Raw genomic sequence first — 115343 nt, 5'->3', positions numbered from 1 at the left:
ATGATCACCGCGTCCAGGCCGCGCTGCGCCAGCAGGCGCTTGTAGGCATGCACGTCGCCGTCCTGGCCGTAGGCCTTGGGCGCGGGCTTGCCGGCCTTGGCGGCCATGTCCAGCGCGCGCTGCAGCATGATCGGTTCGATGTCGCACAGCGCCGCCACTTCGACGTCGTCGCGCCGCAGCAGTTCCTTCAGCAGCACCTGACCGCGCATGCCGGTGCCGATCAGGCCCAGGCGGATGCGCCGGTTCGCGGCCCAGGCCGGCGTGTTCGGCAGCAGGGCGCTGGCGCCGATCGCGGCGCTGGCGATGATGAAATCTCTACGGTTCATGCTGTGCTCCTGTGCATCCGCGGCCGGCTCTGCCATCAGCTTGCCACGCGTGGTTCGAATGAAAGCGGGCGGACGGCGCGAAACCGTCCGATCCGCCGAAATAGGTCAAGGTTTCAGGCGCCAACGCTGATAGCCGTTGGCCAGGCAGGTGTATGTGCGCAGGTACGCGCCGCGCACCGCGCCGTTCATGGGGTCCAGGCACTGCCGCGCGCCGACGTTGTAGACCTCGTTGGAGCCGGGGATCGGCAGCCAGCGCTGGCGCGAACCATTGCCGCAATCGGCCAGCCGCACCTTGCCGTCGGTATCGGCCTGCAGGCACTTGCTGCGCGAGCGCATCAGCAGGCGGAAGCCGTCGTCGCGCTCGATCTGCTGGTTGGCGTTGGCGGCGCAATCCCACAATCCGGCCTGAACGCCGCCAGACAAGGTGTCCAGGCAGTAGCCGCTGTGTTCGTTGAGCAGGCGTTGCGGATTGCCCAGGGTGCCGTAGACGTTGGCCGCGGCGGTGCAGTCCTGCTCGGCCGTGCAGGCGGCGCGGGCGATGGTGGCGCAGATGCCATAGGTGGTGGCGGTGCTGGTCACCGGCGCCACGCTGCCCTGCTCCGCGCTGGGCGCATGCAGCACCGCGCTGCTGGCCGGCACGGCCGCGCAGCTCGCGCGCTCCTGGCTGCCTTGCGCGTAGTCCTCAAGAAAGGTGTTGGTGCGGTTGGTCAGCCCGCCCCAGGCCGCGGGCACCTGGATGGTCGCGACCTTGCGCTGGCTGCCGCTGCCGGTGTCGACGATGTAGGCCGCCCAGCGCGCGGGCGCCTCGGCGACGATGCGGATGTCGTAGGTCGCGCGCTGCCGCCAGTCGTAGGCGACCCAGCACTGCACGCCGCTGCCCTCGTGATCGAAGTAGGCGCATTGGGTGCCGGGTTCGGCGGTCCAGCCGGTGGCTTTCCAGATCGAGAAGTTCAAGGCCTTGTTGTGGCCGTCGCGCTGTTGCAGGCCGACGTAGCCGCCGTCGCCGCCCTTGAACCAGAACTGGTGCGCCCAGTAGGTGTAACCGTCCTTGCCGGGCTCGTCGGTGACGGTGGTGGGGAAATTCATGTCCAGGTAGCCCACATCGGTGGCGGGCCACTGGCGGTCGATGGCGACCATGCCGCCGGCGACCAGGGCGTAGGCGTTGGACGACAGCGAAAGACACAGCAACAGCACGGCATGGCGGATGGTGCGCATGGAACCCTCCTGGTAAAGACGTGTCGTCGTGGCGTGGTCGCGCACGGCGGCCGCCCCGGTCAGGAGCGGCCGCGGTGCGCTGCGATCAGAACTTGTAGCCCACCGAGAAACTGAAGACCCGCCCGAAGTTGTTGGTGTAGCCCGGGAAGGTCATCCAGTCGTTGGGGTCGTAGAACGGATGGCGGTCGAACAGGTTCTTGACGGTGGCACCGACGGTGAGCTTGTCGGTCGGCTTCCAGGTCACGCCCAGGTTGGCCGTCCACCAGGCCGGCGCGCCATCGCACTTGCTGGGCTGCACCGAAACGAAACTGCCGGTGCAGGTCTCTTCGTTGTTGTCCTGCGCGTCGATGCGGTCGTAGGCCCACTTGGTCTTGCCGACGTAGTTGACGTAGAAGCTGGTGTTCCAGTCGCCGTAGTTCCAGTCGACGTTGAAGGTCGCGCGCAGACGCGGGTTGTTGTAGTAGCCCACGGTGTTGCCGTACAGCCAGCCCGAATCGTCGCCGGCGTGGTACATGTTGCGGCGCGCGATGGTCGCGGCCACGCCGACGTTCAAACGGCCCCAGTCGCCCAGGTCGAAGCGGCTGCGTGCGTCGATGTCGAAGCCATCGACCAGGGTGCGGCCGCGGTTGCGGTACTGGCCGATGACGCTGGAGATGTTGCCGATGCTGTAACCCGGCAGCGTGCCCGGACAGGTCACGCCGCTGGCCGGATCGGCGCACATCGCCGCCAGCGCGGCCAGGTTGGCGCGGTCGGCGTCGGTGATGCCGAAGCGCGTCATCGCCAGGATGTCCTCGGGCTTGCTGTAGTCCGGCGCGACGATCTCGTTGCGGCGGTAGATGAACCAGTAGTCGGCCGACACCGACAGCCAGTTGGTCGGCTCGTACACGAAGCCCAGCGTGGCGATCTTGGCCTTCTCCGGCTCCAGGCCCTGGTTGGGCTGGGTCAGACGCGCGACGTTGCGGCTGCAGTCCGAGTTACGCAGCGTGCGGCCCAGGTCCACGTCGCCGGGACGCGCGGACTGCAGCAGCAGGTTGGCGATGGCGTTGGTCTCGTTGCAGCGCACCTCGTCGCGGTAACCGCCGATCTGCGCGAACACGCCGCCTTCGCCGGCTTCGGCCAGGCTGGGCGCGCGGAAACCTTCCGAATAGGTGCCGCGCAGCATCAGCTGCTCAAATGCTTGGTACTTCAGGCCGATCTTGGGCGCGAAGTTGGCGTTGAAGTTCGGGTACTTGTCCACGCGCGCGGCCAGTTCCAGCTCCAGCTTGTCGGTGATCGGCGCCACCGCCTCACCGAACACGGCGTAGGTGGTGCGCTTGCCGTCGAACCAGGAGCCGCCCTGCTGGGTGATCAGGCCGTTGGCCGCGTCGGGGTTGCCCGGCGTGAAGAAGGTCTCGCGGCTGAGGTTGAAGCCGAACGCGGCGCGCACTTCGCCCGCGGGCAGCGCGAACAGCGGCCCCTCGATCTTGCCGTCGAGGGTGTGCAGGCGGGTCCAGGATTCGATGTCGAAGGTCGGGTAGGCCTCGCGCAGCAGCTTGGCGTTGGCCTCGCTGATCTCGCCGAACTTGTAGGCCGGGTTGTCGGAGATGATCACGCGGCCCGTGGCCGGGTCGACGGTGAACGGACCGAAAGCGCGTTCGAAGCCTTCCAGGTTGACGTTGGTGGTCTGATACGTGACCGAATGCGATCCGGCGGTGGTGAAGGCGCTTTCCCAGTTCCAGTCGCCCAGCGCGCCGCGCAGGCCGAACATGCCGCGGTAGCTCTTGTCGGTGTTGCGCTGGCCGAAGTGGTTGCCGCCCACGTCCTGCAGCAGGTACTGCAGGCCGACCACGCCGCCGTTGATCGCGCGCAGCGCGGGGCTGGCCTTGTTGTAGACGTTGTTGGGGCCGAGGTAGGGATAGAAGAACTGGTTGACGGTGTTGCCGGTGTTGCGCGAGAACCAGCTGGTCGGGTTGCCGGTGGTGGTGCCGAACGCGCGTGGCGTGCCGCCGTTGGCGCGCAGGTCGATGTCGGTGTACGTGGCTTCGGCGAAGGCTTCGGTGGTGTCGCCGATCAGGAAGCGCGCGCTGACATAGGCGGTGGCGCGCTCGGACTGGGCGCCGCCGTCGATCTCGTTGTTCAGCCAGGTCTGCCAGATGCAGCGCGGTCCGGCCGCTTCGACGACGACGTTTTGGCAGCCCGGGGCCGCCTCCTGCGTGCGCCGGCCGGTGACGGGGTTGATCGCGAAGTAGCTGCCGGGATTGAACACGCCCGGCGCGCTGCCGCTGCCCAGGCGCAGATTGTTGATGTAGTTCGGGTTGTTGACGTAGAACTGCTCGGGCTTCTTGTCGTACCACTCCGACAACGGGATCGGGTCGCGCCGGTACAGATTGACCGAGCCGTAGACGTTGTAGCGGTCCTCGTCCAGATCGCCGAAACCGCCGGTGAAGCTGAGCTGGTGCTCGCCGTAGGAATCGAAGCGCGGCGCGAAATCGGTGGTGAGGTTGATCTCCGCGCCCTGGTACTCGCGGCGGGTGATCACGTTGATCACGCCGGCGACCGCATCGGTGCCGTACACGGCCGAGGCGCCGTCGGTCAGCACTTCCATGCGCTCGATCGCGGCAGCCGGGATCGAGTCGATGTTGACGAACTGGGTCTGGAAGCCCGCCGGCGCGCCGTAATAGGACAGGCGGCGACCGTTCAACAGCACCAGCGTGCCCTGCGCGCCGAGGCCGCGCAGGTTGGCCTGCGAGGCGCCGTCCGAGCCGGTGAACAGCGACTTGGAATCGACCTGCGCCGGGCGCGCCGCGGGCAGGTTGTCGAGCACCTGCAGCAGGGTGCGCGCGCCCATGTTCTCGATGTCCTGCTTGCTGATGACCTGCACCGGCGAGGCGGTTTCGACATCGGTGCGCTTGATGTTGGAGCCGGTGACCTGGATCCGTTCCAGTTCGGTGGCCTTTTCCTTGGCCTCGGCGTCCGGCGCGGCGGTGTCGGCGGTCTGCGCGTAGACCGGGCCGGCGAGCGCGGCGGCCAGAGCGATGGACAGCGCGGTGACGGGGATGCGGCGGTGGCGACAGCGTTGGCTTGAATGCAACATCTTCGGCTCCATTTCGATCGGCAGCGCTGGGCGCTGCGCGGGCGGGTTGGCTTGCGTGAGGCAACAAAGCTCCGGTGCCGCGGCCCACGGGCCGCAGTCGGAAGGCGAGTGCTAGGAATGACGCTGGCTTAGGGCGTGGCGATGGCGGCGGTATCGCCCTCCTGTCCGATCAACACGGCATTGGCCCAGTTGGCGCAGACCTGCGCCGGATGCGCGCCCTGCGCGCCAAGGGTGCGCAGGCTCAGACGCTTCAGACCCCGGATATCCAGTTCGGGCTTGACCACGCCCGGCGCGCGCACCAGACCGCTGTCGAACAACAAGCGCTCGTCGCCCCAGACCTGGAATTGCAGACCGCCCGCATCGCGGCAGCGGTCGTCGATGCCCAGATCGGCGCGCAGCAGGCGCCAGTCGCCCTGCAACTGCAGGTCGAGGCGGCTGTTCGCGCTCACGCCCAGGCCGCGCCGGAACTGCAGGCCGTTCATGCGCATCTCGCTGGCGCCGCCGTAGGCGCGGTCGCGCGCGATGTCGGCGGGCGCGGCCAGTTCGGACAAATAGAAATGTTGCTCCGGACGCTCCGGCGCGCGATGTTCGAGCACGCGGAAGGTCGACAACGCGATCGGGCCGACGTCGCGCGGGCGCTGCGCATCGACCGCGCGCGCGCCGCCGCCCTGCGCGGCCGACACCATGGGATCGCTGCCGCTGGCGGCATCGCCGTCCGGGTTCTGGGTGCTGAGCACGCGGAAGCGCAGCAGGCGACCGGCGCGCGGCGCGAAGTCGATGCGCTGCAGCTCCTGTTGCAGCTTGAGCTGGCCGCGCGCGATCGGTTCGCCCCACTCGCCGTTGCTGTCGGCCAGATAGATCTCGTAATCGCGGACCTGGCCGTGCTTCCAGTGCTGATCGTTGCGCGGCGCGATCTCGATGCCATCGACCAGGGCGCGTTCGCCGAAGCCTATCGTCCACTCGTGCGCGCCGGTGCGCACCGCCTGATTGCGCACGCTGCGGAACCAGGTCGCCGGGTCGTCGTCGAAGGCGTTCTCCAGCGGATGGCCGGGCTCCTCGGCCGGGCGGTTGACCACCAGCAGGCTGTCGGGCGGCAGCGCGCGGCCCTGCGCGGGCGCGGCCGGGAACGGGTCGTCGGCCGCAGCGGGCGCGGTCGGCAGATCGATGCGGAACGCGAGCGCGCTGCGGATGTCCATGGGCGCGGTGCGCACAAGCACGGTGCCGCGCCGATCGGCCGGATCGTAGGTCCAGCCTTCGCTCGCGGCCTGCAGCGCGGCGCGGTCGGCCAGCGCCGGCAGCGCGCGCCCGTCCAGCTCGACCGCGCGCGGGCGCTCGCGGCTGAGCAGACGCAAGGCGTAGCGGCGCTGCGGCAACTGGCCGGCGTACTCGCCGCGCTGGCCTTCGATGCGCACGCGCACTTCGCCGCTGCCCTGCGCCGGCGCCTGCATCGCGATGGCCTGCTCGCTGAACTCGCCCTTCTGGTAACGGCGCGTGTTGCCGTCGTCTTCGTACAAGACGTAGCGCGACTCGCCCTGCGGATACAGGTCCAGGGTCAGCTCGTCCAGCGGCTTCTCGCCGTCGTAGAGCATGGCCGGATACATCGGCAGGATCGCGCCGGCGCGCACGAACACCGGCAGGGTGGCCAGATCGATCTGGCGATCGAGCTGGCGGCCCTGAGCGCCGGCCTGCAGCTGGCGGCCGTCCCAATAGTCGATCCAGCGGCCCGGCGGCAGATGGATGTCGCGGCGCCAGCCGCGGCTGGCGGCCTGGCTGCGGTACACCGGCGCCACCAGCAGCTCCCGACCGAGCAGGAACTGGTACTTGTGCGCCTCGGTATAGGCCTGCGGATCCTGCGGGTAGTCCCACATCAGCGCGCGCAGCGGCGGCGCGCCGGTCAGCTCGGCTTCGCGGGTGAGGCCGTACATATACGGCGTCAGACGCATCTTGAGCTTGAGGTAGTCGCGATTGATGCTGCGATAGGGCTCGTCGTACCACCACGGATGCTTGCGCCCGGCCGAGGACCAACCCGACATGCCCATCAGCACCGGCGTGAAACTCTTCCACTGCAGATCGCGGGTGTAGGTCTCGGCGCTGCCGCCGAAGATGCCGTCGACGTCGCCGGTGGCGTAGGCCAGGCCCGACAGCCCCGAGCCGATCAGGGTCGGGATATGCCAGCGGATGTAGTCCCAGCTGCCGCTCTGGTCGCCGGTCCAGGCCACCGCGTAGCGCTGGATACCGGCCCAGCCCATCACCGTCCACAGGAACGGGCGCGAATCCGAATTCTTCAAGATGCCGTCGTAGGCGGCGTGATTGGCGTCCATCGCGAACTGGTAGCCCTTGCCGGTCCAGGCCACGTCCAGCTTCTGCACGCGGCTGCCGGCGGTGCCGACTTCCCAGGCGATCTTGTCGACGCCGTCCTCGGTCCACAGGCCGGTGCGGAAGCCATAGCGCGCCAGGCCCTGCACCACCTTGGGCAGCTCCTTGTAGCCGCAGCCGTAGCCGTCGTTGGGCAGAATCCAGCCGCCGGGCATGTCGTGCTCGCGGTACTTGCGCGCGACGCTGTCGACCACGTCCGGGGTGCTGCCGCTGGGGCCGTCGCTCCAGCCTTCGGGTACGGTGCCGGGCTTCTTCTTGTTATCGCCGTCGTTGTAGCAATCGGCGTCGCCGTAGGAGAGCGCCCAGCGCGGCAACAGACCGGCGCGGCCGGTGAGCGCGGTGTAACGGTCCAGCAACTGCGGCAGGCCGGCGCCGACGAAGTAATAGACGTCGAACCGATCCTCGCGATGCAGCAGGGTGGCCTGGTCGGGCTGGCGCAGGTCGTAGCTGCCGTCGCTCCAGGTGTTGCGCAACATGCCCCAGCCGCGCGAGCTCAACAGCATCGGCGCTGGGCTGGGACGATCGCCGTCCTCCCAGCCGCCGGAGTAGGAAATCTCCAGCTCGCGGCCCTTGAACTCGTAGCGGCCGTTCTGCTGGCCGCCGCCGTAATAGTGTTCGCCCGCATCGCTGGACAGCACCTGCACGCTCTGCTCGGCGGCCAGGTCCAAAGGCTGCAGCTCGCGCCACAACGCGATCGCGCGACCGCCTTCGATGCGTTCCAGCGACAGCCGCAACGGCTGGCGCTGGATATGCAGCAGCAGCGCTTCGGTGCGGATGCGCACTTCGTTCGCGTCTTCTTCGTAGGTGTGCTCGACCTTGTTGGCGGGCTGCGCGGGCACGATAGGCGTGGCCTTGTCGCCGTTGGCGCTGAGCTTGCCACCGCGGCCGGCCTGCACGCGCAGCAGATCGGCGCGCAGCAGTTCGATGCGCAGGCGCGCGCCGCTGGCGGTGGTCAGCTCCCAACTCGGGGTCGCCTCGCGCGCCGGGCCGGGTGCGATCGCACGCAGGTCGCCGACTGGCTCGGCCAGCGCCGGCAACGCCGAAAGCAACAGCCAGGACATCGCTGCGATGAGCAGGCGGCCATGGCCTCGTGCGCTGGTGTCCACCTTGCCCCCAAGCCCGCCTAACGCGGGGATCCGAAACGCTTGCGACCGACTCTAGGGCAGCCTGTCGAAATATGTCAACAAATTGCAAAGGAAAAAGAAGGATATTTTCCTCATATCGAAAGATTGTGCAAAGCACAACTTTCATATGCAGACGCTAAATGATCGAAACTTGCGCGGGAACCACGTAATTGCTGCGTAGCAGCACGATCCACCCTACGCCCACCGTAAACCCTCGCCCAGCGGCAAAAACTTTCAATTAGCTTTCGATGTTTGACATTTCGAAAGAAAACACTGATCGTGAGCGCGCCCAACAGGAACCATGAATGGACGCTCCCCTGCTTCCCGATTTGTCCGCCTGGCAGCGCCTGGGCGGAGCCCATACCGCCCGAGAAATCGCCCAGCAACCCGAGCTGTGGGAGCAGTTGGCGCAGGTGGTGGAGCAGAACCGCGCGCGCATCGATGCCTTTCTCGGCGACTGGCTGCGCCAGCCCGGACATCGGGTGATCTTCACCGGCGCCGGCAGTTCGGGCTTCATCGCCGAGATGGTCGCCGACCAGATCAATGCGCAATGGCCGGCCGAGGTGCGCGCCTTACACACCACGACCCTGCTCACGCATCCCTCGCTGTACCTGCAGCGCGATCGCCCGACCCTGCTGGTGTCGTTCGCGCGCAGCGGCTCCAGCCCGGAAAGCACGGCGGCGGTGGATCTGGTGCGCGAACGCGTCGCCGATGCGCGCTTCCTCGACATCACCTGCAACGGCGAGGGCGAACTCGCGCGGCGCGGACGCGATCGCGCCGACACGCTGACCCTGCTGATGCCGCCGCTGAGCTGCGACCGCGCCTTCGCCATGACCAGCAGCCTGAGCTGCATGCAGCTGGCGGCGCTGGCGGCGTTCGACACGGCGCCGTGGCCGCAACGCTTGCAGCGCCTGCACGACTTGGCCGCGCACCTGCGCGATGCGCTCGACGATTGGGCAGCGCCGGTCGCGGCGCTGGCGCAGTCGCCGTATACGCGCGTGATCTATCTGGGCAGCGGACCGCTGGAGTCACTGGCGCGCGAAGCCGCGCTCAAGCTGCTGGAACTCACGGCCGGGCGCGTACTGGCGCTGGCCAACACGCCGCTGGGCTTCCGCCACGGCCCCAAGTCCACGCTCGACGGCGACACCCTGGTGGTGGTGCTGCGCAGCGCCGAAGCGGTGGCGCGCCGCTACGAACAGGACCTGCTGGACGAGCTGCGTCGCGACGGCATCGCCGGTCGCGTGCTCTCGGTGGGCCCCGCGCGCGGCGACGATGCCGAAGGCGATTTCAGCCTGGAGGCGCCGGCCCTGCCCGATCCCTGGTTGGCGCCGCTGTGGCTGAGCATGGCCCAGCGCTACGCCCTGCTGCGCTCGGCCGCGCTCGGCCTGACGCCCGACAATCCCTTTCCCGACGGCACCGTCAATCGCGTCGTCCAGGGCGTGATCGTCCATCGCCATGACTGATACCGGCGCCAGCGCGCGGACCTACTACGGCCTGGACATCGGCGGGACCAAGATCGAATTGGTCGCCTGCGACGAGGCCATGCAGGTGCGCTATCGCCGCCGCGTCGCCACGCCCACGCAGGACTACGAGGCGTTTCAGCAGGCGGTGATCGAGCTGGTGCGCGGCGCCGACGCGGAACTCGGCGACAGCGGCCTCGCGGTGGGCCTGGGCGTGCCCGGCGTGGTCGACCGCGACAGCGGACGCCAGCTCAGCTCCAACGTGCCGGCGCTGACCGGCCAGCGCGTCGAACAGGACCTGCGCGCGCAGCTGCAACGTCCGCTGTATCTGGGCAACGACTGCCAATGCTTCGCCTTGTCGGAAGCGCAGGGCGGCGCGGCCGCCGACTATCCCAGCATGTTCGGCGCCATCCTCGGCACCGGCGCCGGCGGCGGCTATTGCCTGGAAGGCCGCCTGATCGCCGGCTACAACGGCATCGCCGGCGAATGGGGCCACTGGAGCGTGCCGGCCGCGCTGCTGCAGCGCCACGACCTGCCGCTGCTGGACTGCGCCTGCGGCCTGCGCGGCTGCATGGAGCGCTACGTGTCCGGCAGCGGCCTCGCCCTGATCCATCAACAGCTCGGCGGCGACGCCGTCGACGCCAGCGCGATCGCACAGCGCGCCGAACAAGGCGACGCACAGGCGCGCCAGGCGTTGGCGATCCATCGCGACCTGCTCGGCTACGGCCTGGCCGGCCTGGTGTTGACGCTGGACCCGCACGTGATCGTGCTCGGCGGCGGCCTGTCCAAGCTCGACGCCCTGTATCGCGATCTGCCCGCCGCGGTGGCCGCGCATCTGTTCGGCGGCCCGCGCGTGCCGCCGATCCTGCCGCCGATGTTCGGCGATGCCGGCGGCGCACGCGGCGCCGCCTTGCTCGCGCGCCAACGCCATCGCACCGTCTGATCTTCGAGACCCGTCCATGTCCGCCGTCCAAAGCCTGATCGCCGCCCACCGCCAAGGCGAACCCGTCGGCCTGTACAGCGTGTGCTGCAGCAACGAACAGGTGCTGCTGGCCGCGATGCAGGTCGCGCGCGACTACGGCACCGTGCTGTTGATCGAGGCCACCTCCAACCAGGTCGATCAGTTCGGCGGCTACACCGGCATGACCCCGGCGCAGTACCGCGACTACGTGCTGGCGCTCGCGCAGGCCCAGGACTTCCCCGGCGAACGCCTGATCCTGGGCGGCGACCATCTGGGCCCGAACGCCTGGCAGCAGCGTCCGGCCGCCGAGGCCATGGCGCATGCGCGCGAGCTGATCGCCGCCTACGTCGGCGCCGGCTTCCACAAGATCCATCTCGACTGCAGCATGTCCTGCGCCGACGACCCCACGCCGCTGCCCGACGAGATCGTGGCCGCACGCTCGGCGGACCTGGCACGCGTCGCCGAACGCACCGCCGCGCAGGCGGGCCTGGCGCCGCCGGTCTACGTGATCGGCACCGAAGTGCCGGTGCCCGGCGGCGAAGCCTCGCTCGCGGGCGGCGTCGCGGTCACCGCACCCGGCGCGGCCGCACGCACGCTGGAGATCCATCGCCAGGCCTTCCTCGCGCCGGACCTCGCGCCGGCCTGGGAACGCGTGATCGCGATGGTGGTGCAGCCCGGCGTCGACTTCGACCACAGCCACGTGCAGCACTACGACCCGCAGGCCGCGCAGGCGCTGTCGGCCTTCGTCGAAAGCCAGCCGCGCATCGTCTACGAAGCGCATTCCACCGATTACCAAACCGAAGCCTCCCTGCACGCGCTGGTGCGCGATCACTACGCCGTGCTCAAGGTCGGCCCGGCCGCGACCTACGCCTACCGCGAGGCGGTGTTCGCGCTGGCCGCGATCGAACGCGAGCTGCTGCCGCCGGCGCAGTGCTCCGACCTGGTCGAGGTGCTGGACCGCTGCATGCGCGAGCAGCCCGCGCATTGGCGCAAGCATTACCACGGCGACGAGCGCCAATTGCGCCTGCTGCGCGCCTACGCGCTCAGCGACCGCAGCCGCTACTACTGGGGCGAGCCGGAGGTGCGGGCCGCGCTGCGCACGCTGATCGACAACCTGCGCCAGACCCCGCCGCCGGCGATCCTGCTCAGCCAGTTCATGCCCGAGCAGCAGCGCGCGGTCGAGGCCGGCCGCCTGGCCGCCGAGCCGCTGGCGCTGATCCGCCACAAGATCCACGGCCGCCTGGCCGAGTACGCGCGCGCCTGCGCCCGCAACCGGGCCGGGGCCGGAAACGAAACCTCCGCAGCCAACACGCTTTCGTAAGGCTAAGCTTTCGCTTCCGTTCCGAACCTCCAGGGCCCGTCATGCGAAACACCCGCCAACGCCGGCAACAGATCCTGCAACTGCTGGTCCAGCACGGCAACGTGCAGGTCGCGGATCTGGTGGAACGCTACGGCGTGTCCTCGGTGACGATCCGCGCCGACCTGACCCATATCGAGTCGCAGGGTCTGGCCACGCGCAACCACGGCGGCGCCACCCTGGTGCGCACACCGCCGCAGGAACAGGACATTCACGAGAAGGACGCGCTCAACCTGCCGCTGAAGGAATCCATCGGCGCGCATGCGGCGCGGCTGGTCAAGCCCGGCGACAACATCATCATCGACTCCGGCTCGACCACGATGACCCTGGCGCGCCACCTGCGCCAGCATCGCGACGTCACCGTGATGACCAACGGCCTCAACATCGCCTGGGAGCTGGCCAACGCGCCCGGCGTGGAGCTGCTGCTCACCGGCGGTTTGTTGCGCAAGCAATCGCTGTCGCTGCAGGGCAGCCAGGCCGAGGCCAGCCTCAATCCCTACAGCTTCGACGCCGTGTACCTGGGCGTGGACGGCCTGGATCTGCAGTTCGGGTTGACCACCCACCACGAGGCCGAAGCCAGCCTCAACCACCGCATGGTTGAACACGCGCGCCGGGTCGTGGTGCTGACCGACGCCTCCAAGTTCGGACGCGTGAGCCTGCACCGGATCGCGCGCCTGGATCAGATCCACACCGTCATCACCGACGACGGCATCAGCAGCGAGTACCGCGAGGGACTGCAGCGGCTGGGCATCGAGGTGATCATCGCCGAGCCGCCACCTTGACCACGCCCCGCGTATTGCACGGCCGCATCCTCACCGCAACGGGATGGGTGCGCGGAAGCATCGAATTCGACCAACGCGTGCGCCGCATCCGCGCCGCGCACACGGACCGGGGCGGCGACGACGACGCGCTGATCCTGCCCGGCTTCATCGATCTGCACGTACACGGCGCCGCCGGCGTCGACCTGATGCAAGGCGGCGACGCCGCACGCACGATCGCGCGCACCCATGCGCGTCATGGCACCACCGCCCTGCTGGGCACCACCATGACCGCGCACGAGGACGACATCGTCCACGCCCTGCGCGGGCTGGCCGCGGCGATGGCAGCCCCCGAAGCGGGCATGGCGCGGGTGCTGGGCGTGCATCTGGAAGGCCCTTACATCAGCCTGGAACGTCTGGGCGCGCAGCCGCCGCTGGTGGTCGAGGCGACCATGGCGCAGGTGCGGCGCCTGCACGCGCTAGCGCCGATCCGCGTGCTCACTCTGGCGCCCGAGATCGGCGAACATCGCCAGCTGATCCCGCAACTCGCGGCGCTCGGCATCCGCGTCCAGCTCGGCCACAGCGCCGGCAGCTACGAGGACGGCGTGGCCGCGCTGGAAGCGGGCGCGGCCGGCTTCACCCATCTGTTCAACGGCATGACCGGGCTGGACCACTACCGCCCCGGCATCGCCGCCGCCGCACTCGCGCATGCGCAGTACGCGGAACTGATCCCGGACCTGCAGCACGTGCATCCCGGCGCGATCCGCGCCGCCCTGCGCGCGATCCCCCGCCTGTACTGCGTGACCGATGCCACCGCCGCCACCGGCATGCCCGATGGCGAGTACGCGCTGGGCTCGCAGCGCGTGCACAAGTGCCTGGGCTGCGTGCGCCTGTCCACCGGCTCGCTGGCCGGCAGCGCGCTGACCATGGACCAGGCCCTGCGCAACCTGGTCTCGCTGGGCCTGGACCTGGCCGACGCCTCCCACCGCCTGTCGCTGTATCCGGCCGATTACCTCGGCCTGCACGAGCGCGGCCGCCTGCAGGCCGAGGCCTGGGCCGATCTGGTGGTGCTGGATCCGCAACTGCAACTGCGCCAGGTCTTCGTCGAAGGCGACGAGGTCGCCCTGAGTTAAGCGGCACCCGCTCGAGTCGCAACCACCCGCACCGCCATCGCCCGTTCGGCGCGCACGCGCACCGCACGCCGGCTCACCCGCACACAGGATCGGCCCGATGAACGACGCTACCGCCGCCATGTCCCCGCCCGCCGCCGCCGACACGCCGCGCTGGAGCATCCGCTACCTGTTGTTCATCGCCGGCATGGGCGGCCTGCTCTACGGCATCGACATCGGCATCATCGCCGGCGCCCTGCCGTATCTGGAGGCGACCGCGACCGCGAGCTGGCACCTGAGCAGCCAGCAACTGGGCTTCGTGGTGGCGGCGGTGCTGCTGGGCAGCGTGCTGTCCTCGCTGTTCGCCGGCGCCATCGCCGATCTGATCGGCCGGCGCGGCGCGATGCTGCTGGCCGGCGTGCTGTTCACCCTCAGCATTCCGGTGATGGCGCTGGCCTCGGGCTATCTGCCGCTGCTGCTGGGCCGCTTGCTGCAAGGCATCAGCGGCGGCCTGATCGGTGTGGTCGTGCCCTTGTACCTGGCCGAGGTGCTGAGCCCGGAACGCCGCGGCCGCGGTGCGGCGATGTTCCAGCTGCTGCTCACCGTCGGCCTGGTGTTGGCCGCGGCGATCGGCCTGTATCACGCGCACGCGGTCGATGCCGCGACGGCCTCGGTGCAGTCGCTGGCCGCGGCCGAACAGCAACGCGTGCTGTTCGCGGTCAAGGATCATGCCTGGCGCACCATCTTCTGGAGCTGCCTGCTGCCGGGCTTGATCTTCAGCGCCGGCGTGTTGTTGCTGAGCGAATCGCCGCGCTGGCTGGTCCGACGCGGCCGCGTCGAACGCGCACGCGCGGCCCTGCAGCGCACCGTGCCCGCCGCCCAAGTCGAGGCCACCCTGCAGCAGATGCAGTCGCCCGCGACCGCCGCCACCGGCAGCGCGCCCGAACGCGACCGCCTGCTCAGCCGCCGCTACGTCTGGCCGTTCCTGCTGGCCTGCGCGATCCTCGCCTTCACCCAGGCCACCGGCATCAACTCGGTGCTGGCCTATGCGGTCAACATCCTCAACCAGGCCGGCCTGCCCGGCGCGGCGGCCAACTGGGCCGACGTCTCGATCAAGCTGCTCAACGCGGTGATGACCGTGGTCGCGCTGGTGCTGGTCGATCGCAAGGGCCGCAAGTTCCTGCTGATGCTGGGCAGCGGCGGCATCGCGCTGTCCCTGCTCGCGGCGGCGCTGTTGTTCGTGCAGGCCGAACGCGGCTTGCAGGACGTGCGCCCGCCCTTGCAGCAAGCGATCGCCGGCGACGCCCTGTCGCTGCGTTTCGATACGGCGCAGTGGCAACGCCTGGGCGTGGACCCGACGGCGCAGCCGCAGCAGCTCACGGTGGCCTATGCCTATGCCGGCTTCAGCAACGTGCGTTCGCTGCGGAGCGACGCGCTGGGCGATACCGAGCTGACGATCCGGCGCCAGGACAGCGTCCAGGCCGACAGCGTGATCGGCGCCTTCTTCCGCCGCATCCACCTCAACCCCTTCCCCGATCCCGCCGCGGCCGCGCAGGCGCCGCTGCGGATCGAACGCGCCAGCCTGGGCCCGGTGCCGCCGCCCGCGCACGGTTGGGCGGTCGCGGCCTGCATTCTGGTGTTCGTGGCGTTCTTCGCGGTCGGCCCCGGCGTATGCGTGTGGCTGGCGCTATCGGAACTGATGCCGACCCGGATCCGCTCCAACGGCATGAGCATCGCCCTGCTCATCAACCAGTTCGTGTCCACCGTGATCGCCGCGATCTTCCTGCCCACGGTCGGCCACTACGGCTACGCCAGCATGTTCTTCTTCTGGGCCGGCTGCACCGTGGTGTATTTCCTGGTCGCCGCGTTCTTCCTGCCGGAGACCAAGGGCAAGTCGCTGGAACAGATCGAGGCGCACTTCCGCTGAGGATCGCGGCGCGCGGCGCGCGCCCGGCGGCGCTTCAGCCGGCGGGCAGGTGCAGGCGCAGTTTGCGCAACAGCCGCGCCAACTCGGCGCTTTCGGTCTTGCTGAGCCCGGCGACGGCCTGCTCGGCCTGGGCGAAACGCGCCTCGATGGCGCGGTCGATCAGCTTGCGGCCCTTGGGCGTCAGTGCCGCGGCCAGCGCGCGGCGGTCGTGGTCTTCGTGGCTGCGCACGATCAGCTCGCGCGCCTCCAGCCGGTTGAGGCAGGCCGTCATCGCGCCGGAGGTCAGCAGGACCGAACGCCGCAGCAAGGTCGGCGTGAGCCGATACGGCGCGCCCGAGCGTCGCAGCGTGGCCAGCACGTCCAGCTCGGTGTAACTGAGCTCGGTCTCGCGCAGGCTCTCGCTGGCGCCGGTCTCCAGCAAGCGCCCCAAATGCAGGATGCGGCCGACCACCGCCATCGCCGACGCATCCAGGTCGGGCCGCTCGCGCCGCCAATCGCGCAGCAATTGATCGACGACGTCTTCGTCGGGCTTGGGGATCTGCGATTTTGCGGACTGGGGCATACGCCGATCCTATCCAGGCGAAGTATCTCCACATGAAGATACTACGCCCGGAGGATCGCTACCGGCTCACTTCAGCACCTGCTCCGCATCGACGATCTCCACGCCCTGCATCTGCCCGAGCAGGCTGTCGAACCAGGGCTTGTGCGAACTGCCGACGATGGACAGCACGCGCGCGCCCGGTCGTTCGCGGAAAGTCTCGCGGATATTTGCGACCATGCGCAGGTTGCGGGTTTCCCAGCCGGCCACGTAGAGCTGGCCGTAGCGCTGCGGCGAGGGGTCCTTCAGGGCCGCGCCGAAATCGGCCGCGATCGCGATGCGCATCGCTTCGGGGCGGTTGATGTAGCGATACAAGCCCAGCATGTCGCCGGCCTTGCTCAGCGCATCTTCGCCGTCGCGCATGGCCTGCGCCGCGGGCGCCCCGGTGGCCCAGGCCTGCTGGACCGCCTTGCCGAACGCCTCGACATCGCTCGCGTCGACGTTGTCGCCGGTATGGTCGTCGACCGCATGCACGCGCTGCAGACCCAGTCGCGCCGCCAGCCGCGCCGCGATCGACGCATTCTCGTTATTGCTCAGCGCGGCCTTCTCCAGCATCGCCACCAGCGCATCGTCCAAACCGTCGCCGACACGTCGCTCCGACTCCGGCAACTGCCACCACTGGACCAGGGCCGAGTTGCGGTCGTCGGCGCCCAGAAACAGCGACGCAAGGCGGCGACGCTGCGCGGGGGTGGGCGCCGCCGGCCATTGCTTCAGGGTCTTGTGGACCTCGCCGATCGCCGTCGGCACGTCCAGCCCCGTCGCCGCCTTGATCGCATCCAGCTTGCGGCAATACCCGCCCGGACCGTCCGGCCCGCCGTAGATCGCCGGATGCCGCGCCACCAGATCGCATTGCTCGCCGGACAAAGCCTCAATGGTGATGATGTCCGGCTTGAACGCGGCCAGCCGCTCCAGCACCGGCGCCAGCGACGCGCGCTCGAAACCCTCCGGCATCTGGCTCAGATGCACCGAGCCCAACACCAGCACCTGCGTGCGCGGCCCCTGCATGCCCTGGTCGAGGGTGGACAAGTCCGCCTGCGCGCAGGCCGGGCCCGGACCGATCAATCCCAAGAACAGACCCCAGATCGCCCATGTTCTAGCCAATGTCGTACTCCCTGTGACGCGGCCTGCGAGGCCGGCGCTATCGTTGATGTCGGGTGGCATGTTGCACCGGTACGCGCATGCGCCTGACCGCCCGCCCGATCTCGCGATCCGGCCCGCGCGGCGCATCCGCCTCCGCTGCGATGCAGCCGGCATGCAAAAGGATTAAAGCGGCAATGGCGAATGCAATCGGGCCTGCGCCGTGCAAGTATCCGGCGAAGGCCGACGCGACCCTTGCGCGCGGCGCTACCCGGATTGGCGCGAATGAAACTGCTGCTGGTGGGTTCGACCGGGCTGGTGGGCCGTCACGTGCTCGCACTGGCCTTGGCGCACCCCGATATCGAACACGTGGTCGCACCGGTGCGCCGAGCGTCCATCGCCCAGCCCAAGCTGCTGGCGCCGGTCGTGGACTTCGATGCGCTGCCCGCGGAGGCCGCGTGGTGGCGCGCCGATGCGGTGATCTGCACGCTGGGGACCACCCTGCGCATCGCCGGCTCGCGCGAGGCCTTCCGCCGGGTCGATCACGACTACCCGCTCGCGGTGGCCCAGCTCGCCCGCCGTCATGGGGTTGCGAGCTATGCCCTGAACTCCGCCGTCGGCGCGGATCCGGATTCGCGCTTCTTCTACAACCGGGTGAAGGGCGAACTGGAGCGCGACCTGGGCGAGCTGGGCTTCCGCTCGCTGACCCTGGTACGCCCCGGCCTGATCGGCGGCCAGCGCGACGAGCATCGCGGCGGGGAGCGCGCCGCGCTGCTGGCCCTGGGCCTGCTGGGACCGGTGCTGCCGCGTGCCTGGCGGATCAACCCCGCCGAGCGCATCGCCCAGGCGCTGCTGGAAGCGGCGTTGTCGCCGGCGCCGGGCACCCGCATCGTCGGTTCCGATCGACTGATCTAAGGCGTCGCCCAACGCGGGCGATGCGGCCATCGCCGCCGCTCATGCCGGATCGGCTCAGCGTGCGCGGGTGCGTAGCGCGGGCTCATAGATTTCGGCGATCTCGGGAATGAAGCGCTCCGGATTCGCGCCGACCAGGTTGGTCAACACGACCACCGCCAAGCCATCGTCGGGATAGACCACGAACGCAGCGCGGGCGCCGCCGATGCCGGCCAACTGCCGATGCGGAGACGATGCCAGCACCGGCCAACCGGCCGCCCAGGCGCCGTCGGCGCCGTCGTTGAGCTTTTCCGGAATCCACATGCGCCGCACCGCGTCGGCACCGATCAGCTTCCCGTCCGACAGCGCGATCAGCCAATGCGCCAACTCGCTGGCCGTGGTCTGGATGCCGCCGCCCGACCACAGGCTGGGCGGCATCTCGTAGTACCAGTGCGACAAGCGATCGCCATCGTCCGCGGCCATCGTGCCGCGCGGGGAGTAGCTGTACATGGTCGCGGCATTGGCGATCAGGTCGTAGCTGCCGCCGAACGTGGTCCGAGGCATGCCCACCACCGCGAACTGGCGTTCGGCCATATAGCGTTCGTAGGGCCGCTGGGTCTGCTTCGCGATGATCCTTGCGAGCAGGCCGTAGTTGGTCTGGTTGTAGCGGTAGCGCGCGCCGATCGGCGCCTGCATGGGCCGCAGCTTCACCGCCTTCCAGGCCTCGGCCTCGGGCAGGCCGTCGATCATCCCGTCGGGGCCGACGACATCCGGCAGACCGGAGGTATGCGCGAGCAGTTGCCGCACACGAATCGGGCGCCAGGCTTCGGGCAAATCGTCCAGGTAGCGCGAGACGGGCGCATCCAGGTCCACTTGCCCGGCTTCGGCCAGCTGCATCATGGCCACGCCGGTGAAGGATTTCGTCGCCGAATTGATCGGGAACCGCGTCGTGTCGGTGACCGCCACCTGGTTCTCGACATTGGCCAGACCATAGCTTTCCGACAGTACGAGTTGGTTGTCGCGGATAACCGCGACCTGCAGGCCGGGGATGCGTTGCTCCCGCATCGTCTGCAGCACATAGCGCCTGGCTCGCTCGTTGGCGTCGCCCAAGGCGCTCGCACCCGCACCGAAGCCGGGCCACAACAAGGCAATGGCGACGACCGCCATCATGAAACGCGGCTTTCCGAACAGCATGAAACTCCCTCGGGCGGATCCGCCCATGATGCGATGGTCGATGGCCGCGGCGCGCATCGCGCGCACCCGACACCCAGCACAGGGATGCGCGCATAGCCTTGCGGGTTTAAGCGCTCCCGCGCAGGCCGCCGCCAGGCCAGCCGCGGGTCGGGGCGGCGTCGCCCCCGCGCATCTGTGCGAAAACCGCACAGCTGGTGTTCGCCCAGGCCTCTAACACCGGCGCGTGCGGGCTCGCATCATGGCGCCCTCCCCACTCAAGGCCTGCTCGCATGCATATCGCCGCTCTGCTCGGAATCGCCACGCTCGGAATCGCCGGACTCGGCGGCGTCGATGCGCAAGCCGCCACCCGCGCGTCCCATCCCACCATCCGCAGCATGGCCGGCGCCGCGCCGATCGCCGAACTGCAAGCCGACAAGACCGTGTTGCTGGTGATCGATTTCCAGAACGAATACTTCCGCGGCGGCCGCATGCCGATTCCCGACGGCGAGGCCGCCTTGCGCCAGACCCGCCGCCTGATCGACTACGCCGACCGTCGCCGCATCCGCGTGATCCATGTCCAGCATGTGCTGCCGGCGGGCGCGCCCTTGTTCGCCGAGGGCGGCGACACCGTCGGCTTTCATGCGGACATGCAACCGCGCAAGGGCGAGCGCGTGGTGCGCAAGGACGCGGTGAGCGTGTTCGCGGGCCGCTCCGCGGGCGAGATCGAGCAGGTTCTGAAGGAAGCCGGCGCCGACACCTTGATCATCGCCGGCCTGCAGACCCATGCCTGCGTCGCCGGCGCCGCGCGCGACGCGGCCGCCAAGGGCTACCGGGTCGTGGTGTCCTCCGACGCGACCGCCACGCGCGACCTCGATCTGCGCGATGGCGGCCGCATCGGCCACCAGCAGTTGCACGCCTCGGCCCTGGCCGAAATCGAGGACACCTTCGGCGATGTGATGAGCAGCGAGCGGATACTCGCGCTTCCGGTGCGCTGATACCCTGCGCGCACGCGGCATCCGTACGTCGCGGGTGCCGTCCGCCGGAGAGGGATGATGGATCAGCTGTCCGCCATGCGCGCCTACCGCAGCATCATCGAGTCGGGCAGCTTCACCCAGGCCGCCGAGCGCCTGGGCACCAGCCATACCTCGGTGTCGCGCCTGCTGCGGCAATTGGAAACCCACCTGGGCGTGCGTCTGCTCAATCGCAACAGCCGCAACTTCACCACCACCGAGGCCGGCGCGCGGTACTACCGCGACTGCGTCGATATCCTCGACCGGATGGACGCCGCGCAGCAGCGCCTGAGCGCGGACCCCGAGCAACCCTCCGGCCTGCTGCGGTTGAGCCTGCCGCACGCGGTGGGCGCGCTGGAACTCGCGCAATGGCTGCCGGCGTTCATGCAGCGCCATCCGCGCATCGACCTGGACCTGTCCTGCGACGACCGCATCGTCGATCTGGTCAAGGGCGGTTTCGATCTGGCCATTCGCATCGCCGGCCCGCTGCGGGACAGCGCCCTGGTCGCGCGCGAGCTGGCGGTGTCCGAACGCGTGCTGGTGGCCGCGCCGCGCTATGTCGCCCAGCGCGGCCTGCCGCGCGGCGTCGACGATCTGTCGGGGCACGCGCTGATGGCCTATGTCGGCGATGGCCCTAGCCTGCGGCTGACTTCGCCTGGCGGCGCCGAAACCACGGTCGAATGCGGCGAGCGCCTGCGCCTGGACTCGATCCTGGCCCTGCATGCGGCCGCGATCGCCGGACTGGGCATCGCCGCGTTCACCCGCCTGACCGTACGCGAGGACCTGGCGGCCGGCCGCCTGCTGCGGATCCTGCCGCAGCTGCATGCCGGCCAGCGCCATTACTACGCAATCTATCCACATGCCAGGCAGTTGGCGCCGAAGGTGCGGGCCTACACCGAGTTCATGCGCGCCCATTACGCCGGCGCCCAGGCCAGCTGAACGGCCGTTTAGACCGGCAGGCAGGCCCCGCCCGCATCCCCGGGCCGGCCCGGGCGCGGCCCAGCGTCGGCGCCCGGCATCCCCCCGCACCCTGTAAACTGGTCGTTTTTTGGCCAATCGATCTTTGGAAGCTCTACAACGGACACTGGTCCGTGGCCCGACGTTCATTCGCCTGCTCGCTCGCCTCACGGACGTCGACGTACCCCCTCCTCCCGCATCGCTGTCGGACCGATTGAGCGACTGGATCGACTGGACCCGCGCGGTCGCGTTGTCGCGGGTGCTGGATGCCGCCACACCGATGGCGGGCACGGGCGGGCCCGCGTTCGACGCGGTCGAAGAGGCCGCCTACGCCGCCACGCGCGCCTCGCTGACCAGCGCGATCGCCGGCTGCCTGCAGCTGTGCGCGACCGGACCGCAGGCCGCGGACACGCCCGAGGCCGAGCCCGACTACGCGGTGTTCCGCCAGCACTACCTGTCCACGCAGCGGGCGATGCTGACGGCGACCGGGCGTTGGCGCGGGCGCCTGCGCGACCTGCTCGGCGCGCGCTCGGCGCAACTGAGCCGGCTCGCCGACCTGGACGCGCTGATGGAAGCGGTGCTGAGCCCGCGCGAACAGGCCTTGCTGGCCGCGGTGCCCGGCCTGCTCGGCGAGCACTTCGAGCGTTCGCGCCTGGCCGCGCAACAGGCCCGGATCGAGGCGCCGATGGCGGCGTCCGATGCTTGGCTGGATGGTTTTCGCAGGGACATGCAGGGCGTGCTGCTGGCCGAACTGGATGTCCGTTTTCTCCCGCTGGAAGGCCTGCTTGCAGCGCTTCGCCCCCACCCCCAGGGACGTCATGTACAGACATTCGCTTGATTTCGTTGTGTTCTCGCTCGGCCTGGTGGCGGTGTGCTGGATCGGCGCCGGTTATCTGGGTTCGAACCCGCTGGGGCTGGCGGTCACCGCGTTGATCGCCGCCGGCTACATCGCCGGCGCGCTGGAACTGCTGCGCTACCGGCAGGCCACGGCCACGCTGGAACGCAGCCTGGGCGAGCTGTCCACGCCGCCTTCCAGCCTGGACAGCTGGCTCGGCCAGTTGGATCCCTCGCTGCGCAATGCGGTGCGTCAGCGCGTCGAAGGCCAGCGCCTGCCGCTGCCGGGCCCGGCGCTCACGCCCTATTTGGTCGGCTTGCTGGTGCTGCTGGGCATGCTGGGTACCTTGCTGGGCATGATGGCGATGCTGCGCGGCACCGGCATGGCGCTGGAAACCGCGACCGACCTGCAGGCCATCCGCGACTCGCTGGCCGCGCCCGTGCAGGGGCTGGGCTTCGCCTTCGGCACCTCGATCGCGGGCGTGGCGACCTCGGCGATGCTGGGTCTGCTGTCGGCGCTGCGCCGGCGCGAACGCCTGCGCGCGGTGCAAACGCTGGACGCGAAGATCGCCACCGACCTGCATGCGTACTCGCAGGCGCATCGGCGCGAAGAGAGCCTGCGTCTGCTGCAGCGTCAGACCGATCTGATGCCGACCCTGATCGATCGCCTGCAGACCATGATGGCGACCATCGAGCAGCACAGCCTGAGCGCGAACGAACGCCAGCTCGCCCAACAGCAAGCCTTCCACGCCCAGACCCAGGCGGTGTTCACGCAACTGGCGGCCTCGGTCGAGCAGTCCCTGCAGCACAGCGTCTCCGACAGCGTGCGCGTGGCCAGCGAGGCCTTGCAGCCGGTGATGCAGACCACGATGGCGGCGATGGCGCGCGAGACCGCCGCGCTGCGCGACAGCGTCGGCCTCGCCGTGGAGCGGCAGCTGCAGGGTTGGTCCAGCGGCCTGGAAACCGCCACCGGCAACATCGCCGAGATCTGGAACCGATCGCTGGCTCAGCAGCAGCAGACCCACGAAGCCCTCACCGGCGATCTGCGCGGCGCGCTGGATCAGTTCGGCGCCGGCTTCGAGCAGCGCTCGCTCGCGTTGGTGGACGGCGTGTCCACGCGTTTGGACGCGACCGCCGATCAGGTCGCACAGGCCTGGACCCAGGCGCTGTCGCAGCAACAGGACCTCAACGCCGGCCTGGCGACGCAGAACCAGAACGCGCTGAGCGCGGCGGCCGCCACCTTCGAACAGCACTCGGCCGCGCTGTTGCGCGCGGTGGATGCATCGCACGGCGAGCTGAAGACCGCGCTGGCGGCGCAGGACCAGCAACGCCTGAGCGCCTGGACCGAATCGCTGGCGTCGATGAGCGCCGCCTTGCGCCAGGATTGGGCACAGGCCAGCGCCGACACCGCGCAACGCCAGCGCGAGATCTGCGACACCCTGGCCCGCACCGCCGACGAGATCGGCACACGCGGCCAGGCGCACGCCAGCCAGACCATCGCCGAGATTTCGCGACTGGTGGATACCGCCTCGGAAGCGCCCAAGGCCGCCGCCGAAGTGATCGGCGAACTGCGCCAGAACCTGTCCGAGAGCATGGCCCGCGACACCGCGGTGCTGGAAGAACGCACCCAGCTGATGGCGACGCTGGACACCCTGCTGGCGGCCGTGAACCACGCGTCCACCGAACAGCGCGCCGCCATCGACGCGCTGGTCTCGACCTCGGCGGACCTGTTGGATCGGGTCGGCACGCGCTTCATGGGCCATATCGAATCCGAGACCGGCAAGCTCGGCGCGGTCGCCGACCAGGTCAGCGTAGGCGCAGTCGAAGTGGCCAGCCTGGGCGAAGCCTTCGGCGCCGCCGCGCGCGTCTTCGGCGAGGCCAACGACCAGCTCAGCGAGCGCCTGCAAGGCATCGAAGACGCGCTGCAGCGCTCGCTCGCGCGCAGCGACGAACAGCTGGCCTACTACGTCGCCCAGGCCCGCGAAGTCGTCGACCTGAGCCTGCTGGCGCAGAAGCAGATCGTCGAGGACATGCAGCAGCTGTCCGACCGACGCGCGGCCAACGGCGCCGCGGCGGCATGAGCGCGGATTTCAGCAGCGAGGTCGATGGCGACGCCGACGCCTCGGTGCCGGTGTGGGCCGCGTTCGGCGACCTGATGTCGATCCTGCTCGGCGCCTTCGTGCTGATCCTGGTCGGCGTGATCGCCGTGCAGCTGCAGCTGGAGATCAAGCTCAACCAGGAAATCGCGCAACGCAAGCTGGAAACCCAGCGCCGCCAGACCCTGGAGCGCGCCTTGGCCGTGCCCCTGGCGGCGGGCCGGATCACCCTGGTCGACGGGCGCATCGGCATCCGCGGCAGCGTGCTGTTCGCCCTGAACTCGGACCAGTTGCAGCCCGAGGGACGCGAGCTGCTCAAGAGCATCGCGCGCCCGCTCGCCGCCTACCTGCGCGAGCGCGACGAAGCCCTGATGGTGAGCGGCTACACCGACGACCGCCAGGTCAGCGACGCCAATCCCGAGTTCGCCGACAATTGGGAACTGTCGGCGCAGCGCGCGCTTACCGTGACCCGCGCCCTGATCGCCGAAGGCCTGCCCTCGTCCGCGGTCTTCGCCGCCGCCTTCGGCGCCGAGCAGCCGGTCAGCGCCAACACCAGCGCGGCCGGCCGCGCCAACAACCGGCGCGTGGAAATGGCGCCGGTGCCGCGCCTGCAGCGCACGCGCGCGTCCTCCGATGCGAAGTAAACCCTCGCCCGACCCCGCCATCCTCGATGCCTGGCGCGAGCGGGGCGCCGATCGCGTCGATCCCCTCGCCTTCCACTACATGACGGCGCTGCGCCGGCGCGCACCCGACTACGACGGCGAGGCGCGACGCGAGCTGGATCGCAAACTCGCCGACCTGATCGACGCCTACGCACGCCGGCTCGCGCGCAGCGAACCCGCCAGCGCCGAGCTGGAGCGCGAGCGCGGGCCGCTAGGCGCCTTGGCCGACGAACTCGCCCGTCGCGGCGACTCCCGCAATGGCGGCGCGGCGGAAGAGAGCGCGGCCCAGGGCGCCCCGCTACCGGAACTCGCCCTGCTCGGCGACTTCCGCACGCTGTGGGCGAATGTGCGCACCGACAGCCAGGTGCGGCGCTCGCTGGAACAGTCCTCCAGCCACGCCGGCCCGCTCAACTCCAGCCGCCTGGTGCATCGCTCGCTCAGCCTGATGCGCGAACTCTCGCCCGGCTACCTGCAGCAGTTCCTGGCCTACGCCGACGCCTTGTCGTGGCTGGAGCAGATGAACGGCAGCGGCGTGCTGGCGGCGCAGGATCCGCCGCCGCGCGAAAGCGGCAAGCCGCGCACGCGCAGCAAACCGCGCAAGCGCCGCGAATAGCGCCAGGGCGCACGGCGGCGGACCGCATCGTGTCCGTTGCCACCGCCAGCGAACCTGCGCGAAGATCGATCGCGACCCGCCGCTGCATCGCGGCGGCAGCCACCGGCGCGACTGCGACGCCTGTGTTGCAAGGACCCCCGTGCGCGATCGCGCCCGGGCCACGAAACAGACTTCGAGACGACACGTGAATACCCCTACGTTTTCGGCCGACATCCACAAAGGCAAGGTCCTGATCTCCTCGCTGTTCCTGTTCGCGCTGGGCCTGGCGGCCGCCTACATGGCCTACCGCGGACCCGACCCGAACAGCCTGAAGGCGATGCTGCGAAATCCCGCCATCTTCTATCCCATGACGGTGCTGGGCGCCCTGCTGTTCCTGGGCCTGGGCTTGCTCGGCATGGCGAAGCTGCGCGGCGGCAGCCCTTTGAGGGCCGGTCCGGAAGGGCTGGACCTGAGCGGCGATATCAAGATCCGCTGGAACGACATCGCCGGTATCGAGCGCTATACCGACTTCACCACGCCGTCCTTGAACGGCTACAAGGTGCTGCTGAAGGATGCGGATCGTTTCCTGGCCGCGCACCGCGATCACCGGCTCTACCAGCGCATGCTGTCCACGCACTCCACGGTGTCCACCCCGGTGGTCGTGTACACCAACAGCCTGCAGATGGACCACGACCGGTTCCAGCGCGTGGTCGGGCACTATCTCGCCACCGGCGCCGGCTGAAGCGTGCGCGGCGCAGGGCGCCTACCTGCGGCCGCGCCGCAGGTAGTCCGCCAGCTGTGCGATCTGTTCCGCGCTGAGGCCCGCCGCTTGCGGGCGCATCGCGCCTTCGCTCAGGGCATGGACGATGCGCTCGCGCGGATGACGGGCGATCACATCGCGCGGCGGGATGTTGCCCACGGCGTGGTCGTGACAGGCCGCGCAGCGTTGGCGGTAGATTTCGTCGACGGCCGCACCCGCCAACGTGCTCGAGGGCGCGGGCGGCACCACGGTCGCGACCGTGGGCGGCACGGGCGCCGGCCGACTTATGCGGCGCCCACCCAAACCGAAGGCCTGGATGCGGTCGGTGCCGACGTACACCTGGCCGCCGCCGAACGCCGGCTCGTTGTACTTGCCGCTGGTGTGCAGCTCGCCCGGCGCGCTGCGCCATAGCAGGCGCAGGCTCTCGGCCTCCAGGGCATACAGCACCGGGCGCGGCGCGTCGGCGCCGCTCAGCAAGGCCGAGCGCGGCGCATTCTCGTCCAGCACCCAGACGATCGCGTGCTGCGGCCCCCGGCTGTTGACCACGGGCGAGCCCGGGTTGGCCAGCACCAGCGAGGTCTGGCGTCGGTCTACTTCCAGGAACGGGGCCAGGCCCTTGCGACGCACCACCCGCAGACGCACCAGCGAAGGCGGCACACTGTCGGCCGAACCCGGCGCGCGCTTGCTGTTGCCGGTGACGAACAGATAGTCCGTGCCATGCCGATCGCGGAAGCTAGCCGGCAGCGAACGCGAACGCGCCAGGTCCAGGGCAGCGTCGCGTTCCGAATAGGGACCGAACACGTTCAAGGGCCCGCGCGCGCCGAACTGCGGTTGGCGCTGCGGCGGCAACAGGGACGCGTCGCTGGAGGCGTCATCGGAACAAGGCGGGCGCCGGTCTAGGCGGCCCGGCATGCGATCGCGATCGAGCAGATAGACATTGCCCTGCTTGCCGCCCACCGCGAGCAGGCGCCGTCGATCGCCGGAGCTCGCTTCCGGCAGCAGGATGGCGCCGCCGGAGCCCAGGTCGATATCCATCTTCGCGCTTTGGCAGTAATTGAACGGCGTATACGTACCGCTGAGGGCGAACCCATGCTTTTCTCCCGGCGGCGTCAGCTGCAGCACCGACTGGGTCCAGTCGTGGGCGCTGTCCTGATAGCCCTCGAAGCCGCTGCCGGTGACCACGTACACCCGGCCTTCGAGATCCACCGCGGGCCCGCCCGCGCCCCAGATGCCGCCGCTGCCGCGGTGCGGCATCGCCACCGCCGCGAACGCGCTGCTGACTTCGGCGCGTCGCGTATCCACCGCCACCAGCCAACCGGTTTCGCTCTCGCCGAACACCACGTACAGCTGCCCGCCATCGGGCGACAGGTTCAAGGCGCCGCGCTGCACGCGGAAATCGTGGCGACGCTTCGGCGGCAGGCGCCGCGGACCGGCATTCGCGTTCACGGCGTTGAAGCGTTCTTCGTCCAGTCGCACCGGCCAGCCGGGTTGCACCGCGCCGCTGCCGATATCCAGCGCATACGCCTGCCAGCGCGCGGCGGGATCGCAATGGGTCACATACAAACGCCCGCGCTTGGCGTCGATCACCGGCGTGCTCAGGATGCCGGTGGCGACGCCGTCCAGCGGCGCCGGCTGCAGATGGCAGGGCGCGCCCAGACGCGTGCGCCACAGAATCCGGCCAGCGGCGATATCGCCGCGTTGGGCCGCGGCGATGGCGTAGACGTAACCGCTATTGCTGGCCGCGATCACCACCGGGAAGACCTCTCCGCGCAGCGGCCCCTGGGTCAGGGTGAGGCGGTCCAGATACAACGGCGAGGCGTACAGGCGCGCGGGCTGGCCGTCCACGCCGTCCAGCGGCAGCGATTGCCAGACTTCGCCGAATCGCGTTTCGTCTACGTTCTGAGGCGTCAGCACGGCTTCGTCGCTGCGCCAGCCGGAGCGCGCCGCGTCGACATGGAACGTCGCACGCTGCGGACTCGCGGCGGCGACCGCCTCGGGCGGCTTATCGTCGGCCGGCAAACCGGCCGCCCGCAGCCCATCGCGCGGGATCTGCGCGCCGGCCGACCACGCGATCGCATTGAGCAACAGCGTCGCCAGCTGCGGTCGATCCAGTGCGCTGAGGTAATGCGCGCCGCTGTAGACGAAACCGCGACCGCCGCCGTCGCGCTCGAACGCCCAGGCCACGGTCACGTCCTCGACGCGATCGGCGATCACAGGTCGCCCCGCACGAAACTGCGGATGCAGCGTGGTCTTGAGCACCGGCAGGCGCTTGCCGCCGGCCGCCGCGAACCGGAACGTGGGATAGAACTCGTCGCGATAAGCGAACGCGGCCACGCCGCGGCTCAGCGACGCGCCTGTATCGGCCGGCAGCAACTGCGCCCACTCGGTGCTGCGGTCGAACATGCCCTCGCGGGCCCCGCCCAACCAACGCGCCAGGCCCAGGTCCTCGCCCACCGGCACCGTCGAGGACTGATGCAAGGCGACCAGGCCGACGCCGCGCTGCATCAGCGCCTCGAAGCGGCGGCGCCGTTGCGGATCGCGCAACGGATGACGATCCAGACCGTCGAAGTACCAGACCACGGTGTCGGCGCCGTCCAGCGCGCGCGGGTCCTGCGGCCAGCCGTCCGGATAGGCGACCACGCGCAGCGCGGCGCGCGCGTCCGGCGAGGCCTCGATCAGCGCCTGCAGCTTGCGTACGCCTTGCGGATAATCGTGCTTGCCCGGCCCTTCGCTGGCCGCCCCGCCGATGATGACCACCGTGCGCGGCGGCTCGGCGCAGGCCGACAGCAGGACGCAGACCGACAGCGCCGCTGCGTGCCTCCAACCGCGCCAACGCGCGGCGGGGCGGGCCTTGCGCACGCTCATCGACGCCTCTCCCAAGGACCGGCCGCACTCGGGCCTGAGCGCATCCTAGTCCCGTCGCTCTGCGGCAAGCGGCGGGCCGATCTATGTTCAATCGACAGTTTTTGTTTGCGATGCGGCGCGACGATGCCGCGATCGATCGCGCAGCCGGCACCACGACTAATTACATAGTTGACAAGCCATTCAGGGCGGCCTAGGCTGGCAACAACTAATGAATTAGTGGCGATACCCATGGCCCGACCCACGGCGCAATCGGTGACCGAAGCAGAGCAAGCGATCCTGGAGGTGCTGTGGGAACTCGGCGAAGCCTCGGTGCGCGAAGTCGCCAATGCCCTGGCACGGCAAAAGCCCGTCGCCTACACCACCGTGCTGACCATGCTCGGCATCCTGCATAAGAAGGAGCTGGTGACGTTCCGGCAGGAAGGACGCGCCTTCATCTACCGCCCCGCCCTGACCAAGGCCGACGTACGCGAACGCGCGCTCAGCCATCTGATGACGCAGCTGTTCGACGGCTCGCCGGAAGCGCTGGCCCTGCACCTGATCGAGAACCACGACGTCGACCCCGGCAAGATCGCGGCGCTGCGCGACAAGGTTCGTGCGGCGCGGAAGCAGGAGAAGGCGCGATGACGCAGCTGCTGTTCTGGTTGCTGAACTACGCGGTCGAGCACCTGCTGCTCTGCCTGATCGTCGCGCCGCTGCTGTACCTCGCGATCCGGACCGGCGCGGTCGCCCCCGGCAAACGCGCCGCGCTGTTGCTGTTGGCCTTCGCCTTGACCGTGATAGGCCCCGCGATTCCCTTGCCGACGACACAGCTGGGCCACTCGATCGTTCCGGCTTCGTCTTCGAGTCAACCGCGCGCAGCCGAACCCGCCGCGGCCGATCCCGGCATGGCGCTCATGACTGCCCAGCAGCGCGACGCCATGACGATCGCTCCGGAGCTGGCCGCGCTGCTGATCTCGCTGTGGCTGGCAGGCGCCGCCTGGGGCCTGGCGCGCCTGTTGTCGGCGCAGGCCGGCGCGCGGCGCGTCCTGGCCGCATCGCAGCGCTCGCACGAACTCGAACACAGGTATCGACATGCGATTCCCGCAGGCACGCAGATCCATGTCTCGCCCTCGTTCGGGCCGGCGGCGCTAGGCATCGCGGCTCCGAAGATCGTCCTGCCTCGCGAACTGGCCACCTCGTTGCCGGACGACGCGCTGCGCGCGGTGCTGCTGCACGAGGCCTCGCACATCCGGCGCAAGGACCTGCCGATACTGCTGATGCAGCGTCTGGCGCTAGCGCTGTTCTGGTGGAACCCGATTCTGCGACTGATGGGTGCCGCCATCGACTCCGCGCGCGAGATCGCCTGCGATCTGCGCGCGTCGCGGGCCTACGGCGCGTCCGTCGACTATGCCGAAGCCCTGCTGCTGTCGATCGAGCACCTCGCTCCGGCGCAACCGCGACGCGATGCGCAGGCGCTGTGCGCCGCCGCGTCCCTGGCAACACTGGACGAGCGTATCGATGCGATCATCGAGGCGCCGAAGACGCCGACGTGGGCCGCCACGGCGACCCTGTTGTCCGTGAGCGTCGCGCTGATCGTCCTGTGGGTCGCGGCCGACATCGCGGCACCGCGCATCGCCTTGAAGCATCCCGTCGCCGCTAGCGCCGAATCGGTCCGAACGTCGGCGCAAGCGCCCTCGCGCCATCGCACCGCCGCGCCGACGACAGTGACGGATCCCGATGCCGTCGTCGCCCTGCACGACGAATACTCCCAGTTCCTTTACGCCAGCCACGACGACTATACCCAGACCCTGACTAAGCTCATGGACGCTTACGGCCAGGAGCTTGCTGCGCTGGAGCGGACGGCGCCGCAAGCAGACCGCGATGCGCGCCTCGACCGCTTGAATCGGGACTACAGCCGCCTGCATGCGGCCGCCGAGTCGCGCTACCGCATCGCGACCGCGCAGGCCGAAGCCAAATTCCTGGCCGGACAGCAGTCGCTGGGCTATCCCTGACACCTTGGCCCCGCGGCCCAATCGCCGTTTCCCGCAACCGCCGTACGTCCCGCGCACAGACCGACTAGGGGTTCCAACATGAAACGACGCCATTGGTGGCCCTGGGCCGCCCTGGGATGTCTATTGCTTCACGCCAGCTGCGTTGGCGCGTTCGCGGGCACCGACACCGCCCGTCCGGCGCCGACCGAAGTGTTGAGCGAAGACGCTTGGAACCGAACCGTATCGGGCGTGCGCTATATCACGCCCGCCGGCTGGACCGGACAAACGCATGGCGCCTTGACCGTGATGCGCACGCCGGCGGAGGACGCCAGGATCGCGATCGTGGACGTCGCCGCCCAGTCCGCGGACGAAGCCATCGCATCGGCATGGAAGCACTATCGGCCCACCGCCGCGCCTAGCCTGCCTGACGCGCGCGACCGTCCGCTGCGCAATGGCTGGTCGTCCGTGCGCAGTTACGACTACGCAAACGCAGCACAGCCGAATCGCGTGCTGCGCGCCCAACTCCTGCACGAGGGCGATACCTGGATCGTCGTGATCCTGGACCTGCCGTCCGAGGCCATGAGCCGACGCGAAGCCCAAGTCACGCGCGTGCTTTCCAGCCTGCGCGCCAGGAACTACGTGCCCGATACCCTGGCGGGCAAGCCAGCGCACGCGCTGGACGCGGACCGGATCGCGGCCCTGCTGCGCTTCCTGGAGGACGCGCGCACGCGCCTCGGGATCCCGGGCGTCGCCTTGGGCGTCGTCCAAAACGGCGAGGTGAAATACGCCGGCGGCCTCGGCGTCCGCAAGCTCGGCAGCGACGAAAAGGTCGACGCCTCCACGCGCTTCCTGACCGCCTCGGTCACCAAGCCCATGACCTCGCTGATGCTGGCCAAACTGGTCGACAGGGGCGAACTGGATTGGAACGCGCCCGCCGCGCGCCTGCTGCCTTCGTTCAAGGTCGGCGACCCGGCACTGACGAAACGAATCCGCGTGCGCAACCTGCTGTGCGCCTGCACCGGCATACCCGCGCAAGACATGGAATGGGCGCTGTCCGGCGACGAGTTGAAGCCGCAAGACGTATTGGGCCTGTTGGCGGGCATCCGGCCCACGGCCGAAATCGGCGAGCTGTACCAGTATTCCAATCTGATGGCCGTCGCGGCGGGCTACCTCGGCGCCCACGTCGCGCACCCCGAGCTGCCCTTGGGCGAGGCCTACGACCGCAGCATGCAGGAGTTGGTGTTCGATCCGCTGGGCATGCGCTCGACGACCTTCGATTTCGAGCTCGCGCAACGCGGCAACTTCGCCTCGCCGCACGGCCTCACCATCGACGGCGACCTCGCCGTGGCCGCGATGGGCTACAACCGGATGTCGATCCCGATGCGGCCCGACGGCGGCGCCTGGAGCAACATCGACGACCTCAACCGATACCTGCGCATGGAACTGGCCTCCGGGCGACTGCCGCAAGGCGGCCGCTACATCGGCGAACAAGCGCTGCACGAACGTCTGAAGCCTCAGGTCGCGCGCGGCGGTATGGACCAGTGGTACGGCATGGGCCTGAAAACCGATCGCCGCGCCGGCATCCTGCAAGTGACCCACGGCGGCAGCATGGCCGGCTACCAGGCCGAGATCTTCTGGCTGCCGGAGATCGACGCCGGCTATGTGCTGCTGATGAACGCCGATGCCGGCGCGCAGCTGCGTGGATTCTTCGCCGATCGCTTTCTGGAGCTGCTGTTCGACGTGGACCGCGGCGCCGCCGCGACCTTGGACGCGCTGCCCGCCCGCCTGAAACGCGAGCGCGAGGCGCATCGCGCCCAGCTCGCGCCGCTGGACGCCGAGACCCTGCGGCGACTGGCGCCGGTGTACTCCCACCCCACGCTGGGCTCGATCCGCATCGTCACCGAAGGCGCCAAGACCTGGTTCGATTTCGGCGGCTGGCGCACCGAGGTGCTCCTGAACCGGGACGACGCGGACACCGTGATCGAATCGATCTCGCCCAGCGTCGCCGGATTCCGGTTCACCGCGACGCAGCGCGACGGTGCGCGCGCCCTGGTGCTGGACGACGAGCAAAGGACCTACACCTTCCTGGAGGGCGATCGCCCCCTGTCGCTCGCCGCCCCGCCCGACGCCACCACCGGAAACGACCGGCCCGAGCGTTCGCCCTAGGCGAGCGCTCGCCGGCGGAGCACCGCAAACTGCGCTCAAGCGGCCATCGCCTCGCGGCAGCGGGCCGCACAGCAACCAGGCCGTTCCGCCCGCCGCATTCGCGACAATCCTGTTACTCCCCGCCGCGCCGATCGCTGGGTACATTGCTCCCACGGCGCCGCCGTTGGCGCCATCGGACATCGGGATCAGGCGCCGAACCGGCAGCACGGCCGACCGAGCATCGGCGGACGTCGCCGAATCCCCGCCCCGCGGACCGCCCGAGCGTCGGGTCCGCGCCGCGCCCGCAAGCGCTCCGCCTTCCTCCGGCCAACGGATCGGAGACGGGCGCGCCTTGCCCGCACGCCGCCGATTCCGTGCCCGCTCACCATCACCGACCCCCGGGTCCAGGAGCACCGCATGAACGCCGCACTTGCCGAAACCCACCTCGCCGATCATCCCGTCGTGTCCAAGGAATCCTGGCTGGCCGCGCGCAAGGCGCTGCTGGCGCACGAGAAGGAACTCACCTGCCTGCAGGACCGGATCGCGCGCGAACGCCGTGCGCTGCCGTGGCTGCGCGTCGACAAGGACTACCGGTTCGACACCCCCGACGGCCCGCGCCGCCTCGCCGATCTGTTCGAGGGCCGCCGTCAGTTGCTGGTGCAGCACTTCATGTTCGCGCCGGGCTGGGAGCAAGGCTGCAAGAGCTGTTCCTACATGGCCGACCATAACGACGGCGCCAATCTCCACCTCGCTCAGCGCGATGTGACGCTGCTGGTGGTATCGCGTGCGCCGCTGTCCGATATCCAGCGCTTTCGCGAACGCATGGGCTGGCGGTTCAAGTGGGTGTCCTCGTACGGAACCGACTTCAATCGCGACTTCGGCGTCAATTTCAGCGCGGACGAAGTCGCCGACGGCAACGCCGACTACAACTACACGATTCAGCGCTTCCCGCACGAGGAGGCGCCCGGCATCAGCGTGTTCTATCGCGACGATGCGGGCCAGGTCTTCCATACCTACTCGCGCTACGGCCGCGGCGTGGAAGCGATGATGCACACCTACGCCCTGCTGGACCTGACACCCAAGGGGCGCGACGAAGACGGCCTGGACTATCCGATGGCCTGGGTACGCCATCACGATCGCTACGCATCCGAGGCGCCAGCAAAGGCGCCGACGGCGGCCGCGTGTTGCGCGTCTCAATCCTGACCGGTCGCAGGCGCGCATCGTGAGCGGCTTATGGCCATGGCTGGCGGTCGCCGGACTGGGCGCGCTGCACGGGCTGAGTCCGACCAGCGGCTGGATGTTCGCCGCCGCCTCGGGCCTGGGCTCGCGCGACAGCGCCCGGGCACGCCTTGCCCTGCTGCCCATCGCGATCGGACACGCCGCCTCGGTGGCGATCGTGGTGCTCGCGGTCGCGCAAGGCGTGCTGGTCGACCGTGGCCGGGTGCAGGCATTCGCGGGCGCCCTGCTCGTCGCCCTGGCGTGCTACCGCTGGCTGCATGGCGCCATGCCGGGCGAAGAGCGGCGCGGCAGCACCGCTGTCCGCGTCCATGCGCATGCCGGTCACGCCGGCATGGCGCTGTGGTCCTGCCTAATGGCCACGGCGCACGGCGCCGGACTGATGCTGGTTCCGGCGCTGGTGCCGCTGTGCATGTCGGACACGCCGGCGCGCGAAATCACGTCCACCGGTTCGCTGACCCTGGCTCTGGCCGCGGTCGCGCTGCACATGACCGCCATGCTGATCACCACCGGCACCATCGCCGTCGGCGTTTGCCGCGGAGCCGCCAGGTTCCCGACCCTGCTGAGTGCGAGCGCGCGGCGCCCGCTCTGGATCGCCACACTGGCGGCCGCAGGCACGCTGTTGATGGTGCTGCGTTAGCGCAGGCGCCGACGCCGGCTCCGATCGGGCGTGAAGCGCGTGCAGCACCTGTGGATCATGCGTCGACGCGGACGGCTGGCGCGGCCGCGATAACGAACGCGCGTCGCTCACGCAGGGTCCGCGCGACCGGCGGACGACGACATTTCGGGCTCGCTGGCCAGCACCACCACGTGATCGATGCCATGGCGCAACATCTTGGCGTAGGGGCAGACGCGCTCGGTGTTGCGCACCAGTTCGGCGGCCAGCGCGCGCTCCACGCCGGGCAGGCTCACGCGGATGTCGGCCGACAGCAGGAATAGGCCATCCATGGGGTCGCGCGCGAAGGTCACCGCCGCCTCCACGGCCACGTCCCTCAACGCCACGCCCGCGCGAGTGGCCAGCAGCAGGAGCGCGCCGTGGAAGCAGGCCGCATAGCCCGCCGCCAGCAGCTGTTCGGGATTGCTGCCGCCACCGTGCCCGCCCAGTTCGACCGGCAGGCGCAGATGCGCATCGAGTGCGCCGTCGTCCGAGCGCACCACGCCGGACGCGCGCCCGTGCGCGGCCTCGCCGCCGGTCACGCGCACGCGTCCGGTGTACAGCGCCAGGGTTTCGTCGCCGTGGTACTTGTCCAGCAAGCTCGGCGAGGGCGGCTGCAAGGGGCTCATGCGCGACGGGTGTCCGTGTCGGGTTCGACCGATACCTTGCAGCCGCGGCGCGGGCGCGTGGCGCGTTCGCGCGCACGCGGGTTGCGATGGCCGATGGATGCGCGGGCTGCGCTTGCGCGCTCAGGCGCGCGGGACGTAGCGCGCGTACTCGGACTGTTCCAGCCAATGCTCGAAGTTCAGCGCGCCCTGCCAGGCCGGCCCGGCAGGCACCAGGGTGTCGTTCTGCAATTCGGCGCCGAAGTAGCGCGCATGCGCGTCGCCGACCACCTCGCGCGGGTCCTGGACGATGTTCATGAAACGCTGCGCCAGATCGGACAAGGGCTCGCGCACCGGGCCGGCGATCTCGACGATGCCGTTGGCCGGCGCCTGCAAGGCCAGCCGCGCGACCGCCGCGGCCACGTCTTCCGAGGCGATCGGCTGGATCAGCGCCGTCGGCAGGCGCACCGTGTCGCCCTCGCTGCCGGACTGAATGATGCCGGGCAGAAACTCGAAGAACTGGGTGGAGTGGACGATGGTGTAAGGCAGGCCGGACGCGCGGATCAATTCCTCCTGCGCGCTCTTGGCGCGGAAGTAGCCGCTGGCGGACAGCTTTTCGGTACCCACCACCGACAAGGCCAGATGATGGCCCACACCCGCGCGCGCTTCGGCCGCCAGTACATTGCGGCCTGCGGTCTGGAAGAAGTCCATGACCGCGGCATCCTCGAACGAGGGCGAATTGGCCAAGTCCACCACCGCATCGGCGCCCGCCATCGCGGTGTCCAGGCCCTCGCCGGTCAGGATGTTGACGCCGGTCGACGGCGCCGCCGCGACCGCCTCATGGCCCTGCTCGCGCAGGCGCGAGACCACCTTGCTGCCGATCAGTCCGGTGCCACCGATGACGACGAATTTCATGTTCCACCTCTTGAGGTCCTGAAGGGGGAGCCGGTGTCCGTAGGCGTCACCGGCGACTGCGCAACGATGCTAGGCGCCGCGCGCGGCCCGCAGTAGCCACGCAACCGGCTGCATGGTGTTTCCCGGCGCGCACCAATCAGGCGGCTTCGTCCTCGACCGCGCGCGCCCACATCGCCTCCGCACGCGCCGCCGGCTGCGCCGGCAGGCGGCTCAAGTGCTCGACGCAATCCAGATTCAGCGCGCGCACCTGGCCGGTGACGAAGTCGATGAAGGCGCGGATGCGCTTGGGCAGCTGGCGCCGGCTCAGGTAGCACAGGTAATGCCCGCGATCGTCGGGCGCGTATTGGTTCAGCGCGAACCGCAGCGCGCCCTGGCGCAGGGCATCGCAGACCTGGAAGCCCGGCATCTGCGCCAGGCCCTGTCCGTCCAGCACCGCCTGCAGGATCAGATCGTCGTCGTTGAACACCAGATCGCTGGTCGGCAGCAGGCTGTGAGCGCGGCCCTCAAGCTTGAAGTCCCAACTGCGCAGACGTCCGTTGGGCAAGCGGCGATTGATGCAGGCATGCGCGTCCAGATCGGCGACGGACGTGGGCAGACCGTGGCGACGCGCATACTCCGGCGAGGCGCAGACGAACATCTGCATGGGCACCAACTGCTTGGCGATCACCTGGCTGTCGTCCAGGCGGCCGTCGCGGAAGGCCACATCGACGCGGTCCGTGGCCAGATCGGCCTCGCGTTCGTCCAGGATCAGCTCGATGGCGATGCCCGGGTAGCGCAGGCGGAACTCGCGCATCAGCGGCGCCAGCACCTTGCGCCCGAAGCCGTGCGTCGCCGCGATCCGCAGCTGTCCGCGCGGCGGTCCTTCGCGCAGATCGCGCATGTCCTCCAGCGCCTGCTCGATGCGCTCCACGCCGGGGCGGCAGTTCTCGAAGAACAGCTCGCCCTCGCTGGTCAGCGAGGTGGACCGGGTGGTGCGCGAGAACAAACGCGCGCCCAACTGGCCTTCCAGCTTCTGCACGCTGCGGCTCACCGCCGAACGGCCCACGCCCAGGCGGTCGGCCGCGCGCGCGAAGCTGCCCTCGGTGGCCACCGCGATGAAGGCCATCACGCCGGCATAGCTGGCGGAGAAGCTGGATTCCAGTGGGAGCTGGCGTTCCAGGGTGTCTGACAGGTTGGCGCTCATCGCGACGTGACCTTCGCTTTCGGACTCAACGGTGGCATGCGGGTGCGCGCATGCGCTCGCGCGTACTCCACATGGCTGCGGCAGACCTGCGCCGGCTGGCCGATCAGCCGGGCGATGTCGTCGTAGCCGGCCTCGAACACCTCATGCAGCAAGAACGCGGCCCGCACCTCCGGCGCCAACAGATTCAGCGCCGCCCTGAATTCGGACCAGACGCGGTCCACATTCGAGGCAGTCGCTGGCGTTTCGAAGTCGTCCTGGGGGTAGCTCATACGACAAGGACGCAGCCGCGGGCCGTTTTGTTACAGCGCCTTCGCATTGGTGCGCCGCGCTCAACACCGCGCGTCCGCGCGGCGACCTACCGGCGCGGTCCGGTCCTGCCTAGATTGGCCGCCAACCGGTCGGGCCCGCGCCTGCCGGCGCCCCTCACCCACTGGAGCTTTCGCCATGAGCCAACGCGTCGATTACCAGCAGCAGTCGCCCGAGCTGTTCAAGAAGCTCGTCGAATTCAGCCTGCTCACCCACAAGTCGTCGATCGAACAGTCGATCCGCGACCTGGTCAACATCCGCGCATCGCAACTGAACGGCTGCGCCTTCTGCCTCGACATGCACATCAAGGAAGCCACCATCCACGGCGAGCGCCCGCTGCGTCTGCACCACATCGCGTCGTGGCGCGAATCGCAGCTGTTCGTCCCGCGCGAACGTGCGGCCCTGGCCTGGACCGAGGCGCTCACCCAGTTGTCCCCGCTGGGCGTGCCGGATGAGGTCTACGATCGCGTGCGCACGCAGTTGTCCGAGAAAGAGATCTCCGACCTGAGCTTCGACGTCATGGCGATCAACGCCTGGAACCGCGTCAACGTCGGCTTCCGCACCGTGCCCGGCAGCGCCGACCAAGCCTTCGGCCTGGACAAGGCGCAATTGTCCTGAAAGCGGGCGCCACGCGCCCGGCCCATCCCACACCGCCCCGCGGCGGTCACACAGGAGTCCCCCGCATGCGCATTCCCCCTTCCCTGAGCCTGCTCGCCCTGCTGTGGACGGGCGCGGTCGCGGCGCATGGCCAGACCGGCAGCGACGCCCCGCATCCCACGGTCGCGCCGGTCATGAGCCAGGCCTTGCCCGATTACCCGGGCAAAGAAGCGCTGATGCTCACCGTCGAGTACCCGCCCGGCGGCGCCGACCCGGTTCACCGCCACGACGCGCACGCCTTCGTCTATGTGCTCGAAGGCTCGATCGTGATGGGCGTGGCCGGCGGCAAGGAGGTCACGCTGACGCCTGGGCAGAGCTTCTACGAAGGCCCGGGCGACCTGCACACCGTCGGCCGCAACGCCAGCCGCGACAAGCCGGCCAAGTTCGTCGTGGTGCTGCTCAAGGACATCGACAAGCCCGCATTGATCCTGTCGCCCTGAGCCGGCGACGAAGCGTCGGGCCGGCTCCACGCCGGCCCGACGTTTCATCCGTCACAATCGGGCTTCCTCGTGCGACCTTGGTTTTATGGAAGGCGCGACTCACACCTTTACCCAGCTCCAGCCCCGCCTGCTAGGCGTGGCCTACCGCATGCTCGGCTCCCTGGCCGAGGCCGAGGACGTGGTCCAGGACGTCTGGCTGAGCTGGAACGAAGCCGCCTCCGAGCAGGTCGCCGATCCCGAGGCCTGGCTGGTGATCGCCACCACCCGCCGTTCCATCGACCGCCTGCGCCGCGTGCAAAGCCGGCGCGAGCACTACGTCGGCATCTGGCTGCCCGAGCCCATCCTCACCGAAAGCCCGGCCACGCCCGAGGAGCTGCAGGAAGCCTCCAGGGACTTGTCCATCGCCTTCCTGACCGTGCTCGAACGCCTCGCCCCCGAAGCCCGCGCCGCGTTTCTGCTGCGCGAGGTCTTCGACGCCGACTACACCGACATCGCCAGCACCCTGGACAAGAGCGAAGCCGCCTGCCGCCAGATCGTGCACCGCGCCAAGAGCCAGCTGCGCGAGGAACGCCCGCGCTACGTGGTGTCCGCAGAAGCCCACCGCCAGCTGATGCGCCGCTTCACCGAGGCGTGGACCAACGCCGACTTCCGCGCCATGAAGGACTTGATGGCCGAGTCCGCGGTCCTGGTCGGCGACGGCGGCGGCATCGTCACCGCCCTGCCCAAGCCCATGGTCGGCGGCGACCGCATCGCCCAGCTGCTGTTCGCCTGCACCCTGCGTCGCAAACACGAACTGCGCCTGCAGCTGGCGACCATCAACGGCCGCATGGGCGTGCTGCGCTACTTCGGCGACCAACTGGAGTCCGCGCAGTCCTACGACACCGACGGCGAACGGATCCTGCGGGTGTATGTGCAGCGCAATCCGGAGAAGTTGCGGCGGATCGCGGCGTCGAGCACGCTCATACACTGATCGCGACGCGGCACCAGTCGCGCCTTCGCACACGGCGGACGCCGCAAGCTGGACTCCGCAAAAATCCGCGCTCGCAGACGGACTCAGTACGGAATCGCGATGCTGAACCTTCAAAGAAGTTAAAAACGTTGTTTGCGGTAAACACGCCGATGCGCCTCAGACGCGATCTACGCGATGCCGGGTGATCGACTCCGCTCATGTTTGAGCATTTGTGAGTCGCATCACGACGGACACATTCTTTAGAGCGTAATTAAGTCGCGCAAGAAATGGACTTTCTCACCACGCACGCGCGGTTGATGCAGTAGCGATCAGCCGTCCGGACATGGAGGTCGCTATGCGCATCAACGCAGGCGCAGGCCCGATAGTCTTCGCGGCCGCCCGTTTCACGCTGGGTCTTGTCGTCTACGAGCTCAGGCCGCCTCCCAGGCGCGCCCTGGCCGCGCGCGCCTGATCGAACCGATCACGCTCGACGCCCCGCAGCGACGACCGCAGCCGCGACGTTCGGCACGCAGCGAGCGAGCGCGGGTGCCCGTCCGCATGCGGCTTCAGACACCGGTATCGGCGGCGCGTCGCCAGATGCGCTGTCCGCGCGGCCATGGACGGCCGCATAGGCGAAACGGACAGCCCCGCGTCCGTTCCGTCGGAGCCGGTCCGGGCTTGCGCTCGAATCGCTCAGGTCGAGGGTGCAGGACGCGCTTGCTCGACCACCCGTTAAAGGACTACCCCACCACAAACGGAGCTTGTTATGAAAACGCTAGTCGCGCTGAGTTTGGTGCTGTTGATTTCGGTCCCGGCGATGGAGACGGCGCAAGCCAAGGAGCCTTCATTCCGGAAGTTGAACGAAAAAGCCCGGTTCATCCATGGCGGCAATCTGGTGACGCGCGCGTTGCCGGAAATGGGCATCGCCACCGACGCCCGCCAGCAGACGCCCGGCCAGAAGGCGGCCGGTCTGAGCACCATCATGGTCACCCGCAACGGCGACCAGTACGAATCGCGCATGGATCCGGAAGATGTCGCGATCTTCGAGCAGGCCATCAGCGACCTCGAAATGATCGGCCGCACCTCCACCAGCATGAACACCCCGCCCAAGCTGCCGCTGCGCTTCGGCAGCAACATGGTCGGGCCCACCGTCGTGATCGGCCCGGACAACCGCGTGCAAGTGACCAATACGGTCGCCTCGCCGTACTGGCATATCGGCCGCATCGCGATCGGCTGCACCGGCACCCTGATCACGCCGAAGCACGTGCTCACCGCCGGGCACTGCGTGTCCAACGGCGCCGGCACCTGGTACTCCGATTTGAACTTCACCACCGCCCAGAACGGCAGCTACCAGCCCTGGGGCACAACCAGCTGGGCCCGCGCCGTCACCACGACGGCCTGGCACAACAGCGCCGACAGCAACTACGACTACGCGCTGATCGTGCTCAGCTCGGCCCCGCACGGCGGCAACTCCGGCTGGGGCGTGTACTCGGGCGGCACCCACACCATCAGCGGCTATCCGGGCGACAAACCCCTGGGCACGATGTGGACGCACTCCGGCACGGTCTCGACCAGCGGTTCCTACCGGTTGTGCTACACCATCGACACCTTCGGCGGTAACAGCGGCAGCGGCATCGCCAGCGACGGCGGCGTCAACGTGCGCGGCATCCACACCACGGGCTCGTCCACGCAGAACTGCGGAACGCGGTTGACCAGCACCGTCTACAACCAGCTGCAGAACTGGATCGCCACCTATCCCTGACCCGGCGACGGCTATCGAAGTACCGTAACAACTACGTGGCGCGCCGCGGTACGGCGCGCCACGTTCCAGCCCGCAAGTCCAACACGCAAGGCGGCAAGCATGAGAATCGCAGTCATCGTGGCGCTGATGTTGTCGGCCAGCTGCAACCCTGGCGACAAGCAAGCGGCTACCGATCAGGAACCGTACGAGAGCGCGCTGATCGTCGGCAGCGCCCAATCCCCGGACCCCGTATTGGCGCGGGTGATGGAGCTGGAGAAGAGCGGCGTGGTGAAGGACGTGGTCGTCCAGGAATCCTTCCCGGTGCAGATCCGCCTGCGCGCGCCCAAGAAGGTGATCGAAGAACTCCAGCGGATGCCTCGAACCGGCGAATTGCGTTAGCCGGCCCAGGCCATAAGCCGGACCGGACGCTGGCGCTAGAACAGCGCGCGATACACCAACGACCTGACCTCCCTTAAAAGACCCTCTGACGCATCCTCTCGAACGTAGGTCATGTACTCGTCGAACATGTGGTCGTAGTGGAGGCAAATAGGCAGCAGATCGCCCCCGGTGTTCAACAGCTCCGCCTGCGCGTACTTGTCGGCCGGATCCAGCAGGCGCAGACCGCGCGAGCGATGCTCCTTGCCGTTGATCCGAAAGAAATCGTTCTTAAAGTCCTCCCACCTGTCGGCAGGAACGACCGCGCTCGATACGCCAGCCTTCCTGGCGGCCTTACAGATCAGGTGCGAATGAAGATTCGCCAGCTGAATGCATTGCTTGACGAAACCGCCAAGGGAAACGTGAGCCCTCGAGATCGCCTCCTCCTTGCCGAACGGCGGGTTCAAAGGCATCCGATATGAGTAGTACTCGCGCAGGAAGCGAAGATCCTCCACCAGCTCTTTCGAGTTCAAGCGGATGATCGGCGTATTGCCCTGCGAGTAACCCGCATAGAAGGCGTTAGCCATCTTCGAGTGGGTGATATCGGTGATCTTATCGACCGACTCGTGGGGATGCAGGTACATGACCGCCCACATGGCGTGCATGGAGGCGTAGTAGGCCATGTAGTAGCTGGCCGCCAGCGAGCCCTGCTCGCGGGTTTGATTGGCGACCAAGGCGAAGTAGGTGGCGCTGAAGCACAGCTTCAACGATTGCCTGACCCGAACGCACCAGATGACGGTGTCGTAATCGGTCCAGGTGGCCATGGCGGCGCCGTAAACCCGCATCCATCTTTCATGGTACTGGCCGCATTCGCTTTCCGAACGCAGGTTGATCTCGAGATGGACGAAATTCGATACGAAATCGAAGTACTTGGAGAATCCCTTTTCCTGCTGCACTTTCGCTCCCCGCCGGATCGATCGTAGCGAGTTTATCGGGCCGACTGAGGCACGCGCCTCAGCCGACGCAGGAAGTGCACGCCCTCGCTATCTCCTTCGATCGTGAGCACATCGCCCTCGACCCGGAACGGGCGCGGCTGGTCGCTGCCGGTGTAGCTGGGCATGAGGCTGCCCTCCACCCGATGCACGACGACGCCCTTCTTGGCGTCGACCTCGTAAGTCCCGAAGTAGGCCACGAAGCCATCGTAGGCGGCGCGCACTTCGGCATCGCTGCCCTTGGCGTCGTCGCCCGAGGCGAACGGCGGCGTGGCGGGCGTGCGCATGAGCTGCACGCTCAGATGGCCGGTGGGGTCGTAGACGATGTAGCCCTTGGGGTGCTCGCCATAGGGATGGACGACCTTGCCGGTCTTGATGTCGGTATCGGTGATGCGCTCGACGCGCCAGGTGCCGACCAGCGAGGCGGCCTTGTCGGCCGCGTGCGAAGGCAGGCTGACCGATAGCGCCAGCAGGGCGGCGCAAGCAGCGGGGAAAGCTCGGGCGATGTTCATGCGGTTATCGCGTGGCGGCGTCGGGGCCTACACCCTACCAGCGTCGCGCCGCCCGTTCCTGGAACGCTGTGAGCGACGGATCGGAACGAAGCGCCCGCGGTCGGCCGCGACGCCCGGATACGCTCCGGGCGCCGCGGCCGCATTGCGGATCGGAAGCCCGACCCTTACGGAATGGTGAACTCCGCCGTGCTGGTCGCGTTGTAGGTGTTCACGCCGTTGGTGGCGTTGTGGACGCAGACCACGGTGATCTTGCGGTAGGCGCCGTAGATCCAGTTCGACGGGAAATGCACGTCGACCAGGGCGCCATCGCTCTCTTCGTCGTACTCGGTCGTGTAACCGCCCAGGGCATCGTAGGCGTTGCAACGCACGCTGATGAAGTCCGCATCGACGCGGTTGTTGTTGACGTCGGCGAAGCGCGAGTAGCCGCGAATCTTGACCCGCTTGCCGCCCGCCGGGCCGCTCTCGTAGCCCTCGTTCTGGATCACGCCCTGCAGCACGTAGGTCGGACCCGCTCCGCCACCGCCGCTGCTGCCGCCGCCTTCGCCATCGCCGCCGCATTCGGTGCCGATGGGGCAGTTCTCCTCGAAGGACGGGGCCAAGGGCGCCGCTTTCGCCGCCGGCACCGCGCCGACCAAACCCGCCACCAGTACCGCTGCCATTGCCGTACGCACGATCATGAGTCACCTCCTGTGTGAATTCCTTGATTGCCATGTCGGGGACGAAGCAGGGCCCGCCGCTTGCGCAACGTCGCGATCGACCGGCACCTCTCCCCTATGCGTCGCGGCATCGCTCGCCCTCCTGGGCTCGCGAGCCGCCGCATTAACAAGAACGCGGTAGCCGCGCGGCCTCCCTACCCATTGGGCAGCGCTCGGGAATGCAATATCGGAGTGGATCGCTGTCGCGGGCGCGCGGTTGCACAGCCGGAGGCCTGCGCCGCGCATGCAGCCGAACGCAAGCGCGCCGCTTACGCGCAAGGCGTCGGCGCGTTTACGGGGAACGCAGGAAAGGCGTAGGAGCAGAGATCGAGAACGGCCGGGGACCGTCTCAGGCCACCGGAGCGCACCGCGGCTGGAGTGCGCCGCGATGCCGTCCCGCCAGGGCTCGCCCCTGGCAGCGAAGGACTAAGCGCCCTTCGCGAGACGGGGCGGCGTAACACCGCCGCCCCTTTCGCACATGCGACGTCCGCCGCTTACAGACCGATCGCGGTTTCCGCGCTCACGTAAGGCAGGCCGTGCGCCTCGGCGACCGGCTCGCAGGTCACGTGGCCTTCGGAGACGTTGAGGCCGTTGCGCAGGTGGACGTCGCGCACCAGCGCTTCCTTCCAGCCGTGGTTGGCCAACGCCAGGGTGAACGGCAGGGTCACGCTGTTGAGCGCGAAGGTCGAGGTGCGCGCGACCGCGCCGGGCATGTTGGCCACGCAGTAGTGGACGACGCCGTCGACCACGTAGGTCGGCGCGGCATGGGTGGTGGCGTGCGAGGTCTCGACGCAACCGCCCTGATCGATGGCGACGTCGACGATGACCGAACCCGGCTTCATGGTGCGGACCATGTCGTGCGTGACCAGCTTGGGCGCGGCGGCGCCCGGCACCAGCACGGTACCGATCAGCAGGTCGGCACGGCGCACCAACTCTTCGATGGCCGAACGGGTCGAGAACACGGTCGAGATCGAGGTGCCGAACTGGGTGGCCAGGCGCTTGAGCGCATCGGCGGAACGATCCACCACGGTGACCTGAGCGCCCATACCCACGGCGATGGTCGCCGCGTGGGTGCCGGACACGCCGCCGCCGAGGATCACGACCTCGGCCGCCGGCACGCCGGGCACGCCGCCCAGCAGCACGCCACGACCGCCCTGCGCCTTCTCCAGCGCATGCGCGCCGACCTGCGGCGCCAGGCGACCGGCGACTTCCGACATCGGGGTCAGCAGCGGCAGCGAGCCATTCGCGGCGGTCACGGTTTCGTACGCGATGCAGATCGCGCCCGAGGCGATCAGGTCCTTGGTCTGCGCCGCATCGGGCGCCAGGTGCAGATAGGTGAAGAGGATCTGGCCCGGGCGCAGCTTGGCGCGCTCCTCGGCCAGCGGCTCCTTCACCTTCACGATCATTTCGGCCTCGGCGAAGATCTGGTCGGCGCCGTCCACGATCACGGCGCCGGCGGCGACGTAGTCGGCATCGGACAGACCGGCGCCCAGACCGGCGCCCGCCTGCACCATCACCTGATGGCCGTGGTGCACCAGCTCTTGCACGGACGAGGGCACGAGACCTACGCGGTACTCGTGGTTCTTGATTTCCTTCGGGACACCAATGCGCATGGTCTGCTCTCGCCGTTGATCTGGCCCCGGCTCGTCCGGCGCCTTGTGGGGAGGCAGTATGGACGAGCAAACATGCACTTATTCGCCAATTTCGTTGCTCCCAGACCTGCAATGCCGCACTATTCGCCAGTATTCCGGCTATTCATCGAATAATATGCGAATGAAATTGGACTCCCGCGATCGCGCCATCCTGCGCCTGCTCCAGGAGGACGGCCGCCTGACCAATGCCGACGTGGCCCAGCAGATCAACCTGTCGCCCTCGGCCTGCCTGCGGCGGGTCAAATTGCTGGAGGAGCGCGGCCTGATCGCGCGCTACGTGATGCTGCTGGACGAGAAGGTGGTGGGCCTGCCCGGCACCGCCTTCGTACTGGTGTCGCTGGACCAACAGGGGCGCGCCTCGCTGGACGCGTTCGAGGCGGCGATCCAGCACCACCCCGAAGTCACCGAGTGCTGCCTGCTCGCCGGCACCGCCGACTACATGGTGCGCGTGGCCTATGCGGACTCCGCCGACTTCGAGCGCATCCACACCGAAATCCTGACCCAGCTCCCCGGCGTGGTGCGCGTGCAATCGACGCTGGCGCTGCGCACGGTCAAGAAGACCACCGCACTGCCGGTGTGAGACCGCGCGCTGCCGTCGACTCAGCGCGCGCTGCGCATCGCATCCTCAATCGAAACAATCGGTCGCCGGCACCCGCAGGCACCGACGACCGCACTGCAAACACTCAGCTCATCGCGATCGCCAGCGTCAGCACCGCCAAACGGTTGACGTAGGCCGACATCAGATCGGCCTTGTCGAAGCCCTGCGGAGTGAACGCGTCGCACTGGCCGACCGGGGATGCCGTGCCGAAGTTCGGATTCACCAGCGCGTTGGCCGCGGCGATGATCGTCGGCTTATACGCGCTCAGCAGCGCCGGCTCGGCCTGATAGGCCTGCAGCAGATAGCGCATATAGGCGCCCACGCCGGTCTGGTAATCGCCGTAGTCGCTGCCCGGCGGCGTCGCGTTGTACGGGTCCGCGGCGCCTACCTCCAGCCACGGCAAGGGGAAACTGCCGCTGACCGAGCCATAAGTGCGCGGCCGGAAGTAGTTGGCGAACGTGCCCTTGATCAGATCCGGATACAGGCCGCACACCGGCGGCGGCGAGGCTTTGTAGATCGCGTTCGCCTCGCGCAGGGCGCCGATCAGCAGGCCTTGGTCTCCGCTCCAGGTCATGTCCTTGTTGTAGGAGGAATCCCAGTAGATCTCGTTGTTCACCGCATGGAAACTGGACACGCGTTCGCGCACCAAGGACCCGCCCTGCGAGCCCTGCTGCCCGGTCAACAACAACGACTGCAGCGGGTCCGCCGTCTTCAGCATCCACAACTGCCACCAGGCAATCTGGTTTTCCCAAGCCTGATTGCAGGCCGCGAGATTGAAGCCCACACCGCTGAAGTACGGCGCGAAATCCGGCCGCTTCGCGGCCTGCGACAAGCGCAGGCTCAGCAGCGCATAGACCGCGTTGGTGACGGTGTTCTGGATCGGATTGAGGACGTCGCCGCCGCCGCTGTTGTACTCGGCCGACGGAATAGGATGCTCGGTGGCGGTGAACGGCGAGTTCCAGATGCCGCCGGGCGAATAGCGCGGACGCAGCTTGGCCTGCATGTCCGGCGTCACGCCCGGCCAAGTCTGGTTGATGTAGACCCAGCAATTGGGCGCGCCCGTGTTCTTGGTGTGAGTACTGGCGAAGCTCGCCCAACCCGGCGGATCGAGGTAGGGATAAATCCCCTGCGGACCCGACGCCGTCGACCAGCCCGCGCCGTACATGTAGCACCAGGAATTGATCGCGATCTTGAGGAAGTCGTAACGGTGCTGGGCCGCGAAGCCCAACTCGGCCGCCCGCAAGGCGGCGATGCCGATCCAACCGAAATCGTCCCACCAATTGCCTTTCTTGGTCGGATCCAACGCGGTCAACGCGTCATCGGCATAGTTCGTGCTGTCGGTGCCGCTGACCACGAAGTAGTCGAGCAGGCTGTCGAACGCGCAGGCGGTGCGCCAGACATTGCCGGCCGAATCCCATAACGGCAGGATCTGTTTGAACAGTGCGGTCGCTTCGGCCAGATAGGCCGCTTTGTCGGCGGGCACGCCTTGCTGCGTGGCCCCGCCATCCTGAGTGTCGTTCATGGCTTCATCCTTGAGCTGGGTGATAGGGAGCTGCGGTCTGTGCTGCTCGTGGTGCGTGGGCAGCATAGCCCCGCCCAGGGCCGCCACCCTGACGCCCCATCCGTTTTCCATGACGCGCGGCTACGTTCATCGGCCTGGGCGGCACGAAGGCGCGCCCCTCCCCCCGGCCCCAGCCTGTCGGAACCCCGGCCCGGGCTCGAGCGGATATCGATCCTAGCGATACGCCCCAAGTGGCGGGAACGAGGCCGCCAGCGTTGCGAATCGCTCCGATTCGCAATCAGGGGCGGCGCAACCGCAGAGGTGGTCGGCCCCATCGCGCAAGGGATCGCGCGCATGGCGGACGCGTTGAACGAGAAGCTAATGCGCGCCTTACATCTGCCTAACAATGTGCTAATGGTGACTTAATCGGGGAGCGGAATGATGCCGCTCCATGCGCACTCATCCCCACAAAAATACCGACCTCGATCTGCGGCCATCCGGCCTGGAGGTGGATTCCGACGATGCCGTCCGCCCCGAAGTTGAGTCCTTCATCGCTCAGGTGTACCAGTTGCGATACGGCGCGCGCCTACGCAATTTCCTGCCGCGACTGATCGCATTCCGGGACCAGACCAATGCACTGCACGCCGCGGTGGGATTGCGTGGCGGCGCCGACGGCCGACTGTTCGTCGAACAGTACCTCGACGAGCCCGCCGAGCGCGCCATCGGCGATTTCGTCGGGCGGCCGGTGAATCGCAACGAGCTGGTCGAGGTCGGAAACTTCGCGGCCGTGTCGGCAGGGCAAAGCCGCGAGGTCATCGTCGACCTGACGTCGCGCCTGCATCGCAGCGGCTATCGCTGGGTGCTGTTCGTGGCCACCCGGCAGTTGCGCAACGCCTTCGATCGCCTGCACCTGGCCACGGTGGAGATCGCCGACGCCTCGCCCGCGCGCGTGTCAGGCGATTCCAGCGACTGGGGCCGCTACTACGAGACCCAGCCCAAGCTGATGTTCGGCGATCTCGCAGCCGGGTACGCCTACCTGACGGAGGCCAAGCGGTCGACGGTGGCCGCCGACGCGCAGTCCGAGAAGACGCTCGCGGGTGCGCGGTCATGAGCATCGGGCGACTGATCGAAGAACGCGTCGGACCTGCGCTGCGCGTGACCTGGAACGACGGCGATCTCAGCGACGATGACTTGCGGGCACGGGTTTCCCGAGTGGCCGAACAGCTCGCGGCGCGGGCGTTGCGCTGCGTCGCCAGCCGCCTGGACAACGGCCCCGACTGGCTGATCCTGGATCTCGCGCTGCGCCGCCAGGGCATCGCCCATGTACCGGTGCCGACCTTCTTCAGCCCCGCGCAGATGGCCCATGCCCTGTCCGACAGCGGTGCCCAGGCCTTGGTGCTGTCCGACCAATCACCGCCCCCCGGCGACGCGGACATCGCCGTCTCGCAGGAACTGGCGCCGGGCCTGCGGCTATGGCCGCTGAGCGCGACCGCGGTGGCGCTGCCGAATGGCACCGCCTGCGTCACCTACACCTCGGGCACCACCGGCGCCCCGAAGGGCGTGTGCCTGGACGAAGCGGCCCTGTACCAAGTGGCGCAATCCCTCGCCCAGGCCGCACAACCCTTGGCGCCGCGCCGCCATCTGTGCCTGCTGCCGCTGTCGACCTTGCTGGAGAATGTCGCCGGCGTGTACGCCGCGCTGATCGCCGGCGCTGAAATCGCGGTGCCCCACCTCGCCGAGATCGGCTACACCGGCGCCGCCGGACTCGACGTGCCCACCCTGTTGGCATGTCTGCACCGCTACCGCCCCGAAAGCGCGATCGTCGTGCCGCAGTTGCTGCTGGCGCTGGTGATGGCGGCCGAACATGGCGCCGCCTTGCCGGACTCGCTGCGCTTTCTCGCCGTCGGCGGCGGGCGCGTCGGGCCCGCCCTGCTGGCGCGCGCGCAAGCCGTCGGCCTGCCGGTCTATGAGGGCTATGGCCTGACCGAATGCGGCTCGGTCGTCTGCCTCAATCGCCCGGGCGCCATCCGGCCCGGCAGCGTGGGCCAGCCCTTGCCGCATGCGCGCGTGACGGTCGTCGACGATGAACTGTGGGTCGAAGGCGTGCGCTGCCTGGGCTATCTGGGCGCCGACACACCCGCTCCCGGCGCGATCGCCACCGGCGATCTGGGACGAATCGACGAGGACGGCTACGTCTACATCACCGGCCGCCGCAAGAACGTCTTCATCACCGCCTTCGGCCGCAACGTCTCGCCCGAATGGATCGAGAGCGAACTGCTGCAACACCCGATGTTCGCTCAAGCCGTGGTGCATGGCGAGGCCCGCGAATTCAACGTCGCCGTGGTCTGGCCGCGGAACCCCGCGCTCACCGACGCGCAACTGCGCTCGGCGCTGGACCAGGTCAACGCGCAGCTGCCCGATTACGCGCAAGTGCGCGCCATCGTGCGCGCCGATGCGGCCTTCAGCGCCCTCGACGGCTTGATGACCAGCAACGGCCGGCCGCGACGCGACGCGATCTTCGCGCGTTACGCCGATGCGATCGAGCAGCGCTATCCGTCTTCCTCTCCCCCTATCGAGACAGGAGTACCCGCATGACGTTCCACGAGCGCCTCTTGGCGCAGACCCAGCGCGAGCGCGAAGCGCTGATCGCGATTCCCATCATCCAGACCGCCTTGGCCGGGAAAATCGAAAGGCAGGACTACATCGCGTTTCTGACCCAGGCCTTTCATCATGTGCGGCACACGGTGCCGCTGCTGATGGCGTGCGGCGGGCGGCTTCCGGCCCGCCTGGAATGGCTGCGCACCGCGATCGGCGAATACATCGAAGAAGAAATGGGCCACCACGAATGGGTGCTGGACGATCTGGCGGCCTGCGGCTGCGATCGGGCGGAGAAGGCGAACTCGGCCCCGTCGCAAGCCACCGAACTGATGGTGGCTTATGCCTACGACACCATCGCGCGCGGCAACCCGGTCGGATTTTTCGGCATGGTGCTGGTGCTGGAGGGCACCAGCGTGGCGCTGGCCACGCGCGCCGCCGAGACCATCGAGACCTCGCTCGGACTGCCGCGCAACGCGTTCACCTATTTGCGATCCCACGGCGATCTGGATGTCGAGCATACCGGCTTCTACGAGCAGCTGATGAACCGCCTGGAGGAGGAAGAAGACCGCCAGGCGGTGGTGCATGCCGCCCGACGCTTCTACAAGCTCTACGGCGACATCTTCCGCACGCTGCGCGAAGAGTCCGACGAACTGGCCGCCGCCGCATGATCGCGCTGCGCGACAAGACGGTGTTGCTGACCGGCGCCAGCGGCGGAATCGGCTCCGCGCTGTGCGACGCGCTGGTGGCGACGGGAGCCCGCGTGATCGCGGTCGGCCGCAACGAGCCGGCCCTGGCCGCCTTGGCGCAGCGCCACGAAGCGGGGCGCGTGACGCCGCTGGCCGCCGACTTGTCGAGCGCGGAGGGGCGCGCGCGCGTGATCGATCTCGCGCGCCGCCTGTCGCCATCGCCGTCCGTCGTCATCCTCGCCCACGCCCAGAGCGCCTTCGGCCTGTTCGAGGATCAATCGCCCGCACGGCTCGAACAGTTGTTCGACACCAACCTGGTGGCGCCGGCGCTACTGATCCACGACCTGCTTCCGATACTGAAGCAGCACGAACGCGCGACGGTGGCCGCGATCGGCTCCACCTTCGGCAGCCTGGCGTTTCCGGGGTTCTCCGCCTACAGCGCCAGCAAGTTCGGCCTGCGCGGGCTGATGGAAGGCCTGTCGCGCGAGTACGCCGACACCGGCTTGCGATTCCAATACCTCGCGCCTCGCGCGACGCGAACGGCCTTCAACTCGGAGGCGGTGAACAGCTTGAACCGGGCGATGAAAGTCGCCCAGGACGAGCCCGCCGCGGTCGCCGCGCAACTCGTCGCGGCGATCGAACAAGAACGACCGCGCATGCAGCTGGGCTGGCCGGAAAAGCTGTTCGCGCGCTTGAACGGCGCGTTCCCCAGCCTGATCGATCGAAACCTGAAAGCGCAGCTGCCCCTGATCCGGCGCCACGCGCGCCCCTGATCGCCGCCCCACTACCGAGGAACCAGCCATGTTCGATTTCCGCATCCGTCGCGCGTCCCTGCTGGCCGGCCTGCTGCTCGGCGTCGCCGCCCTGCCGTGCCTGGCCGCGCAGGCCGTTCTGCCCGCGCAAGTCGCGGCCGTGCAAGACCGCTGGGCGCAGATCAACTACAACACGCCCAAGAAGCAGCGCGAATCCGGGTTCGAGGCCTTGGCCAAGCAGGCCGCCACCGTTCGCGCCGCGCAGCCCGGCAACGCATCGGCGTTGATTTGGGAAGGCATCGTCCTGTCCAGCTTCGCCGGCGAGCGCGGCGGCCTGGGCGCCTTGAGCCTGGTGAAACAGGCCAAAAAGGACTTCGAACAAGCCCTGGCCATCGACCCCAAGGCATTGGACGGCGCGGCCTACACCAGCTTGGGCGCGTTGTACTACCAGGTTCCCGGCTGGCCGATCGGCTTCGGCGACGATGCCAAGGCGCGCGAACTGCTGAAGGCCGGTCTTCAGGTGGACCCCGACGGCATCGACGCCAACTATTTCTATGGCGACTATCTGCAGGATCAGGGCGATTGGAAAGCCGCCGCCGCGTCGCTAGAGAAGGCCCTGGCCGCGCCGGCCCGCCCTGGCCGCGAACTGGCCGACCAGGGCCGTCGCAAGGACATCCAGGCCTTGCTCACCAAGGTCCGTTCGCACCTTGCCAGCCGCTGATCCAGCGAAGACACTGCCCGCATGCGCATCCTGCTCGTCGAAGACGATTTGTCGCTAGGCGAAGGCATCCGAACGGCATTGCGCCGGGCCACCTACTCGGTGGACTGGCTGCAGGACGGCGTGAGCGCGCTGGCCGCGATCAAGGACGGCGGCATCGACTTGGTCGTGCTGGACCTGGGCCTGCCGCACATGGACGGCCTGGAAGTGATCCGCCAGGCCCGGCGCACGGGAGACGGCCTGCCCATTCTCGTTCTGAGCGCACGCGAACGCGCCAGCGACCGCGCGCTCGGGCTGGACACCGGTGCCGACGACTACCTGGGCAAACCTTTCGACACCAATGAGTTGTTAGCGAGGGTGCGGGCCCTGATTCGCCGCACGCAGGGGCGCGCCGATCCGATAGTGCGATTGGGCAACCTGGTGCTCGATCCGGCGACGCTGCTGGTGACGTGGAGGGGCAAACGCTTCGATCTGCCGCGTCGGGAGTTCGCCTTGCTGCACCTTTTGATGGAGAACAAGGGTCGGCCCATCAGCCGCGAGTCCGCGCAGCAGCGCTTGTATGGCTGGGATGAGGATGTCGCCAGCAATGCGGTGGACGTGCACGTGCACGCCCTGCGCAAGAAGCTTCACCCCGAGCTGATCCGAACGCTGAGGGGCGTGGGCTACGCTATCGACGACAAGATCGCCCACGCCGACGGATAGAGCGAACACTCATGGGATCCATCCGCAACAGACTATTGGGATCCCTGCTGGGAGGGACCACGGCCGTGCTGCTGGTGGCCGCGTTCTTCAGCTATCGCGCCGGCCTGCAGGAGGCCGGCGAGATGTTCGACGCCAAGCTCGCGCATTCCGCGCGGGTGCTGATGAGCCTCGTGGACGAGCCGCTGGCCGACCTGGCCGAGCACCCCGGAAACCCGATCGAAGTGAAGGTGTGGCACGGCAACGCCAGCGGCGTCGGCGACGCCCTGGCGTTCGCCACGGGTCATGCGTACGAGACCAAGCTGGCGTTCCAGGTGCGCGACGCCACCGGCCAGATACTGCTGCTTTCCGATAGCGGCCCCCGCACCGGCCTCGCGCCGCTGGTGCCCGGCTACGGCAACGCGGTATTCGACGGCGAGCAGTGGCGGACCTTCACTCTGAAGACGCCGGCGGGGCGTTGGTATCAATCGGCCGAGCAATCCGCGATCCGCAGCGAGCTGGCCGAGGACATCGCCTTCGGCACCATGCTGCCGCTGTTGCTGGCCTTGCCCGTGCTTGCGCTACTGGTGTGGCTGGCGGTGAGCTGGGTCACGCGCACCATCCAGGACGTGTCGGACGCGGTCGCCCTGAAGGATCCCAGACAGCTCGAGCCCATCGTTCTGGCGAAAGTGCCGACCGAAGTGCATGGCATCGTGCAGGCAATCAACGGATTGCTGTCGCGACTGAACGATGCGCTGCTGCGCGAACGTCGCTTCACCGCCGATGTCGCGCACGAGCTTCGAACGCCCCTGGCGGCTTTGAAGGTTCACGCATTCAACGTCCGCCACGCGCCCACGCAGGACGAGAGAGCCCAGTCGCAGGTCTATCTCGACGACAGCATCGAGCGTATGGAGCGGCTGGTCAGCCAAATGCTGATGCTCAGCCGACTCGAATCGCGCGAGCGCAAGCCGCAGATGGACAGAATCGACCTGTCGGTCGTGGCCAACCGGCACTTCCGCGACTACAGCGCCCTGGCCGCGGCCCAAGGCAAGACCCTGACCATGTCGGCGGCGTCGGTGAGCATATTCGGAGAAGAGCTCGCGATAGACGCCCTGATGCGCAACCTGCTCGACAACGCATTGCGCTACAGCCCCGCACCCGGGGCGATAGCCCTGCGGGTATCCCGCGACGGCGACTCGGCGGTGCTGGTGGTCGAGGATTCGGGGCCGGGGATCGCGGAAGACGCCCGCGCCAGAGTGTTCGAGCGCTTCTACCGCGAACTGGGCACCGGCGTGGAGGGCAGCGGCCTGGGCCTGTCCATCGTCGCCGAAGCCGTGTCCCTGCATCGCGCGCAGATCGCGATGGACCGCTCGCCCGAGCTGGGCGGCTTGCGCGTCACGGTAACCTTCGCCGCCGTTTGATCTATACGGCGGGTCGCTTTCGAAAAGCGCCAGCGTCCGCACTGCTCGACGTGGCGCCGGTCCGTGCGCAGGTAGAGCTGCCGAAGATGGAGCCGGAATGGACTTTCGCCACTACCGCCAGCGAAAGCCTCCAAAGACGAACTCCGACGCCGGGCTTTAATACCGGATTCCAGCGCCAGTCACCAAACCAGATCGTCGGGCACCTTGAACTGCGCGTAGTACGCATCGTCTTCGGCCGTCGTCGCGGTAGCACCGGCGTCGGAGGCCAGCCCATGATCCAGCACGATCATGCTGGCGTCGCGCTCGCGGACCTTATCCCCCGCCGAGCGGGGCAACAGTTCGTAGCGTTCGCCCAGGCAGGCGATCACGAGCTCGCCAGAGGACAACTTCTTGCGCAGATCCTCGTTGACCAGCAAGGTGCGAATGACCCCGCCCGCGGTGAAGCGGTACTCGCTCTCGCCCGAGCGCGGCACCTTCCTGTCCTCGATGATCTGCCGCGCCTGCGCGCGCAGTTCGGCGACCCGCGCCTGTGCCTTTCGCTCCGCGGCCAGCGCGCGATCCCGCTCGGCCTTCTCGGCCCGCGCCCGCTCCGCCTCCAACTGGGCCTCGCTGGGCCCGGACGGCCCCTTGGCATGCCGCGCCTTGTTCTGCTCGCGCGCCACCTCGGCCACCTTGGACTTTTTGACCAAGCCTGCCTTGAGCAGCTGTTCCTGAAGGGGATTCGCCTTTGCCATGCTGCGGGTTCTTACTGGGGTTTCTGGGCATCATACCCCCACCCCGCCGCTCTTCCCCTGGGATGGTGGAGGCGTTGAAGCGGGGACCTGCGATTGCCTTACAAGGGGATCTGATATGGGAGCAGGCTGCTCTTCATGACATCCGGCCAGCGCGTCTCGTGAAGTGCACTCTGACCCCATTCCTGGCCCGGAGGTTAGCGTCAACCGACCTCCAGCGGGGTGTCGACTCCCCAGCCTTCCGGTGAGCTAGCATTGCTCTGACGTCGCACGGATGAGCAACATGGAACGCAGTATCGAGGCCCTGCAGGAGGCCATGCGGGAGTTCGCCCTGGCCCGGGAATGGGACCAGTTCCACACCCCGAAGAATCTTGCCACCGCCTTGTCGGTGGAAGCCGCGGAACTGCTCGAACATTTCCAATGGCTCACCGACGCTCAAAGCCAGGCCCTGGACGAGTCCAAGCGAGCGGCCGTCGCCGAGGAGATCGCCGACGTCCTGCTGTACCTGATCCGCTTCGCGGACAAGCTCGGCATAGATCCGATCGAGGCAGCCTGGAAGAAGCTGGAGGTCAATGCGTCCAAGTACCCGGTCGATCTGGCCAGGGGCAATAGCAAGAAGTACACCGAACTATGAGCGACGGCCACAAGGAGGGCGGCCTTTGATCGTCTACCAGTCGACGAAGTCGAAGTTTCTCGATGACCACGACAACCTCGATATCGAAGAGGTCATCGCGCATGGATACCTGCAGCGGACCGGTCGCTATGCGCCAGACGCCGAAATGCGCTCGTGGAAGGCCTCCCTATCCGAGATGGCGAAGGTCCTACGGGACCGGGACATCGCCGAGGACGTCGGCGTCGGCATCGAATTCGGCATACCGCAATCGGCGAAACGGATCGACTTCATCCTGTCGGGCCAGGCGGAATCCGGATCGCCTAATCTGATTATCGTCGAACTCAAGCAATGGTCGCAGGCCGCACTCACCGATAAAGACGGCATCATCCTGGCGCGCCGAGGCGGCTCCGCCCCACCGACCGAAGGCACTCACCCCAGCTATCAGGCCTGGTCATATGCCACCTTGCTGGAAGGTTTCAATGAGGCGGTCTACGACCACGGCGTCGCCCTCAGCCCCTGCGCGTACCTGCATAACTACGTACGCGACGACATTATCGACAATGCCAGGTACGACGCTTACACGCAGAAGGCGCCCCTGTTCCTGAAGGGCGAAGAGGAGCGCCGCCGCCTCCGCGAGTTCATCAAAAAGCATGTCCGGCGCGGCGACAATGGCGAACTCATCTACCAGATCGAGAACGGCCGTATTCGGCCGTCCAAAGCATTGGTGGACAGCCTTTCCGGCATGCTGAAAGGCAACCGTGAGTTCGTGCTTATCGACGACCAAAAGGTCGCCTTCGAAACGGCCGTGTCGGCCGGAAAGCGCGCTTCCGAAGACCGGAAGCAGGTGGTCATCGTTCAGGGTGGGCCGGGCACCGGAAAATCCGTCATCGCCATCAACCTGCTCAACCACCTTTCAAAGCTTGGCCTGGTCTGCCAGTACGTATCAAAGAACGCGGCGCCCCGAGCCGTGTTCAAGGCCAAGCTTACCGGCAGCTTCAAGACCAACGCGATCGACAACCTCTTCAAGGGATCGGGTGCATTCACCACGACTGAGCCCAACGCGTTCGATGCCCTGATCGTCGACGAAGCGCATCGTTTGAACGAGAAGTCGGGCCTGTACGGAAATCTCGGCGAGAACCAGATCAAGGAGATCATTCAAAGCGCCAAGTGCGCGATCTTCTTTGTCGATGACGACCAACTGGTCACGCTGAGCGACATTGGGCACTCCCGAGAGCTGGAGCGCTGGGCGTCGCAACTGGGCGCCGAAGTGACCCGCCTGCAACTCGCCTCCCAGTTCCGATGCAACGGGTCGGACGGCTATATCGCCTGGCTCAACAACATGCTGGGCATCGGCGAGGTCGCGGATGAGCTGGTCAGCGACTTCGATTTCGACTTCCGTGTAGTCGACTCCCCGAACGAGCTACACCGCCTAATCGAGGATAAGAATGCCGCGAACAATCGCTCGCGCGTGGTCGCCGGCTATTGCTGGGACTGGGTAAGCAAGAAGCATCCGGAGCGGAACGACATCGTCATTCCGGAACATGGCTACGCTCGCAAATGGAACCTCAGCCAAGACAGCAGCCTGTGGATCGTCGCCCCGAACTCGATCAATGAAGTTGGGTGCATTCACACCTGCCAGGGGCTGGAACTCGACTATGTGGGCGTCATCATCGGGCCTGACTTAGTAGCGCGATCCGGCCAGATGACCGTCAACCCGGAAGCTCGCTCCAGCAACGATCGCTCTATTCGAGGCTGGCGCAGTGCAATGCGCAGAGACCCGGACGCGACGCGCGAACGCCTAGATCAAGTCATTCGAAACACCTACAAGACGCTAATGACGCGCGGCATGAGGGGTTGTTACGTCTATTGTGCCGACCCTGAAACTCAGAGCCACTTCAAGCGCCGACTAGAGCAACCATAGCCGCAGGACAATCTGACCACTTGAGATCGAGATCGACTCGATTTCAATGAACTCCGACAAACGCGCGAGCCTCAGAAAATGCACTCTGACCCCTGTTTCCTTGCCGTCCCCGCCTCCCTTCTCCTGAGATGGTGGAGGCGTTGAAGCGGGAATACGCGGGCCAGGAATGGGCTCAGGTTGACTTCACGAGTCGCCGTTAGCGCACCCGACTCCAAGACAGGGGCAGTGTGCGCATTTTGCCGCCACCCCAGTTGGGATGCGACCCAAAAGTGCACTCTGACCCGGCTTTCCGATGGAAGGCAACCGCCTACGTGGCATCTTCATGAGATAAATGTGGACGCGTGGGTTAGGGCCTGGGCGGCGGCCTATCTTGGGCGGGAGCAGGTGCTTCGCCGATTGCGCCGCGGCCACGTCTCGGCCCTGAAACTGAAGTCTGCGCCGCGGGACCAAAGGCGTTCGCCCGACTGAGTAGTGTCGAGACCCTCATCTCGGTAGACGCCGAGGGAAAGGCGCACTCAAGTCCTGAGTTGGGTAAGTTTTCGTTTACCCTTGGCCCGGTCCACCTCGAATCCCATGAAGAATACGTGATGCGCTATTGGTGGGTGAATCACAAACAGACCATCAAGCAGGAGATTGGCGGGGGCTACCTGTGGTCACCGCAAACGGAAGCGGGTGAAAAGCGCAGTCAGTTCTACGAGAACATGCGACGCGCAGCGCCTGGCGACAAAATCGTCTCCTACGCCAACGGGCTGATCAGGTATGTCGGAGTAGTCCAAGATTTCGCCCGAGTCGCACCAAGGCCGCCCGAGTTCCACGAACTGGGCAGGCAATGGAGCGAGATTGGATGGCTCCTGCCGGTGGAGTGGATGCCGCTGGAGGAACCAGTTCGTCCGAAGGATCACATCGGACAACTCAGACCTTTGCTGCCCGACAAGTATTCTCCGATCCATTCCGTCACGGGGAATGGCAATCAAAAGGCGTACCTGGCTGAGATCGGTCCGCAGACGTTCTACCTGCTTGTTCCTTCGACGCCAATGGCCTTCGCTCCGAATCCCACTCAGGGCCAAGATGCGCTTGTTCAGGTCGACGATGCTTTGCAAAGAGTTATTTCGACGGATCAGAGTCTGGATGCGACGACCAAGAGGCAGCTGATCCTCGCGCGACATGGCCAAGGCCAGTTCCGATCGCGCGTGATGTCCCGTTACAAGTCGTGTTGGCTGACTGGCGTCCAGTCACCGGGGCTGTTGGTCGCGAGCCACATCAAGCCTTGGCGTGCATGCACTGATTCGGGCGAGCGATTGGACGGGGCCAATGGCTTACTCTTGGCCCCTCATGCAGACCGTTTGTTCGATCGCGGGCTTCTCACGTTCGAGGACGAGGGGCGCGCCAGCGTCTCGCCGGAGCTACCGCCTGGAGAACTCGACCGCCTCGGCTTGGCTGTGGCCTGTTCCATGTCTCGCGAGCATTTTTCTGAAGCAACGTGCGAGTACCTCGCCTTCCACCGGAAGAACGTATTCCTTTCATAAGTGAACATTCGAGTTGGGAGGGGGCGTGGCGGAATCCGGTATCGACTGGAAGATGTGGGGCGTCGAGCAGTGGAACGAACGCCTCTTGGAGCATTTCTTCTCGAATCGCGGGGATGACCCTCCGGTCGCCGTATTGCTCGTCACTTCGGATGAACTCGCGAGAGTGACCGGCGACCCCTCGGCCACCTCTGACGAAGCGCGCTCGTCATTCGTCGACGCGGTCAAGCGAACAGTGCGATCAAAAGGGCTGCTTGAGGATGCATCCAACTATCAGGGTTGGCCGACCCAGCCGCCACTTTCCCGACCCAAGTTCGTCGCACATCTGGTGTTGACCTGCCTGGCCGCCTCGGAATCCTCAGAGGAACTGGCCGATGAGAACTCCTTCATTGCGAGGCTGCGCAATCTCGTTGAGGGTCCCGCCAACTCCCTCTCCATATTGCCGACGTTGTGGGTCAATCTCCGAAACTGGCTCGCTCTGCACGACGTTTCCTATCGACGCCTGGTGCTGCCGGAACCAGGTGGACTGACTCGTATCGGCTACTCCATCAAGCTGACGTTTCCCGACCGGCGAGACCAGCAACGCTTGTCGCAACTGCTCGATGAAGCCGGTCTGGCCGGCATGGTGCCGCCCGTGGGACGCGTCGTGTCCGTGGTGGCGTCGGAACGCACGCGATTTGGGGCGGCGTTCCAGCTCGCTTTCGACGAGTTTAGACGCCTGTTCGAGTCCGGACGTAGCTCGGAGTCAAGACAGCTCTCGGTCCACAGGTTTTGGGCTGCCGTCGTGGACGCCTCGCTGCGCGGTCGAGGACACGAGCATGCAGGCGCACATGCTCATTACGCGATTTTGGCCGAGGAAGCGGATGACGGCCTGAGCCTCTTCGCGGCCAGTGACCTATCTGCCCCACAGCCGGGCGTGGTGGCCGTCACGCTGCTCGCTCGTTGCGGACGGTGGCAGTTCGGGCTTGTGCCTGAGGGCGAGTCTCTCGAAGCCGGTGGGCTGCACGCTATCGTGAGTGCCATTCTTGCTGGACGAGTGCGATTGCCCCGCGTATCCGCCTTGGTGGATCAAGGAATATTGCCCTTTGCGTTAGGCTCTCATGGCGTGCTCGAACTCGTGGAGCGGGATCAGCTCGAATCGGCGGTCGTAGCACTCGTCCACAAGGAAAAGGTCGCGGATCTACTCAAACTCTACCCAGATGGCGTGCTCGGGTCCTCGGCATACGAGGGATGGATGCAGCTCAGCGATCCGAAACTTCGAGCTGCGCCCACGTCCGTCTTTCTGGGTACGTGCTTGGACCAAACGTGGATCCTGCACGAATCATTATCTTTGCCGACGATTGGGTTCCGAGGAGGGGTGCGAACGGAAGAGGGATGGCTCGGAATCGCAGAAGTGCTGCCAGTGATTGTCGCCGAGGAGTCATCCTGCGTATGGCTTGAGGCTGGGGAGGGAAGAGTCGACCTACAACGCGACGCAGCGGGCTTGTGGCGGCTGCCTGTTCGAGACTGGGACGGCCAATTCGTGCTCAATGCATCGTGGAACGATTCGGAATCGAAGCGCACCGTTCGGTTCAATTCTACGACTGCGAGTGAGTCGTTCAAGGCTCCTCGGGAGCCAGCCGCATGGATCGTCGAGGGAACCTGCAACACGTCCAGTCTCAATTCGACTTTAGCTGAGGAGCATGCCTCGACTGAGAACAATGCTGAGGTAGGGCTGGAGGATCCAATCCTGCTCGGTGCTGGCGTGGGGGAGTTCGTAAGTGACTCCGCTCTAGCGGCATGGGCTGTGACTGGGTTTGGCGGGAAGTTCATCGGCCGACGGGGTGACGTGCGCGGTGACGACGCTCTGCCGTCGTATCAGGTGGACACTGCTAATGCCCGTCGCCGCTGGCGAAGACTGCTATTGAAGTGTGCTCCGGACCCGTCCGATCCGGAGTTCGCTGTCGCTAGGCGTCGAGTGCAAGGCATGGTCGGGTCCGGGTCGCCTCTCCCGAGCCGGAGCATCACGCAAGTCGTACCTGAACTGGCGCCGCGCAGGTTCGAGGTGCCCAAGTCATCGGTCGATCGACTCGCGAGGGTACTCGCGGGAAGGGCCGCCGCCCGCGCGGGACTTCCTTGGCGAGAGTGGAAGGAGCTCGTGCTAGCAATCCTCAGGATCGATGCGAAGCATCTTGGCCACGTCACCAGGGCTTGGATGGAAGGCGGTTTCATCGACGTTGCGTCGTCCGCCCGATGGCGTACTCGCGCGACATTCCCACGCACTCCCAGTGTCCTCGCGTATCGCACGGGAGGAATAGTCAACGCAGTCGTGTCGGGATTGACGCTTCCCGTTACGCAGGACGCTATTCGGGACACGGCTTCTCGACTGGAGTTGCTCGTGCTGGACCGTGGTTCAGTCTCGGCACTGGTTCCGTCAGTCTTGCAACTCCACGGACACGATGAAGACGCGCTCAATTCTCTGGCCCAGCAGTTCAGAATGCCAATTGCATGGTTGTCCGCAGCGGCGATAGCTCGATTCAATTGCGCGCGGGTGCCGGATGCGCCGCCGCCAACTCACTACGAGCATGCCGGCGTGTGGCGTAACTGGTCACTCCAAGGCGCTTCGAACCCGGACATTCTGGTCGAGCACTTCGCACGCGCCGATCGGCCCGACTATTGGCTCGCAACCTATGAAGGTGATTCGTTTTGGTCATACGAGCTGAACCCAATTCGGGCATGGGCTGCACACATTCTCGGGGAGCCGCTCGTATCTGCGCCCGGGTCAGACGATCTGGTCGCGCATCATGGTTACCTGCCTTTGCCAATGGCTCGTTTCGTGAACGTTCTTGGTTTGGGTTTGGCAGGCCCATTGGGCACCGGGGAGTATCGTTATCCAGTTGGCGCGCAACTTAGAGAGCGGGTGCTTTCTGCAATCTTGAGATTGAGGGAGCCGACGGTAACCATCCAATCAGCGGCTAGGGAGAGGACATGTACGATCCGATAGGAGGCTTCCTCAGGATTCGAGAGCTGTACATCACGTATTTGGAAACCGCATTTCGCATCGGAAATGATGCGGTGAGCAAGGAGCGTCGCTCGTTGCTTGAGTCCCCAGGAGCGCTGTGCACACTCCCTTTTGTGGAACCAGTTCCGCGCTACGTTCGGAGCGAGGCGACACTGCGCGACCTAGCCGCCGATGAGACTGGACCACTGGGGCGCTTGGATCTAAAGTCACGCTCAGCATTCGTTCGATTGGTCTCTTCGGGTCTTTTCGACGACTCGAACGTTCGCTTGTTCAAGCATCAGCTGCAGATGCTGGAGCGGGGCACCCAATCTGGCCGACCGGGCATCGTGACCTCGGGCACCGGCTCGGGCAAGACTGAATCGTTCTTGCTCCCAGTACTGGCAGCGATCATGCGTGAGGCGTCCGGCTGGGCTGCACCATCAGCGGATTTCTTGCGCAAGCGTTGGTGGCACGACAGCACCGGGCGACCGTATGAAACCTTCACCGAGATACCCAAGTCGAGGCGCCCCTTGAAGCAGGACCCTGGGGCCGACCCGTTCGTGCCACACCGGGAAGGGGAACGTCGGCCCGCCGCCATCCGTTGCCTAGTGTTGTATCCGATGAATGCGCTCGTCGAGGATCAGCTCACCCGGCTGCGAAAGGCCCTCGACTCCGCATCCGCGAGAGTTGTATTGGACGAAGAGATTCATGGCAATCGAATCTTCTTTGGGCGCTATACGAGCGCTACTCCCGTCACGGGATTCAACGTGCATCCTCGCACCGCTCCAGAAGACGATCGAGAGCGTCGAACGAGGCAATTGCGCAAATTGTTCGACGAGATGGTGGAGTTTGAGCGGACGCAACGAGAAATTGAGAGACGTCGCCAGGAAGTCCCACCCACACTGAAGGCCGATGACCGCTTCCTGTTCCCGGCCGTGGACGGGGCGGAAATGTTGTCGCGTTGGGACATGCAGCGCCAACCTCCCGATATCTTGATCACCAACGTGAGCATGCTCGGGGCTATGCTTAACCGAGAGGTCGACGACCCACTTTTCGGCGCCACGAAGCGCTGGCTGGTCGAGAACGACGACGCATATTTCTACCTGGTTCTCGACGAACTGCACCTACAACGCGGAGCCGCTGGCACGGAGGTCGCGTATCTGCTGCGGCTGCTCCTGGATCGATTGGGGTTGAGCAGCCCGGAGCACCGTCACAAGTTGCGAATCCTCGCGTCCAGCGCGTCATTGCCTGTGGACGGGGAAGAAGGTGTAAAGAGTCAAGACTACCTTTGGGACATGTTCGGTAGCTTCGGACACTGGACCCCGCAGGGGACCAGGGCCACTGGTCCCGCAGACTGGCGCGCTGCGATCGTGCCGGGAGAGCCGGAGGCGGAGCGCACCGTCATCGTACCAATGCTCGAACCAGAGCCTTTCGTTGACTTCCTGGCACAGCATGGCGGCGGTGAGACCGAGCCCGCGTGTGCAAGTGATCGCGAGTACCCTCTACTGCTGGCGGACGCCTGGCACACAGTCGGCAAGGCGATGGGACTGGACGTTTCCGGACCGATTGCGCACACGGTTCGAAGCGTCATGGAGGAAGCCGGTCGTCACGTCGCGGCTGCTTGTTGGTCGGCGACGGAGGGGCGTCCGCGTGCCTCTTCGATCGATGACCTGTCGGTCAAGATCTTCGGAGGGGAGGAAGGCAAGACCTCCGCGCTCCGAGGATTGCTCCTCGCTCGAGGACTCGGGGATGCCTTTCACAAGTGGTTCGAGGACGAAGGCAGGCAATCGCCACTCGATGCTTCGTCGTTTCGGGTCCACACGTTCTTCCGAAGCATTGAAGGCCTCTTCGCCCCAGTCGATCGGGGTGCCAGTGCCGCCGATGGCTTCCGAGACGCGGCGCGTAAGGTGGGGAAACTGACGCTGGAGCGTGCCATCAGCACCGGGGTGGGTTCGAGCACCTCCAACCCGCCGTTGCGGCTGCTGGAACTACTTTACTGTGAATGCTGTGGCGAACTCTTTGTCGGAGGAATGCGCCGGCGACGAAGCTCGACGGAATGGGAATTGCTCCCCGGCGAAGCGGAACTGGACGGGCTGCCAGACGTGGCCACGGGTCGGCGTTTCGAAGATCTCTCCTTCGATGAATATGCGGTCTTCTGGCCCACGGATCAAACCGAGACGCCGCCGATTGCAGATGGATCTGGCGTGCCCGACGGTTGGGGCAGGGCGGGACTGGATCCCGCGACAGCGAACGTGCGGGTCTCGCCGACGGCGACGTTCCCACCTGACCACGTTGTAGGTTGGCTGTTCACGCGAGCGAACGGTCAAGATCGGCACAAGCGAAACAATAAGGATGGCGGCACCAACGTTGCCTACGCGTGCCCGGCTTGCGCCACCGACTATGCGCCGCGACAACTTGGCAGCGGCCTGCGCTTCTCACCGATTCGACATTTTCGAACCGGCTTCGCCAAGACCACGCAACTCCTCGCCAGTGAGCTCTTCCACCTCCTGAAGCTGGCGTCTGCATCGCCGAAACTGGTGTCGTTTTCCGACAGTCGGCAGGACGCGGCCAAGGCATCGCTCGATGTCGAGAAACGGCACCACGAGGACCTGCGACGCGACGTTCTGGTGAGCGAACTACGCCGTTCCTATCGAGAATTGCCGTCGCTCGAACAAATACGCGATAGAATGGATCAGGTTCGTTCGCAGCGCGATCTAGCTGAGGAACGTGATGACTTTGTCGAATCGGAGCGACTTGGTGCCGAGATAAAGCGCCTCCGTTCCATCCAAGAAGACGCAAGAGAAGGGACGATTCGCGTCGGCACCGTACTCGACGACAGCAGCGAACCTAGCACCTATCTCGGCTTCTCAGAAGCACGCTTGCCACTCAAGCCGCTGATTCGCGCCTTCGTGACGCTCGGCATTCATCCGACCAATGCAACTGGCGCTGGGTTAATTCGAGCCGAGGTGAATCGGGTCAAACACTTCTTCGAATGGCCGCAGTTGTTCGAACGTCGCAACGGCCAGTTCGATTGGCGAGACGACGTCGCCGAGCAATCTTGGCTGGACCAGGCGCGAATCCAGGTCGTGGAAAAGATGCAGACCCTGGTCACCGACATTCTATTGAGTAGAACGTACTTCTCGCTGGAGGAATCCGGGCTGGGTTATCTGTGCTTACCGCGATCAGCTATCGAAGAGGGGCTGGACTATAACGTGGTGGCCGCCTTCGTTCGCGTGTTCGGCGACTCCTATCGGCTCTTGAACACTCACTATGATCGACCAGCGCCGTGGGCCGATGGAAACAGCGTCTCATCGAGAACGCGGGTCTTTCGATTCGCGGACAAGGTGTGGGGCGCCAATGCGCGCCAGAAGTTGAATGAGCTCCTCCAGGCGTTCACGAAGGCAGGGCATCGCTCCGGCTACCTGTCCACGGCCGCGTTGCGCGTACAGTTGGTGAACGAGAAGGATCCATTGTGGCGATGCGAGAGATGCGCTCGGGTGCACTTGCATCGCGGCGCCGGCATCTGCACGCGCTGCTTGGCGCCGCTGAGTGAAGCAGCAAATGGGTGCGTGCGAGACGTGATCGCGCGAAATTTCCTATCGAAACGACTAAATCGAACTGGCAGCGGCGCATTTCGCTTGCACTGCGAAGAACTCACCGGTCAAACCGACGACGGCGCGCTGCGGCAGCGCAAGTTCCGCGGCATTCTGCTGCCAGACCTTCGGCAGAAGTTCGATGCGGATGGACAGCCCGTTTACGACGAAGACGGTGACCTGACCTTCGAGCCCGATCCTCATTTCCATCGTGAGCGTGAAGAGATTGATCTCCTGGCAGTGACGACGACGATGGAAGTAGGCATCGACATCGGCCCTCTCCAGGCCGTATTACAGGCCAATATGCCGCCCCAGCGATTCAACTATCAGCAGCGCGTTGGTCGCGCCGGCAGACGCCGGCAGGCTTTCTCCTTCGTGCTCACGGTATGTCGCACCAAGAGTCACGATCTCTACTATTTCCGAGAGCCACGCAAGATCACAGGCGACGTGCCGCCTCCGCCATTCCTGACGAAGCACATGCCGAGTATCGCACAGAGATTCCTGCGTAAGCGGTGGCTAAATGCTGCTTTCGCTCGGCTACGCGATTCCAACTTGCCTTGGCCTGGCGACAACATGCGACCACCAGACATTCACGGCGAGTTCTTGCCAACCTCTCTGTACTTCGATGACGCGTGGGAAGTGCGACTGCGTGCCGCATTGACGCAGACCGAGGCGCAAGCGCGAGGCTTCGCTCAGTTGCTCTGTGATGGGTCTTCCCTGCCCATGGAGAACGTGTGGATGAGTCCTGATGCCTTGTTGACGGACATCCGTGTTATCAGTGAGCGTCAAGAGTCGAGGCGACCCGGACTGGCCCACTCGTTGGCCGAGCAGGGCAGTCTTCCGATGTATGGCATGCCCACACGCGTGCGTAACCTCTATACAGGAACCAAGGCCCCGTCTGGATCTCGCGGAGGCTCGATCGAATGGAACACCATCGATCGGGATCTTGATCTGGCGATTTATGAGTTCGCGCCCGGGTCTGTCATCGTCAAGGACAAGCTGGAACACTTGTGTGTCGGATTCACGGGCGCATTACCCGACTTTCGTTTCGCACCGAACCCGGGGAGTACCGTGAGGCCGATGTCGGCGCCCTTCGGCGCCCCGTTCTGGATGCTCGAATGCGCTCGATGCGGTTCTTGGTTTCGTCTCGACGCACGTCCCGATGAGAGCGTCGGTGACTGTCGTTCCTGCGGGGGTCCATTGGCTCCCGAGCATTCAAAGGAATGTCGGGAGCCATTGGGTTTTAGGACCAATTTTAGACCGTCGTCGGACGTAGACAGTGATGCGCCTGGAGGACGCCATCGGTCGATCCATTCCGAAGCTCGTGACCTAGCATTTCACGCTTGCGAGGGCTCGAATCTTGAGGTCTTCGCAGACAGCATTCGTACCTATCGTCTGAACCGAGGCGCTTCCGATCCCGACCGACCCGGCGGCCATCGAGGATTCACTGGCATCCCAGGCGAACAGCAGTTGCGCCGCCGCAATGTCCTAGCCACTCTTGAGCAACAAGTGGTCGCCGATGAAATCCTGGCTCAGGGATTCCAGCCTTCGGACTTCACCCAAACGGGGACGAGCCAGGAGGCGGGGGAACATATCTGGTTAGCTGCCCCCAAGACCACGGATGCGCTCTATCTCGCACCTGCGGTGGTGCCGCCTGGATTGAGCATCGAACGAGTGGTGGGCCCCAAGACGCTCGGAAACGGCGCAAATCCTCTCGACGTGCTCGGTCGCACGGCCGTTCGAGCAGCGGCGATGTCGGCTACCTTCATCCTCGTCAATCGAGCGGCACTTGAGTTGGACATCGATCCGGAGGAGTTCGACGTGATCGAACCGCGCTTAATGCGCCCTGCGGGCGGGGTAGCGAAGCCAGTACTGCAGTTCGTCGATCACCTCGTTAACGGGGCAGGGTTTTGCGTCGCTCTAGGCACACCCACCACAAACCCCCGAATCAACCGCATTCTAGAATCAATCTTGCGAGACGAGGACGCGTACCCGCTGAACGAGTTTCTGCGAAGTGACCACGAGCATTCGTGCGAGCACGCCTGTTATCGATGCCTCATGCGGTATCGCAATCAACCGTACCACGGCTTACTCGACTGGCGCTTGGGGCTCTCCTTCTTGCACGCACTCCACGATGCCTCTTTTCGATGTGGCCTCGACGGGCGGTTCGAGTTGGCTGCGCTGAGAACGTGGCCCGATCTCGTCGCCGCCGACGTTCAGCGTGTCAAGCGACAGTTTTCGCGGCTGCAGACACGACAGGAAGGTGCCATTTGGGCCGTGAAGTTCGATGGGGCTTCGAAGTGGGCCGTAATCGCACACCCTCTCTGGGATCCGGATCAGCCTTCGGGCTGTTTGCTTGAGGCCGTTCGAACGCTCAAGGGTGCGTTCGTGATTGTCGACTCGTTCAACTTCTCGCGTAGGGCAGGCACCATCCGTCGCGCGATCCTAGACGGAGCATGATCGTTGGAGCCCTTGCCTCCGGCCCTGACCACGGTAGAGGTGCCGGTGCTGTACTCACCGACGGCACTGATCACGGCAAGGGCGTGCCGGCTCAAGGCAACGCTTGCGTCAACGAGGGTGAATCGACTCGGGTCCGGCCCTGAGGCCGCCGTCGGCACGCTTATTCACATAGTTCTGCAGCTCACGTGGAATAGAGCCGACGTCGACGTCGATACGGTGTTCGACGCGGAGTACAGCCACACTGTCGCCGAATTGCGCCGCGACCCTAGACGAGCGCATTTCGCCGATCTCACCGCCACGCGCTCGCTGGCGGAATGGCCGGGGATTCGGGCGTGAGTCCGTACCCGTTCGTTGCGAGGCTGCTCACGCACTCGCGTGGTGCGAGACGAGCACGCACCTCAGATTGGACCGGGTGCGGAACAGCTATTGCAAAGTCAGGCATTGCGGCTACGCGGCCGTGCCGATCGCGTTCGACGATTGACCCCGGAAATACTTGAGGTTCGGGATTTCAAGTCGGGAGCGACCCTGGATCAAGAAAGCAAAGTTAAGCCCGAGATCGCCTTGCAGCTCATGGCCTATGGACTGATGGTGCTTGAGCGTCACCCCAACACGACGATCCGGCTCATCGTCGACGATGGCGAAGAGCGGAACGTCGCCTTTCATCCCGTCGCCCGCGAACAGGCGCGCGAGACATTGCGGCAGCTCGTGAATGGGCTACCGCCCGCGGGCATCGTCTCCGGCGAGACATTGGCGAACCCGGGATCTAGTTGCCGGAATTGTCCCTACCGCCATACCTGCTCCGCATACCTGACGATCGCCCCGACCTGGTGGAAGAGTTATCCGAATGACGTTGAGTACGTTCCTTTCGACATCTGGGGCACGCTGACCGAAATCCGCCAAATCGAGGATTTGGCCAGCGCCAGGCTCACCGACGCCGGCTGCCGCCGTGTTCGAGTCGATGGACTAGATCGACGCCACGGAGTTTCGCTTGCTCCCCTCGGAAGCACGCTGTTCTTCTTTGGGCTCCAGGCCACGGGTCCGAGTTGGGACTTCGACGGTGGGCGCTTCCACCCGCGTTCCTTTCACGAGATCCCGCGCGATCGGTGGGAACGAAGGGCGTGGACGGCAACTAGCTTCTCGATAGAGCCCTGTTGAGTTGCGCGAATGCTTTATGATTGCGCGGAGAGACTCAACGTCGATCTGTCATGGCGCGACGAACAGCCAGCGCGATGCGATCGGCCGTATCCTTCAGCGGTTCGTGCTCCCATACTCGGATCACTTGCCAGCCGCTCAATTCGAGCCTTGCGGTGGTGTCCCGGTCACGTGCGATGCTCCCTTCGATCTTGCGTTGCCACCACTCCGCATTGTTCTTGGGAAGGGTGCCGTGTTGGGGACAGCCGTGCCAGAAGCATCCATCCACGAAAACAGCGATTCGGGCAGCGACGGAGAGGACATCAACGGTTCTGCGGGAACCCTCGTCAAAGGGGCGGTCGAGTCGAAAACGAAGGCCTCGATGATGCAGTTCACTCCGCAGTGCGCGTTCTCTCGCATTGTGCCGCTGCGCCACCTTCGACATCCGAGCGGATGTCGTCGCAGTCACGCCCGCCAGTTTGCTAGTCCGCGTTCTCGGCATGGTGCGCGAGGTCCTCGGCAAACTCCGAGGCATGCCTCAGGCTACTTTTCCGCAACCGGGAGAGAAATCCGGTCGTCGCTCGCTTCGACAGCGGCACCACTGGGTACTCAAGGAAGGAGGCGAGATGACTGTGCGTGCTCGAAACGGGCCATTCCGACACCGCGACGGAGCGACGCTTGCGCCCAAAGGACCAGGCCGCACCGGGCCAGCCGCCCGTCTCGGGCAGCGCCGCTGCCTCGCTGGCGTCGTAGGAGTCTGAAGGTGTGGCGAGACGCCGAGCAATCCATTTCGCCATCGGCACACTGACTGCGTTGCCTACCATTCGCCAGCGCTTCCCCCTCGATTCCCGGGTTGGGTCGCCCGTCGACGACGTCCAACCGGCGGTGAATCCCTGCAGTCTCTCTGCGTCCTCTATGGACGGCATAGCGATCAGACGACGTCGCGGAAACCAGATCGCCGGTGGAGAGGGGATGTGTAGGGCCGATCCGCCCTTGAGCGGCGGAATCGCATCGACCGCCCAGCCCAACCCCGTGTTGCCCTCCGTCCAATAGAAGCCGCAGGCATGCGCTCCCCGAGGCTTCGCCTCCGGCGCGCCCGCATCCTGGCCGAGCAACACCGGTCGGGGGTCGTGATCTCGTGAGGCGATCAGGATCACGCGCCGCCGTCGCTGCGGCAAGCCAAATGCTTGTGCATCCACCGTGCGATACGCCCACGCGTACCCCATCGACTCCAACTCGGCGGCGATGAAGCGAATGGCGCTCCCCCCGTGGAGGTTAAGCATGAAGGGGACGTTCTCGATGACCACCCACTCGGGACACTGGCGCCTGTTCTTCAGGAGATTGAACAGTACCTGGACCAGTCCGGAATTGGGTCCGGTGATGCCCTGGCGGCGACCAACTTGACTTAGGTCCTGACAAGGAAAGCCCGCGGTTAGCACTGTGCACGGCGGCAGTCTGCCGAGCGATCTCACATCACTTTCGACTCTTGCGCCCACGAATCGGGACTCCAACACCTGACGTGCCGCAGCGTCGATCTCGCAAAGCATGGCTGTCTGGTACCCGGCGGCCTGGAAGCCGGCCTCCAGACCACCGACCCCGGCGAAGAGCCCCGCTACGGTGGGTCTCGGCGCTGACGACAGAAGCTTCGCTGCGGGGCCATTTGGCGCCCCGCGTTGTTTTCGAGCCTTCCCCGCCGGCGCGTTGGTCTTGCTCACCGCAATGAACTCATGAATTGCCCCTGAGGAAGTGTGAAGGAGTACCAACCCCAACTAGGGGGCGTGCCCTTCTCGAAGAGGCGCACCGGTCCGCGAGTAGTCCGCCCATCCCTGCACCATCTTTCTGCGCTCCGGAAGGTGCGCTGTACGGTTGTACGCGCCCCCAGTGGATCACGGACTGCGTGCGCCAACTGGTGCTCGATGTAGTCAGACCGAAACCCCAAGACTTCATCTAGGACTGTACGCGCCATAGCCCTGAACCCGTGCCCAGTAATGGTGTCTCCATCGAAGCCTAAGTAACGCAAGGCGGCGTTGATCGTGTTCTCGCTCATTGGCCGCTTCGCGCTTCTGACACCGGGGAATATGAACTCGCTCCGCCTGATGAGTGGCTGGAGTTCTTCAAGAATATCTCTCGCCTGAAATGGGAGTGGGACAATGTGCGGCATCCCAGTCTTGCTTGCGGTGAAACGCCACTTCGCCGCTACAAGATCGATATCGGCCCAACGCGCTTTCCTTTGTTCCCCGGGGCGTACAAACAGCATTGGGGCCAACTTCAACGCAACCTGGGTGACGGAGGCCCCCCGGTAGGAGTGCATTGCTTGGAGTAGGTCGCCGATTTTGGCGGGATCGGTCACGCTGGCGAGGTGCTTCGTCTTCGGTTGCTCCAGCGCCCCCTGCCAGATCGTCTGCAGGATCGTTCTGGGCATGCCCCGTCGCGATGGCGTACCGAAATACACGCCCGGCCAGCGATCGGGTCCGATGGGCCGTCTCGACAACGCCCCGCCTCTCAAGCTTCCGCAGCGACGCCAACAACAGCGGCGCGGTCACGCCAGTGATCGTTATTCCGCCGATGGCCGCCATGTCCTTCTCTAGCAGTCGACGCTCGCGCTTCACGGATCCCGGACTCAAGCCCTCTTTCGCATGCTTGGCTAGCAGTTTGGCTGCGATAGCGCCGAACGTCGTCTCCGCCTGCTCAATCTTCGCAGCACGCTCGATCCTGGCGGCGTGCGCGAGACTACCTCCGCCCTTCACCAAGGTGCGCAGACGGTCTCGCTCAGCCCGCGCCTCTGCTAAGCCCATAGCCGGGTACTCAGCTGCTTGGCTCGCTGGCATAGCGATATCGATACCGCCAAACCTTCGCGCCGCTGGAGCGCACTTTTTCGATGCACAGGCCGTTGGTGTCCGCGAGGCGGTACGCGTTCTCACGCGGCTTGAGTGTGCGCAGCTTGGCATCGGTGAGCACGTGAGTCAGCCATCTGTTAATCAGCCACCCTACGGCGGACCTTCTGACTCACAGCGTGACTCACTTTGCTGTTGGATTCAATCGGATAGCCCGGGACAGAAGCGCACAAAAAAACCCGCAATTTGCGGGGTTTATGGCCGCCATCTGGACTTACTTGGACAATGCCGGACGCTTATGTGGTGGGCCCACCAGGATTCGAACCTGGAACCAAAGGATTATGAGTCCTCTGCTCTAACCGTTGAGCTATAGGCCCGCGCGCCAGGGAATTCTACGGGAGCGGGCCGCGCGGCATAAGCCGGGCGCGATGTGCCGGAGGCGGCCGCGCGATGGCGCGGCCGCTGGGGCTCAGGGCTGGGACATCGAGTAGGGTCGCTGCTTCGGATCCGTCGCCCAGGCCTTGTCGGGCTGGGCTTGCATGACGAAGCGCAGTTCGCCGCCGGCGAGGATTTCGTCGTGGCGTAGGTAGGCGCGGTCCAGCGGTTGGCCGTTGAGGGTGGCGCGGCCGATGTAGGTGTGGGCCTCGTCCAGGCCGTCGGCGATGACGTTGAAGCGCTTGCCGTTGGGCAGTTTGAGGGTCGCGCGCGGGACGAAGGGGCGGCCGATCACGTATTCGTTGCTGGCCGGGGCGACCGGGTAGAAGCCCAGGGCGGTGAACACGTACCAGGCCGACATCTGGCCGAGATCGTCGTTGCCGGCCAGGCCGTCGGGGCGTGGGGCGTACTGGGTGGCCATGATCTGCTTGAGGCGTTCCTGGGTGCGCCAGGGTTGGCCGGCGTAGGCGTAGAGGTAGGCGACGTGGTGGCTGGGCTCGTTGCCGTGCGCGTACCAGCCGATCAGGCCGGTGATGTCTTCCATGTGCTCGAAGATCTTGGGGTCGACCTTGGCGTCGAAGACCTGGTCGAGTTTGTCGACCAGTTTGGCGTCGCCGCCTAGCGCGGCGGCGAGGCCGGCGACGTCCTGCGGGACGTACCAGGAGTACTGCCAGGCGTTGCCTTCGGTGTAGTCGCTGCCGTAGCCGCTGACGGTGGGGTCGAAGGGTTCGCGGAAGGCGCCGTCGCGCTTGCGCGCGCGCATGAAGCCGGTCTTGGCGTCGAAGGCGTGCTTCCAGTTGCCGGCGCGCTTGCCGAAAGTCGCGGCGACGTCCTTGCGGCCCATGGCTTCGGCCATGCGCGCGATGGTCCAGTCGTCGTAGGCGTATTCCAGGGTCTTGGAGGCGGCCTCGCCTTCTTCGTCGATCGGCACGTAGCCCAGTTCCATGTACTGGGCGATGCCGTCGTAGGGGCCGTAGCTTGCGCTGGCGACCATGGCCTGCAGGGCTTCGTCGGCGTCGTAGCCGCGGATGCCTTTCATGTAGGCGTCGGCGATCACCGGGACGGCGTGGTAGCCGACCATGCACCAGGTCTCCTGGCCGTGGAAGGCCCACACCGGCAGCACGCCGTAGGGGCTTTCGCGGCGCGAGGCCAGCAACGAATTGACGAAGTCGCTGTTGCGTTGCTCGGACTGCACCAGGGTCAGCAGCGGGTGCAGCGCGCGGTAGGTGTCCCACAGCGAGAAGGTGGAATGGTGGCGATAGCCCTTGGCCTGGTGCACGGCGTTGTCGGGGCCGCGGTAGCGGCCGTCGCTGTCCATGAACAGGCTGGGGCCCATCAGCGTGTGATAGAGCGCGGTGTAGAAGCTCTTGCGCATCGGCTCGGGCGCGTCGAGGTCGACCGCCGACAGCGCCTGGGTCCAGCTGGCGCGCGCCTGTGTGCGCACGCCGTCGAAATCGAAACCGGGCACTTCGGCGTCGAGATTGGCGATGGCGCTGTCTTCGCTGACCGGCGAGATCGCGACCTTGACCACCAGCGACTGCCCCGCGGCGTCGGCGAAGTCTAAGGCGCCGACCAGCTGGCGGCCTTCGATCTGCGCGCGCAGCGCGGGCGTCTTCTCGGCCGGCGGCGGGAAGCCCTTGTAGATCACGTCCTGTTCGGTGTCGTGGAACTGGTGGCCGCTGAGCGGGCGCGAGAAGCGCATCGCGAAATAGAGCTGGCGGCCGGGCGCCCAGCCGCGGGTTTCGCGGAAGCCGGTGACGGTGCCGTCGGGGCGCAGGCGCAGGCGCGACCACAGCACCTTGCCGGGGTAGTCGTACATGCTGGTGCGCAGGTCGATCAGCACGTGCGCGGGCTTGCCCTTGGGGAAGCGGTAGCGGTGCACGCCGACGCGTTCGCTGGCGGTGAGTTCGGCGCGCACCTGGTAGTCGTCCAGGGTGACGGCGTAGTAGCCGGGCTGGGCGACCTCGTCGTCGTGGCGGAAGCGCGAGCGATAGCCGCTGCCGGGCTTGCCGTCTTCGCCGCGCTCCAGGCGCACCTCGCCCGCGATCGGCATCAGCAACACGTCGCCCAGGTCGGAGTGGCCGGTGCCGGAGAAATGGGTGTGCGAGAAGCCGACGATGCTGGTGTCGTCGTAGCGGTAGCCCGCGGCCCAGCCGTAGGCCTCCTTGCGCGGCTTGATCTGGGTGTCGGGGCTGAGCTGGACCATGCCGAACGGCACCACCGCGCCGGGGAAGGTGTGGCCTTCGCCGCCGGTGCCGATGAAGGGATCGACCGCGGCGTAGGCGCGGCGACCGGCGTCGTCGGTCGCGGGCGGCGCGGCCGCGGCGGCGAGGCCGCTCATGGCCCAGGCCAACAGCAGCGGCCAGCGCAGGCGGCGCTTCGGCGTGGGTCGCGGGGACGAGGTATCGGCTGGCATGGACGGCTCCGGCTGGGCGCGCCGGGACGGGCCCGGTCGGGGCGCTGACAGTGAATTTAGATCGTTCTAAACCTTGTAAACGCTAGCATGTGGCCGATACGCCCGCATGCTGCACCGCAGAATGCAAGGCGCTGCACCGGGGCGCAGCATGCGATGCAATTAGACCGATCCAACGCATGCGCCCCTGCCTTGCTCGACGCCATGGCCGCACCCCGTCGGCGCCGACCCGCGCCCGCCTTGGCCGAGCGACTTTGGGCGGCACCGCCTACGATCCGCGCCCCGCCACGCCGCGCCTTCGAACGGCTGCGGCCCATCGGCTGATCGGCACCTGCCAACGCACGCACATCCAAGCCGCACAAATCATGCCGCGTCCGCACGATTGCGATGCGATATCCGCGCGTACTATCGGGTGGATGCGCCCACCTATTCGCGCCGGCTACGACACCGCTTCCGCCCCGCGCGGAGGCAGCGCATGAACGATCGCACCTTGTCCTACCGCGCGGCCACCGCCGTCGTCAGCTTGATCTTTTTCACCTGGGGCGGGCTGACCAGCCTCAACGACGTGCTGATCCCGCATTTGAAGTCCGTCTTCGACATGAACTACGCGCGGTCGATGCTGATCCAGTCCAGCTTCTTCGGCGCCTACTTCCTGATGTCGCTGCCGGCGGGACGGGTGCTGGCCAAGTTGGGTTATCAGCGCGCGATCGTGGTCGGCTTGCTGGTGGCCGCGGCCGGCGCGGCGATGTTCTTCCCGGCCGCGCGGCTGCCTTCCTATCCGCTGTTCCTGGGCGCGCTGTTCGTGTTGGCCAGCGGCATCACGCTGCTGCAGGTGGCGGCCAACCCCTACATTAGTCTGCTGGGCGACCCGGCCGGCGCGCCCAGCCGGCTCAACCTGGCGCAGGCGCTGAACTCGCTGGGCACCACCCTGTTTCCGTATCTGATCGGGCCGCTGATCCTGTCCGGCGCGGTGCTGAGCGCGACCGAACTGGCGGCGCTGTCGCCGGGCCAGTTGGCGGCCTACCGCGCCGACGAAGCCGCATCCGTGCAACTGCCTTACATGATCATCGCCGGCGGCCTGCTGGCGATGGCCGCGTTCGTGGCGCTGATGCGGATCCCGCCGCTGACCGAGGCCACCGAGCGCGCCGACGACGCGCGCCACAGCTACGGCGAGGTACTGGGCCACCGTCACCTGCGCTGGGGCGTGTTGGCGATCTTCGTCTACGTCGGCGCCGAGGTTTCGATCGGCAGCTTCATGATCAACTACCTCAGCGAGCCCGGCATCGGTGGATTGGACGGCGACGCCGCCACCCGGCACCTGGCCTACTACTGGGGCGGCGCCATGGTCGGCCGCTTCATCGGCGCCGCGCTGCTGCGGCGTTACGACGCGCGCCGCCTGCTGGCGCTGGCCGCGGTGATCGCGATCGCCCTGCTGCTGGCGACCATGTCGCTGCACGGCAAGCCGGCGATGTGGGCGGTGCTCGCGATCGGCCTGTTCAACTCGGTGATGTTCCCGACCATCTTCACCATCGCCATCGAGCGGCTGGGGCCGATGACCAGCAAGGCGTCCAGTCTGCTGGTGATGGCCATCGTCGGCGGCGCGATCGTGCCCTGGCTGCAAGGCGCGCTGGCCGACCGCATCGGGCTGCAACCCTCCTACGCGATCCCGCTGCTGTGCTACGCCTTCGTCGTCTGGTACGGCTGGCGCGGCTCGCGCCTGGCGCCGTCGCTGCTGGACGATGCGTGCGCATCGGCGCCGCCAGTCCGGGCGATGCACTGATGGCCCGCGATGCGCGCCAGGCCATCGTCTGCTTCGGCGAAGCGTTGATCGATTTCCTCGCGCGCCCGCCGCAGCGCCCGGGCGAGCCGCGCCACTTCGTCGAATACGCGGGCGGCGCGCCGGCCAACGTGGCCACCGCGATCGCGCGCCTGGGCGGCCAGGCGCGCTTCGTCGGCATGCTGGGCGAGGACATGTTCGGCGACTTCCTCTACGACCAGCTGCGCGACGTCGGCGTGGACGTGCGCTATACGGTGCGCACCGCCGGCGCCAAGACCGCGCTGGCGTTCGTGTCGCTGGACGGGCACGGCGAGCGCAGTTTCAGTTTCTACCGCCCGCCCGCGGCCGATCTGCTGTTCCGCGCCGAGCACTACCAGGCGCGTTGCTTCGAGGATGCGCTGGCCTTCCACGTCTGCTCCAACAGCCTGACCGAGGCCGGCATCGCCAACGCCACCCTGTCGGGCATGCAGCGCGCGCGCCAGGCCGGCGCGCTGGTCAGCATGGACCTCAACCTGCGCCCGGCGCTGTGGGCCGACGCCTTCGACCCGCTGCCGACGGTGTGGCGGGCCTTGCTGGAGGCGGACACGATCAAGCTCAGCCGCTCCGAGCTTGCGTTCCTGGCCGCGCCGCTGGGCAGCGAGACCGCGGCCCTGCAACGCTTGTGGCACGGCTATGCGACCTGCGTATTGGTCACCGACGGCGCCGCGCCGATCCGCTGGTACACGCGCACGCGCCAGGGCGAGCTGGGCACCTTCGAGGTGCTGCCGGCCGACACCACGGCCGCCGGCGACGCCTTCGTCGGCGGCTGGCTGCACCGGCTGGCGACGCTGGACGTGCAAGCCCCTGACTTTCCGGCCTTCCTCGAACGCCGCGAGCTGTTCGAAGATGCGCTGCGCTACGCCGCCGCGACCGGCGCGCTGGCGACCACGCGCCACGGCGCGTTCGCGGCGATGCCGCCGCGTTCGGAAGTGGAGCTATTGATGGAAGAGCAGCCGTGATGGAAGAACCGCTATGAGCCGCTACGACGCCCCCCTGCACGACGGCACGCCGCCGGATTTCCGCGACCCCGCATTCCTGCGCGCGCATATCGCCGACACCATGGCGTTCTACCACCCGCGCGCGATCGACCCGGCCGGCGGTTTCTTCCACTACTTCCGCGACGACGGCAGCGTCTACGACCGCTCGCACCGGCACCTGGTCAGCAGCACGCGCTTCGTTTTCAATTACGCCATGGCCGCGCGCGAGTTCGACCTGGACGAATACCGCGAGGCCGCGCGCCACGGCCTGCGCTATCTGCGCCAGGCCCATCGCGACCCGGTCGGCGGCGGCTACGCCTGGACCCTGCGCGACGGCGTGCCCGAGGACCGCAGCAACCATGCCTACGGCGTCGCCTTCGTGATGCTGGCCTACGCCAGCGCGATCAAGGGCGGCATCGACGAGGCCGCGCCCTGGCTGGAGGAAACCTGGCAGCTGTTGGAGACCTGGTTCTGGGACGAGGACGCCGGGCTCTACCGCGACGAGGCCGATGCCGGCTGGCGCTTCAGCGACTACCGCGGCCAGAACGCCAACATGCACCTGTGCGAGGCCCTGATCGCGGCTTACGAGGCCAGCGGCGACGCGCGCTATTACTACCGCGCGCGCACCCTGGCCAGTCAGATCACGCGCCGGCAAGCGGCGCTGGCCGGCGGGCTGGTGTGGGAGCACTACGACCGCGACTGGAACATCGACTGGGATTACCACCGCGACGACCCCAAGCACCTGTTCCGGCCTTGGGGTTTCCAGCCCGGGCACCAGACCGAATGGGCCAAGCTGCTGTTGATCCTGGATCACCATGCGCAGGAGCGCGGCGCGCCGGTGGACTGGCTGCTGCCGACCGCGCAGCAATTGTTCGACACCGCGGTCGCGCACGCCTGGGACGAGGCTTATGGCGGATTGAGCTACGGCTTCGATCCGGACGGCGCGGTCTGCGACGACGACAAATACTTCTGGGTGCAGGCCGAAACGCTGGCCGCGGCCGCGCGTCTGGCGCAGCGCACCGGCGATGCGCGCTATTGGGATTGGTACCAGCGCCTGTGGGCGTACAGCTGGGACCATTTCATCGATCACCAGCACGGCGCCTGGTTCCGCATCCTGGATCGCGAGAACCGCAAGTACAGCGACGAGAAGAGCCCGGCCGGCAAGACCGACTATCACACCATGGGCGCGTGCTACGACGCGTTGGAGTTGCTGCGGCCGCGTTGATTCGCGCGGACCGATCGGCCGTTCGCGTTCCGCGCGCCGCCGCCTTTCGAAGCCACCGGGTCGGCGGGCGGCTGCGCAGCGGCAGGCGCCGCCGCGCATTCAGCCCGGCAGCGAATCGGGCAGCAGCAGGGCCAGCACCACCATGACCGCGACCAGGCCCAGCAGCACGAGCAGGGCGATCCCGGCCGCGCGCCAGTTCGAGTGCATCGTCGCGCCCTGTGCTTCGTGAGCGCGGATCGTCGGCCCCTGCAGCAGGTGCGCCAGCGACAGCACGATCGCCAATTGCACGCACAGGAAGGCGATAGCGGGCACTTCTTCCGGCAGCACCATGGACAGCGCAATCAACGCCACGGTCCCGACAAAGGCCCCGATCAGCGCCATGCGCATCTGGCTGGGCCGGCCCAGCGCGCGGTAGTTGAGCGCCATCAGCAGACCGCCGGCGAAGACGCTGCCCAGGAGGGTGGCCAGGCCGATGCTGCGCAGGCTGTACAGGCGCGCCTTGGCATCGACCGCAAGCGCGTCGTGCACGGAGACGGTGGGCGGTTGGTACGGATTGTCGTGCGACATGCGCGGCTCTCGGCGGGTCAGAGCGCACGATGCCGCAGCCGCCTAGGCCCCGCAAGCCGGATGCGCCCGGGCGCTCACCCCTGACAACACGCTGTCAGCAGGCCGGGCGTAGTCTTTGGCTCCCACCCATGGAGTTCCCCGCATGAATACCGAACAGATCGCGCAACGCCTGGTCGAGCTGTGCCGCAAGGGCGAATACGACCAGGCCCAGGTCGAGCTGTACGCCGACGACGCCGTGAGCATCGAACCCGAGGGGCTGCCGCCGGAGGCGCTGGGCAATGCGCACGGGATGGAAGCGATCCGCGAGAAGGGCCGCAAGTTCAACGAGAGCATCGAGGCCATGCACGGCAGCAGCTGCAGCGACCCGGTGGTCGCGGGCAACTGGTTCAGCGTGTCCATGCGCCTGGACGTGACCATGAAGGGCATGGGCCGCATCGACATGTCGGAGATCTGCGTCTACCGCGTGCGTGACGGCAAGATCGTGCACGAGCAGTTTTTCTACGACGTGGGTTGAGTCGGCAACCCGAGCCTTCGGCGTCGTTTCGTTTTCGTGGTCGCGGCTTGCGCCGCTCCTACAGGGAGCAGCGGCGGTGCTGCTTTGGGGTAGGAGCGGCGTGAGCCGTGATGCGGTTCGGGACGAATCCGATGCACCCAGTGGTTGCTACGCCGATGCAGGCACAGCCGCCGCGCTTTGAGGCTGTGTCGGCGATCCGAGCTTTCGGCGTCGTTTCATTTACGCGGTCGCCGCTTACGCCGCGCCTACAGGGAGCAATAGCGCCGCTGCTTTTGGGCGGGGCGGCGCCTGGATTTTCTAAACTATTAATACATTAAAAATTCACTTTTTTTATTTGATTGGAATGCAATTCACCACCTAAATTCCGCAGCAACCTCATCCGCAAACATTGGCTTCACATCTCCTGCGTAGGCTCGCGTTGCCGACTAGGCGAAAGGAAGCAGGGGAGAAGGAACATGAACATGAAAATGATCTGCGCAAGCCTGTTGTTGTTGGCCGGTCTATCCGCATCCGGGGTCGCTGCCGCACAGACATGTCCCGGTAAGCTCGTTGCGATGAAGGTAATCCGCCAAGGTTATCCAGACGGCCCCAAGCTGGGCGAGCTTCAGCTTTATTGGGACGCCGCCTCGGGCAAGAACTGCGCGCGCACCATGCATTCCGCACGGACTTGGGGGAAATCGCACTGGACGCAGGCGATGATAAGCACCTGCACACGCAGCAACTTCGACCCCCGCTACGGAACCTGCGCTTCGGACTCACCGTTTAAGTTCGATAGCAAGGTTTACAAGTACCAGGCCGGTCCACTCAGCTTGCCGGGCAAGGGCCGTTGCGTAATGGTCCAGGGCGGCATAGACGCTGTTGCCAACAGGCCCGGCGGTGTCCACGCCTATAGCACTGGCATTTCCGGACACTGCCGCTAACATCCGGAAAGACCGTCCGCTCCATACGCGGAACAGCGCATCAGCGATACTCGCCACTCGATGGATAGATCTCTCGACGCGCCCATTCGCATCTCTGGGCTCCCGGTCCGCTGCGCCGCGGTCGCATTGATCGCGGCAGTAGCTTTCGCGTGCGGCTGGTTCGCTTCCGTCCGGTTCGCGGGACGGAACGGAGACGACGAGGTCCGCTCCGCTGTGGTGGCGAATGCTGCAGCCTCCGCGGCACACCCCCCGGCAGCGCATCCACTGTCTCAAGACCAGATTGCAAGCGGCGACGCTGCGCATGCGCAGCACGAGGGCCGAATCGGCGGCGTCCCGACCCACGACTACTTGAGCCGTGCCGCCCTGCTCGCGACGCTGAATTGCTCGGAAAGCGCGCGAAGAGCGGTATCGCAAAACTGTCTAGGAGAACTCGCCAGGTTCTCGCTCTCCGACCCGCAGATCCGCGACACGTTCCTTGCATACCTCGCGACAACGCGCGATCCCTCGCGCAGGGAAGAGGTCATCTCGGCGATGACACCAACCCCGCTCCCGACCGACCAGCTCGCGCCACTGCTCGCGCAGATCCAGTCGCTGCGCGAAGCCGACGATCCGCGCATCCGCGCCGCCGGCCTAGTGCATCTCGCGCAATGGGACCGCGGTGCGGCGATCGAGCGGCCACTGCGCGAAGGTCTGGACGACGCCGATCCGGAAGTGGTGCGTTCGGCGATCACCGCGGTGTCCCTGTCCAACGCGCGCACCGACGAGCTCAAGCAGACCTTGCTACTGCTGGCCAGCGACAGTCCACCGGGGTCCGAACTGCGCGATGCCGCAGTCACCGCGCTGCGCGACTTCAGCCTCGACGCGCGCGAATTCGCGATCTATCAGAACGCCTCCGGCTCATCCCGCTCGCCCTGATCGCCGCACAAACGAAACAGGCCCCGCGAGCGGGGCCTGTTTCCACGCACTTCGCAGCCTCGATCAGTCGATATCGAGGAAGCTGCGCAGCTGTTCCGAGCGGCTCGGGTGACGCAGCTTGCGCAGCGCCTTGGCTTCGATCTGACGGATGCGCTCGCGGGTGACATCGAACTGCTTGCCGACTTCCTCGAGGGTGTGGTCGGTGTTCATGTCGATGCCGAAGCGCATGCGCAGCACCTTGGCCTCCCTCGGGGTCAGGCCGGCGAGCACGTCGCGGACCGTCTCGGAGAGGTTGATGTTGGTGGTGGCTTCGACCGGGGACTCCACGTTGGTGTCCTCGATGAAGTCGCCCAGGTGCGAGTCCTCGTCGTCGCCGATCGGAGTCTCCATCGAGATGGGCTCCTTGGCGATCTTCATGACCTTGCGGATCTTGTCCTCGGGCATGTCCATTTCTTTCGCCAGCTCTTCCGGCGTGGCCTCGCGGCCGTACTGCTGGAGCATCTGGCGCGAGATGCGGTTGAGCTTGTTGATCGTTTCGATCATGTGCACCGGGATACGGATGGTGCGGGCCTGATCGGCGATCGAACGGGTGATGGCCTGACGGATCCACCACGTGGCGTAGGTCGAGAACTTGAAGCCGCGACGGAACTCGAACTTGTCCACGGCCTTCATCAGGCCGATGTTGCCTTCCTGGATCAGGTCGAGGAACTGCAGGCCGCGGTTGGTGTACTTCTTGGCGATGGAGATCACCAGGCGCAGGTTGGCCTCGACCATCTCCTTCTTGGCCTTGCGCGCCTTGGCTTCGCCATAGGCCATCGCACGGCTGATTTCCTTGATGTCGGCCAGGGTCAGGAACGAGGCCTGTTCGATCGCGATCGTGGCTTCCTGCTCGGCGATGACCTGGTCCTTGACGTCGCGCAGACCCGACGACCACTTCTGCTTGCGCTTGAGCAGCTCGTCCACCCACTCCAGATTGGTCTGGTTGCCTTCCCAGGCGCGGATGAAGTCCTTACGCGGCATCTTGGCCACGCGCGTGGACAGGTCGAGGATCTTGCGCTCGTGGTCCTTGATCTTGCCGACCACGTCGCGCAGGTTGCGGACCAGCGAATCGGTCAGCGCCAGCGGCAGCTTGAGGGTGACGAACACCGCCGCCATGTCCTCGCGCGCCTTGAGCACGGTCTTGTGGCTGGGGCCGTTCTTGGCGTACGCCTTCTGGAACTTGGCGTAGTTGTCCGCCATCGACTCCATGCGGTTGGCGACCTCGACCGGATCCGGACCGCTGACGGTCTCTTCGGCTTCCTCGTCGGCGGCGGCTTCGACTTCTTCGTCGTCGCCCACTTCGACCTCGGCCACCACCACCGGTGCCGGCGGCTCGGGCTCTTCGTCGAGGTGGTCGTTGAAGCCGACCACGATCTCGGCCAGGCGCTTCTTGCCGGCCTTGTGCAGTTCGTAGTCTTCCAGAATCAGCTGGATCGTCGCCGGGAACGAAGCGAGCGAGGCCTGGACCTGGTTCAGGCCCTCCTCGATGCGCTTGGCGATGGCGATTTCGCCTTCGCGGGTCAGCAGCTCGACCGTACCCATCTCGCGCATGTACATGCGCACGGGGTCGGTGGTGCGGCCGCCTTCGCCGTCCAGCGCGGTCAGCGCGGCCGCGGCTTCTTCGGCCGCGGTGTCGTCGACTTCGCGGTTACCGGTGTTGCCGTCGGCAAGCAGCAAGGTTTCGGCGTCGGGCGCAACTTCGTGCACCTCGATGCCCATGCCGTTGATCATGCCGATGATGTCTTCGATCTGCTCGGCGTCGACCAGGTCGTCCGGCAGGTGATCGTTGACCTCGGCATAGGTCAGATAGCCCTGCTCCAAACCCTTGCTGATCAGGAGCTTGATATCGGACGGAGGGGGCTGTCGTTCGTTGGCCATGGGCTGCGCCACCCGCGCTTGTAGGTCTAGGGAACGTTCCAGTATAGCAGGCCGGGCCGGCTGGGGCCCGATCTAGGACCGGAGGAGGAAGGTGACCGGGCCATCGTTGACCAGGCTGATCACCATATGGGCACCGAAGCGCCCGGTTTCCACCCCCCCGGCGTGAGCGGCCCGGCAGGTCTGGACCAGCCGGTTGAATATCGGTTCAGCCAGCTCCGGGGCGGCCGCGGTGCTGAAGCCCGGGCGCATGCCGCTGCGGGTGTCGGCGGCCAGGGTGAACTGGCTGACCAGCAGCAGGCCGCCGCCGGTGTCGGCCAGGCCGCGGTTCATGCGCCCGGCCTCGTCGGCGAAGACCCGGTAGCCGAGCAGGCGCTCGGCCATGCGCAAAACCTGTGCCTCGCCGTCGCCGGGCTCGACCCCGACCAGGGCCAGCAGGCCAGGCCCGATCGCCCCGACGGTCTCGCCGTCGACGGTCACGGCCGCCTGGGTCACGCGCTGGATCAGGCTGAGCACGGCGGCGGGTCCTGCGGAACGGGCCGCACAGTGTCGCCCGGCCCGGCGCATCCGGCCAGCCTGCGCACCGGGCCGGCCGCCCGCGCCGGCTAGACTGACGCGATGACCCGCTTCGTCGCCCGCCTGCTCTATCTGCTCGCCTCCGCGCTCGCGCGCCTGCCCTGGTCCTGGCTGCTGGGCCTGGGCGACCTGGTCGCGGCCGCCTGGCGCTGGCGCGACGGCCGCGAAAGCCGGGTGACCCGGGTCAATCTGGAGCTGGCCTACCCCGAGCTGCTGCCGGCCCAGCGCGAGCAGTGGCACCGGGCGATCCTGCGCACCACCGGGCGCCAGATCCTGGAGACCCTGCGCCTGTGGACCCGGCCGCACCAGGAGAACCTGACCCTGCTGCGCGAGACCCACGGCACCGAGCTGTTCGACGCGGCGATCGCGGCCGGGCGCGGGGTGATCGTGGCCGCGCCGCATTACGGCAACTGGGAGCTGCTGAACCAATGGCTGGCCGCGCGCACGCCGCTGGCGATCCTGTACCGGCCGCCGGAGTCCAGGATCGGCGAAGCCTTCCTCAACCTGGTGCGCGCCGACGCCCCCGACCGGGTCACCCAGATCCGCGCCGAGGGCCCGGCGGTACGCCAGCTGTGGAAGCTGCTCAACACCGGCGGCGTGACCGGCATCCTGCCCGACCAGCAGCCCAAGGCCGGCGACGGCGAGTTCGCGCCGTTCTTCGGCGTGCCCGCGCTGACCATGACCCTGCTCGGCCGCCTCGCCGGCCGCACCGGCGCGACGGTGCTGTTCGCCTATTGCGAACGCATCGACACCCATGACGGCGCGCCCGGCTTCGCGCTGCACATCGAACCCGCGCCCGCGGACATCGGCGACGAGGATCTGACGATCGCGACGACCGCGCTAAACGCCGCGGTCGAACGCATCGCGCGCCGCGATCCGGCTCAATACCAGTGGACCTACAAACGCTATACGCTGCGACCGCCGGGTTCGGGCGAGGAAAATCCGTACTGGAATCGCTGAGCGGACGACGCTGGCGGAGCACGATCGCGCGACTCCATGGCGCGCGAACGAATCACTCAAGGGGATGATGGATGCGTTGTTGGATGTTGTGTTTCGCGCTGCTCGCCGCACCGGCGATGGCGGCCGACGATCTGGCCGAGATGAACGCCGTCAGCCAGGCCTGGGACCGCTACGCGCAGCTCAGCAGCCGCGACGATCCCGCCAGCGCCGCCCTGCTCGCGCCGTCCAGCCTGGACTACTACCTGTTCCTGCGCGACGCGGCGCGTGCGGCCTCCTCCGACCAGGTGCGGCGCATCCCGATCAGCGACCGCCTGATCGTGTACGCACTGCGCGCCAGCCGCAGCGACGCCCAGTTGGCCGAGCTTGACGGCACCGGCGTAGCCAAACTGTGCCAAAGCCGCGATTGGTGCGGCGTGGCGGCGCCGGAAGAGGGCGAGTCGCTGCCGGCGCTGAGCCACGTGACCCTGATCGGCAGCGATCGCGCGGTCGGCGAGTTCGGGCCGCCGACCGGCACCAATTTCCAGTTCGGCCCGGAACTCGTGCGTACCCAAGACGGCTGGAAGGTGGTGGCCGAATCGCTGGTCAACGACGAATCGGTCCAGATCGCGCGGCACGCGCAACAGACGGGCACGAGCGAAGCCGACCTGGCGCAGTTCGTCCTCGGCGAAATGCTCGGCGACGAGACCGAGACGCCGGCGGTCGCGAGCCTGGAGCAGCCGACGCGGGACGACGCCGCCCTGCGCGCCAGCCTCAACGATCGCTGGCCGACATACCTGGCGACCTACAAGACCCGCATGGCGGCTATTCAACGCAAGGCCGAGGACGGCGATCCGCTCGCGCAGGTCACGTTCGGCACGATGCTGTACACGGGCAAGCTGTCGGACTGGGTGCCCCAGGACAAAGTCCGCGGCATGACACTGCTGGTACAGGCCAGCGAGGGCGGAAACGTCGCCGCGGCCACCTTGGTCGCCGGTGAACTGATCGCGGGCGACGACCTGCCCAAGGGCCAGCCGATTCCGCCCGAGCGCCTGGCAAGGGCGCTGCCGCATCTGCGCCGTTCCGCCGAGGGCGGCCATGCGATGGCGATGTCCGAGCTCTCCCTGCTCTATTTCAACGGCGCTGCGGGCCTGAAGCGCGACTGTCGCCAGGCCGACGAATGGATCGCGCGCGCCGAGGACGCGGGCTACGAGGATGCGCGCAACAATCGCGTCTGGAACCTAGCCGTCTGCCCGATTCCGGAGCAACGCGACCCTGCGCGCGCATTGGCGCTGGCCCAGCGCATGATCGAGGAACAGGATCGTTTGGGCGCCGCCGAACTGGACACGCTGGCCGCCGTTTACGCCGCCAACGGCCGGTTCGACGAAGCGGTCGCGCTGCAGAAGCGCGCCCTGATCAAGTTCGAAGACCCGGCCGAAACGCAAACGCCCAAGCGCGCCCGCGAGCGCCTCAAGGCCTATAGCGCCCGTCGCGACTGGGTACAGGACTACAGCGTCTTCGAGACTCAAGCGAAATGACCTCCGCATCGGAAGACAGCGCGCTCGACACCGCGCCTGACCTGACTCCGGCCGCCGAAGTCGAATGGCAGGCGCTGCCGGCGCGCGCGCGGCCGCTGTTCCTGCTGGACACTTCGATCTCGCTGGGCGTGCTGTTCGGCGTGGCCGGGGTGGTGTCGGGCACGCTGGGCCTGGGCACGGCCGCGGGCATCGCCGCCGGCGCCACCGGCGCCCTGCTCGGCATCGCCACCGGGATCTGGATCGGCACCAAGCAGTTCAATCATTGCTACTGGCGCCTGGACGAGCACGGCCTGGCGGTGCGGCGCGGGCGCTTGTGGCAGCGCGAAACGCGGGTGCCGATCACCCGCGTGCAGCACCTGGACATCAAGCACGGCCCCTGGCAGCGCCGGCGCAAGCTGGCGACGCTGGTGGTGCATACCGCCGGCACCCGCCACAGTTCGGTCAACGTGCCCCACCTGGACGCCGACGATGCGCAGCGCTTGCGCGATCGCCTGGGCCGGCAGATCGATCTCGATGACGACGCCTGATCCGATCGCGGGCGAGCCCGCGGGCGAGCGTGCGCCACCGACCGCGGTCGAGGCCGCGAGCGCCGAACGCCGCCTGCACCCGATGTCGTGGCTGTTCGTGCTGCTGGCGCAGCTGCGCCAGTTTGTGGTTCCGCTGATCGTGCTGCTGGTGCTCGGGCGCGGCGACCGCAACGAGCTGTGGTCGCTGATCGCGGTCGGCGTGCTGGTGGTGCTGTCGCTGTGGCAGTACTTCACCTATCGCTACGGCGCCACCGGCGACAGCCTGGTGGTGCGCAGCGGCCTGTTCGAACGCAGCCTGCGGGTGATCCCGTTCGCGCGCATCCACAACGTCGCGCTGCGCCAGTCGGCGCTGCACCGGGTGTTCGGCGTGGCCGAGGTGCGCCTGGAATCGGCCGGCGGCAACAAGCCCGAAGCCGAGATGCGCGTGCTCAAGCTGTCCGACGCGCTGGCGCTGGAAGCGCTGGTGCGCCGGCGCGGCGCGGCCGCGGGCGCGGCCCTGGCCGCCGACGACAGCGCCGCGCCGCCGCTGCTGGCCATGTCCTTGGGCGAGGTGCTGCGCCTGGGCGTGGTCAACAACCGCGGCATGTTCGTGGTCGGCGCCGGCATCGCCGGCTTCATGCCCTACAGCCGCGATCTGCTGCCGGAAGGCATGGGCGGCCAGATCCGGCAACTGGTGCTGTCCCTGTTCGGCTGGACCAACGAGCATCACTTCGGTGCGCCGCAGTACCTGCTGGCGGCGCTGGTGCTGATGGGGCTGTTCGTCGGCCTGGTGCGGCTGCTGTCGATGGCGCTGGCGCTGCTGCAGTACTACGGTTTCCGCCTGAGCGAGCACGGGCGCCGCCTGACCGTCGAACGCGGCCTGCTGGCGCGCTGGCGCACCAGCGCGTCGCGCCGCCGGATCCAGGCCTGGACGCTGCGCGAAGGCCCCGTGCACCGTTTGTTGCGCCGGCGCACGCTGGAAATCGAAACCGCGGTCGGCAACGAGCAGGAGCAGGAGCGCGCCTTGCGCGAGCTGGCGCCGATCGCCACGCCGGCGGTCTGCGAATCGCTGATCGAGCATCTGCTGCCGAAGGCCGGCTGGTCGCGCCTGGATTGGCGCTCGCTGCCGCTGGTGAGCTGGTGGCGGTTGTTCCTGTCCGGCATGCCCTGGCTGGCGGCGATCACCGCCTTGCTGTGCGTGCGCTTCGGCGCCTGGGGCCTGCTGGCGCTGCTGTGGCTGCCGTGGGCGGTGTTCAAGGCGCGCCAGCGCGCACGGCGCATGGGCTATGCGCTGGGCGCCGAAGTGGTGGCCGTGCGCGAGGGCTGGTGGAAGCGTTATTGGCGCTTCGCCGAGATCGACAAGCTGCAGGCGCTGCAGCTGGTCCGCAACCCGATCGACCGCCGCTGCGGCACCGCGACGCTGTGGCTGGACACCGCCGGCGCCGGAGCCATGGCGCCGCCGTTGCGAATCCGCTTTCTGCCGGTGGCCGAGGCCGAGGCCTTGTATCGCGAGCTGTCGGCGACCCTGGCGGTGCGGAAGCTGCATTGGTAGGCGGAGGGCGGCGGCGCACGTGCGGTGCGGCGATGATGCGGTTCGCCTTTGGCTCACCGCATCCTACGAAGGCGGGACTCGCGGCGGGCTGTCTTACGCAGCCGCGCCGGCCGTAGGGTGCGGTGGCAACCGCACCGGCGCGGACTTGCGGGCCCTCGCGATGATGCGGTTCGCCTGCGGCTCACCGCATCCTACGGAGGCCAAAGGCAGGTGGCTGCCGCGCCTACGTCCGGCTCAGCCGCGGCCCCAATAGCCCAGTTCGCGGCGGATCTGCAGCGCGCGCAGGCGCGCCGAGAACGGCTTGGCGCTCAGGCGGCCCAGACGGCCGGCGAGCAGGTCCTCGGTGGCCGCGATCACACGCTCGGACGAGCGTCCGTCGCGGTAGGGGTGGATGGCGTCGGCGTAGGCGTCCAGCGAGGCCTGCAACTCCGGCGTCGGCGTGAACGCGTGCTCCAGCATCGCCGGCAGCTCGGCCGGCTCGTGGAAATCGATCATGTGCGCCTTCGGCGCGCGGTTGCAGAAGGTCACGACCGGCTTGCGCTGGACCACGAACTCCGAGACCACCGACGTGGTATCGGCCACCAGCACGTCGGCGGCGCGTTGGGCCGCGATCAGTTGCTCGGTCTCGACGAAATCGGCGTTCGGGCCGGCCAGCTTGCGGTAGCGTTCGAACAGCGCCGGCGGGCACTTGGGGTGCAGGGTCAGCAGCCAGAAACGATCGCCGCGCCGAACCTCCTGGGCGATCGCGTCGTATAGGTGCGGCGCCGCGCTCAGACGCTCGGTGAAGGTCGAGGCGAACAACACCACCGGGCGCCGGCCGGCGCGCCGGCGCAAGCGCGCGGCGCTGCCGTCGTCGTCGCGGAACAGCGGGTCGAGCTTGGGCCAGCCGGTTTCGACCACGGCGAAATGGCCGGCCTCGGCGGCCAGGGTGCGGAACGGCGCGGTGGTCGCCGGGCCCTGGGTGCAGTACAGGTCGAACAGGCCGCGCACGCGGAAATGGCCGCGCGCGTCCTCGCGTTTTTCGACGTTGAAGCCGTGGAACAGCTGGACCTTGGCCCCGCCGACGAAGGGCGGCACCCAGTTGGCGGCGCTGAACACGGCGCGCGGTTTCAGCGCCACCGCCTCGTGCAGGCCGACGTTGCGCACCGGTGCGGCCAGGCTGGCGCCGGCCGCGCCGTCGACGAACCAGGCATGTACCGAGTGCCCCTGCGCTTGCAGCGCATCGGCCAGCGGTTGCAGGATGGGCAGCGCATAACGCTCGCTCGCGAACAACAGGTAATCCGCCATCAACGCATCCCGGACTGAATCGAACGTGGCCGCCGCGGGCGCGCAAGCGCGCGCGGCGCAGGCATCTTGCCAGCTTTCGGCCTGCATCATCGCGTTCAACGAGGCCGATCGCATCGGCGACTGCCTGGCCTCGCTGGCATTCTGCGACGAGGTGGTGGTGGTGGACTCGTACTCCACCGACGCCACGGTCGAGATCGCGCGCGCGGCCGGCGCGCGCGTGCTGCAGCGCCCGTTCGACGGTTTCCGCAGCCAGAAGCAGTTCGCGATCGAGCAGGCCGCGCACGACTGGGTGCTGTGCCTGGACGCCGACGAGCGCGTCGACGAGGCCCTGCGCGCGGCGATCCAGGCCGAACAGGCGACGGGCTTCGCCGCCGCGGCCGGCTACCGCTTCGCGCGCCTGTCGGAGTATTTCGGCAAGTTCCTGCGCCACGGCAACGCCTACCCCGACCGGGTGCTACGCCTGTTCGACCGTCGCCGCGGCGGCTGGCGCGGCCAGCGCGAGGTGCACGAGGCTGCCAGCGTCGACGGCACGGTGCGGACCCTGCCGGGCGATCTGATCCACTACCCCTACCGCTCGCTGGAACAGCAGCTGGCCAAGACCCAACGCTACGCGCGGATGATGGCCGAACACGACTACGCGCGCGGCAAGCGCGCCACCCTGGGCAAGCTGGTGCTGGCGCCGGCCTGGCGCTTCTGGCGCGGCTACGTGCTGCGCCTGGGCTTCCTGGACGGCTGGCACGGCCTGGTCTACGCCTACGTGCGCGCCAACTACGTGCGCCAGAAAACCATCATGCTGTGGATGTTGCAGAACCGTCAGCCCGTCACCACCTCCGAGCCATGAACGCATCCACCGCCCCGCGCGCGAGCGTGGTCATCACCACTTACAACTGGCCCGATGCGCTGGCACTGGCCCTGGGCGCGCTCGCCCGCCAGCGCCGCCTGCCCTACGAGGTGGTGGTGGCCGACGACGGCTCGCGCGATGACACCCGCGCGCTGATCGCTGCGACCGCACGCGACTATCCGGTGCCGCTGCGCCACAGCTGGCAGGAGGACCGCGGCTTCCGCGTCGCCCTGGCGCGCAATCGCGCGATCGCGGCCACCTCCGGCGACTACGTGCTGTTGTTGGACGGCGACATGCTCGCGCACCCGCAATTCGTCGCCGATCATCTGCGCGCGGCGCAGGCGGGCAGCTTCGTGCAGGGCCAGCGCGTGCTCACCGACGAACTCGGCCGCGACCGTCTGCTGTCGGGCGAAACCCAGGCGCTGGGCTTCTTCGACCGCGGGCTGACCCGGCGCCGCCACACCCTGCGCATCCCGCCGCTGGCGGCGCTGTCGCTGCGCGGCACGCGCGGCCAGAGCACCGCGGCTATCAAGACCTGCAACCAGGGCTGGTGGCGCGAGGATCTGGTCGCGCTCAACGGCTTCGACGAGCGCTACGAAGGCTGGGGTCGCGAGGACAAGGACCTGGCCGTTCGCGCGTTTCACGCCGGCCTGGAACGACGCTCGCTGCGCTTCGCCGGCCTGGCCACGCATCTGTACCACCGCGAACGCCACGACGACGGCGACAGCCCCAACGATGCGCTGCTGGCAGAAGCCAGGGCCAGCGGGCGGGTGCGCGCGCCGGTGGGGCTGGATCGGCATCTGGCGGAGTTCGCGGCGGCGCCGTTGGCGGATTTGCGGGCGCAGTAACCGATAGGGGACCCGCGCTGCCGAGCGCCGTGCTTGTCGACGGCGGTCGCGGCGGCGCGCGGCGATGGCCGCGACGACGCGGGCATCCGATTTGGCGCGAAGATGCGGTTCGCCTGCGGCTCACCGCATCCTACAGCCCGTTTTTTGTGGGACACGACCCGCTTTCTGTGGGATACGGCCCGCTTTCTGTGGGATACGGCCAGCTCTCTGTGGGAGCGGCGTGAGCCGCGATGCCGCCGCAGGCGGCGAATTTGTCCCAAGCGCGAGACCATGCTGGACCCGTTTCGCGAAACGGATTCGCGACTATCGTCGTTACCGCAGCTCATCGCGGCTTACGCCGCTCCCACAGGGGCAGGTCGTTGTGGAGGGCGGAAATCCGCGCCTCTCATTCGCGATCAATAGCGCAAGCGTTGATCGGCGCGACGATCCGGCCGGCTCTCTGTGGGAGCGGCGTGAGCCGCGATGCCGTCGCAGGCGGCGAATTTGTCCCAAGCGCGAGACCATGCTGGACCCGTTTCGCGAAACGGATTCGCGGCTAGCGTCGTTGCCACAGCTCATCGCGGCTTACGCCGCTCCCACAGGGGCAGGTCGTTGTGGAGGGCGGAAATCCGCGCCTCTCATTCGCGATCGATAGCGCAAGCGTGGATCGGCGCGACGATGCGGCCGGCTCTCTGTGGGAGCGGCGTGAGCCGCGATGCCACCGCAGGCGGCGCTTTCGCCCCGAGAGAGCCCGGCCCGAACGGCGTTTCACAAGACGGGCTCGAGGCTGGCGTCATCGCCGCCCTTCATCGCGGCTCACGCCGCTCCCACCGGGTCACGCAACGCGCCAGGGCGAGAACCCCGCCCCTTATTCGCGATCAATGGCGCAGGCGTGGATGGCCGCGCCGGGCACCAGGGTCCAGCCGCGGCGGTTGGCGTTGCCCATGTGGGTGGTCTTGGTTTCGTCCACGCAGGCATCCAAGGCCACGTCCTGCACCAGCAGCCAGCGCGAGTCCTGGCGCTGCGCCTGCCAGGCCAGGCCGCGGCGCATCTGCTCCTTGAAGTCGAGCTTGAAGCCGAAGGTGGTGGCCGGGCGGTCGGCCATCAGCAGGTTCTGTTCGCGCCAGGCGACCAGGGCCAGCTCCGCGTTCGGTCCGATCTTCTGACCCACCTCGGTCATCAGGCCGCGCGCGGACGAGGAGTCGTTGAGCAGCGGCGCCATCAGCAGGCCGAAGCCGACCCACAGGCCGGTCAGCAGCGACACCATCGCCGCCAGCGGACGCTTGGGACCGAACCACAGTAGGCTGGCCAAGCCCCACACGCCGACCGCCATCAGGCTGGCCGCCATCGCATGCGCGCCCTCGGCGATGCCGCGCTCGGCGACCAGCTTGCGTTCGAAACCGGGGTTGCCGAACCACATCGCCGCGCCCAGGCCCAACAGGCCCAGCGCGAACAGCCAGCTGAAACCGGCGGCGATGCGGCGCGGCCACAGCTTGCGCACGATGCCCGGCAGCAGCGGCGCCAGCGCCAGGCACACCATCGGCAGCGCCGGCAGGATGTACATGTCGCGCTTGCCGTTGGGCAGGGTGAAGAACACCAGCACCAACAGCCACCAGGCCAGCGGCAGCAGGTAACGCGGATCGCGCCGGCGCAGGCGGCGCCACCACGCCGGCAGCGCCCAGGGCAGCGCCAGCATGGTCGGCAGCCACATGGTCAGCACGACCTCCAGGAAGTACCACGGCGGCTGGCCGTGGTCCCAGGACGCGCCGTAACGCTTGGCGGTCTGGCGCAGCAGGATGTCGTCCATATAGGCGCGGTATTCGGGCGAACCGTTGGTGGTCGCGGCGATCACCATCGGCACCAGCCACACGCAGGCCGCGGCCACGAACGCCAGCGGGCCCAACCAGAACCGCCAGTTGCCGGCCTGCACGCGCACGCGCCAGCCGCGCAGCGAGGCGATACCGGCCGGCACCAGCATCAGCAGCGCGATCGCGCCCACGCCCTTGCTGATCGTGCCCAGGCCGGCGGCGGCCCAGGCCAGGGTCCACATCCGCCAGTCGCCGCCGCCGTCCTTGCGCCAGGACAGCACGTGCCGCAGCAGGCCGTAGTTGGCCAGGGTGATCCAGAACACCACCAGCGGATCGATCTGGGCCTTCTTGGATTGCCAGGTGAACTGGAACGCGAACAACAGCGCCCAGCCCGCGTACAGCCCGACCTTGCGCGTCCACAGGCGCCGGCCGAGATCGACCACGCACCACAAGGTACCTAGCGCGGCGAGCAGCGAGGGCAGTAGGAAGGCTACCCGCCAATCGCGAAACACGGTGTAGGCCGCGGCCTGTAGCCACATGAACAAGGGCGGCTTATCCGAGTACAACTCGACGCCGCGATGCGGGAACAGCCAGTCCCCGCTTTCGACCATCTGCTTGGCCACCAGGGTGAACCGCGGCTCATCGGCCGGCCAGGGATCGCGCAGCCCGAGGCCGGCGCCCAGCACCAGCAGGGCGATGATCCAGAACAACCAGGTGTCGCGGGAGCGGGTCGAATTCTGCATGCGCGGGATGATAGCCGCGAAGCCGTGGGCGGATGTCGGAGAAACGTTCAGGACCCGGCGGACTCGGCGGGCGGACGTGGGGCCCGCGCGCTGTCTCAGCCATTGCCAAACGCCCCAAGAACCCAGCCCCGCGATCGCGACCGCACCCCACCGCCACTCCTGCACTTACTCTCGTGGTTGTGGCTCTGTACCTGTACCTGTACCTGTGCCTGCCGTTGCCGTTGCCGTTGCCGTTGCCGTTGCCGTTGCCGTTGCCGTTGCCGTTGCCGCGGCATTCAAATCCAAAAGCCCCGCACTTACACGACCAGTCGTAGACCCGAAGGGCGGCGCGCAGGACGCGCGCCGTTTTTCGAATGGACAGGGACGTCCATTCGAAAAATCCCGGCGCAGGCACCGAACTCGCAAGGGAGGGTTGGTCACGCTAGCCCTTCTCTTTGGTTACTTTCTCTTGGGCTAGCAAGAGAAAGTGACCCGCATGCGCAGCAGGCGGAAGCCGTTGACCTNCGAACTCGCAGGGGAGGGTTGGTCACGCTAGCCCTTCTCTTTGGTTACTTTCTCTTGGGCTAGCAAGAGAAAGTGACCCGCATGCGCAGCAGGCGGAAGCCGTTGACCTTCGGTCAGAAAAGACGAAAGCAAAGCAACAGCAAATCCTCCCCAACCCGCCCGGCCAGCAGGCACAGCCTGCTGGCGTTCACCCGTGCACGAACCTGCGGTTCGTAAGCCGCACGGCTTCACCCTTTGATAAAGAAGGGAGCTAGGGGCAAGAGAAAGTGACCCGCATGCGCAGCAGGCGGAAGCCTTTGATCTTCGGTCAGAAAAGAAGAAAGCAAAGCAACAGCAAATCCTCCCCAACCCTCCTTTTCCAAAGGAGGGAGCCAGGAGCAAAAGCAAGTGACGCACATGCGCAGCAGGCGCTAGCCCTTGATCCAAAGCAAGTCCGATGCTAGCGGATCTCAACAAAACCCCGGCCAGCGCTGTAGCCGGAGTTCGCCATCGCGGCTTACGCCGCTCCCACAGAAGGCCGGTCCAACCCGGAACGAGCAACGTGGCCGGGATTCGCGGTCGCGGCTTGCGCCGCTCTTACGGAAAGCGCCCCTGAGAGGAGGTGGCGATATGCGACGCCGTTTGCCTGTAGGCGCTGCATCCTACGGAACGGGATCCACGCCTAGGCAAGAATAACGGTGCAGGATGGCTACAACTTCGGGACAGCGGTAGCGGGCAGCAACACCCGCCGCTACCGCGCGGCCTTCCTCAAGCGCGAGTAGAAGAACCCGTCGTAGCCCATCTCGCCCGGCAAACGTTGCCGGCCGACTTCGCGGTCGTGGCCGTAGCTCGCGTCCAGCGCATCCGCAGCCGCGTCCGGCGTGCGCGCCAGGAACGCGCGCACCTGATCCTCGTTCTCTTGCTTCAGGATCGAGCAGGTCGCGTACAGCAGCACGCCGCCAGGCGCCACAGTCCGCCACAGCGCATCGAGCAGACGCGCCTGCAACGCCGTCACCGCCGCGATGTCGGTTTCGCGCCGGTGCATCAGCACATCGGGCTGGCGCCGCACGATACCGGTGGCGGAACACGGCGCGTCCAATAGCACCGCATCGAACGGCGTCCCGTCCCACCAGGCGGCCAGATCCGACGCGTCGGCCGCGAGCAGACGCGCATCCGCGCCCAGGCGCAAGCGCGCCAAGCCGCTGCGCACCGTGTTCAAACGCGCCGCGTCCACGTCCAGCGCGGTGAGGCGCAGCGTGGGGTCGCGTTCGAGCAGATGCGCGGCCTTGCCGCCGGGCGCGGCGCAGGCGTCGAGCACGCGCGCGCCGGCGGGCGGCGCGAGCGCGTCGGCGACCCGTTGCGCGGCGCCGTCCTGCACCGAGACCGCGCCGTCGGCGAATCCAGGCAGCGAGGCGATCGCGACCGCCTCATCCAGCCGCAGCGCATCGGCCAAGGCTTCGTCGACGCCGGCGACCAGGCCGGCTTCGTCCAGACGCGCGCGATAGCCGTCGCGCCCGCCCTGCTGGCGATTGACGCGCAGCCACAGCGGCGGCGCGCTGGTGCTGGCGTCCAGGATCGCGGCCTCGTCCTCGGGCCAATCGTGGCGCAGGCGCGCGCGCAGCCAAGCCGGCCAATGCGCATGCGCCTCGACCGTGGGCAGGCCGTCGCGTTGCGCGCGCCGCAGCAGCGCGTTGACCAGGCCGGCCTGATGGCTGCGGCCGATCGCGCGTGCGGCGTCGACCGTGGCCGCGACCGCGGCATGCGCGGGCAGGGCCAGATCGAGTTGGGCGAAACCGACGAACAGCAGCGCGCGCAGGTCGCTGTCGCGCTTGCCCAGCGGGCGCGGCATCCAGGCCTTGAGCGCGGCCTCGTAGCGCGCCGGACGGCGCAGCACGGCGAAGCAGATCGCCTCGACCAGGGCGCGGTCGCGCGCGTCCTTCAGCGCGGGCAGCGCGTTGGCGAGTTCGGGCTTGAGCGAGCGGCCGCGGTGCAGCACCGCATCGAGCACGCGCGCGGCGACCGCGCGGCTTTCGGCGCCGCTGGCGGCGTTCACGCGCCGACCGCCAGGTCGCGGCGACCGTTGAGGTAGTCGGCGGCGGTGATGGCCTTGCCGCCGTCGCGCTGCAGCACGCGGATGCGCAGCGCGCCTTCGCCGCAGGCGACGTCGATGCCGTCGCGACCGGCCTGCAGCACCGTGCCCGGATCGGCGCCGTGGTCCAGCGACAGCGCGACCGCGCCGTGCAGGCGCACGCGCTCGCCGGCCAGCACCGCCTCGGCCATCGGCCAGGGATTGAAGGCGCGCACCTTGTCCGCCAGCGCGATCGCGGGCTGGCTCCAATCCAGTCGCGCTTCGGCCTTGTCCAGCTTGTGGGCGTAGGTCACGCCCTCCTCGGGCTGCGCCCAGGGACGCGGGTACAGGTCCGCGCGCAGCAGGCCCAGACCGTCACGGATCGCTTGCGCGCCCAGTTCGGCCAGGCGGTCGTGCAACTGACCGCCGGTTTCCTGCTCGCCGATTTCGGTGGTCTGCGCCAGCAGCACCGGGCCGGAATCCAGGCCCTTTTCCATCTGCATCAGGCATACGCCGGTCTCGCGGTCGCCGGCCTCGATCGCGCGCTGGATCGGCGCGGCGCCGCGCCACCGCGGCAGCAGCGAGGCATGCACGTTCCAGCAGCCGCGGACGGGAATGTCGAGCACCGACTGCGGCAGGATCAGGCCGTAGGCGACCACGATCATCAGATCGGGCTCCAGCGCGCGCAGCGCCTTGCGCGAGATCGCGGCCTTGAAGTTCTCCGGTTGCAGCACCGGGATGCCGCGCAACAGCGCCTCGCGCTTGACCGGCGAGGGCGTGAGCTCGCGCCCGCGCCCGGCCGGGCGGTCGGGCTGGGTGTACACGGCCACGACTTCGTTGCGCTGCGCGGCGGCGCGCAGGCTGGGCACGGCGAAATCGGGCGTACCGGCGAAGACGATCCTCAGGGACATGCGCAAACTCCGGAAGCGGGATTACGGACGCGTCCGTGCGGCGGAGGTCCGGGGACTAGCATGCCGTTTGCGGCGGGCGCGTTGCGCGCCGCGCGCCGGGCGAATGCGGGAAACGCGACAGGCCGCCCACGCTGCGGGCGACGTGCGGCATCGTGTTAGCGCCGTCGGCAGGCGATCGGCGCGGCGCGCGGCGGGTTCGCCGCGCGAGCGGCCTTTACGCCGCGTCGCCGGCGAGCTTGCGCTGCTTGGCCAGCTTCTTGCGCACCATCTCGCGCTTCAGCGGCGAGAGGTAGTCGACGAACAGCTTGCCGTCGAGGTGGTCCATCTCGTGCTGGATGCAGACCGCGAGCAAGCCGTCGATCTGCAACTCGAAGGGCTGGCCGTCGCGGCCGATCGCGCGCACCGTGATCTCGTTGGCGCGGGTCACGTCGGCGAAGATGCCGGGCACCGACAGGCAGCCTTCCTGGTAGACCTGCTCGCCGGCCTTGGCCACGATTTCGGGGTTGATGAAGACCAACGGCCGGTCGTGCTCCTCGGACACGTCTATCACCATGAAGCGCTGGTGCACGTCGACCTGGCTGGCCGCCAGACCGATGCCCGGGGCCTCGTACATGGTCTCGAACATGTCGTCGAGCAGCGTCTGGAACGCCGGCTCGGTGACGTGGGCAGGGTCGACCGGCACGGCTTTGGTGCGCAGCCGCGGGTCGGGAAATTCAAGGATCGGCAACAGAGACATAGCGTCGAAAAAAATGGGGGCGTTGGTCACATACACAAGCAAGAAGGGGATTGTAACCCCGTTTTGGGCCTCGAAAGCTTGCAAGCACGGGGTTCTTCTGGGCTATAGTTCCGAGGCCCGCAAAGGGCAAACCTGCAAGGGGAATCAGGTAGATGGCCGCCATGTTTAAACCATTCCGCGCGGTTGCAACCGCCGCGTTGCTGACGATCGCCACCTACGCCCTCGCGGCGGAGATGCAGGGCGGTCACCCCGACACCTACGTAGTCAAGCGGGGCGATACCCTGTGGGACATCGCCGGTCGTTTCCTTAAGCGTCCGTGGCTGTGGCCGGAAATCTGGCAGGCCAACCCGCAGATCAAGAATCCGCATCTGATCTACCCGGGCGACGTGATCTCGCTGGCCTACCTGGACCGCCTGGGCGTGCAGCCCGGTCCGCGCCAGGAAGCCCCGGTCACCGGCATCCCGCTGGATCAGGTCGAGCCGTTCCTGAAGAACCTGCGCGTGGTCGACAGCTTCGAGCAGCTGCCCTATGTGGTCAGCCTGGAAGAAGACCGCCTGCGCGGCTCCCAAGGCCAGGTCGCCTACATCAAGGGCCTGGCAGGCGCTGAGGCCGGGCAGCGTTACGCCGTGGTCCGCCCGACCCAGCGCTACACCCGCCTCACCAAGGAAAAGTGCTGCGACGTGAACGGTCGCGTCACCACCCTGCGCAGCCACGAGTTGGACTTCAACGGCCGCAACCCGCCCGGGTTCCAGGCCCTGTGGACCGACTCCACCCTGCCCCAGGGCCGCGGCGATCTGCTCGGTTACGAGCTGATGCAGCTGACCACGGGCACCGTGAGCCGCGGCGAAGTCGGCGGCGTCGGCGCCAGCACGCTGGTGATCGACGATGCCGGCCGCGAAGTCCGGGTCGGCGACCGTCTGATCCCGGTCGAAGCCCAACCTTACGACCTGCAGTTCTTCCCGCACCCGCCGAAGCAGGAGCTCCAGTACGGTCACGCCCGCGTCCTGGCGGTGGCCGACCAGCTCACCAGCGGCGGCGCGCGCGACGTGGTCGCCCTGTCGGTGGGCCGTCTGGACGGCATCGATAACGGCACCGTGCTGTCGACCTGGCGCGTCGGCCGCAACGTGGTCGACCGGGTCAAGGTCGGCGCGGAGCGCTCCGAGGACACCGTCGGCCGCGCCAACAAGGTGCGCGTGCCCGACGAATACGCCGGCCACGTGATGATCTTCCGCACCTTCGACAAGGTCAGCTACGGCCTGGTCATGGAAGGCGTGCGCCCGACCCGGGTCGGCTACGAGCTCAAGCATCCGGACGCCCCGTACTGATCGGGGCGCCCCGCAGGCCGGGGCGTTTTCCTACAGCAAGCAGCGACGGCGCCCTAGGGCGCCGTCGTCGTTTCCGGGCCAGGCTGTGCGCATGCCCGAAACCGCCGCCGACCGCCACGCCCTGATCGCCCTCGTCGCCGCCGACGGCCCCTGCGCGCCGCGCCGGACCCTGCTGGAGCGCCATGCCAGCCCCGCCGCCGCGCTCGCGGCTGGCCCCGCGGCCTGGCGCCAGGCCGGGCTGGACCCGGCCCAGATCGCGGCCCTGCAGGCCCCGGACGCGGCCGTGTCGGCGCGCGCCCAGGCCTGGCTGGACCGGCCCGGCCACCACCTGCTCGGCTGGCGGCATCCGGACTACCCCGCGCTGTTGCGGCGCGCGCCGAATCCGCCGCTGGCCCTGTTCGTGGCCGGCGATCCGGTCCGCCTGTGGCACCCGGCCGTGGCCGTGGTCGGCAGCCGCGCGCCCACCCCGGGCGGGCGCGACAACGCCGCGGACTTCGCGCGCGCGTTCGCCGGCGCCGGCCTGGGCGTGACCAGCGGGCTCGCGGCCGGCATCGACGCCGCCGCGCACCAGGCCGCGCTGGACGCGGAGGGGCTGACCGTGGCCGTGCTCGGCACCGGGCCGGACCTGGCCTATCCGCGCGCCAATACCGCCCTGCACGCGCGCATCGCCGAGGTCGGGGCGGTGGTCAGCGAACACCTGCCGGGCACCCAGGGCCGGCCTTCGCACTTCCCCTCGCGCAATCGCATCATCGCCGGCCTCAGCCTGGGCACACTGGTGGTCGAGGCGGCCGAACGCTCCGGCGCGCTGATCACCGCGCGTCTGGCCGCCGAGGCCGGGCGCGAGGTGTTCGCCCTGCCCGGCTCCATCCACAACCCGCTCGCGCGCGGCTGCCATCGCCTGATCCGCGACGGCGCCGCCCTGGTCGAAAGCGCGGTGGAGCTGACCGTCGCCCTGGCGCCGCTGGCCCAGGAGCTGGCCGCCGACTTGCGGCTGCGTCTGAACGCCCCCATACAGTGCGGCCACACGCTCGTCACGAGGCCCGTTCAGGATGAACGCCTCGATGATCGCGACTACCAGTCCTTGTGGAACGCGCTCGGCCACGACCCCACCGGTATGGATCGCCTGGTCGAGCGGACCGGATTGACGCCTGCCGTACTGTCCTCCATGCTGCTGCTCATGGAGCTTGAGGGTCGCGTAGCGGCGCAACACGGCCGTTACTTCCGCAACCGCTGAGCCACTCTCTGTGCAGGGGCCCAGCGGTCGTCAGCCACTCCGGACCCACCGCGCCGCATGCGGCGCAGGCCGAGGGAAATGAAAGAGAGCATCCTGGACGTCCTGCTGTACCTGTTCGAGCATTACTTCACCGACGATGCGGACCTGGTCCGCGACCGCGATTCGCTCCGCAGCGGCCCCCTGTTCGACGAATTGGGCCAGGCCGGTTTCAGTCCCGCCGAAATCAACAAAGCCTTCGAGTGGCTCGATGCGCTGGCCCAACAGCGGCCGGGCGTCAGCGCGCCGCGCGCGAACGGCCCGACCCGCATCTACTTCGGCCCCGAGCTGGACAAGCTCGATGTCGAATGCCGCGGTTTCCTGATGTTCCTGGAACAGCACGGCATCCTCGACGCCGACCAGCGCGAACTGGTGCTGGACCGCGCGATGGCGCTGGATCAGGACGAGCTCGATCTGGACGACCTCAAATGGGTCGTGCTGATGGTGCTGTTCAACCAGCCGGGGTCGGAAGCGGCCTACGCCTGGATGGAGACCCAGATGTTCGAGGACGAGCCCGAACCGGTACATTAAGCGCGCACGAATCAAGCGCGCGGCGCCTGGGGAGGCGCCGCGCGGCGTCGACTCCGTGGCTGCGCCTCATCAAGGACGACTCCAGGGGGAGCGAAGATGGCGGATTGGTATTACCACGATGCGGCGCAAGGCCGTGTCGGACCTTTGAGCGCGGAAGACCTGCAGGCGCGCTATCGCGAACGCCGCATCCAGCGCGACACCCTGGTATGGCGCGAAGGCCTGCGCGAATGGCAGCCGCTGGACCGTCTGTCCGAGGAGCTCGGCCTGGACGGCATCCAGCAAGACACCGCCAAGCCGCCGCCGCTGCCGCCGGGCGGCCCGATCGGCGTCAGCGCCAGCACCGCCTATGCCGGCCCCGCCGCCGGCGCGGGCAGCGGCAGCGTGCGCACCGACGTGCGCTATTCGGCGCCGCCCAAGCGCGGCATGTCCGGCTGCCTGATCGCCGTGATCGTGCTGGCGGTACTGGCGGTGCCGATGGTCGGGATCCTGGCCGCGATCGCGCTGCCGGCGTACCAGGACTACACCCTGCGCACCAAGACCGCGCAGAGCTTCAACGAAGCCAATGCGGTCAAGCTGGCGGTGGCCGAGCATATGGCCGCCAACGGGCGCTGCCCCAGCAACGGCGACGACGGCTTCGGCGAGGCCACCGACTACGCCAGCGCCACCACCGCGCAGATCAAGATCGGCACCATGCGCAACGGCCACTGCGCGCTCGAAATCGAGCTGCGCGGCATCGGCCCGAAGGTCGACGGCAAGACCATCTGGTTCGAAGCCATCCCCACGGGCGACCGCGTGGACTGGGATTGCAGCGGCGGCGATCTGCCCGCCATCTACCGACCGGGCACCTGCCGCCCGGGCACCTCCATCAGTAACGGCTGAACCGACATGACCGATTGGTACTACAGCGACAGCGACCGCAACCGCCACGGCCCGGTACGCGCCGAAGACCTGGAACAGCTGCATAGCCACGGCCAGCTCTCGCCCGAGACCCTGGTCTGGCGCGAAGGCATGGAAACCTGGCGCCCCTGGCGCGAAATGATCGGCGAAATCATCCCCGGCGCCGGCCGTCCCGCGCCGGCCGCGGCCACCTTCGCGACCGCCTCGGCAGACGCCGCACCGGACGCCGACGCCAACCCCTACGCGATCGCCGAACCGGCCTCGCCCTACGCCCCGCCGCGCGCGGCGCTGGCCGAGACCGCGCAAGTCGTGCAGGGCGGCGAAGTCGTCTATGCCGGCTTCTGGAAGCGCGTCGCCGCCAGCATGATCGACGGCTTCGTGGTCGGCATCGTCGGCGGCATCCTGCAGATGATCCTGATGATGGTGTTCTTCGGCATCGGCGCCGGCCTCAGCGGCAATCCCGAGACCATGTTCGAAAGCGGCGGCGCGATCGCCCTGCTGGTCCTGGTCTACCTGCTGCCGCTGGCGATGCAGGCGCTGTACTTCGGCATGTTCCATTCCTCGGCCAAGCAGGCCACGCTGGGCAAGATGGCGATCGGCATCAAGGTGGTCGACGACAACGGCGGCCGGATCACCCTGGCGCGCGGCATCGGCCGCTTCTTCGCTTATCTGCTGAGCAGCCTGACCCTGGGCATCGGCGTGCTGATGGTGGCCTTCACCGACCGCAAGCGCGGCCTGCACGACATGATGGCCAGCACCCTGGTGGTGGACCAGTGGGCCTACACCGCCCATCCGGAGCGCCAGCGCCACGAGCTGGGCACGGTCGCGACCGTGATCCTGGTGATCTTCGGCGTCCTGATCGCCCTGTACGTGGTGTTCGCGCTGTTCATGCTGGCCGCGGTGGGCCTGGCCAGCCGCTGAACCTGAACGGCTGAAGCTGAATGGGAGCCCGGTCCTAAGCGGCTCCCGGTCGCACTCGCAACGCCCCGCGCTTGACAGCCGGGGCCGCCGCATGGTCCCAATAAAAAAGGAAACCCTGAACGCCCGCGTCTTCATTGCCGCGGGCGTAGCCTTCTTTGCGTTAGTCAGTTGCAGTGCGCCGGCAATGGCCCCTGCGGAGCTCCAATGGCCAAGAACCTCCTCATCGTCGAGTCGCCCGCCAAGGCCAAGACGATCAATAAGTACCTCGGCAAGGACTTCACCGTCCTGGCCTCCTACGGCCACGTCCGCGATCTGGTGCCCAAGGAAGGCGCGGTCGATCCGGACAACCACTTCGCGATGGACTACGCCGTCATCGAGAAGAACGAAAAGCACGTCGATGCGATCGCCAAGGCCGCCAAGAGCGCCGACAACCTGTTTCTGGCGACCGACCCGGACCGCGAAGGCGAGGCGATCAGCTGGCACATCGGCGAGATCCTGCGCGAGCGCGGCCTGCTCGAAGGCAAGCCGCTGCAGCGCGTGGTGTTCACCGAAATCACGCCGCGCGCGATCAAGGAAGCGATGAACCACCCGCGCGCGATCGCCGGCGACCTGGTCGATGCCCAGCAGGCGCGCCGCGCCCTGGACTACCTGGTCGGCTTCAATCTCTCGCCGGTGCTGTGGCGCAAGGTCCAGCGCGGCCTGTCCGCCGGTCGCGTGCAGTCGCCCGCGCTGCGCATGATCGTCGAGCGCGAGGAGGAAATCGAAGCCTTCGTCGCGCGCGAGTACTGGACCATCGAGGCCGAGTGCGCGCATCCCAGCCAGACCTTCACCGCCAAGCTGGCCAAGCTGGACGGCAAGAAGTTCGAGCAGTTCACCATCACCCAGGGCGACACCGCCGAGGACGCGCGCAAGCGCATCGTCGCGGCCGCCAACGGCGCCCTGCACGTCACCGATGTGGCCAGCAAGGAGCGCAAGCGCCGTCCGGCGCCGCCGTTCACCACCTCGACCCTGCAGCAGGAGGCCGCGCGCAAGCTCGGCTTCACCACCAAGCGCACCATGCAGGTCGCGCAGAAGCTGTACGAGGGTGTGGCGATCGGCGACGAAGGCACCGTCGGCCTGATCAGCTATATGCGTACCGACTCGGTCGCGCTGTCCGCCGATGCCCTGGTCGAACTGCGCGACGTGATCGCGCGCGACTACGGCACCCGCGCCCTGCCCGACCAGCCCAACGTCTACAAGACCAAATCCAAGAACGCCCAGGAGGCGCACGAAGCGGTGCGCCCGACCTCGGCGCTGCGCACGCCCTCGCAGGTGTCGCGCTTCCTCGACGACGACGCCCGCCGCCTGTACGAACTGATCTGGAAGCGCACCGTCGCCTCGCAGATGGTGCCGGCCACGCTCAACACGGTATCGGTCGATCTGGCCGCGGGCAGCGAGCACAGCTTCCGCGCCAGCGGCACCACCGTGATCGATCCGGGCTTCCTGGCCGTGTACGAGGAAGGCAAGGACAGCAAGGCCGCCGAGGACGAGGACGAAGGCCGCAAGCTGCCGTCGATGAAGACCGGCGACCGCATTCCGCTGGACCGCATCCACACCGACCAGCACTTCACCCAGCCGCCGGCGCGCTACACCGAAGCGGCGCTGGTCAAGGCGCTGGAGGAATACGGCATCGGCCGTCCCTCCACCTACGCCTCGATCATCCAGACCCTGCTGTTCCGCAAGTACGTGGAACTGGAAAGCCGCAGCTTCCGTCCCAGCGACGTCGGCCGCGCGGTGTCCAAGTTCCTGTCCGGCCACTTCACCCAGTACGTCGACTACGACTTCACCGCCAAGCTCGAGGACGAGCTCGACGCGGTCTCGCGCGGCGAAGAGGATTGGGTGCCGCTGATGGAGCGGTTCTGGGAACCGTTCAAGAAGCTGGTCGAGGAGAAGAAGGAATCGGTCGATCGCAGCGAGGCCACCGGCGCGCGCGAGCTCGGCACCGACCCCAAGAGCGGCAAGCCGGTCAGCGTGCGTCTGGGCCGCTACGGGCCGTACGCGCAGATCGGCACCGCCGAGGACGAGGACAAGCCTACCTTCGCCTCGCTGCGCCCGGGCCAGAGCATGCACACCATCGGCCTGGACGACGCGCTGGAGCTGTTCAAGCTGCCGCGCAAGCTGGGCCAGGACAAGGACGAGGAAGTCAGCGTCGGCATCGGCCGCTTCGGCCCCTTCGCCAAGCGCGGCAGCACCTATGCCTCGCTGAAGAAGGAAGACGATCCGTACACGATCGACCTGGCGCGCGCGGTGTTCCTGATCGAAGAGAAGGAAGAGATCGCGCGCAATCGCATCATCAAGGAATTCGAAGGCAGCGAGATCCAGGTCCTCAACGGCCGCTTCGGCCCCTACATCAGCGACGGCAAGCTCAACGGCCGTATTCCCAAGGACCGCGAGCCGGCGTCGCTGACGCTGGAGGAAGTGGTCAAGCTGATGGAAGAGACCGGCAAGCCGATGCGCGGGCGTTTCGGCAAGAAGACCGCGGCCAAGAAGGACGCGCCGGCCAAGAAGGCGGCGGTCAAGAAGACCGCGGAAAAGAAGCCGGCGGCGAAGAAGGCGGTCAAGAAAGCCGCCAAGAAGACCGCGAAGAAAGCGACCAAGAAGACCGCGGCCAAGACAGCGCCGGTGAAGGCGGTCGAGACCGTGGCGCCGCCCAAGAAGCCGATCAGCACCGCCAAGAAGCTGGTCAAGAAAGCCTCCTGATCGCGCGATCCGACGCCGACGACCACCAAAGCCCCGGCCCGTCCGGGGCTTTTCGCATCCGCGCCGGGCGCGCGCGAAACGTTCGCACCGGTATGGCGTGCAAGCGCACGCGCGTTGCGCATCGCGCTCGCATGAACGCGCTCCACGCCCGACAAGCGTGAGCGCATAGCGAACTGCGCCACAGATTCGCGCGTCCGCGCGCCCTACTATCGAACGCTAGAACAGATCGCGGCCATGTCCCGCGACGTGCGCGACGCAGGACTTCCTGACCGAGGGGGCACCACCCACCCTTCCACTCTTGTCGGGAGTCGACATGACCATCCTCAACACGCGAACGCAGGCCGCTTGCGCCGCCGCGCTCGCCCTGGCCGCCTTGTGGCCGCACGGCGCGGCGCAAGCGCACGGCACCATGATCCATCCCTACAGCCGCGTGTACTACTGCGCGCAGGGCAACATCGAGAATCCCACCGATCCCGCCTGTCGCGCCGCCACCCAGGTCGGCGGCACCCAGGCGTTCTACGACTGGATGAGCATCAACCAGGCCAACGCCAACGACAATCACCGCGCGGTGGTGCCCGACGGCAAGCTGTGCAGCGGCAACAACGCGACCTTCCGCGGCCTGGACCTGGCGCGCGACGACTGGCAGACCACCGACATCGCGGCCGGCAGCTACGAGTTCCAGTTCCGCGGCACCGCGCCGCACGCCACGCGCGAATGGGCGTTCTACATCACCCGCGAAGGCTGGGATCCGAATACGCCGCTGCGCTGGAACGACCTGGAGCACTTCTGCAGCATCGGCAACACGCCCGTGGTCGGCGGCATCTACCGCCTGCAGTGCACGGTCCCGCAGCGCACGGGCCGCCACGTGATCTACAACACCTGGCAGCGTTCGGATTCGACCGAGGCCTTCTACACCTGCATGGACGTGAAGTTCGCCGGCGGCGGCAATCCGCCTCCGCCCCCGCAATGGCGCGACGCCGGCCCGCTGACCGCGCAGAACGATCACCCGATCGGCACCACGGTCAGCGTGCGCGTGTTCAACGCCAACGGCAGCGACGCCGAACGCATCGACACCGTGCTGATGGCCGGCCAGACCAGCGCCGCGGCCTGGCCGCTGCGGGTCGCGCAGAACGTGAACGCGCAAGCCAGCACCGTGCGCATCGGCGTGCTCCAGAACGGCGCGATCACGCCGGTGCCCGCCGCCACCGGTAACCGCGTCTACCTCAACGGCACGGGACGCACCCACCAGATCGACGTGCGTCTACCCGATCCGCCGCAGCCGCCGGAACCGCCGGGCCCCACGCCTGATTACGACTACGTCTATCCGGCCGGCATCGGCCAGTACGTGCCCGGACAGACCGTGGTCAAGGCCGGCGACGGCAAGCTCTACGCCTGCAAGCCCTTCCCCGAAGGCGCCTGGTGCAACATCGACGCCGAGGCCTACCGCCCCGGCACCGGCTGGGCCTGGCGCGACGCCTGGATCGCCTACTGAGCCGCGCGCGACGCAGGGGTTTCGCCCCTGCGTCGCTTGCCGGCGCCGCCTGGCTTTGGGTAGCAGCGGCGCGAGCCACGACCGCGCCATTCGGCCGCCATCGCGAATCACGAATCCTGCTTGGCCCCCGGCGGCCGACTGTCCTCGCTTCGGGATCGCGGCTCACGCCGCTCCTACCCCACAGCAAGCGGCCTCCGATGCATTCCGGCCCCGACCTCCGAATGCGACACTGCGCGCATGAACACCTCCGCGCATTTGACCATCGAAGCCGCCGCCGCCGCGCTGCGCCGTGGCGGCGTGATCGCCTACCCGACCGAGGCCGTCTGGGGCCTGGGCTGCGACCCCTTCGACGAGGCCGCCCTGCTGCGCCTGCTGGCGATCAAGCAGCGCCCGGTCGACAAGGGCGTGATCCTGATCGCCGGCGAGCTGAGCCAGTTCGACGGCCTGCTCGACTGGGACGCGCTGGCGCCGGAACGCCGCGCCGCCGTGCACGCGACCTGGCCCGGCCCGCATACCTGGATCGTGCCCACCACCGCGCGCGTGCCGCGCTGGATCACCGGTGCCCACGACGGCGTCGCCGTGCGGGTCAGCGCGCACCCCAGCGTGATCGCGCTGTGCGCCGCGTTCGGCGGCGCCCTGGTCTCGACCAGCGCCAACCTCGCCGGCGCCCCGCCCGCGCCCACGCGCGCCGCCCTGGACCCGGCCGTGCTGGGCCTGGTCGACGGCGTCAGCGTCGGCGAGACCGGCGGGCTGAGCACGCCGACCCGGATTCGCGATGCTCGCAGCGGCGCCATACTGCGCGCCTGAACGGCGGTCAACGCGGCGGCCCGCGCGTCGTCGGCATCGACTTCCGCGCCGCGGACCACAGGCGCAAGATGCGCGCATGCACCCGCGTCCGCGCCCCTGCCTGCTGTTCGCGCTGCTGGCCCTGGCCGGCAGCGCGCAGGCGGCCGAGGTTACGATCTACCGCTGCACCGACGCCCAGGGCCGCTCCAGCCTGCGCGATACGCCCTGCGCGCGCGGCGAGCAGCAGCAGACCCGATCGATGACGGTGCCACGCGATCCGCCGCCGCGTCCGACCGATGCGGTCGCGCGCGCCGAGCCGGCGCCGGCCGCGGCGCCCGCGCCGCGCCCGCAGGTGATCGTGGTCAACACGCCGCGCCCGATGTACGAGTGCGTGACGCCCGACGGCGACCGTTACACCAGCGAAACCGCCGAGGGTAATCCGCGCTGGGTGCCGCTGTGGACACTGATGCCGGTGATCGCCACCCGCAATCCGCTGGGCGACAACGTCGGCGCGCGCCGGCCTCCGCCCAGCGAGTTCCGTCCCGGTCCGCCGCGTCCGCTGCCGCCGGGGGTGGGATTCGCGTACCCTGCGGGCACCTGGGTACGCGACGAATGCCACGCTCTGCCGCAACGCGAAGTCTGCGCGCGCTTGAGCGACCGCCGCTACGAGCTCGACCGCCGCTACAACAGCGCGCTGCAGAGCGAGCGCGTGCGCATCCAGAGCGAACAGCGCGGCATCGATGCGCGCTTGGCCGACGATTGCGGAGCGTACTGATGCGGTTGCTGTGGAGTTTGGCTTTGCTGGCCCTGACCGGTGCCGCGCAGGCGCAGCAGGTCACGATCTATCGCTGCACCGACGCCAGCGGCGCGCTGACGGTGCAGAACGACGTGCCCTGTCCGAAGGGCAGCAAGCAGGACAAGCGCGTGATCGGCTCGGCGCCGACCACGTCCACGCCGCCCGCGTTCGTCACCCCGATCGGGGCGGCGCCCGCGCCGCCACCGAACGCGGCGCCGAAATCGCCGCCCGCCACGCCGATGCCGGCGAGCACCGCGCCGGCCGCGCCGCCCGCCAGCACGGCGCAAAGGGACGACAGCGCCGTCAGCGACCGTTTGCCGCCGCCGACCCTGTTCGAGTGCCGCACCTTCGACAACGACCGCTACCTCAGCGACAAGGGCGACCAACCCGAGCGCTGCGCGCCGCTGCAGACCTACGGCGTCAACGGCGGCCCCAGCGCGGGCGCCGCCTGCCAGATGGTCACCGACCAGTGCCAGCGCGTCGCCGATGGCGCGTTGTGCGAGAGCTGGCGGCAGCGCCTGCGGCAGGCCGAGTCGCAGTTGCGCTTCGGCCCCGCCGATCAGCGCGCGGGCGCGCAGGCAGACGTCGAGCGCATGGGGCGGATCGTGCGCGAGAGCACTTGCGGGCAATAGGCTGGGTTGTCGCGCGTCGCGGCGATGCGCGTGCTGGCAAGAGCAAATCCCCCTCAATCCCCCTTTTCAAAGGGGGAGGCAGAGCGGTGGGCTCGCCTGGCTTTAAAAGCAAATCCCCCTCAATCCCCCTTTTTCAAAGGGGGAGGCGGAGCGGTGGGCTCGCGTGGCTCTAAAAGCAAATTCCCCTCAATCCTTCTTTTTCAAAGGGGGAGGCGGAGCGGCGGGCCCGCGTGGCTCTATGCGCGTCGCGCCACGCCCGCTTCAGAATCCGTAGCGCAGGAAGCCGCCGTCCACCGCGATGCATTCGCCGGTGATGTAGCCGGCCGCGGGCAGGCATAGGAACGCGACCGCGGCGGCGACTTCTTCGGCTTCGCCGATGCGGCCCAGCGGCGTGCGCAGCAGCACTTCGTCCAGGTAATCCGGATCGGCGAGCTTGTCGGAGGTGCGGCGGGTGCGGATGTACCAGGGCGCGACCGCGTTCACGCGCACGCCGTCCTCGGCCCATTCGACCGCGAGGTTGCGGGTCATCTGGTGCATCGCGGCCTTGCTCATGCCGTAGGGCGCGCCGGTGCGCACATGGGTGACGCCGGACACGCTGCCGACGTTGACGATGCTGGACGCCGCGTGTCGGGTCAGCAGCGGATGCGCGTAGCGCGACAATTCGAAGGCCGAGAACAGGTTGATCTCGAACACCTGCCGCCATTCGTCCTCGGTGTAGTCGGTGGCCGACTTCACCAGGTTGCCGCCGGCGTTGTTGACCAGGATATGCAGGCCTTCGCCGAAGTCCTCGACCCAGTCCAGCAGTTCGCGGCGCTGTTCGTCGTCGGCGACGTCGGCGACGAAGGCCTGGACCTCGCGCTCGGGGAAATCCTCCAGCAGTTCGGCGCGCGCGGCGTCCAGCGCGGCGATGTCGCGCGCGGCCAGCAGCACGTCGGCGCCGAAGCCCAGCAGTTCGCGCGCGATCGCGCGGCCGATGCCCGCGCTGCCGCCGGTCACCAGGGCCAACTGTCCGTCCAGCCGCCAACGTTTGGGGTCCATGCCTGCCTCCGCCTCCGAATGTGCGGCCGATCGCCGCCGCGTCGCCGTTTTGCGGCGGCCTGCGCTTGTCGCGCGCGGCCGCCGGCGTAGCATAGCCGCGTCACCGACGAGGATGCCGCGATGCGCTCACCGATATCCCGCACCAACCCGCTCCGCCTGGCGCCGCTGGGCGCGGCCACGCTGGCGCTGCTGCTGGCGGCCGGCTGCTCCAAGCCGCAGCCGCCGGAGAAGGAACGCCCGGTCGATCCCAAGGCCACCCAGCTGCGCGACAGCATCCAGCAACCGATCCAGAAGGCGCAGGCGGTGGAGGCGGATGTGCTGGAGGCGGCGGATAAGCAGCGCGGCGCGATCGAAGCGCAGGCGAATTGAAGCAGGAGTGAGCGCGGAGAAGCGAGCGACAGCTTCTGCCCTCACTCACTTCTCGCTTCTCTGCGCTCACTTCTCGCTTCTCCGCGCTGACTTCCAGCAACAAAAAACCCCGCCGAAGCGGGGTTTTTTGTTGCGCCGCAGGACTCAGAGCCCGCAGAAGCAATAGGCCAGCGACTTCACCGGCACGCCGCGGGTCGGCTGCACCGAGCTTTGCAGGAAGCGCAGGTCGGCCGCGGCCTGCGGCATGGCCTTGCCGATCAGGCTGCGCGCCAGATCGGAGTCGTTGCGCAGCCAGGCCGCGCCGATGCGGCTTTCGGCGAAGCCGGTGAAGAAGCGTTCGAACGGGGTCGCGCTCTTCTCGATGTAACGCAGCTGATACTCGTCCTTGCCCAGCTTGGCGCGCTTGGCCACGTCCTCGATCGCCACCTGCAGGCCGCCGAAGTCGTCGACCAGGCCGCGCTCCTTGGCCTGCGCGCCGCTCCAGACGCGGCCGCGGGCGATGCCGTCGATCTCTTCCACCGGACGCTTACGCGCGGTGGCGACCTTGCCGGTGAAGTCGCGATAACCCTTGTCGATCACCGACTGGATCACCTGGCCGACTTCCGGCGCCAGCGGGCGGGTGATGTCGAACGCGCCGGCGAAGCGGGTGGTGCCGACGCCGTCGGCGCGCACGCCGATCTTCTCCAGGGTGCGCGGGATGGTCGGGATCATGCCGAAGATGCCGATCGAACCGGTGATGGTCGAGGGATCGGCGTAGATCTTGTCGGCGTTCATCGAGATCCAGTAGCCGCCCGAAGCGGCCAGGTCGCCCATCGAGACCACGACCGGCTTGCCGGCGGCCTTGAGCGCGACGATCTCGCGGCGGATCTGCTCGGAGGCGAACACTTCGCCACCGGGCGAATCCACGCGCAGCACCAGCGCCTTGACGTTTTCGTCGTCGCGGGCCTCGCGCAGCAGCGCGGCGGTCGACACGCCGCCGACCGTGCCCGGCGGCTGCTCGCCGCCGCTGATCTCGCCCTCGGCGACCACCACCGCGATCTGCGGGCCGGTGACGGCCGCGGCCGACAGCGCCGCGTTGTTGAGGTGGGCGAGGTAACCGTCCAACGAAATCTGCTGGAAACCGCCTTCGGCGTCCTCATCGGCCACGCCGCGCTCGATCAGCAGGTCGTCGACCTGCTCGCGCGTCTTCAGGCCGTCGACCAGCTTCTGCTGCACGGCGTACTTGGCCAGATCGCCCTGCGCGGCCTCGATCTGGGCCGGCATCTGGTCGATGTCGGCGGCGATCTTGGCGGCGTCGAGCTTGCGCGCCTTGGCGATGTCGGCCAGGTAGCGCTGCCACACGTCGTTCATCCAGTACAGGTCGGCTTCCTTGGCTTCCGGCGAGGCCGCATCGAGCACGTAGGGCTCGGCTGCGGACTTGTACTCGCCGACCTTGAACAGGTGCACGTCGACGCCGAGCTTTTCCTGCAGGCCCTGGCGGTAGTACAGGCGATAGCGGCCCAGGCCCTCGAGCATCAGGCCGCCCATCGGATCCAGATAGACCTCGTTGGCCTGCGCGGCCAGCAGGTACTGCTTCTGATCCATGGCTTCGCTGAAGGCGATCACCTGCTTGCCGGACGCGCGCACGCGCGCGATCGCGGCGGCGACGTCGCGCATCGAGGCCATGCCGCTGCCCTGGAGCTGGTCCAGGCGCAGCACCACGCGGTTGATGCGCTTGTCGTCCTTGGCCGCGTCCAGCGCGCGCAGCAGGTCGCGCAGCTGCACTTCGCCGCCCTTTTCGCCCAGCGCCTTGCCGAGCGCGCGCGAGGCCGGGTCGCTGCTGTACTGCTCGACCAGGGTGGCCTCTGGCGCGATCACCAGGGTGGTGCCTTCCAGCAGCGGTTTGATCCGCCCGGCCGAACTCATGGCGATCAGGAACAGGAACAACAAGGTGAAGAACACCAGGTTGAAGATCAGCCGGCGGGTGAAATTCATCGCATCCCAGAGGCCGACGAAAAACCGGGCCACCGGGCCGCGACGCGAGGTATCGTTCATTGCGCACACTCCATTAGACGTACGCAGCGTACCGCGACCCGGGGTTTTTCTTCATCCGCCATTCGTAACGCGGATTTTTCGCATACGGCCAAGACCGGCGGGCCGGGCCGGCCAGGGCCAGGCCCGGGATTCAGGCCTCGGCCTGCAGGGCCGGGGCCTGCGGGGCCTGGCGGGCGGCCCGCTCGGCGATCCGGCGCGGGTGGCTGGAGCGTACGAAGCGGGTGCACAGCAGGACCGAGGCCACGGTGAGGCCGGCGATCAGGCCGATCCACATGCCCTTCGGGCCCCAACCCAGGCCCAGGCCCGCGCCCAGCGGCATGCCGATGCCCCAGTAGGCCAGGGCGGCCAGCAGCATCGGCACCTTGGTGTCCTTGAGCCCGCGCAGGGCGCCGGCCGACAGCACCTGGATCCCGTCCGGGAACTGGAACGCGGCCGCGTACAGCAGCAGCGACGCGGCCAGGGTCGCGACCGCGGCATCGGCGGTGTAGAAGCCGACCAGGAAGTCGCTGGCGCTGAACAAGACGATGCCCGACACCAGCTGGGTGCCCAGCACGATCGCGTAGCCGGCCGCGGCCGCGCGCCGCACGCCGTGCAGGTCGTTGCGGCCCAGCGAGTGGCCGACCCGCACCGTGGTCGCCTCGGCCAGGCCCATCGGGATCATGAAGCACAGCGCCGACAGGTTGATCGCAATCTGATGCGCGGCCGCGGGCACTTCGCCCAGGCGGCCGATCAGCAGGGCGGTGACGATGAACAAGCTGCCTTCCATCAGCACGGTCACGCCGATCGGCAGACCGGTGGCGAGCAGGCCACGGATGGTCGGCCAGTTCGGCGGATCGAAGCGCTCGAACAGTTTGAGATCGGCGAAGCGCTTGGCCTTCCACAGCACCACCGCGAACGCGATCGCCTCGATCCACAGCATGATCGCCGAGGCGATGCCCAGGCCGCCGGCGCCCATTTCCGGGAAACCGAGCTTGCCGAAGGTCAGCACGTAGCCGATCGGCAGCAGCACCAGCAGGCTGCCGGCGCTGATCAGCATGG

Annotated in this window: 95 protein-coding genes, 1 tRNA gene and 1 pseudogene (2 of these 97 cut by a window edge); 62 read left to right on the top strand and 35 right to left on the bottom strand. The window is 67.6% G+C overall.

The annotated features are described in order from the left end of the window. From ASE43_RS09085 to ASE43_RS09070, 4 genes are all read right to left on the bottom strand, one after another. Positions 1–326, bottom strand: the beginning of a protein-coding gene (locus ASE43_RS09085) for a Gfo/Idh/MocA family oxidoreductase (RefSeq protein ID WP_056179876.1). It extends 1030 nt beyond the left edge of the window; 326 of the gene's 1356 nt are visible here — the first part of the coding sequence; it begins with the start codon at positions 324–326; its stop codon lies off the left edge, out of view. Positions 327–431: 105 nt separating this feature from the next. Next, the gene (locus ASE43_RS09080) at positions 432–1541 is read right to left on the bottom strand and encodes a ricin-type beta-trefoil lectin domain protein (protein WP_057160238.1); all 1110 of its coding nucleotides are present in this window, start codon (positions 1539–1541) and stop codon (positions 432–434) included. Positions 1542–1626: 85 nt separating this feature from the next. Beyond that, complete coding sequence (locus tag ASE43_RS09075) at positions 1627–4614, bottom strand: TonB-dependent receptor (protein ID WP_057160642.1); 2988 nt, start codon at positions 4612–4614, stop codon at positions 1627–1629. Positions 4615–4742: 128 nt separating this feature from the next. Then, positions 4743–8051, bottom strand: coding sequence for a TIM-barrel domain-containing protein (locus ASE43_RS09070; protein ID WP_057160237.1), 3309 nt, complete (start codon positions 8049–8051; stop codon positions 4743–4745). A gap of 368 nt (positions 8052–8419) precedes the next feature. Between ASE43_RS09070 and ASE43_RS09065 the strand changes: the two genes are divergently transcribed. From ASE43_RS09065 to ASE43_RS09040, 6 genes are all read left to right on the top strand, one after another. Next, complete coding sequence (locus ASE43_RS09065; RefSeq protein WP_057160236.1) at positions 8420–9577, top strand: SIS domain-containing protein; 1158 nt, start codon at positions 8420–8422, stop codon at positions 9575–9577. Then, positions 9570–10517, top strand: coding sequence for an ROK family protein (locus ASE43_RS09060; protein ID WP_057160235.1), 948 nt, complete (start codon positions 9570–9572; stop codon positions 10515–10517). Before ASE43_RS09065 ends, ASE43_RS09060 begins: the two co-directional genes overlap by 8 nt. A 16-nt stretch (positions 10518–10533) precedes the next feature. After that, complete coding sequence (locus tag ASE43_RS09055) at positions 10534–11856, top strand: D-tagatose-bisphosphate aldolase, class II, non-catalytic subunit (RefSeq protein WP_057160234.1); 1323 nt, start codon at positions 10534–10536, stop codon at positions 11854–11856. A gap of 41 nt (positions 11857–11897) precedes the next feature. Then, positions 11898–12674 (top strand): DeoR family transcriptional regulator, encoded by a 777-nt coding sequence (locus tag ASE43_RS09050; RefSeq protein WP_057160233.1) that lies wholly within the window; start codon positions 11898–11900, stop codon positions 12672–12674. Further along, complete coding sequence (locus ASE43_RS09045) at positions 12671–13783, top strand: N-acetylglucosamine-6-phosphate deacetylase (RefSeq protein WP_057160232.1); 1113 nt, start codon at positions 12671–12673, stop codon at positions 13781–13783. The genes ASE43_RS09050 and ASE43_RS09045 overlap by 4 nt, the downstream gene beginning before the upstream one ends. 97 nt (positions 13784–13880) lie before the next feature. Continuing rightward, positions 13881–15686: an MFS transporter gene (locus ASE43_RS09040; protein WP_057160231.1), complete on the top strand. Its 1806-nt coding sequence runs from the start codon at positions 13881–13883 to the stop codon at positions 15684–15686. 34 nt (positions 15687–15720) lie between these two features. Here the strand turns inward: ASE43_RS09040 and ASE43_RS09035 are convergent, their stop codons facing one another. Both ASE43_RS09035 and ASE43_RS09030 read right to left on the bottom strand, forming a co-directional pair. Further along, on the bottom strand, positions 15721–16248 hold the full coding sequence (locus ASE43_RS09035; RefSeq protein ID WP_057160230.1) for a MarR family transcriptional regulator: 528 nt from the start codon (positions 16246–16248) through the stop codon (positions 15721–15723). Positions 16249–16314: 66 nt separating this feature from the next. Next, the gene (locus tag ASE43_RS09030; RefSeq protein WP_082607200.1) at positions 16315–17385 is read right to left on the bottom strand and encodes a DUF5694 domain-containing protein; all 1071 of its coding nucleotides are present in this window, start codon (positions 17383–17385) and stop codon (positions 16315–16317) included. Between the two features lie 261 nt (positions 17386–17646). Here ASE43_RS09030 and ASE43_RS09025 point away from each other — a divergent pair, with 261 nt between their 5' ends. Next, entirely contained in the window at positions 17647–18276 is a 630-nt protein-coding gene (locus ASE43_RS09025) for an NAD(P)H-binding protein (protein WP_057160229.1), read from the top strand. Positions 18277–18330: 54 nt separating this feature from the next. Here ASE43_RS09025 and ASE43_RS09020 read toward each other — a convergent pair whose 3' ends face one another. After that, the gene (locus ASE43_RS09020) at positions 18331–19419 is read right to left on the bottom strand and encodes a serine hydrolase domain-containing protein (protein ID WP_056179867.1); all 1089 of its coding nucleotides are present in this window, start codon (positions 19417–19419) and stop codon (positions 18331–18333) included. 401 nt (positions 19420–19820) lie between these two features. Here ASE43_RS09020 and ASE43_RS09015 point away from each other — a divergent pair, with 401 nt between their 5' ends. The 7 genes from ASE43_RS09015 to ASE43_RS08985 all read left to right on the top strand — a co-directional run bounded on the left by ASE43_RS09015 (position 19821) and on the right by ASE43_RS08985 (position 26318). Continuing rightward, positions 19821–20420: a cysteine hydrolase gene (locus ASE43_RS09015; RefSeq protein WP_343123521.1), complete on the top strand. Its 600-nt coding sequence runs from the start codon at positions 19821–19823 to the stop codon at positions 20418–20420. Positions 20421–20477: 57 nt separating this feature from the next. After that, on the top strand, positions 20478–21374 hold the full coding sequence (locus tag ASE43_RS09010) for a LysR family transcriptional regulator (RefSeq protein WP_057160640.1): 897 nt from the start codon (positions 20478–20480) through the stop codon (positions 21372–21374). A gap of 124 nt (positions 21375–21498) precedes the next feature. After that, complete coding sequence (locus tag ASE43_RS09005) at positions 21499–22230, top strand: DUF3348 domain-containing protein (RefSeq protein WP_056178096.1); 732 nt, start codon at positions 21499–21501, stop codon at positions 22228–22230. Then, on the top strand, positions 22211–24307 hold the full coding sequence (locus ASE43_RS09000; protein ID WP_057160228.1) for a DUF802 domain-containing protein: 2097 nt from the start codon (positions 22211–22213) through the stop codon (positions 24305–24307). The genes ASE43_RS09005 and ASE43_RS09000 overlap by 20 nt, the downstream gene beginning before the upstream one ends. Then, positions 24304–24966: an OmpA family protein gene (locus ASE43_RS08995; protein WP_056178090.1), complete on the top strand. Its 663-nt coding sequence runs from the start codon at positions 24304–24306 to the stop codon at positions 24964–24966. The genes ASE43_RS09000 and ASE43_RS08995 overlap by 4 nt, the downstream gene beginning before the upstream one ends. Continuing rightward, positions 24956–25597 carry a DUF2894 domain-containing protein gene (locus tag ASE43_RS08990; RefSeq protein ID WP_057160227.1) on the top strand — a complete coding sequence of 214 codons (642 nt, stop codon included), beginning with the start codon at positions 24956–24958 and terminating at the stop codon, positions 25595–25597. The genes ASE43_RS08995 and ASE43_RS08990 overlap by 11 nt, the downstream gene beginning before the upstream one ends. Positions 25598–25781: 184 nt before the next feature. Then, on the top strand, positions 25782–26318 hold the full coding sequence (locus ASE43_RS08985; protein WP_057160226.1) for a hypothetical protein: 537 nt from the start codon (positions 25782–25784) through the stop codon (positions 26316–26318). Positions 26319–26339: 21 nt separating this feature from the next. Here the strand turns inward: ASE43_RS08985 and ASE43_RS08980 are convergent, their stop codons facing one another. After that, entirely contained in the window at positions 26340–29201 is a 2862-nt protein-coding gene (locus ASE43_RS08980) for a ThuA domain-containing protein (protein WP_057160225.1), read from the bottom strand. A 228-nt stretch (positions 29202–29429) separates the two neighbouring features. Here ASE43_RS08980 and ASE43_RS08975 point away from each other — a divergent pair, with 228 nt between their 5' ends. The 5 genes from ASE43_RS08975 to ASE43_RS08955 all read left to right on the top strand — a co-directional run bounded on the left by ASE43_RS08975 (position 29430) and on the right by ASE43_RS08955 (position 35192). Beyond that, positions 29430–29825, top strand: coding sequence for a BlaI/MecI/CopY family transcriptional regulator (locus ASE43_RS08975; RefSeq protein WP_057160224.1), 396 nt, complete (start codon positions 29430–29432; stop codon positions 29823–29825). Next, the gene (locus tag ASE43_RS08970; RefSeq protein ID WP_057160223.1) at positions 29822–31192 is read left to right on the top strand and encodes a M56 family metallopeptidase; all 1371 of its coding nucleotides are present in this window, start codon (positions 29822–29824) and stop codon (positions 31190–31192) included. Before ASE43_RS08975 ends, ASE43_RS08970 begins: the two co-directional genes overlap by 4 nt. 78 nt (positions 31193–31270) lie before the next feature. Next, positions 31271–33337, top strand: coding sequence for a serine hydrolase domain-containing protein (locus ASE43_RS08965; RefSeq protein ID WP_082607199.1), 2067 nt, complete (start codon positions 31271–31273; stop codon positions 33335–33337). A 396-nt stretch (positions 33338–33733) separates the two neighbouring features. Next, complete coding sequence (locus ASE43_RS08960; RefSeq protein ID WP_057160221.1) at positions 33734–34519, top strand: thioredoxin family protein; 786 nt, start codon at positions 33734–33736, stop codon at positions 34517–34519. Between the two features lie 19 nt (positions 34520–34538). Continuing rightward, a complete protein-coding gene (locus ASE43_RS08955; protein WP_082607198.1) occupies positions 34539–35192 on the top strand; it encodes a hypothetical protein in 654 nt (217 codons plus the stop codon). 107 nt (positions 35193–35299) lie between these two features. Here ASE43_RS08955 and ASE43_RS08950 read toward each other — a convergent pair whose 3' ends face one another. From ASE43_RS08950 to ASE43_RS08935, 4 genes are all read right to left on the bottom strand, one after another. Next, entirely contained in the window at positions 35300–35836 is a 537-nt protein-coding gene (locus ASE43_RS08950; protein ID WP_057160220.1) for an Ohr family peroxiredoxin, read from the bottom strand. A 120-nt stretch (positions 35837–35956) separates the two neighbouring features. Next, the gene (locus tag ASE43_RS08945; protein WP_056178071.1) at positions 35957–36727 is read right to left on the bottom strand and encodes an SDR family oxidoreductase; all 771 of its coding nucleotides are present in this window, start codon (positions 36725–36727) and stop codon (positions 35957–35959) included. A gap of 136 nt (positions 36728–36863) precedes the next feature. Then, positions 36864–37910, bottom strand: a complete 1047-nt coding sequence (locus ASE43_RS08940) for a LysR family transcriptional regulator (RefSeq protein ID WP_057160219.1) — start codon at positions 37908–37910, stop codon at positions 36864–36866. Further along, a complete protein-coding gene (locus ASE43_RS08935; RefSeq protein WP_057160218.1) occupies positions 37907–38179 on the bottom strand; it encodes a sigma factor-like helix-turn-helix DNA-binding protein in 273 nt (90 codons plus the stop codon). The genes ASE43_RS08940 and ASE43_RS08935 overlap by 4 nt, the downstream gene beginning before the upstream one ends. A 175-nt stretch (positions 38180–38354) precedes the next feature. Here ASE43_RS08935 and ASE43_RS08930 point away from each other — a divergent pair, with 175 nt between their 5' ends. The 5 genes from ASE43_RS08930 (at position 38355) to ASE43_RS08910 (ending at position 42402) form a co-directional block, all read left to right on the top strand. Beyond that, positions 38355–38834, top strand: coding sequence for a carboxymuconolactone decarboxylase family protein (locus tag ASE43_RS08930; RefSeq protein ID WP_056178064.1), 480 nt, complete (start codon positions 38355–38357; stop codon positions 38832–38834). Positions 38835–38899: 65 nt separating this feature from the next. Beyond that, complete coding sequence (locus tag ASE43_RS08925; protein WP_057160217.1) at positions 38900–39313, top strand: cupin domain-containing protein; 414 nt, start codon at positions 38900–38902, stop codon at positions 39311–39313. An 85-nt stretch (positions 39314–39398) separates the two neighbouring features. Beyond that, entirely contained in the window at positions 39399–40283 is an 885-nt protein-coding gene (locus ASE43_RS08920) for an RNA polymerase sigma-70 factor (RefSeq protein ID WP_057160216.1), read from the top strand. A gap of 745 nt (positions 40284–41028) precedes the next feature. Beyond that, complete coding sequence (locus tag ASE43_RS08915) at positions 41029–42024, top strand: trypsin-like serine protease (RefSeq protein ID WP_057160215.1); 996 nt, start codon at positions 41029–41031, stop codon at positions 42022–42024. Between the two features lie 99 nt (positions 42025–42123). Further along, the gene (locus tag ASE43_RS08910) at positions 42124–42402 is read left to right on the top strand and encodes a hypothetical protein (RefSeq protein ID WP_157499792.1); all 279 of its coding nucleotides are present in this window, start codon (positions 42124–42126) and stop codon (positions 42400–42402) included. 35 nt (positions 42403–42437) lie between these two features. Here ASE43_RS08910 and ASE43_RS08905 read toward each other — a convergent pair whose 3' ends face one another. From ASE43_RS08905 to ald, 4 genes are all read right to left on the bottom strand, one after another. After that, positions 42438–43334 (bottom strand): hypothetical protein, encoded by an 897-nt coding sequence (locus ASE43_RS08905; RefSeq protein ID WP_057160213.1) that lies wholly within the window; start codon positions 43332–43334, stop codon positions 42438–42440. 32 nt (positions 43335–43366) lie between these two features. Beyond that, complete coding sequence (locus ASE43_RS08900) at positions 43367–43882, bottom strand: lipocalin-like domain-containing protein (protein ID WP_057160212.1); 516 nt, start codon at positions 43880–43882, stop codon at positions 43367–43369. Positions 43883–44046: 164 nt separating this feature from the next. Beyond that, positions 44047–44559 (bottom strand): hypothetical protein, encoded by a 513-nt coding sequence (locus ASE43_RS08895; RefSeq protein ID WP_056178051.1) that lies wholly within the window; start codon positions 44557–44559, stop codon positions 44047–44049. 512 nt (positions 44560–45071) lie between these two features. Further along, positions 45072–46190, bottom strand: a complete 1119-nt coding sequence (gene ald / locus ASE43_RS08890; protein ID WP_057160211.1) for an alanine dehydrogenase — start codon at positions 46188–46190, stop codon at positions 45072–45074. A gap of 160 nt (positions 46191–46350) precedes the next feature. Between ald and ASE43_RS08885 the strand changes: the two genes are divergently transcribed. Next, positions 46351–46809 (top strand): Lrp/AsnC family transcriptional regulator, encoded by a 459-nt coding sequence (locus ASE43_RS08885; protein ID WP_157489361.1) that lies wholly within the window; start codon positions 46351–46353, stop codon positions 46807–46809. A 103-nt stretch (positions 46810–46912) separates the two neighbouring features. Here ASE43_RS08885 and ASE43_RS08880 read toward each other — a convergent pair whose 3' ends face one another. Next, a complete protein-coding gene (locus tag ASE43_RS08880) occupies positions 46913–48349 on the bottom strand; it encodes a hypothetical protein (RefSeq protein WP_057160210.1) in 1437 nt (478 codons plus the stop codon). Between the two features lie 430 nt (positions 48350–48779). Here ASE43_RS08880 and ASE43_RS08875 point away from each other — a divergent pair, with 430 nt between their 5' ends. The 7 genes and pseudogenes from ASE43_RS08875 to ASE43_RS08845 all read left to right on the top strand — a co-directional run bounded on the left by ASE43_RS08875 (position 48780) and on the right by ASE43_RS08845 (position 55181). Continuing rightward, entirely contained in the window at positions 48780–49439 is a 660-nt protein-coding gene (locus ASE43_RS08875; protein ID WP_057160209.1) for a thermostable hemolysin, read from the top strand. Beyond that, positions 49436–50923 (top strand): AMP-binding protein, encoded by a 1488-nt coding sequence (locus ASE43_RS08870; protein ID WP_057160208.1) that lies wholly within the window; start codon positions 49436–49438, stop codon positions 50921–50923. The genes ASE43_RS08875 and ASE43_RS08870 overlap by 4 nt, the downstream gene beginning before the upstream one ends. Continuing rightward, positions 50920–51594, top strand: a complete 675-nt coding sequence (locus ASE43_RS08865) for an iron-containing redox enzyme family protein (RefSeq protein ID WP_056178039.1) — start codon at positions 50920–50922, stop codon at positions 51592–51594. The genes ASE43_RS08870 and ASE43_RS08865 overlap by 4 nt, the downstream gene beginning before the upstream one ends. Then, a pseudogene (locus tag ASE43_RS08860) lies at positions 51594–52445 on the top strand (SDR family oxidoreductase); the annotation flags it as partial. The gene ASE43_RS08865 and the pseudogene ASE43_RS08860, both read left to right, overlap by 1 nt. After that, complete coding sequence (locus tag ASE43_RS22560) at positions 52414–53085, top strand: hypothetical protein (protein WP_057160207.1); 672 nt, start codon at positions 52414–52416, stop codon at positions 53083–53085. The pseudogene ASE43_RS08860 and the gene ASE43_RS22560, both read left to right, overlap by 32 nt. 21 nt (positions 53086–53106) lie before the next feature. Further along, positions 53107–53784 carry a response regulator transcription factor gene (locus tag ASE43_RS08850; RefSeq protein WP_056178035.1) on the top strand — a complete coding sequence of 226 codons (678 nt, stop codon included), beginning with the start codon at positions 53107–53109 and terminating at the stop codon, positions 53782–53784. An 11-nt stretch (positions 53785–53795) separates the two neighbouring features. Further along, the gene (locus ASE43_RS08845; RefSeq protein WP_057160206.1) at positions 53796–55181 is read left to right on the top strand and encodes an ATP-binding protein; all 1386 of its coding nucleotides are present in this window, start codon (positions 53796–53798) and stop codon (positions 55179–55181) included. 179 nt (positions 55182–55360) lie between these two features. Here ASE43_RS08845 and ASE43_RS08840 read toward each other — a convergent pair whose 3' ends face one another. Then, positions 55361–55915, bottom strand: coding sequence for a DUF2058 domain-containing protein (locus ASE43_RS08840; protein ID WP_057160205.1), 555 nt, complete (start codon positions 55913–55915; stop codon positions 55361–55363). A 280-nt stretch (positions 55916–56195) separates the two neighbouring features. On the opposite strand from ASE43_RS08840, the gene ASE43_RS08835 reads away from it, so the two are divergent. The 7 genes from ASE43_RS08835 (at position 56196) to ASE43_RS08810 (ending at position 70157) form a co-directional block, all read left to right on the top strand. Beyond that, on the top strand, positions 56196–56546 hold the full coding sequence (locus tag ASE43_RS08835) for a nucleotide pyrophosphohydrolase (protein ID WP_057160638.1): 351 nt from the start codon (positions 56196–56198) through the stop codon (positions 56544–56546). A 25-nt stretch (positions 56547–56571) separates the two neighbouring features. Beyond that, entirely contained in the window at positions 56572–58446 is a 1875-nt protein-coding gene (locus ASE43_RS08830; protein WP_057160204.1) for a DUF2075 domain-containing protein, read from the top strand. Between the two features lie 527 nt (positions 58447–58973). Then, on the top strand, positions 58974–59972 hold the full coding sequence (locus tag ASE43_RS08825; protein ID WP_157499790.1) for an HNH endonuclease: 999 nt from the start codon (positions 58974–58976) through the stop codon (positions 59970–59972). 25 nt (positions 59973–59997) lie between these two features. Continuing rightward, positions 59998–62952: a hypothetical protein gene (locus tag ASE43_RS21815; RefSeq protein ID WP_157499788.1), complete on the top strand. Its 2955-nt coding sequence runs from the start codon at positions 59998–60000 to the stop codon at positions 62950–62952. Positions 62953–63236: 284 nt separating this feature from the next. After that, positions 63237–69002, top strand: a complete 5766-nt coding sequence (locus ASE43_RS08820; protein ID WP_162258775.1) for a DEAD/DEAH box helicase — start codon at positions 63237–63239, stop codon at positions 69000–69002. Positions 69003–69005: 3 nt separating this feature from the next. Then, complete coding sequence (locus ASE43_RS08815; protein ID WP_057160201.1) at positions 69006–69338, top strand: hypothetical protein; 333 nt, start codon at positions 69006–69008, stop codon at positions 69336–69338. A gap of 39 nt (positions 69339–69377) precedes the next feature. Next, on the top strand, positions 69378–70157 hold the full coding sequence (locus tag ASE43_RS08810) for a PD-(D/E)XK nuclease family protein (RefSeq protein WP_343123557.1): 780 nt from the start codon (positions 69378–69380) through the stop codon (positions 70155–70157). 34 nt (positions 70158–70191) lie between these two features. On the opposite strand, the gene ASE43_RS21260 is transcribed toward ASE43_RS08810, so the two are convergent. The 6 genes from ASE43_RS21260 to ASE43_RS08790 form a co-directional block, all read right to left on the bottom strand. Then, on the bottom strand, positions 70192–70635 hold the full coding sequence (locus ASE43_RS21260) for a very short patch repair endonuclease (protein ID WP_082607195.1): 444 nt from the start codon (positions 70633–70635) through the stop codon (positions 70192–70194). Continuing rightward, positions 70616–71848 (bottom strand): DNA cytosine methyltransferase, encoded by a 1233-nt coding sequence (locus tag ASE43_RS08805; protein ID WP_200956249.1) that lies wholly within the window; start codon positions 71846–71848, stop codon positions 70616–70618. The genes ASE43_RS21260 and ASE43_RS08805 overlap by 20 nt, the downstream gene beginning before the upstream one ends. Then, positions 71845–72444: a site-specific integrase gene (locus ASE43_RS22555; protein ID WP_235568717.1), complete on the bottom strand. Its 600-nt coding sequence runs from the start codon at positions 72442–72444 to the stop codon at positions 71845–71847. Before ASE43_RS22555 ends, ASE43_RS08805 begins: the two co-directional genes overlap by 4 nt. A gap of 494 nt (positions 72445–72938) precedes the next feature. Beyond that, a complete protein-coding gene (locus ASE43_RS22550) occupies positions 72939–73091 on the bottom strand; it encodes an Arm DNA-binding domain-containing protein (protein ID WP_235568679.1) in 153 nt (50 codons plus the stop codon). Between the two features lie 177 nt (positions 73092–73268). Further along, positions 73269–73344, bottom strand: a tRNA-Ile gene (locus tag ASE43_RS08795). A 92-nt stretch (positions 73345–73436) separates the two neighbouring features. Beyond that, the gene (locus ASE43_RS08790; RefSeq protein WP_082607194.1) at positions 73437–75818 is read right to left on the bottom strand and encodes a GH92 family glycosyl hydrolase; all 2382 of its coding nucleotides are present in this window, start codon (positions 75816–75818) and stop codon (positions 73437–73439) included. Between the two features lie 472 nt (positions 75819–76290). Here ASE43_RS08790 and fucP point away from each other — a divergent pair, with 472 nt between their 5' ends. From fucP to ASE43_RS08775, 3 genes are read left to right on the top strand one after another with little or no spacing between them, the layout of a single operon-like run. Continuing rightward, a complete protein-coding gene (gene fucP / locus ASE43_RS08785; protein WP_057160199.1) occupies positions 76291–77595 on the top strand; it encodes an L-fucose:H+ symporter permease in 1305 nt (434 codons plus the stop codon). After that, positions 77595–78590 (top strand): carbohydrate kinase, encoded by a 996-nt coding sequence (locus tag ASE43_RS08780; protein ID WP_057160635.1) that lies wholly within the window; start codon positions 77595–77597, stop codon positions 78588–78590. The genes fucP and ASE43_RS08780 overlap by 1 nt, the downstream gene beginning before the upstream one ends. A 13-nt stretch (positions 78591–78603) precedes the next feature. Then, a complete protein-coding gene (locus ASE43_RS08775; RefSeq protein ID WP_057160198.1) occupies positions 78604–79833 on the top strand; it encodes an AGE family epimerase/isomerase in 1230 nt (409 codons plus the stop codon). Positions 79834–79932: 99 nt separating this feature from the next. Here the strand turns inward: ASE43_RS08775 and ASE43_RS08770 are convergent, their stop codons facing one another. Further along, the gene (locus tag ASE43_RS08770) at positions 79933–80400 is read right to left on the bottom strand and encodes a hypothetical protein (RefSeq protein ID WP_057160197.1); all 468 of its coding nucleotides are present in this window, start codon (positions 80398–80400) and stop codon (positions 79933–79935) included. Positions 80401–80542: 142 nt separating this feature from the next. Here ASE43_RS08770 and ASE43_RS08765 point away from each other — a divergent pair, with 142 nt between their 5' ends. The 3 genes from ASE43_RS08765 (at position 80543) to ASE43_RS08760 (ending at position 82749) form a co-directional block, all read left to right on the top strand. After that, positions 80543–80914 carry a nuclear transport factor 2 family protein gene (locus ASE43_RS08765; protein ID WP_057160196.1) on the top strand — a complete coding sequence of 124 codons (372 nt, stop codon included), beginning with the start codon at positions 80543–80545 and terminating at the stop codon, positions 80912–80914. A 455-nt stretch (positions 80915–81369) separates the two neighbouring features. Further along, entirely contained in the window at positions 81370–81834 is a 465-nt protein-coding gene (locus ASE43_RS21810) for a hypothetical protein (protein WP_157489358.1), read from the top strand. 60 nt (positions 81835–81894) lie between these two features. Continuing rightward, a complete protein-coding gene (locus ASE43_RS08760; protein WP_162258773.1) occupies positions 81895–82749 on the top strand; it encodes a HEAT repeat domain-containing protein in 855 nt (284 codons plus the stop codon). A gap of 63 nt (positions 82750–82812) precedes the next feature. Here the strand turns inward: ASE43_RS08760 and rpoD are convergent, their stop codons facing one another. After that, the gene (rpoD, locus tag ASE43_RS08755; RefSeq protein WP_056178007.1) at positions 82813–84666 is read right to left on the bottom strand and encodes an RNA polymerase sigma factor RpoD; all 1854 of its coding nucleotides are present in this window, start codon (positions 84664–84666) and stop codon (positions 82813–82815) included. A 72-nt stretch (positions 84667–84738) separates the two neighbouring features. Next, positions 84739–85179: a D-aminoacyl-tRNA deacylase gene (gene dtd / locus ASE43_RS08750; RefSeq protein ID WP_056179852.1), complete on the bottom strand. Its 441-nt coding sequence runs from the start codon at positions 85177–85179 to the stop codon at positions 84739–84741. Between the two features lie 102 nt (positions 85180–85281). On the opposite strand from dtd, the gene ASE43_RS08745 reads away from it, so the two are divergent. The 4 genes from ASE43_RS08745 to ASE43_RS08730 all read left to right on the top strand — a co-directional run bounded on the left by ASE43_RS08745 (position 85282) and on the right by ASE43_RS08730 (position 89771). Continuing rightward, positions 85282–86199: a lauroyl acyltransferase gene (locus tag ASE43_RS08745; RefSeq protein ID WP_057160194.1), complete on the top strand. Its 918-nt coding sequence runs from the start codon at positions 85282–85284 to the stop codon at positions 86197–86199. 71 nt (positions 86200–86270) lie between these two features. Continuing rightward, on the top strand, positions 86271–87713 hold the full coding sequence (locus tag ASE43_RS08740; protein WP_157499784.1) for a tetratricopeptide repeat protein: 1443 nt from the start codon (positions 86271–86273) through the stop codon (positions 87711–87713). Next, entirely contained in the window at positions 87710–88240 is a 531-nt protein-coding gene (locus ASE43_RS08735) for a PH domain-containing protein (RefSeq protein ID WP_082607193.1), read from the top strand. Before ASE43_RS08740 ends, ASE43_RS08735 begins: the two co-directional genes overlap by 4 nt. A gap of 82 nt (positions 88241–88322) precedes the next feature. Next, positions 88323–89771 carry a PH domain-containing protein gene (locus ASE43_RS08730; protein WP_056179846.1) on the top strand — a complete coding sequence of 483 codons (1449 nt, stop codon included), beginning with the start codon at positions 88323–88325 and terminating at the stop codon, positions 89769–89771. Positions 89772–90005: 234 nt separating this feature from the next. On the opposite strand, the gene ASE43_RS08725 is transcribed toward ASE43_RS08730, so the two are convergent. Continuing rightward, positions 90006–91058, bottom strand: coding sequence for a CDP-glycerol glycerophosphotransferase family protein (locus ASE43_RS08725; protein WP_057160192.1), 1053 nt, complete (start codon positions 91056–91058; stop codon positions 90006–90008). A gap of 25 nt (positions 91059–91083) precedes the next feature. Here ASE43_RS08725 and ASE43_RS08720 point away from each other — a divergent pair, with 25 nt between their 5' ends. Both ASE43_RS08720 and ASE43_RS08715 read left to right on the top strand, forming a co-directional pair. Then, the gene (locus tag ASE43_RS08720) at positions 91084–91899 is read left to right on the top strand and encodes a glycosyltransferase family 2 protein (RefSeq protein WP_057160191.1); all 816 of its coding nucleotides are present in this window, start codon (positions 91084–91086) and stop codon (positions 91897–91899) included. After that, entirely contained in the window at positions 91896–92747 is an 852-nt protein-coding gene (locus ASE43_RS08715) for a glycosyltransferase family 2 protein (RefSeq protein WP_057160190.1), read from the top strand. The genes ASE43_RS08720 and ASE43_RS08715 overlap by 4 nt, the downstream gene beginning before the upstream one ends. Before the next feature lie 847 nt (positions 92748–93594). Here the strand turns inward: ASE43_RS08715 and ASE43_RS08710 are convergent. The 4 genes from ASE43_RS08710 to def form a co-directional block, all read right to left on the bottom strand. Next, positions 93595–95277 carry a glycosyltransferase family 39 protein gene (locus ASE43_RS08710; RefSeq protein ID WP_057160189.1) on the bottom strand — a complete coding sequence of 561 codons (1683 nt, stop codon included), beginning with the start codon at positions 95275–95277 and terminating at the stop codon, positions 93595–93597. Between the two features lie 1234 nt (positions 95278–96511). Further along, positions 96512–97813: a 16S rRNA (cytosine(967)-C(5))-methyltransferase RsmB gene (rsmB, locus tag ASE43_RS08705; protein ID WP_057160188.1), complete on the bottom strand. Its 1302-nt coding sequence runs from the start codon at positions 97811–97813 to the stop codon at positions 96512–96514. Beyond that, positions 97810–98733, bottom strand: coding sequence for a methionyl-tRNA formyltransferase (gene fmt, locus ASE43_RS08700; RefSeq protein ID WP_057160633.1), 924 nt, complete (start codon positions 98731–98733; stop codon positions 97810–97812). Before fmt ends, rsmB begins: the two co-directional genes overlap by 4 nt. A 220-nt stretch (positions 98734–98953) precedes the next feature. Next, positions 98954–99475, bottom strand: a complete 522-nt coding sequence (gene def, locus ASE43_RS08695) for a peptide deformylase (RefSeq protein WP_056177991.1) — start codon at positions 99473–99475, stop codon at positions 98954–98956. Between the two features lie 161 nt (positions 99476–99636). Between def and ASE43_RS08690 the strand changes: the two genes are divergently transcribed. The 10 genes from ASE43_RS08690 (at position 99637) to ASE43_RS08645 (ending at position 110864) form a co-directional block, all read left to right on the top strand. Further along, the gene (locus ASE43_RS08690; RefSeq protein WP_057160632.1) at positions 99637–100800 is read left to right on the top strand and encodes a LysM peptidoglycan-binding domain-containing protein; all 1164 of its coding nucleotides are present in this window, start codon (positions 99637–99639) and stop codon (positions 100798–100800) included. A gap of 91 nt (positions 100801–100891) precedes the next feature. Then, a complete protein-coding gene (gene dprA / locus ASE43_RS08685; RefSeq protein WP_057160187.1) occupies positions 100892–102034 on the top strand; it encodes a DNA-processing protein DprA in 1143 nt (380 codons plus the stop codon). Between the two features lie 78 nt (positions 102035–102112). Next, the gene (locus ASE43_RS08680) at positions 102113–102601 is read left to right on the top strand and encodes a DUF494 family protein (protein WP_056177988.1); all 489 of its coding nucleotides are present in this window, start codon (positions 102113–102115) and stop codon (positions 102599–102601) included. A gap of 96 nt (positions 102602–102697) precedes the next feature. Continuing rightward, positions 102698–103480 carry a GYF domain-containing protein gene (locus ASE43_RS08675; RefSeq protein WP_057160186.1) on the top strand — a complete coding sequence of 261 codons (783 nt, stop codon included), beginning with the start codon at positions 102698–102700 and terminating at the stop codon, positions 103478–103480. Positions 103481–103486: 6 nt separating this feature from the next. Beyond that, positions 103487–104419, top strand: coding sequence for an RDD family protein (locus tag ASE43_RS08670; protein WP_057160185.1), 933 nt, complete (start codon positions 103487–103489; stop codon positions 104417–104419). 204 nt (positions 104420–104623) lie between these two features. Beyond that, the gene (locus ASE43_RS08665) at positions 104624–107158 is read left to right on the top strand and encodes a DNA topoisomerase I (protein WP_082607190.1); all 2535 of its coding nucleotides are present in this window, start codon (positions 104624–104626) and stop codon (positions 107156–107158) included. A 409-nt stretch (positions 107159–107567) separates the two neighbouring features. Then, positions 107568–108650 (top strand): lytic polysaccharide monooxygenase, encoded by a 1083-nt coding sequence (locus tag ASE43_RS08660; protein ID WP_235568715.1) that lies wholly within the window; start codon positions 107568–107570, stop codon positions 108648–108650. 237 nt (positions 108651–108887) lie between these two features. Then, positions 108888–109457, top strand: coding sequence for a Sua5/YciO/YrdC/YwlC family protein (locus ASE43_RS08655; RefSeq protein ID WP_057160183.1), 570 nt, complete (start codon positions 108888–108890; stop codon positions 109455–109457). Between the two features lie 76 nt (positions 109458–109533). Further along, positions 109534–110211 carry a DUF4124 domain-containing protein gene (locus ASE43_RS08650; RefSeq protein ID WP_057160182.1) on the top strand — a complete coding sequence of 226 codons (678 nt, stop codon included), beginning with the start codon at positions 109534–109536 and terminating at the stop codon, positions 110209–110211. Beyond that, positions 110211–110864, top strand: coding sequence for a DUF4124 domain-containing protein (locus ASE43_RS08645; protein ID WP_057160181.1), 654 nt, complete (start codon positions 110211–110213; stop codon positions 110862–110864). Before ASE43_RS08650 ends, ASE43_RS08645 begins: the two co-directional genes overlap by 1 nt. Before the next feature lie 261 nt (positions 110865–111125). Here the strand turns inward: ASE43_RS08645 and ASE43_RS08640 are convergent, their stop codons facing one another. Next, positions 111126–111902 (bottom strand): SDR family oxidoreductase, encoded by a 777-nt coding sequence (locus ASE43_RS08640; protein ID WP_057160180.1) that lies wholly within the window; start codon positions 111900–111902, stop codon positions 111126–111128. Between the two features lie 120 nt (positions 111903–112022). Here ASE43_RS08640 and ASE43_RS08635 point away from each other — a divergent pair, with 120 nt between their 5' ends. Beyond that, complete coding sequence (locus ASE43_RS08635; RefSeq protein ID WP_057160179.1) at positions 112023–112271, top strand: hypothetical protein; 249 nt, start codon at positions 112023–112025, stop codon at positions 112269–112271. Between the two features lie 144 nt (positions 112272–112415). Here ASE43_RS08635 and sppA read toward each other — a convergent pair whose 3' ends face one another. Both sppA and ASE43_RS08625 read right to left on the bottom strand, forming a co-directional pair. After that, a complete protein-coding gene (gene sppA, locus ASE43_RS08630; RefSeq protein ID WP_057160178.1) occupies positions 112416–114305 on the bottom strand; it encodes a signal peptide peptidase SppA in 1890 nt (629 codons plus the stop codon). A 130-nt stretch (positions 114306–114435) separates the two neighbouring features. Then, a protein-coding gene (locus tag ASE43_RS08625) for an MATE family efflux transporter (protein WP_057160177.1) crosses the window boundary here: on the bottom strand, positions 114436–115343 show its 3' portion. It continues 499 nt past the right edge of the window; 908 of the gene's 1407 nt are visible here — the last part of the coding sequence; its start codon lies off the right edge, out of view — the gene reads right to left on this strand; the stop codon is at positions 114436–114438.

The sequence above is a fragment of the Lysobacter sp. Root983 genome (assembly GCF_001429345.1).
Classification (GTDB): Bacteria; Pseudomonadota; Gammaproteobacteria; order Xanthomonadales; family Xanthomonadaceae; genus Lysobacter.
Note: the sequence above shows the minus strand (reverse complement) of the source record. Positions and strands in the feature narration are given on the sequence as shown.

Coding starts and splice junctions, on each gene's coding strand:
- ASE43_RS09080 (WP_057160238.1), bottom strand. CDS start 1,541: ATGCGCACCATCCGCCATGCCGTGCTGTTGCTGTGTCTTTCGCTGTCG.
- ASE43_RS09075 (WP_057160642.1), bottom strand. CDS start 4,614: ATGTTGCATTCAAGCCAACGCTGTCGCCACCGCCGCATCCCCGTCACC.
- ASE43_RS09070 (WP_057160237.1), bottom strand. CDS start 8,051: ATGTCCTGGCTGTTGCTTTCGGCGTTGCCGGCGCTGGCCGAGCCAGTC.
- ASE43_RS09065 (WP_057160236.1), top strand. CDS start 8,420: ATGGACGCTCCCCTGCTTCCCGATTTGTCCGCCTGGCAGCGCCTGGGC.
- ASE43_RS09060 (WP_057160235.1), top strand. CDS start 9,570: ATGACTGATACCGGCGCCAGCGCGCGGACCTACTACGGCCTGGACATC.
- ASE43_RS09055 (WP_057160234.1), top strand. CDS start 10,534: ATGTCCGCCGTCCAAAGCCTGATCGCCGCCCACCGCCAAGGCGAACCC.
- ASE43_RS09050 (WP_057160233.1), top strand. CDS start 11,898: ATGCGAAACACCCGCCAACGCCGGCAACAGATCCTGCAACTGCTGGTC.
- ASE43_RS09040 (WP_057160231.1), top strand. CDS start 13,881: ATGAACGACGCTACCGCCGCCATGTCCCCGCCCGCCGCCGCCGACACG.
- ASE43_RS09035 (WP_057160230.1), bottom strand. CDS start 16,248: ATGCCCCAGTCCGCAAAATCGCAGATCCCCAAGCCCGACGAAGACGTC.
- ASE43_RS09025 (WP_057160229.1), top strand. CDS start 17,647: ATGAAACTGCTGCTGGTGGGTTCGACCGGGCTGGTGGGCCGTCACGTG.
- ASE43_RS09020 (WP_056179867.1), bottom strand. CDS start 19,419: ATGGCGGTCGTCGCCATTGCCTTGTTGTGGCCCGGCTTCGGTGCGGGT.
- ASE43_RS09015 (WP_343123521.1), top strand. CDS start 19,821: ATGGCCGGCGCCGCGCCGATCGCCGAACTGCAAGCCGACAAGACCGTG.
- ASE43_RS09010 (WP_057160640.1), top strand. CDS start 20,478: ATGGATCAGCTGTCCGCCATGCGCGCCTACCGCAGCATCATCGAGTCG.
- ASE43_RS09000 (WP_057160228.1), top strand. CDS start 22,211: ATGTACAGACATTCGCTTGATTTCGTTGTGTTCTCGCTCGGCCTGGTG.
- ASE43_RS08995 (WP_056178090.1), top strand. CDS start 24,304: ATGAGCGCGGATTTCAGCAGCGAGGTCGATGGCGACGCCGACGCCTCG.
- ASE43_RS08990 (WP_057160227.1), top strand. CDS start 24,956: ATGCGAAGTAAACCCTCGCCCGACCCCGCCATCCTCGATGCCTGGCGC.
- ASE43_RS08980 (WP_057160225.1), bottom strand. CDS start 29,201: ATGAGCGTGCGCAAGGCCCGCCCCGCCGCGCGTTGGCGCGGTTGGAGG.
- ASE43_RS08975 (WP_057160224.1), top strand. CDS start 29,430: ATGGCCCGACCCACGGCGCAATCGGTGACCGAAGCAGAGCAAGCGATC.
- ASE43_RS08970 (WP_057160223.1), top strand. CDS start 29,822: ATGACGCAGCTGCTGTTCTGGTTGCTGAACTACGCGGTCGAGCACCTG.
- ASE43_RS08965 (WP_082607199.1), top strand. CDS start 31,271: ATGAAACGACGCCATTGGTGGCCCTGGGCCGCCCTGGGATGTCTATTG.
- ASE43_RS08960 (WP_057160221.1), top strand. CDS start 33,734: ATGAACGCCGCACTTGCCGAAACCCACCTCGCCGATCATCCCGTCGTG.
- ASE43_RS08950 (WP_057160220.1), bottom strand. CDS start 35,836: ATGAGCCCCTTGCAGCCGCCCTCGCCGAGCTTGCTGGACAAGTACCAC.
- ASE43_RS08945 (WP_056178071.1), bottom strand. CDS start 36,727: ATGAAATTCGTCGTCATCGGTGGCACCGGACTGATCGGCAGCAAGGTG.
- ASE43_RS08940 (WP_057160219.1), bottom strand. CDS start 37,910: ATGAGCGCCAACCTGTCAGACACCCTGGAACGCCAGCTCCCACTGGAA.
- ASE43_RS08935 (WP_057160218.1), bottom strand. CDS start 38,179: ATGAGCTACCCCCAGGACGACTTCGAAACGCCAGCGACTGCCTCGAAT.
- ASE43_RS08930 (WP_056178064.1), top strand. CDS start 38,355: ATGAGCCAACGCGTCGATTACCAGCAGCAGTCGCCCGAGCTGTTCAAG.
- ASE43_RS08925 (WP_057160217.1), top strand. CDS start 38,900: ATGCGCATTCCCCCTTCCCTGAGCCTGCTCGCCCTGCTGTGGACGGGC.
- ASE43_RS08920 (WP_057160216.1), top strand. CDS start 39,399: ATGGAAGGCGCGACTCACACCTTTACCCAGCTCCAGCCCCGCCTGCTA.
- ASE43_RS08915 (WP_057160215.1), top strand. CDS start 41,029: ATGAAAACGCTAGTCGCGCTGAGTTTGGTGCTGTTGATTTCGGTCCCG.
- ASE43_RS08910 (WP_157499792.1), top strand. CDS start 42,124: ATGAGAATCGCAGTCATCGTGGCGCTGATGTTGTCGGCCAGCTGCAAC.
- ASE43_RS08900 (WP_057160212.1), bottom strand. CDS start 43,882: ATGAACATCGCCCGAGCTTTCCCCGCTGCTTGCGCCGCCCTGCTGGCG.
- ASE43_RS08895 (WP_056178051.1), bottom strand. CDS start 44,559: ATGATCGTGCGTACGGCAATGGCAGCGGTACTGGTGGCGGGTTTGGTC.
- ald (WP_057160211.1), bottom strand. CDS start 46,190: ATGCGCATTGGTGTCCCGAAGGAAATCAAGAACCACGAGTACCGCGTA.
- ASE43_RS08885 (WP_157489361.1), top strand. CDS start 46,351: ATGAAATTGGACTCCCGCGATCGCGCCATCCTGCGCCTGCTCCAGGAG.
- ASE43_RS08880 (WP_057160210.1), bottom strand. CDS start 48,349: ATGAACGACACTCAGGATGGCGGGGCCACGCAGCAAGGCGTGCCCGCC.
- ASE43_RS08875 (WP_057160209.1), top strand. CDS start 48,780: ATGCGCACTCATCCCCACAAAAATACCGACCTCGATCTGCGGCCATCC.
- ASE43_RS08870 (WP_057160208.1), top strand. CDS start 49,436: ATGAGCATCGGGCGACTGATCGAAGAACGCGTCGGACCTGCGCTGCGC.
- ASE43_RS08865 (WP_056178039.1), top strand. CDS start 50,920: ATGACGTTCCACGAGCGCCTCTTGGCGCAGACCCAGCGCGAGCGCGAA.
- ASE43_RS22560 (WP_057160207.1), top strand. CDS start 52,414: ATGTTCGATTTCCGCATCCGTCGCGCGTCCCTGCTGGCCGGCCTGCTG.
- ASE43_RS08850 (WP_056178035.1), top strand. CDS start 53,107: ATGCGCATCCTGCTCGTCGAAGACGATTTGTCGCTAGGCGAAGGCATC.
- ASE43_RS08845 (WP_057160206.1), top strand. CDS start 53,796: ATGGGATCCATCCGCAACAGACTATTGGGATCCCTGCTGGGAGGGACC.
- ASE43_RS08840 (WP_057160205.1), bottom strand. CDS start 55,915: ATGGCAAAGGCGAATCCCCTTCAGGAACAGCTGCTCAAGGCAGGCTTG.
- ASE43_RS08835 (WP_057160638.1), top strand. CDS start 56,196: ATGGAACGCAGTATCGAGGCCCTGCAGGAGGCCATGCGGGAGTTCGCC.
- ASE43_RS21260 (WP_082607195.1), bottom strand. CDS start 70,635: ATGCCGAGAACGCGGACTAGCAAACTGGCGGGCGTGACTGCGACGACA.
- ASE43_RS22555 (WP_235568717.1), bottom strand. CDS start 72,444: ATGCACTCCTACCGGGGGGCCTCCGTCACCCAGGTTGCGTTGAAGTTG.
- ASE43_RS08790 (WP_082607194.1), bottom strand. CDS start 75,818: ATGCCAGCCGATACCTCGTCCCCGCGACCCACGCCGAAGCGCCGCCTG.
- fucP (WP_057160199.1), top strand. CDS start 76,291: ATGAACGATCGCACCTTGTCCTACCGCGCGGCCACCGCCGTCGTCAGC.
- ASE43_RS08780 (WP_057160635.1), top strand. CDS start 77,595: ATGGCCCGCGATGCGCGCCAGGCCATCGTCTGCTTCGGCGAAGCGTTG.
- ASE43_RS08775 (WP_057160198.1), top strand. CDS start 78,604: ATGAGCCGCTACGACGCCCCCCTGCACGACGGCACGCCGCCGGATTTC.
- ASE43_RS08770 (WP_057160197.1), bottom strand. CDS start 80,400: ATGTCGCACGACAATCCGTACCAACCGCCCACCGTCTCCGTGCACGAC.
- ASE43_RS08765 (WP_057160196.1), top strand. CDS start 80,543: ATGAATACCGAACAGATCGCGCAACGCCTGGTCGAGCTGTGCCGCAAG.
- ASE43_RS21810 (WP_157489358.1), top strand. CDS start 81,370: ATGAACATGAAAATGATCTGCGCAAGCCTGTTGTTGTTGGCCGGTCTA.
- ASE43_RS08760 (WP_162258773.1), top strand. CDS start 81,895: ATGGATAGATCTCTCGACGCGCCCATTCGCATCTCTGGGCTCCCGGTC.
- rpoD (WP_056178007.1), bottom strand. CDS start 84,666: ATGGCCAACGAACGACAGCCCCCTCCGTCCGATATCAAGCTCCTGATC.
- ASE43_RS08745 (WP_057160194.1), top strand. CDS start 85,282: ATGACCCGCTTCGTCGCCCGCCTGCTCTATCTGCTCGCCTCCGCGCTC.
- ASE43_RS08740 (WP_157499784.1), top strand. CDS start 86,271: ATGCGTTGTTGGATGTTGTGTTTCGCGCTGCTCGCCGCACCGGCGATG.
- ASE43_RS08735 (WP_082607193.1), top strand. CDS start 87,710: ATGACCTCCGCATCGGAAGACAGCGCGCTCGACACCGCGCCTGACCTG.
- ASE43_RS08730 (WP_056179846.1), top strand. CDS start 88,323: ATGTCGTGGCTGTTCGTGCTGCTGGCGCAGCTGCGCCAGTTTGTGGTT.
- ASE43_RS08725 (WP_057160192.1), bottom strand. CDS start 91,058: ATGGCGGATTACCTGTTGTTCGCGAGCGAGCGTTATGCGCTGCCCATC.
- ASE43_RS08715 (WP_057160190.1), top strand. CDS start 91,896: ATGAACGCATCCACCGCCCCGCGCGCGAGCGTGGTCATCACCACTTAC.
- ASE43_RS08710 (WP_057160189.1), bottom strand. CDS start 95,277: ATGCAGAATTCGACCCGCTCCCGCGACACCTGGTTGTTCTGGATCATC.
- def (WP_056177991.1), bottom strand. CDS start 99,475: ATGTCTCTGTTGCCGATCCTTGAATTTCCCGACCCGCGGCTGCGCACC.
- ASE43_RS08690 (WP_057160632.1), top strand. CDS start 99,637: ATGTTTAAACCATTCCGCGCGGTTGCAACCGCCGCGTTGCTGACGATC.
- dprA (WP_057160187.1), top strand. CDS start 100,892: ATGCCCGAAACCGCCGCCGACCGCCACGCCCTGATCGCCCTCGTCGCC.
- ASE43_RS08680 (WP_056177988.1), top strand. CDS start 102,113: ATGAAAGAGAGCATCCTGGACGTCCTGCTGTACCTGTTCGAGCATTAC.
- ASE43_RS08675 (WP_057160186.1), top strand. CDS start 102,698: ATGGCGGATTGGTATTACCACGATGCGGCGCAAGGCCGTGTCGGACCT.
- ASE43_RS08670 (WP_057160185.1), top strand. CDS start 103,487: ATGACCGATTGGTACTACAGCGACAGCGACCGCAACCGCCACGGCCCG.
- ASE43_RS08665 (WP_082607190.1), top strand. CDS start 104,624: ATGGCCAAGAACCTCCTCATCGTCGAGTCGCCCGCCAAGGCCAAGACG.
- ASE43_RS08660 (WP_235568715.1), top strand. CDS start 107,568: ATGATCCATCCCTACAGCCGCGTGTACTACTGCGCGCAGGGCAACATC.
- ASE43_RS08655 (WP_057160183.1), top strand. CDS start 108,888: ATGAACACCTCCGCGCATTTGACCATCGAAGCCGCCGCCGCCGCGCTG.
- ASE43_RS08650 (WP_057160182.1), top strand. CDS start 109,534: ATGCACCCGCGTCCGCGCCCCTGCCTGCTGTTCGCGCTGCTGGCCCTG.
- ASE43_RS08645 (WP_057160181.1), top strand. CDS start 110,211: ATGCGGTTGCTGTGGAGTTTGGCTTTGCTGGCCCTGACCGGTGCCGCG.
- ASE43_RS08640 (WP_057160180.1), bottom strand. CDS start 111,902: ATGGACCCCAAACGTTGGCGGCTGGACGGACAGTTGGCCCTGGTGACC.
- ASE43_RS08635 (WP_057160179.1), top strand. CDS start 112,023: ATGCGCTCACCGATATCCCGCACCAACCCGCTCCGCCTGGCGCCGCTG.
- sppA (WP_057160178.1), bottom strand. CDS start 114,305: ATGAACGATACCTCGCGTCGCGGCCCGGTGGCCCGGTTTTTCGTCGGC.